This is a genomic window from Streptomyces sp. NBC_00057 (assembly GCF_045041165.1).
In the GTDB taxonomy this organism is placed as follows: domain Bacteria; phylum Actinomycetota; class Actinomycetes; order Streptomycetales; family Streptomycetaceae; genus Streptomyces.
The window spans coordinates 2,812,525-2,927,867 of sequence record NZ_CP108256.1 but is presented as its reverse complement, the minus strand read 5'-3'; the positions used below and the strand labels follow the sequence as shown (position 1 = coordinate 2,927,867).

Below are 115,343 nucleotides of genomic sequence, written 5' to 3'. Positions count from 1 at the left end.
TGGGCATACGTGGGGTGACCCGACAGGGGAGGGCGATGACGTTGCAGCGGTACGCGACGACCGCGGGGGTCGCGCAAGGCGCGATGCCCGCACAGCCAGGGGCTCCGGCCACGGAGACACTCGGCACGCACGCGCCCGTCGTGCGGGATCTGCGGGAGCGGGCCGGGCGCAGCCCGCACAGCCTGCACTTCGCGGCGGGCGACGTGGTGGTGGTCTCCGGGCTGCCCGGCAGCGGCAAATCGACGCTCATCCGGCGGGCGGTCACAACGGTCCGTGCCATCGACTCCCAGGACACCCGGGACCGCTGGGCGGAGCTGATGCCCCGTTTACTCCCGTACGCCCTCTACCGCCCCCTCGTCCGTGTCGCCCACTACTGGGGACTGTGGCGGGCGCTGCGCTCCGGCGAGTCCGTCGTCGTCCACGACTGCGGAACCCAGACGTGGGTACGCGGCTGGCTGGCCCGTGACGCGCGGCGCCGGGGCCGCGTCCTCCACCTCGTCCTGCTCGACGTCACACCGCAGACGGCGAGGGAGGGCCAGCGGGAGCGCGGGCGCGGGGTCTCCGGATATGCGTTCGCCCGGCATCGCAGGGCGGTGGGGAGGCTGCTGCGGAACACCGAGACCGGTCTGCTGCCGCCCGGGTGCGTTTCGGCGGTGCTGCTGGACCGGGAAGCGGCGGGGAAGCTGGGCCGGATCGCGTTCGCGGACGCATAGGGCCTGGGGGGTGAGGGGCCAAAGGGCCTGGCGGCCGGACGTTAATCTTCTGCCGGAAGGCTCGGGCAAGAAGGGGAAGCAGTGGACATTCCGGCACAGGTCCAGTCCCATCCGCAGAGCGGATGGCCGGCCAATGAGCTCGAAGAAGTTCTGATGGCCTCGGTGGGCAGCCCGGAGGCGGGCGGGCGGCTCGTCGAGGTACTCGGGCGCAGCCACGTCTGGGTGCCCCTGCCGGGCGGCGGCGGACCCGACTCCCCCGACCTGGACCTGCCCACGCTGGAGATCGAGGGCGCCGCGTACGTTCCCGTGTTCAGCTCCGAACAGCAGTTCCTCGCCTGCGTCGGCACCGCCATGTCCTTCACCGTCGCGCCCGCCCGCGAGTTCGCCCGTGGCCTGCCCCCGCAGCTCGGCATCGCGGTGAACCCGGGCGGCGCCGTCGGGATGCCGCTGCCGCCGCCCGCCGTGGCCGAGCTCTGCCGTGCCGGACGCACCCCGCTGGACGGGCCGGCCAGCGGAGGCAGGGTCCGGCTGTACGAGCCGGCCTGGCAGGAGGAGCCCGTCGACTTCCTCGCCGCGGCGGCCGGCGAATTCGAGGAGAGCGGTGTCGTGCTCACCGCACGCCGGGCGCTGGCCAGCATCGAGGGCGGCGAGCCCGTCCTCTTCATCGGCGTCGAGTTCTCCACCTGGGAGGGCGCCGGGCGCAATGCCCCGATGGACGCCCTCGGCCGTGCGCTCGGCCGGGTCGAGGTGCCCTGGCCGGTCAATCTGGTCCTGCTCGACGTGGCGCAGGACCCGGTCGGCGACTGGATGCGGGAGAAGGTCCGGCCGTTCTACCGGCGCGCGGGCCAGTAGCGCCCGCGGACGCCTTCGGAGCGGATCACCTCGTCGACCCAAGGCGTCAAGTCGGTGTCAGGACCGGCGCATAAGCTGGTTTGATGGCTGGTGCCTCGGCACCATGCCGCACCCGTGTGCCCCGGGAGCGGCGGGCCGACACAGTGGATCGAAGAGGGGCGGGACCAGGTGAGTGCGTCAGGCACCGCGGCGGCCGGGCAGGTCGAGCACATGCTGCGCCAAGTGACGCCCGGGCGCTACGACGCGTACGAGGCACTGCTGCAGGCCCTCTCGAACGGCCGGATCTGGATGCTCCTCTGGCACGGCCAGGCGGGCTCGCCCGACGCCCAGTACGGAAACATGGAGATCGACGGCCTCGGCTACGCGCCCTGTGTGACGTCCGCCCAGGAGCTCTCGGCCAGCGGCTGGAACCGGGCCCATGAACTGGTCGGCGGCCGCGACATCGCCCGCGCCCTCTTCCCCGACCGCTGGGGCATCTGGCTCAACCCGCACGCCCCGGGTGGCGGCGTAGGCATCCCCTGGCTGGATCTGCGCCGGATCGCCACCGGCCTCGACCGGATGCCCGCGGGCCCGCTCCGGCTCACCGAACCGGCCATCGAGATCCCGCAGTTCTACGCCCTGCTCTCACAGAACGCCCATCACACCCCCGCGATCCGCTCGCTGCGCCGCGCCTGGGTCCAGCCCGCGCTCGGCGTCCCGTATCTCGCCATCGGTCTCGACCTCTACGACACGAGCCAGACCTCGGTCGACGCGGTGCGCGCGATGATGCAGCAGTCGATCGGCGCGGTCCCGGAGGGGCTGCCCGTCTCCACCGTCGCGATGTCCGACGAGTACGACCCGGTCGCGATGTGGCTGCGTGCCAACTCCCGTCCGTTCTACGACCGCGAGGCCCACGCACCGGCGGACCCGGTGGCGGGCTACGGCTATCCGCCGCCGCAGGGCGCGTACTGATCCTGCCGGCAGCGGAGTTGCACCTCCCCGGCAACCGAAATGTCGCTGTACGCACCCGACTTCCGGAATGCGGCCACCCGCTCCCGTCCGCGCCCGGGCGAACCGGCACGTCGCCCAAACCCTCGCTACGGGCCGGAACTTCCCCATGTCCGAGATTTCCGTGCTGGGGGTGTCTGATGGTGAAAGCGACGCGAATCTGCGCGCGTGCCCCCTTCCACCTCAACTGCCCTGTGTTCGAGGGGCGTTCACTTCCGTCCGGATAACGGAACACCCCTGACCGCATCACGGTTAGGCATCCATTCGCCTGACGGTATGGCTACCTCGCGCGACGGCAATGAAGACTCCCGCAGCAAGGGCGTCTTGCCGCCTCTGCGTACGACTGACTGATCGCGCCGCCACAGCGGCCAGTTCGGCCCGGCCACCGCCGGTTGAGAGGGGTCCTTGCCACGATGACGGCACCACTGCACGAGCCGACCAAGGAAGCGGACTCGATCGCGACCGACGGTCCCGCAGCCGACTCCGGCGTGAAGAAGGTCGAGGGACGGTCTCTCAAGCAGATCGCCTGGAGCCGTCTGAAGCAGGACAAGGTCGCGCTGACGGGCGGCATCACCGTGCTCGTCCTGGTCGTGGTGGCGGTCTTCGCGCCGCTCATCGTGAGCCTGTTCGGGCACCCGCCGAACGAATTCCACCAGGACATGCTCGACCCGCTGACCAATCTCCCCAAGGGCGACCTCGGCGGCGTGAGCGGCGACTACCTCTTCGGCGTCGAGCCCAACAAGGGGCGCGACATCTTCAGCCGGATCGTCTACGGCGCCCGGATCTCGCTGCTCGTGGCGTTCCTGGCGGCCCTGGTCGCCGTGGCGCTCGGCACGCTCTTCGGGATCATCGCCGGCTACTTCGGCGGCTGGGTGGACGCGGTGATCAGCCGGGTGATGGACGTGCTGCTGTCCTTCCCGCAGCTCCTCTTCATCATCTCCCTCGTCTCGGTCCTCCCCGACGACCTGCTCGGTCTCACCGGCAGCGGGGTGCGCATCGCCGTACTCATCGCCGTCATCGGCTTCTTCGGATGGCCGTACGTGGGACGCATCGTCCGCGGACAGACGCTTTCGCTGCGTGAACGCGAGTACGTGGAAGCCGCGCGCAGCCTCGGCGGCGGGCGGGCACACATCCTCTTCCGTGAGCTGCTGCCGAACCTGGTGGCGCCGATCACCGTCTACGCGACGCTCATGATCCCCACCAACATCCTCACCGAAGCGGCCCTCAGCTTCCTCGGCGCCGGTGTGCGGCCGCCCACGGCCTCCTGGGGCGGAATGCTGCGGGACGCCCTGGAGACGTACGAGCACGACCCGATGTTCATGGTCTTCCCCGGCGTGACGATCTTCATCACCGTACTGGCCTTCAACCTCTTCGGGGACGGGCTGCGCGACGCCCTGGATCCCAAGGGGACCCGATAGCCCACGACTTGCCCCTGCCGCACTGTCAGGTGGCTCTTCCCATGGTTCTCCGGCAAGCAACGGCCTGGGACCGCGATCTCGGAGGTTACGAGAAAATGTCCACAGTTACCTCGAAACGACGGCTCACCGCTGGTGCGGCCCTCGTGGTCGCGGCGCTGATGACCACCACCGCGTGCGGCGGCGGCGACGACGGCGACAGCGGCGGCGGCAAGGCGAAGGGCGCCGGCTTCAACGCGGCGTTCAACAAGGTCGCCAACGCGTCCACCAAGAAGGGTGGAACGCTGAAGATGGTCGGCAAGCAGGACCTCGACTCCGCCGACCCCCAGCGTGCCTACTACGGCATGGCCTGGGACTTCATGCGCTTCTACACCCGCCAGCTGGTCACGTACGACACCAAGCCGGGTGCCGCCTCCACCAAGCTGGTCGGCGACCTCGCCACCGGCCCCGGTGTGATCTCGGACGGCGGCAAGACGTACACGTACAAGCTGCGTCCCGGTATCACCTGGGAGGACGGCTCCAAGCTGACCTCCAAGGACGTCAAGTACGGCATCGAGCGCATCTGGGCGACGGACACCATCACCGGTGGCCCGCAGTACCTGATGCAGACGCTGGACCCCAAGCACGAGTACAAGGGCCCGTACAAGGACACGTCCGCGGACAAGCTCGGTCTGAAGGCGATCGAGACGCCCGACGACAGCACCATCATCTTCAAGCTGCCCAAGCCCAACGGTGACTTCGAGCAGTTCCTCGCCATGCCGTCCGGCTCGCCCGTGAAGGCGTCCGAGGACACCAAGGCGAAGTACACCCAGCGGCCGTTCTCCTCGGGCCCGTACAAGTTCGAGTCGTACAAGCCGGGCAAGAGCATCGTGCTCGTCCGCAACGACAAGTGGGACAAGTCCTCGGACCCGGTCCGTGCCGCGCTCCCGGACAAGGTCACGGTGACGATCTCCGCCAACCTGGAGGAGAACGACAAGAAGCTGATGGAGGGCGACTACGACGTCGACCTCAACGGCACCGGCATGACTCAGTCCGGCCGTGTGACCGCCGTCCAGGACCACAAGGACAGCGTCGACAACATGCAGACGTCCTTCGTCCGCTACGTCGCGCTCGTCCACACGGCGAAGCCGCTGGACGACGTCCACTGCCGCAAGGCCGTCTTCTACGCCACGGACTTCGCGGCCCTGCAGCAGACCCGCGGTGGCGAGATCGCCGGTGGCGCGATCGCCAACAGCGCCCTGCCGGCCTCCATCAAGGGCCACAGCGACTACGACCCGTACGGTGTCCTCGCCCGCAAGGGCAAGCCGGACGCCGCCAAGGCCAAGGAAGAGCTGAAGGCATGCGGTCAGCCGAACGGCTTCACCACCAAGCTCAGCGCCCGTAACAACAACCCGGGCGAGGTCGACACCGCCGAGGCACTCCAGGAGCAGCTCGGCAAGGTCGGCATCAAGATCGAGGTCGACCCGATCGACGGCGCCGAGGCCTCCAGCATCACCGGTTCGCCGTCCGTCGTGAAGAAGCGCGGCTACGGCATGACGATGAGCGGCTGGGGCCCGGACTTCCCGTCCGGCCAGGGCTTCGGCCAGCCGCTGTGGGACAGCCGGTTCCTCGCGGAGACCGGTAACTACAACGAGTCGCAGCTCAAGGACCCGCAGATCGACAAGCTCTTCGACGACGCGATCGCGGAGACCGACGCGGAGAAGGCCGGCGAGATCTACAAGGCTCTCGACAAGCGGATCCTCGACCAGGCCGACTGGATGCCCTTCATCTACGAGAAGAACATCACCTGGCGCGGTAAGCGACTGACGAACGCCTACATGTCCGACGCCTACAACGGCCGTTACGACTACGTCTCGCTCGGCGTCGTCAAGTAATCGCTGGAGTCAACAGCATGTGCAGTCAACCCGGTTGACTGCTCCACCGCCGCCGAAACCCGCCAGTCCGAAGGGCAGGTGATGGCCCGGGGCGGTGGCCGGGAGCCCCCACAAGGGGTTCCCGGCCACCGGCGGGCCGACACAGTGCTTGCTTATCTCATCCGGCGCCTGTTCGCCGTAGTCATCATGGTGCTCGTCGTACTGCTCGCGACCTTCACCATCTTCTTCATGCTGCCCAAGTGGGCGGGTCAGGACGTCGCAGTCCTCTTCGCCGGCAAGGCTTCCGGTGCCGAGCAGCTCCAGGGCATCCGGATCAAACTGGGTCTCGACGACCCCCTCCTCGTCCAGTTCTGGGACTTCGTCAAGGGCATCCCGATGGGGCGCGACTATGCGAACGGTGACGACGTCACCCACTGCGCCGCACCCTGCTTCGGCTACTCCTTCCGCACCGAAGTGCCGGTCTGGACCACCCTCAAGGACGCCCTGCCCGTCACCGGTGCGCTCGCCGCCGGTGCCTGCGTCCTGTGGCTCCTCGGCGGCGTCGCCACCGGTGTCGTGTCCGCGCTGAAGCGCGGCAGCATCTGGGACCGTGCCGCGATGACCACCGCCCTCGGCGGCGTCTCCCTGCCGATCTTCTTCACCGGCATGGTCGCGATGGGCCTGTTCGTGCACAACCTCGGCTGGGTGCACATCGCCGACAACCTCTCCACGGACGACGGCATCGGCACCTGGTTCCAGACGCTGATCCTGCCGTGGATCGTGCTCGCCTTCCTGAACGCCGCGATGTATGCCCGGCTCACCAGAGCCACCATGCTCGAAGTGCTCGGCGAGGACTACATCCGCACCGCCCGTGCCAAGGGCCTGGGCGAGGGCACCGTCATCACCCGGCACGCCCTGCGTTCCGCGATGACGCCGATCCTCACCGTCTTCGGCCTCGACATCGGCGTGCTCCTCGGTGGCGCCGTCCTCACCGAGTCCACGTTCAACCTGCCGGGGCTCGGGCTCGCGGCGGTCCAGGCCATCAGCAGCAAGGACCTGCCCGTGATCCTCGGCGTCACACTGTTCGCGGCTCTCGCGATCGCCGTCGCCAACCTCGTCGTCGACATTCTGTACGCCGTCATCGACCCGCGAGTGAGGCTGGGATGACCGAACTGCACAAGAGCGGTGCCGCGCTGGGCGAACCTGCCCCGGTCGGCTCGCCCGCTCCCACCGCCTTCCTCGAAGTGCGCGACCTCAAGGTGCACTTCCCGACCGATGACGGTCTGGTCAAGTCCGTCGACGGGCTCAACTTCCAGCTGGAGAAGGGCAAGACCCTCGGCATCGTCGGCGAGTCCGGCTCCGGCAAGTCCGTCACGTCGCTGGGCATCATGGGTCTGCACACCGCGGGCCAGTACGGAAAGCGCAAGGCACAGGTCTCCGGCGAGATCTGGCTGGACGGCAAGGAACTGCTGTCCGCGGACCCGGACGAGGTGCGCAAGCTGCGCGGTCGCGACATGGCCATGATCTTCCAGGACCCGCTGTCCGCGCTGCACCCGTACTACACGATCGGCAAGCAGATCGTGGAGGCGTACCGGGTCCATCACGACGTGGACAAGAAGACCGCCCGCAGGCGCGCGATCGAGATGCTCGACCGGGTCGGCATCCCGCAGCCCGACAAGCGCGTCGACAGCTACCCGCACGAGTTCTCCGGCGGGATGCGCCAGCGCGCGATGATCGCCATGTCGCTGGTCAACAACCCCGAGCTGCTGATCGCCGACGAGCCGACGACCGCGCTGGACGTGACCGTCCAGGCGCAGATCCTGGACCTGATCCGGGACCTGCAGAAGGAGTTCGGCTCCGCGGTCATCATCATCACCCACGACCTGGGCGTCGTGGCCGAGCTCGCCGATGACATCCTGGTGATGTACGGCGGGCGCTGCATCGAGCGCGGACCGGCCGAGAAGGTGTTCTACGAGCCCCGGCACCCCTACACCTGGGGTCTGCTGGGTTCGATGCCGCGCCTCGACCGCGACCAGACCGACCGGCTCATCCCGGTCAAGGGTTCCCCGCCGTCGCTCATCAACATCCCGTCGGGCTGCGCCTTCAACCCGCGCTGCCCGTACGCGGATGTACCCAAGGACGACGTGACCCGCACCGTACGGCCCGAGCTGCAGGAGGTCGGCAGCCGGCACTGGGCGGCCTGCCACATGTCGCAGGAGCAGCGGGAGCGTATCTGGACCGAAGAGATTGCGCCCAAGCTGTGAGCGAGGACAAGGCCGTGACGAGCGAGGACAAGGGCGTGGACGTTCCGGCGCAGAGGTCCGCCGGGAGCGGCGCGGCGGTCAAGGACGCAGCCTCCCGCGAGGTGCTGCTCAAGGTGACCGGGCTGCAGAAGCACTTCCCCCTCAAGAAGGGGCTGCTGCAGCGCAGTGCCGGTGCCGTGAAGGCCGTCGACGGGATCGACTTCGAGGTGCACTCGGGCGAGACCCTGGGCGTCGTCGGGGAGTCCGGCTGCGGAAAGTCGACGATGGGCCGGCTGATCACCCGGCTGCTCGAACCCACCGCGGGGAACATCGAGTTCGAGGGGAGGGACATCACGCACCTCGGCGTCGGCGCCATGCGCCCGATGCGCCGGGACATGCAGATGATCTTCCAGGACCCGTACTCCTCGCTGAACCCCCGGCACACGATCGGCACGATCGTGGGTGCCCCCTTCAAGCTGCAGGGCGTCACGCCCGAGGGCGGCGTCAAGAAGGAGGTGCAGCGGCTGCTGGAGGTCGTGGGCCTCAACCCCGAGCACTACAACCGCTACCCGCACGAGTTCTCCGGCGGTCAGCGCCAGCGCATCGGGATCGCCCGCGCGCTCGCGCTCAACCCCAAGCTGGTCGTGGCGGACGAGCCGGTGTCGGCGCTGGACGTCTCGATCCAGGCGCAGGTCGTGAACCTGCTCGACGACCTCCAGGCCGAGCTCGGCCTGACGTACGTGATCATTGCCCATGACCTCTCGGTCGTACGGCACGTGTCGGACCGGATCGCGGTGATGTACCTCGGCAAGATCGTGGAGCTGGCGGACCGCGAGTCGCTCTACAAGGCGCCGATGCATCCGTACACCAAGGCGCTGCTCTCGGCGGTCCCGATCCCGGACCCGAAGCGCCGCTCGGCCAAGAGCGAGCGCATCCTGCTGAAGGGCGACGTACCGTCGCCGATCTCGCCGCCCAGCGGCTGCCGCTTCCACACCCGGTGCTGGAAGGCGACGGAGATCTGCAAGACGCAGGAACCGCCGCTGGTCGCGCTGAAGACCGGGCACCAGGTGGCCTGCCACCACCCGGAGAACGCGCCGGACCAGGCGCCCGGCGAGACGGTGACGGCGGCGGCGCGCGAAGCGATCGAGATCGTCGACGTGAGCAAGCCGGCGGCGGACGAGCCTGCATCCGTCGAGCCCGAGGTGGCCGCATCCGCCGAGCCCGCGGCGGACGAGGCAGAGGTGGGGGACGGCGACGCCGCCTCGCCCGATACGCCGGAGGACAGCACGAAGGAGTAGTACCGGGGAGCAGTACCGGCACAATTGCCCGGTGCTCAACGAACTGTTCACGCCCTCCGTCCAGCATGCGCTCGACATCGTCGGAATCTTCGTCTTCGCGATCTCCGGCGCTCTGCTCGCCGTCCGCAAGAACTTCGATGTCTTCGGCATCGCGGTACTCGCCGAGGTGACCGCGCTGGGCGGGGGGCTGTTCCGTGACATCGTCATCGGGGCGGTCCCGCCCGCGGCGTTCACGGATCTCGGCTACTTCACCACCCCGCTCCTCGCCGCCGGCCTGGTGTTCTTCCTGCATCCGCACGTCGAACGGATCCAGGTGGGCGTCAATGTCTTCGACGCGGCCGGCCTCGGGCTGTTCTGCGTCACGGGCACGGTCAAGGCGTACGACTACGGCCTCGGCCTCACCGCGTCGGCGGCCCTGGGGCTGGCCACCGCGGTCGGCGGCGGTGTGCTGCGCGACGTACTGGCCAACGAGGTGCCTTCGCTGCTGCGCTGGGACCGGGACCTGTACGCGGTACCCGCGATGGTCGGCGCCACCATGATCGTGCTGTGCATCCGCTTCGACACGCTCAACGCGTTCACCAGCGGCACCGCGGTCATCATGGCCTTCGTACTGCGGCTGCTGGCGATGCGCTACCACTGGCGGGCCCCGCGCGCCTACAACCGGAAGTCCGCGACGGCCGAGGAGAGCTGAGCGACCACCCGGGGCGGCGCTGTGATCCCAGCAAAAAAGCTACCGCTCAGTAATACAATCGGTGTACGGTGCATCGCATGGTACAGGCAGCAGAGCAGTCGGCGGAGCAGTCGGCACAGACCGGACCGGCGACCATCGGGAACAGTGAGTTCGACCGTGACACCGCCGTCACTCTTCGCGAAGAGGGCGTCTACGACGCCGAACTCTCCGCCGGATGGACGATCATCCATGCGGTCAACGGCGGATACCTGCTGGCCATGCTGGGCCGCGCGCTCGGCCAGGCCCTGCCGCACCCGGACCCCTTCTCCGTCTCGGCGCACTACCTCACCGCGTCCGTGCCCGGCCCGGCGGTGATCCGGACCCAGACCGTCCGCACCGGCCGCACCCTCTCCACCGGCCAGGCCTCCCTCTTCCAGTTCGCGGAGGACGGCACCGAGGTCGAGCGCATCCGGGTCATCGCCACCTACGGCGACCTGGACGGCCTGTCCGACGAGGTCCGTACGTCGGCGAAGCCGCCGGCCATCCCGCCGATGGAGCACTGCTTCGGCCCGAGCGACGGCCCGGCCCCGATCCCCGGCAGCTCGGCCATCACCGAGCGGCTCGACATCAAGCTCGACCCGGCGACGGTCGGGTGGGCCATTGGCGCACCCTCCGGCAAGGGCGAGATGCGCGGCTGGTTCGGCCTCGCCGACGGCCGCGACGCCGACCCGCTCTCGCTGCTGCTCGCCGTCGACGCGCTGCCGCCCACCTCGTTCGAACTGGGCCTCAAGGGCTGGACGCCGACCATCGAACTCACCACCCACATCCGCTGCCGCCCCGCCCCCGGCCCGCTGCGCGTCTCCATCACCACCCGCAACCTCGCGGGCGGCTTCCTGGAGGAGGACGCGGACGTCTGGGACAGCGCGGACCGACTGGTGGCCCAGTCCCGGCAACTGGCACGCGCACCGCGCTCCTGACGGCCGGCGGCGGGGAAGGGGCAGTGGCCGGGAGAAGCTGGTGAGGTGAAATCCGATCGGCTGCTCTCGATCCTCCTGCTGCTCCAGACCCGTGGCCTGGTGCCCGCCACCGAGCTCGCCGAGCGCCTCGAAGTCTCCGTACGCACCGTCTACCGGGACATCGAGGCGCTCTCCGCCTCCGGCGTCCCGGTCTACGCCGAACGCGGGCGGCACGGCGGCATCGCGCTGCTGCCCGGGTTCCGTACCGATGTCACCGGGCTCACCGCCGACGAGGCGCGCGCCCTCTTCGTCCTCGCCGCCGAGGGCGCCCATGCCGCGCTCGGCCTCGACTAGGCGCTCGGCTCCGCGCTGCGCAAGGTGATGGCCGCCCTGCCCGCACCGCACCGGCCCGCCGCCGAACTGACCAGCAGGCGGATCCTGGTCGACCCGGTGCGCTGGATGAGCGGCCCGCAGCCGGCCGTCGATGTGGCCGAACTCCACGAGGCCGTCTTCGCCGACCGGCGGCTGCGGCTGGACTACCGCCACAGCGGTACGAGCACCCCGCGCACCTACACCGTCGATCCGTACGGCCTCGTCGTGAAGGCGGGCGTCTGGTACCTGGTGGCGGACCGGGACGGGGTGCCCCGGCTCTTCCGGGCCGACCGGGTGCGGCGGGCCGGCCTCGCGGACGAACCGGTCGTGCGCCGGCCCGGGGCGGAGCTGGCGGACCTGTGGGACGAGCTGCGCAGGCAGGTCGAGGAGCGGCCGGGGCGGGTACGGCTGCGGGTGCGCGTGCACCGCTCCCGGCTCGACCTGTTCGTACGCCTGCACGCCGGGGCGCTGACGGGGGAGCCGTGCCCGGAGGAGAGCGGGCAGTGGCTGCGGGCCGAGCTGGCCGTCGACTCGGTCGAGTGGGCCCGCTCCCTGCTCTCCTTCGGCCCGAACCTGGAAGTGCTCTCGCCGCCCGAGGCGCGGGACGTCCTCGCCCGCCACGCGGCGGCGGTCGTGGCGCTGTACGGGCAGGCGGGCGCGCCCTGATCCGTACGGGAGGCCCTAAGGCGCGTCGGCCCTGCCGGCGTCGTCCAGCCAGTGCAGCCTGCCGAGGGTGACCAGTCTCAGCCGGCGGCGGGCCACTCCGGCGACCTCCCGCTCGCCGTCCGGCCCCGCGTCCAGCAGTGCCGACGCGGTGATCACCATGTGGTCGACATAGAGACCGCCGAGCATCAGCAGGTCCTCCTCGCTCCAGCCCCGGGACTCCGGCTCCTCGGCGAGCGCCGCCGCCACCTCCTCGGCGAACCGCCGAAGTTGGGCCGCTATGGCCTCGCGGACCGGGCCGACGCCGCCGTGCTGTTCACGGGCGATGAAGCGGAAGTGGGCGGGCTGTTCGCCGACATGGCGCATGATCAGCTCGATGCTGCGATCCAGGCGCTCCTCGCTGTCACCGGTTTCGGCGAGCGTCGCCCCGATCATCCCGTGCAGGCTGCCCAGCGCCTCCTCGACGAGCGCCACACCGAGCGCCGCGGTGTCGTCGAAGTGCCGGTAGAAGGCGGTGGGCGTGACGCCCGCGGCCCGGGTCACCTCGCGCAGCCCGAGGCTGCTGAGGCTCTGGTGCTCCAGGAGTCCGAGTGCGGCATCCAGCAGTGCCTGACGGGTTCTCAGCTTCTGGGCCTGGCGGACGCCGACGGTGTGACTCATGCCATTCAGTAAACAACTGTTCTCCGGGGTGGGGAAGTGCCGAGCAGGTCTAGACTGGCAAGTCAGTGAACAGTCGTACTCTCAAATGCTCGTGGAGAGCCTGCGGAAAGGCTGAACATGATCGTCCTCGTCGTCGCCCTGCTTCTGCTCGGGGTCGTGCTCGGAGCGGTGGTCCAGCTGCCGCTGCCTCTGTCCCTCGCGCTGGCCGCCGTGATCGGCTGCTGGCTGCTGATCTTCGCCGTACGGGAACGGGCCGGCGCGCAGCGCCGTTCGCGCTGACCGCCGTCCCGACCACCGACCAGAAGGAGCCCGCAGCATGACACTCACCGCATCGGTCCACCGCCCGGAAACGGATGACGGAACAACGGCCGCCAAGACCGAAACCGGCCCCGAAGCCGGGCTCGCAGTCGGCCCCGATCCTGTGGCCGCCGCCACCGCGCCCCGGCCGGACAGCCGCAGCGCCCGGACCCGGGACGCCGACGGGCTGGCCGTCGCCTCGTTCGTGCTCGGGCTCGTCGGTCTGCTGGTGATGAACATCCTGCTCGGCCCGGCCGCCATCGTGATGGCGGTCCTCGCCCTAGTCCGGTCCACCTCCCGCCGCGGCCGCGCCCTGCTCGGGCTCGCGCTCGGCGTCGCCGACCTCGTGGTCCTTGCCTTCCTCGTCACCGGAAACGGCGTCGTCGCCTGGAACTTCGGCGGCTGAACCGGGCGGAGCGGACCCCGCCGCCGCGGTGCTCGGGTCCCGGGACGCCATGTGCCCGCCGTACGCCCCGCCTCGGGCTCGCGGAAACTGTGGTGCCTTCTGATCGCTCGACAGGACCGCCCGCATCCTGTTCGATCATGGATGGCACAGTGGGCGTCCGTCTGGGGTGGGCTGCGGCGAGGGAGAGGGTGCGTGCTGGAGATAGCGGGGATCGGGGCAGCGGAGGAGCGGGTCTACCGCCACCTGGTGGAGGTACGAGGTGCGGGCGTGGACGAGATCGTCCAACGGCTCCACATCCGGGAACGCGAGGCGGCGTCGCTTCTGTCCTCCCTGCATGACAAAGGCCTGGTCGGGCGGCTGCCAGGCGACGGCGGCATGCGGTACGTACCCGTCCCGCCGGACGTGGCGCTGCAGCCCCTGCTGGCGCGTGGCCAAGAAGCGCTGGAGTGGGCGCGTCGTGGAGTGGAACAGCTGGCCGAGGAGTACCGGGCGGGCGGCCGACGCCATGACGCCGGGCAACTGGTCGAGGTGATCGCCGGGGCCGGCGCCATCCGTCAGCAGCTGCGCCAACTCGCCTACGGGGCCCGCAGCGACCTGCGGTGGTTCTGCAAGGCCGATCCCGTGGCGCTGCGCGCCCAGGACAACGACGAGGAGTTCGAACTGCTCGCCCAGGGCATCCGCTACGAGGCGATCTACGAACGGGCCTGCCTGGAACAGCCCGGCATGGTCGACAACGTCGCCCAGGGCATCCGCGCCGGTGAAACGGCCCGCGCCACCAGCACACTCCCCGTGCGCATGGTCATCGTCGACAGCTCTGTCGCCGTCTGCCCCCTGATGTCGAGCAGCACGACCGGCGCCCGCGGCGAGCCGACCGCCGCGATCATCCGCAGCAGCACTCTCCTGGACGCCCTCGTCGCCCTGTTCGACATCCAGTGGGCTGCGGGGACCCCGCTGCACGTCACGGAGGCGGGCGAGCTGGCCGACTTCGCCGGCGGCATGGGACCTGGCGGCAGTCTCGCCGGCGACGAGCGCTACCTGCTCTCCCTGGTCGTCGCGGGCGTGGCGGACAAGGCGATCGCCACCCAACTGCGTGTCAGCCACCGCACGGTGCAGCGCCGGATCACCGCGCTGATGCAGCGGGCGGGCGCGAAGACGCGCACGCAGCTGGTGTGGCAGGCGGCGCGGCGCGACTGGCTGTCGTAGGACGCACGGAAGCCGCGACCGGGGCCGGTCGCGGCTTCCGGATCCCGCGTACTACCTCAGCGCGTACGCCCGCTCGATCTCCTGCGTCACCTCGTTGCCCGCGTCGTCCCAGGCGCGGACCCGTAGCGTGACGTACCCGCTGGTGCGGGCAGTCGAGGGGTGGGTGACCCGGACACGGTAGGCGCCGTCGCCCCGGGCGGAAGTCGTCGCCGCCCGCCAGTGCCCGCCGTCGTCGTACGAGACGGACACCTCCATGCCCTTCACGGAACGGCCCGTCAGACCGTCCTGGTGGCGGGCGCTCACTCCGAAGGCGAAGGACCCGGAGTCAGGGGCGGAGCCCTGGAGGTCGGTGGCTACGTCGTAGTCGAGCTGGAGGAGGGGAATCAGGGACTCCTTGCCCTCGGCCGGGCGAGGGGCCGTGAACGACCAGCGGGTGCTGGTGGCCCGCGAGAGGGTGCCCTCGGGGCTGGTGCGCTTCACGTCCAGGTCCAACTGGTAACGGCCGTCGTCCCCGCCCGCGGGGAAGACACCCCACGCCCGGGGGCCTTCGGCGAGGATCTCGCCGTCGCGACGCAGTACGGCGCGGGTCTCGTCGGGGTAGGGGGTGCCGGCGTCCTTGCGAGGCAGGGCGTAGCCGTAGTGGCCGGAGGCGGTGTCGGTGAACTCGGGGATTCCTATGGTCAGCTGGTCGCCCTTGCGGTGGGCGAGCCCTTCGACACCTCGGGGGATCGCCGGGCGCACCACGGGGGCGTACCAGCTCTCCGCGGCGTGCTCACCGGGCCGGTAGGTGCGCAGGGGGCCGAACATGCCGGTCCCTACCGCGTGGATCGCCCAGGTGTTGCGGGGGTTGACCCAGTGCAGCCACCGGGTGTCGGCGGGACCGCTCAGGTACTCCGTCCGCGCCTGCCCGGTACGGACGTACCGGGACCGCAGGGAGAGGGCCGCTTCCTCCCACGGACGCCAGGACTCGCGGTTCTCCGTGACGTAGCGTGCCCCGCCCGTGTCCGGGTAGCGCGAGACCACGGTGGCCGTGTTCCCCGGCCCGACCTTGTGGACCACGTGTTCGGGAACGCGCTTTTCGGAGAGCTGTACGACCTCGTAGAGGTAGGGGCTTTCCGGGGTCCCCTTCAACTCCAGCGTGGTGCGCGGCGCGCGCAGCCGCTGCGCGGTGGCGTGGGAGGCGTACAGCCCGATCGCCGGAAGCCGCTCGCTCACCGGCTGCCAGGGCGTGGCCGCGTACCTGTTGCCGCCGGCGGTGGTGACGGCGGCCGCGGCTCCGGCGCGGGCGGCCGAGGTCACCGCCTCGTCGTACTCCACCCCCTCCAGTTCCACGAGCACCGCCGCTCCTCGGACGTCCACGCCCCGTGCGCGCAGCGCCTCGTAGTCCTCGGGGCGTCCGTGACCGGCGTCCACCACCCGCAGGCGTCGCACGCCTTCCACGGCGGGAGAGTTGTGGAGCAGGCGGACGGGGACACCGGTCGCGGCGGCAGCGGAGAGGGCACGTGCACCGAGCATCGGTGCGGCCAGCTGCCAGCGGGAGGAGAACTCGAAGGTTCCCTCGGTGAACTCCTTGGTGGGCGTGACGTAGAGGAGCTGTCCGCCGCTGTGCGCGCTCGTGAAGTAGCTGACGAACTCCCGGTCGCCCTTCGTCCAGCGGGTGGAGAAGACCAGCGGACCCCGCTGCTCGGCCCGCTGGGGGGTCCGGATCTCCACGGGGACCGCCTTGCGTGCGTCGAGCACCAGGTCCGTGGCGCCGCCCACCCGCAGGTGGGGGTCGACCACCAGGCTGTTGGTGACGTTGTCCTCCGAGTGCTGTGTGATGACGCCGTGCAGGTAGTACATGCCCTCGGGCAGGTTCAGTGTCAGGCTCTGCCCCGCCGGTACCTCCTGAATGACGTCGAAGCGGCCTGTGGGACCCAGCATGATCAGCGGGGAGACAGTCGCCGGCTGCCCGGCGCGGTCGATGCCGCGCACGGTGACCTTGTGCGTGACCGGGTCCTTCGTCGCAGAGAGAACGGTGTGTGCGACGGCCTGTCCGTCGGCCGAGGTGGCGGTGAGGCGTCCGCCGAAGACGCCCTCCGGCAGCGCGGGCGTGTCGAGGGTCACGGCCACGTCGGCAGTGCCGTGGGCGGGCACGGTGACCTGCTGGGGGGTGCCTATGGCGTCTGCCGGGGCCGGGGAGCCGTAGAGCTTGTCGAAGGTGGTGTCCAGGGTGAGCGTTACGGGCGCGTCGCCGTCGTTGGTGTAGGTGACGCTCACCTTCTGCGGGCCCGCGTCCGGTCCCAGGATGCCGAAGGTGGTGGTGCCGGTGGCGCGCACCTGCTGGCGCACCGAGCGGGCCACGTCCACCCGGCCGGTGCCCTGCTCGTAGGCCGTCTGGTCGGGGGCGGTACGCGTCGTGCTCATCAACGCGTCCTTGAGCTGCTGGCCGCTCCAGTCGGGGTGGCGCCCGGCCAGGATCGCCGCCGCGCCCGCCACGTGCGGCGTCGCCATGGACGTACCCGAAGCGGCGGTGTAGGCCGCGTCCACCGGGCTGCCCATGGACGTACCGGCGGCGCGGGCGGCGGCGATGCCGACGCCGGGGGCGGTGAGGTCGGGCTTGGCGCCGTTGTCGCCGACGCGCGGGCCTCGGCTGGAGAAGGGGGCCAGCTTGTCGTTGCGGTCGACGGCGCCCACGGTCAGTGCCTTCTCCGCGGCGCCCGGGGAGCCCACCGTGTAGTCGGCGCCCGTGTTGCCCGCCGCGACGACGAAGAGCGTGCCGGTCTCCTCGCTGAGGCCGTTGAGGACCTGGCTGAGTACGTCCGTGCCGTCGGTGGGACTGCCGCCCAGGCTCATGTTGACGATGTCGGCGCCCGAGCGGGCTGCCCAGTCCATGCCGCCGATCATGGCGGAGTACGAGCCGGTGCCCTTGTCGTCGAGCACCTTGCCGATCAGCAGCTTCGCCCCCGGTGCCACGCCCTTGCGCGAGCCGCCCGAGGCGGCGCCGCTGCCGGCGATGGTGGAGGCGACGTGGGTGCCGTGGCCGTGGCCGTCGTTCGCGGTGGGCTCGTCGGTGAAGTTGCGTACTTCGCCGAGTTTCCCGGCCAGGTCGGGGTGGGTGGCGTCGACGCCGGTGTCCAGGACGGCGACGGTCGCGCCCTTGCCGTCGTAGCCGGCCTTCCACGCCTCGGGCGCACCGATCTGCGCGGTGCTGCGATCGAGGGAGGCGTGGACCTTCGCGTCCAGCCACAGCTTCTCGACGCCGCCCTCGAAGGCCGCGTTCTTGAAAGCGGAGTTCTTGGAAGAAGAGTTCTTGGAAGCGTTCTTCGTGCCGCCCTCGGCGCCGCTCCTGGCGAGTGCGTCGTCGTCGATGGCCTTCCAGAAGCGCCCTGCCTGCTTCTTGTCCGCCTTCAGTGCCGCGCCGCGCAGGCTCTTGATGACCAGACCCTTGCGTGAACCGGTGGGCGCTGCCTTGGACTTGGGGTCCGTACCGCCGGTGTAGCGGGCGATCAGCGGGATGGCGGAGGTGTGGGCGTCGTCGTACCCCTGCTTGACCAGCGCGGTGATGTTGAACAGTTGCCGGTCCAGCTTGCCGGAGGAGATGTACGGGAGCGCGGCGCGGGGCAGCACGTACAACTGCTTGTCGATCTCCAGCTGGCTGAAGTCGGCCTGCGAAGCGCCCGGGGCCGGCTCGACGGAGATGGCCTTCCGGCCGCCGGGGAAGGTCTCCAGCCGCACCCGGTCACCGGTCACGAGCGTGACGGAGCTGACCTGGGGGCGGCCGGCGGAGTTCGCGCCGACGGAGGCGGGCGCCGGGGCGGCGCTCGCGCCGGAGGAGGTGGAAGACAGGGTGGCGATGAGGACGCCTGCTGCCAGAACGGCGGCAGAGCGATGCCGTATGTGCATCGGAACCTTTCCAGGAGGCAAGGAAACGGACACGCGGTGCGGCTCAAGACTGGGGCCCCCATTGATCGCCGCACCAGACCTTTCCGGTGCCGTGCTTGCGACATGTCGCCAAAACGACACGGTGCGCTCCACCGCGCGTACCGGCGGAATCACCGGGGCCGAGCGGCCCCTTCTCGTCACGGGCAACGGCCTCGTCGCCCGGAACTTCGCCGGCTGAACCGGGCGCGGAGCCCGACGCCCTCCCCGCCCGGACGGGCCCGGGAACGGGCCGAGGAAGACCGCACCCGGCCGTGCGCGGGTGCCGGGGCACCATGCGCCCGCCGTACGCCCCGCCCCGGGCTCGTAGAATCGAGCCCACCATGGCTTACCTCGACCACGCCGCGACCACGCCGATGCTTCCGGAAGCGATCGAGGCGATGACCGCCCAGCTCGCCGTCACCGGCAACGCGTCCTCACTGCACGCCGCCGGGCGCCGGGCCCGCCGTACCGTCGAGGAGTCGAGAGAGACCCTCGCCGATGCCCTCGGCGCACGCCCCAGCGAGGTGGTCTTCACCTCCGGCGGCACCGAGGCCGACAACCTCGCCGTGAAGGGCCTGTACTGGGCCCGCCGCGACGCCGACCCCCGCCGCACCCGGGTGCTGGCCAGCCCCGTCGAGCACCACGCGGTGCTGGACGCCGTCGACTGGCTCGCCGAACACGAGGGCGCGAACGTCGAATACCTCCCCGTCGACCGGCACGGACGCGTCCACCCGGACGCGCTGCGCGAGGCGATCCTCCGCGATCCCGACGATGTCGCGCTGGTCACCGTGATGTGGGCCAACAATGAGATCGGCACCATCATGCCGGTACGTGAACTGGCCGCCGTGGCCCGTGAGTTCGACGTGCCGATGCACGCGGACGCGGTGCAGGCGTTCGGGCAGCTGGAAGTCGACTTCGCCCGGTCCGGGCTGGCCGCGATGACGGTGAGCGGGCACAAGATCGGCGGCCCGTTCGGCATCGGCGCGCTGCTGCTCGGCCGCGAATACACCCCCGTACCCGTGCTCCACGGCGGCGGCCAGGAGCGGCACGTCCGCTCGGGCACCCTCGATGTGCCGGCCGTCGCCTCCTTCGCCCTCGCGGGGCGGCTGGCCGCCGACGGGCGGGAGGAGTTCGCCCGCGAGATCGGCGGGCTCCGCGACGAACTGGTCGCGGCCGTGCTGGCGGCCGTGCCCGACGCCGTCCTCGGCGGCGACCCGGCCCCGGGCGGCCGGCTCCCCGCCAACGCCCACTTCACCTTCCCCGGCTGCGAGGGCGACTCGCTGCTCCTGCTGCTGGACGCCCAGGGCATCGAATGCTCCACCGGCTCCGCGTGCACCGCGGGGATCGCCCAGCCGAGCCACGTCCTGCTGGCCACCGGCACCGACTCGGACCTGGCCCGCGGCACCCTGCGCTTCTCGCTCGGCCACACGTCCACCAAGCAGGACATCGACGAGGTGTCCCGCGCCATCGGCCCGGCGGTGGAGCGGGCACGGACGGCGGGCCTCAGCTGAAATCGAGCCCGTCCGGCGATCGGGCGGGCCTCGTGGTCACCGCGCGCCCGCCGCCCTGACCAGCTTCAGATACCGGTCCCAGTCCCAGTGCTTCCCCGGATCGGTGTGGTCCGTGCCCGGCACCTCCACATGCCCGATGATGTGCTCGCGGTCCACCGGCATCCCGTACCGCCCGCATATCGCCGCCGTCAGCCGCGCCGACGCCCCGTACATCGCCGCCGTGAAGTCCTGCGGCCGGTCCACGAAGCCCTCGTGCTCTATGCCGACACTGCGCTCGTTGTACGACCTGTTCCCCGCGTGGAACGCCACATCCAGCTCACGGATCATCTGCGTCACATGGCCGTCCTTGCGTACCACGTAGTGCGCCGCCGCCCCGTGTCCCGGGTCCTGGAAGACCTTCACCGCGCTCCGGTAGCTGCCCTGGGTGACATGGATGACGACCCGGTCGATGGGGTAGTCGGCGGGGCGGTCGGCCCGCCGCCAGTTCGCCGGGGACGCCGATATCCACTCGGCCCGCGCGAAATCCACCTCGCCCGGTGTCCGGGGCTTGTCCACGCCGGGCAGTCGCCACCAGGCACGCTCCAGCTCTTCCCATGCCAGCGCGGCCGTGCCTGCGGCTGTGACGGCAGCGCCGATCAGCAGCCCGCGCCGGCTGATGCCGTGCCCGGACTTCGCCCCCGCGGACCCCTTGGCGCCCGCCGTCCTCTTGCTGCCCATGTGATTCACAACGCATATCCGCGAGCGTTCGGTTCCCGGCGCCCCGTACTCTGGTGGAGCTATGACTGAGACTTCCCAGCGCCCCCTCCGTGTGCTCGCCGCCATGTCCGGCGGTGTCGACTCCGCCGTCGCCGCGGCCCGCGCCGCCGAGGCGGGCCACGACGTGACCGGTGTGCACCTCGCCCTCTCCGCGAACCCGCAGTCCTTCCGTACCGGAGCGCGTGGCTGTTGCACGATCGAGGACTCCCGCGACGCGCGCCGCGCCGCCGATGTCATCGGCATCCCGTTCTACGTCTGGGACCTCGCGGAACGCTTCCGCGAGGACGTCGTGGACGACTTCATCGCCGAGTACGAGGCCGGTCGCACCCCCAACCCGTGTCTGCGCTGCAACGAGAAGATCAAGTTCGCCGCGCTGCTCGACAAGGCCCTCGCGCTCGGCTTCGACGCCGTGTGCACCGGCCACTACGCCACCGTCGTACTGAACGAGGACGGCAGCCGCGAGCTGCACCGCGCCTCCGACATGGCCAAGGACCAGTCGTACGTCCTCGGCGTCCTGGACGAGAAGCAGCTCGCCCACGCGATGTTCCCGCTCGGTGACACCTTCACCACCAAGGACGAGATCCGTGCCGAGGCCGAGCGCCGGGGCCTCGCCGTCGCCAAGAAGCCCGACAGCCACGACATCTGCTTCATCGCCGACGGCGATACCCAGGGCTTCCTGGCGAGCCGGCTCGGCACGGCCGAGGGCGACATCGTCGACGAGTCGGGTACGAAGGTCGGCACCCACGAGGGCGCCTTCGGCTTCACCATCGGCCAGCGCAAGGGCCTGCGCATCGGCCACCCCGCCGCCGACGGCAAGCCGCGCTACGTCCTGGACATCTCCCCGGTGAACAACACGGTGACGGTCGGCCCGGTCGAGTCCCTCGACGTCACCGCGCTCACCGCCATCAAGCCCCGCTGGTGCGGCACGGCCCCGGCCGGCCCCGGTGCGTACACCGCCCAGCTCCGCGCCCACGGCGGCGAGACGGAAGTGACGGCCGAACTGGTCGACGGAACGCTGAACGTCACCTTCACCGAGCCGGTACGCGGCGTGGCCCCCGGCCAGGCGGTCGTGCTGTACGACGGCACCCGGGTGGTCGGCTCGGCGACTATCGCGACGACGGTGCGAGGGGAGACCGCGGCGGCATCCGGCTGACCGCCGGGGCCGGTACAGAGCCCATTCCAACCCGACGGAGTGGCCGGGCGGTTGGTGGACGGCTTACGAAGCGAAGCTCCTGGTAGACGGGTTCACGACATCGGCGGTCCACCGGGAGTGCTCTCGAACCTGGGCTCGACGAACAGCGCCAAGTAGTCCCGCCGCGCCCCGGCCACCGATGAACGCGCACACCAGAGGCTCGCCCACACCTCTCTCCGGGGGTGCCGCTCTGGCTCCGATCCGCTTCCGCCTGGCCATCGCCGCCTGAGCCCGTGGGTCACTCACTGGCACTACGCTGTGAGGAGTTGACGCAGCGCCAGTGGAGCGGACGGGGGACCACGTGACGCAGGACGACGCGACGCAGGACGAGGGCCGGATGGACGTGGACTCCATAGTCCGGGCGGCTACGGAGGTTGCGAAGGTCGCTGAGGAACGCGGCACGCCTATTAACCACTACATCGCCGCTGGCAACATGGCCATCAACCTTGGTCGGATTGAGGGTGACCAGCACGCATCCGACCAGGATCTGTCAGGTGTGGCCGAGCCCGCTGCGGCTGCATCCGCACGGCCGGAGTCGTTGGCGGAGCAGCGGCAGAAGTTCCACTTTGAGTTCCTGAACCACTCGCTCAAGCAAGCCGAGTGGACGTTCCGCCTCAGCGTTTGGTTTATGACGGGCGGTGCTCTGGTGATCCTTGCGGGGGCGGTCCTGGCGCTCGTGTATGCCGGGAACCCAGACGTCAGCTTCCTGCCATACGTTACGGCCCTGACGGGTGCGCTGATCACAGTTGGGGGCGGAGCGTTGGCGTTGCATTCGAAGCGCACGATGGCCAACCTCACGAAGCAGGCGGAGCACAACGAAGGTAAGATCGATGTTGATCACAAGCTCGAAATGGCCACGATCTTCATTGACCGTGTGGACGACCCGGAGCGCAAGGACCGGCTCAACTCGGCCGCAGCGATGAAGGCGCTCGACATGCAGTCGAGTCCAGAGGTGATGGTCGACCGCCTCTTGCCTGGGCAGGAGCCCCGGCAGCTCGGTGAGATCGAGCCGGGCGGTTCCACCCGCTGAACAGCACGAGGCCCCCGGAGATACCGCCGGGGGCCTCGTGCGTACTCGCTGGGCCTGGGGAGGCCGGGGCGGGGTCTCGTGCGCTCCGTGGTGCCACCGGAGGCCGGGACGACCTACGCGGAGGGCTGGGACTGCGATCCCTCCGGTTGTTCTTCCTCAGTGCGCTCCTGCTTCAGGTCACGCCAGGCGATCCGAGCACGACGTGCCGAAGCGAAAACGTCGGGCAACTGGTCGAGGAACCCCCGGATGGCGAAGAGCAGGATCGACAGCACACCAAAGAATGCGAGGATGCCGAGCGTCACGGCCGCGTCCAACAGTCTCAGTACCTTTCAGACAGGTGACCGAGCCGGGTCTCTTGCGCAGGGCATTCGTCAGCTCGGCCACGGTGAAGTGGCTCGAACCGAGAAGCCCCACGCTCGACGTAACGCTGGGTGTCTCAGTGGCCGAGGCGGGTGCGCTCGGCAATACAGTGGTTGGTGCGCTAAGTCCGTGGCGAGTCGAATGCTCCTCAAGCGACTTTGCGAGCCGACATCGATTGGATGTGACCGGCAGGTATCCAACCCGCCTGTCTCATCCCGGTCTCGCGCCTCCTGGAACGCCCTGCACCATCTGGATGCAGATCACAAGAAGCGAAGCAAAGGGCTTCGACTGCGTGCGAGAGCTTGCAACCTCCCACACGCAGAACTGATGGTAGGTCAAGCGCACTCGGTCGCGCAGCTCCACCTGGCACAAGTGAGCCCCGTCTCAGTCGGAATTGACTGGACGGGGCTCAGGTGCCGGAGACCGGGGCGACCTACGCGGCGATGGGCGGCTCCTCGTCATCCGCCGGGGGCGGCAGCTCCTCGTCAATCCGGGGCGGAAGCTCGGGCCCCTTGAAGCGCTGCCAGGCGTCGCGGACTCGACTGGCCGAGTCCATCATCTCTGGGATCTGGTCGAGCAGCCCCTTCAGGGTGAAGAGGAGGATCGAGGTCACGCCAGCGGCGGCGAGAATGGTGTTGGTAGCGGTGTCGTCCACCGACCCTTGCCTTCCCTGTCATGGGTCGGATCGGGTGCGCAGGCAGCCTCGATCCGAACCCAACGGTTCGGAACGAGACACCTGCGCCGACGCGGTACGCGGATGTTCTCGGGTGCGGCCCCGGGAGGGCCGCCGTGCAGCAAGATTCAAAAATGCAGAAGTATGTATGTAGGTCGCGCCATCCAAACTGCTTTGCCTACGCGTCTCGGGTGCCTTGCACCCCGGGCTCATCAGGTTCGGACGGTCCTGACCGCCTCGTTTAGGCGATCAAGTGCGCGTTTGATGCAGTACGTGTGTGTATGTATGTGAGTATGCGCAAGTGTGTATGAGTTCAGCAATCTTACCGATGTCAAATGTACCACCGGGTGATGCGCCGTCAAATGTAACGCCACCCCGTCATTTAGCAGTTGATATGACGGAGTGGCGGGCTGGGTGTAACTACTCGATAGCCTCGATCTATCAGGGGCGCCAGGTCGGGCCTGACGCGGTGGCCGTCCGGGTGTCTCTCCCGAAGTTCGGTGTTTCTCGATCAGCTGAGACCGATCCCGTCGGCCTTCACTCCGAGCACCAGCGCACGGAGTGCGGCCCGGTTCGTCGTGACGACGCGTTCCGGGCTCTCGCTCTCGCGGATCGCGATGTCTGTGCCCTCTGCTACGGCAACCTCGACGCAGTTGTTGCCTCCTGCGTCGGAGAACGACGACTTCTGCCAATGCAGGCCGGACACGTGAGGCACCTCTACAACTCTTTGAGGACTGAGCGGATGAAATCCCTGGACTTGACGGGAGTCAACGCCACCTTCTCGACCATGTCCAGCCTGGTACGGAAGTTCGCCAGCTGTGTGGGGGAGTCGATGAAGACGGCTCCGGTGGGCGAGTCCAACTGCACCGTGTCCAGATGCTGGTTGGGGGCCTCTGCATACAGGACGGACGAGTCGCCGAGGAGCGGGAAGCCACCGGCTGCGAACGGGATGACGTGCAGCGTGACATTGGGGCGTTCACTTGCATCCAGCAGGTGCAGAAGCTGAGCGCGTGTGACAGCGAGGCCTCCGATCTGCATCCTGATCGCGGCTTCGTGGATCACGCCGGTGTAGGGGATCGGGTGTTCTCCCATGACCACCGACTGGCGGGCCAAGCGGTGTGCCACGCGTAGTTCGATTTCGAGGCGCGGCATGGCCGGGACGAAGAGTTCGAAAATCGCGCGCGCGTGGTCCTCGGTATGAAACAGGCCAGGAAGGTGCGCGATCTGGACGGTGCGTAGGCGCACGGCGTAGTGCTCAAGGGCCGATACATCCAGAAAGCCCGGCGGGATCTTGCCCCGGTACTCCTCCCACCAGCCTGACTTCCGTCCGCCGGTCAGCCCGGCCAGTGCGTCGACAAGGGGGAAATCGTTGCACTCATAGATGCTGGCGAGTCGACGCAGGCGCTCTTCGCTGACGCCGAAGCGGCCGGCTTCCACATTGGAGATGACCGTACGGTCGGTGCCCAGGAGATCGGCCGCTACAGGGGCGGTCATGCCTGCGCCCTCGCGCAGCCGCCGAAGTTCGATGCCGAATCGACGTTGCAGGATGGTTGGGGTCTGTCGCGGTGCCATGCGCCCTCTCCTTGGTTCGCGCACAGTGTGCCTATTCGGAGCCCAACGTTCTACCGAGTGCGGGAAGTTAACTCTTCGGAGTGACTTGGTAGCACCGTTATGAGTTTCTCTCTTACTCTGTGATGCGTGCCACTCGCGCAGTCGATGACGGAAGCGCACCGATCCACCCCGCCCACCCGGGAACGGCGGGCCCCGGACCGGCATTGCCACCGCCACCCCAGCCGCAACCGCCCGTGGCGCACGTCCACTTGAGACCACTCGACCACTCGCACGCACCTCAGGAGGTGTCCGTGAGGGCTGAACCCACCCCCTACGCCCCGCACATCCACCAGCACCCCGCCCCCATCCCGTTCGCCGAGCCCTGGAGTTACGAGCTCGCCTTCCCCTGCGACCCGCGCAGCCCCCGCATCGCCCGTACGACCCTCCGGGCCATCCTCGGTGCTCATGAACTCGACGAACTCAGTTACCGTGCCGAGCTGTTGACGTCCGAACTCACCACCAACTCCGTGCGGCACACCAAAGGGCCCGCAGCCGTCCGGCTCCAGTGGCGGCACCCCGTACTCCGGGTCAGCGTGTGGGACATGAGCCCTGACCTGCCCAGGCCGTACGCCCCGCCCGCCGACCCCCACGCCGAAGCTGGGCGTGGCATGGCCATCCTCGAACTCGTCGCCGACCGCTGGGGCGGGTGTGCCATAGGCGAGGGGGCGTACGGGCCGGGCGGCAAGACCGTCTGGTTCGAGCTCGGACTCGGAGCCTGAGCTCGGCGAGGCGAGGCCCCGCGCGGCCACGTCCGACCCCTGTACGGGCGTGGCCACGCGGGGCAGATCGAGGAGGGGCCCGAAGGCCCCGGGCTCAGGAAGCCTGGCGCGCGTACATGTCCCTGCCGAAGAACTCCGCCAGCACCGGGCCTGGGGAGCCAGATCGCGCGTCCGGCCTGTCCGGGTGCGGTGGCGGGCGCGCGGGAGTGCGTCCGCGAGGGCGCGGGTCGACAGCCAGGCCCGGGTGGGGCTGAAGCCGCCGCAGACCACCAGCGTCCGTGACGTGACGGACGCGAACCGCTCGGCCGGGATCGGCTGTCCCCGAGCAGCGCGCCGTCGTACGCGAGCATGTGGGCCAACGACACCAAGCCGGGCCACAGCGGTGCACGTCGCATCCGGACGATCATGTCGGCCGGGACGCCCGTCACGGACAGGAACAGCTCCACGGCCCCGCCGCGGTCCCCGGCGGACAGCAGCCGGTGCAGCCGGGCCGTGCAGCAGGCCTTGAACTGCACCCCCGAGGCCCCGGGGGTTGTGAGCTGCTGTCGGTTTGCTGAGCTGAAGTGCGTTGGAGTGAGCAGGAGTGGGTCCTGTCGGCGGCTTCGCGGGGCGGGAACGGTAGTTCTGGGGCCGAATGGGTGACCTTGGCGGCTGGTGCTCGTTGGGCTGGGTAGTGGTTGTCCGGTCTCGTGGGAGGGGGTGTTGTGGTGGGTGGTGTGCGGGAGTTGGCGGCATCCTTCGTGGTGCCCGGGCCTTGTGGGGTGGCGGTCCGGGACCGTCTGAAGCACCTCACGCCCCGGGACGAGAAGGTTCTGCGTGCGGTCGGTGAGTATCAGGGGCGTCTGGCTTCGCGTGATCTCAGGGCCCGTTGTGCGGATGGTCTGGAGCACGGCGCGGACACCTGGGCGTCGCGTAAGCGGGGCCTGACCGCTCAGCCGTCGTCGCGGATTGCCGGTGCGATCACCAAGGCCACCCATGATCAGTGGGCGCTGGCGCGCCGTTGTCAGGCGGCGCACATCCGGAATCTGGAGGCCGGGATCGGGACGCTGCGGCACCGCCTGTCCCTCCCCATCGGCGCGAGGGGAACGAAGCGGGCAGCCGGTGGCTACCGCTCCAAAGGCGAGTGGTTCCACAAGTCCCGCCGCCTCGCTGTACTGGAGGCCCGGCACGATGCCGCGGTCCGTGACCGGCAGGCCGGACGTGTCCGGGTCGTGCGGGGCGGCAGACACCTCCTGAACACCCGCCACCACCTCACCGACGCCCGGCTGACCGAAGAGCAGTGGCGAGAACGCTGGGAAGCGGAACGCTGGTTCATCGCCGCCGACGGCGAGTCCGGGAAACGGTTCGGGAACGAAACGATCCGCGTCACCCCGGACGGCGAGGTCAGCATCAAACTGCCCGCCCCGCTCGCACACCTGGCCAACACCCCTCATGGCCGCTACGCCCTCACCGTCCGTATCGGCTTCGCGCACCGGGGCGTGGAGTGGGCCGACCGCATCACCGCGAACCGGGCCGTCGCCTACCGCATCCACCTCGACACCCAGCGTGGCCGCTGGTACCTCACCGCCTCCTGGCAACGCCCCGCCGTGCAGACCATCCCGCTGGCCACCGCCCGCGCCCGGGGCATGATCGGCGTCGACACCAACGCCGACCACTTCGCCGCCTACCAACTCGACCAGCATGGCAACCCGGTCGGTGACCCGCACCGTTTCCCCTACGACCTGTCCGGTTCGGCCGGTCACCGCGACGCCCAGATCCGCCACGCACTGACCCGGCTGATCCACTGGGCCAAGCAGGCCGGTGTCGCCGCGATCGGCATCGAGGACCTCGACTTCACCACCGAGAAGACCCGCGAGAAGCACGGCCGCCGGAAGCGGTTTAGGCAGCTGATCTCCGGCATTCCGACCGGAAAGCTCAAGGCCCGGCTGGTCTCCATGGCTGCCGAACAGGGCCTGAGCATTGTCGCGGTCGACCCCGACTACACCTCGATGTGGGGTGCCCAGCACTGGCAGAAACCGCTGGCCACCCCCAAGCGAAAGATGTCCCGTCACGATGCCGCCGGCATCGCGATCGGACGACGCGCCCTCGGACACCCGGTCCGGCGTCGGACGGCACCGCCCCCACACGACCGGAGCGATCGTGCGGGGCATCGGACCGCCCAGGCCAGGCCAGGCACCCGAGGACGTGAGGGAACCCGCCCACCCGCAACGGACCACGCCCCCAGAGACGTGCCGCCGAACGGGACGCGAAAGCGGCAACCCAGTGCATCCAACACCGTTCGGGATGCACCCAGTACACATCGGTGGGTCCAGGACCCACTCATGCACACTGGCTAGGAACGGTGTAGGGCGGTTGGTAGACCGCCAGCAGGTCGGCGGGAAGCCCCGCGGCCCGGGCCTCCAGGGCCAGTGCCCCGCCGGCCCCGACGCCGAACACCGAGGCTCGGCCGCCCACCACGGCGACGAGCGCGGCCAGGTCCCCGATCTCGCGTTCCACCGAGTACGGCCCGCTGTCGCCGCTGGAGCCGCGCCCGCGCCTGTCGTACGTGACCACCTCGAAGTGCGGCGCGAGGAGGCGCGCGAGGGGAGCCTCGGTCGCCGCCGTGCTCAGAGCCCCGCCCACCAGGATCACCGGCGGCCCTTCACCCCGGCGCCGATACGCGATCGAAGTGCCGTCGCGGGAGAGAGTCTTGTCCATGTGAAGGTTGACTGCGATGCCGCGAAAAAGTCACCGCTTCGGCCGAGAGTTTTTGAGATTCTTCAATTCCCAAGGTCACAGCGGTGCTTGACGATCAGTCGGAGACCGTCTCGGTGTCGTAGAAGCAGAAGTGGCCCTTGATCGCGGCGACTTCGGGCTTGGGTTCCGGATACGCCCAGACGAGATCGGCCGCGTCCGGCAGCGACCAGTAGGAGGCATCGCCCTTGAACGGGCAGTGGGTGTGTGTGTCCGAAGCGGTCAGGAGTTCCGTACGGACGTCCTCGGGCGGCAGGTAGTAGCGGACCGGACAGCCCGTCTCGCGCAGTACGAGCGGGCGCCGGCTCTCGGCGAGCACCTGCCCGTCACGCACCACACGTACATGCTCGGTGCCGGGTTCGACGGTGATGATGTGTCCTCGTGTGGAAGTCATGTCTGGTTCAGCGGCGTCGCGGGCCGGTTTCTTCCCCGGCGTCGGCCGGATTTCCACTCGCGCGCCCGGGTGTGTCAGTGGTGGCCCTTACGGTGTCTGCATGAACATCTGCGTTTTCCTCTCCGCCGCCGACCTCGACGACCGCTACACCCGGCCCGCCCGCGAATTCGCCGAAAGGCTCGGCCGGGGCGGACACACACTGGTCTGGGGAGGGTCGGAGAGCGGGCTGATGAAGGTCGTCGCCGACGGGGTGCAGGAATCGGGCGGACGGCTGGTCGGGGTATCGGTCGACTTCCTGGCCGCGAAGGCGCGTACCAATGCGGACGAGATGGTGATCGCGCGCGATCTCGCCGAGCGCAAGGCGCTGCTCCTGGAGAAGGCCGACGCGGTCGTGATCATGGTGGGGGGCACCGGGACGCTCGACGAGGCGACCGAGATCCTGGAGCTGAAGAAGCACGGCAAGCACGACAAGCCGGTGGTCCTGCTCAACACGGCGGGCTTCTACGACGGGCTGCGCCAGCAGTTCCAGCGCATGGAGGACGAGGGCTTCCTGCCACTCCCGCTGACCGACCTGGTGTTCTTCGCGAAGGACGGCGTGGGCGCCCTGGCCTACCTGGAGGAGTGGTCCGGCCTGCGGTGACGCGGCGGCGGGGCGCGATCAGTGGAGTGCGATCATGGGGGCATGTCCACTCATGTCATCACCGGCGCAGGCTCCGGCATCGGCGCAGCCGTCACCCGTCGTCTCCTGGAGCGCGGTGACGAGACCGTGCTGCTGGCCCGTGACGCGGGCCGCGCGAAGGAGCTGGCCGCGCTCCACCCCGGCGCCCGTACGCTCGTCGGTGACCTCTCCAACCCGGACCGGCTCTCCTGGGCGTTCGCCCAGCAGGCGATGCCGGAGCGGGTCGACTCGCTGCTGCACATCGCGGGCGTCGTGGAGCTCGGCAAGGTCGGTGACCTCACCCCCAAGGCATGGCACTTCCAGCTCAACGCCAACCTGGTCGCGCCCGCCGAGCTGACCCGGCTCTTCCTGCCGCAACTGCGGGTCGCCCAGGGCCATGTGCTCTTCGTGAACTCGGGCGCCGGTCTCGCGGCGCACGCCGAGTGGAGCGCGTACGCCGCGAGCAAGCACGGCCTGAAGGCGCTCGCCGACTCGCTGCGCCACGAGGAGCACGCGAACGGCGTCCGGGTGACGTCCGTCTACCCGGGGCGCACCGCCAGTCCCATGCAGGCCAAGGTCCACCAGCAGGAAGGCAAGGAGTACGACCCCTCCCGCTGGATCGACCCGGAGTCGGTGGCCACCACGATCCTGATGGCTGTCGACCTGCCGCGCGATGCCGAGGTCAACGACCTCACGGTGCGCCCCGGGCGCTGATCGCCACCACCGACCGGACGGGGCGTGCACGGCCTTAGGCTTCCCGTGTGAGCGAGAAGAGCAAGTTCAGGGGTTGCCCGGCCACCGGAATCGGTTCCATGCCCGGGGGAGACGCACGGGAGGCGGCGAAGACCGTCACCGGGTCCTTCGGGGACGGCGAGGGCCTGCCGTATCTGGCCGAACTGCCGGCCCGCGGGCCCGGTGCGGACATGATCGGGCGCACCATCGGGCTGCTCGTCGACCTGTACGGCCATGTCGAGCCCAGTGGCTGGCGGGTCAGCGACCGGCCCGGACGGGACACCCGCCGGGCCAGGTCCTGGCTCGGCGAGGACCTCGACGCCCTGGAGGAGTTCACCCAGGGATACGAGGGGCCGCTCAAGGTCCAGGCGGTCGGTCCCTGGACGCTGGCCGCGGCACTGGAACGGCGGGGCGGCGAGGCCGCGCTCGGCGACCCGGGGGCCTGCCGCGACCTGGCGGGCTCACTGGCGGAGGGACTGCGCGCCCACCTGGCGGAGGTACGTCGCAGGGTGCCGGGCGCCGAAGTGATCCTCCAGCTCGACGAACCGTCGCTGACCGGCGTACTGCGCGGGCGGATCAGGACGGCGAGCGGCTACCGCACCTACCGGGCCGTCGACCGCCAGATCGTGGAGGGCACCCTTCGCGATGTCCTGGCGGCTGTCGGGGACGGGGCGACGGTCGTTCACACCTGTGCACCCGATGTGCCGTTCGCGCTGCTGCGCCGGGCCGGGGCCGACGGTATCTCGTTCGATTTCTCGCTGCTCACCGAGCGTGAGGAGGATGCGATCGGGGAAGCGGTCGAGGGCGGCACCCAGCTCTTCCTCGGGGTGGTGCCGGGCACCGACCCGGCCTCGGGCGGATTGTCGGACCCGGGCGGTAGCGTCATGGGTGTCAGGACGCTGTGGCGCAGGCTGGGGCTGAATCCGGGGACTCTGACAGAGTCCGTGGTGATCACCCCGTCGTGCGGGCTCGCGGGTGCCTCGCCCGCGTACGCGCGTGCCGCGCTCGCCCACTGCGCCCGGGCCGCGAGATCGCTCGCAGACAACCCTGAGTGACGGGGCAACGGGTAACGGGAGGACGAGACGATGGCCGGCGAACAGCAGATGTCAGTGCCCGCACAGGCTCGGGAGCAGCATGCACTCCTTGCCGAGCAGATCGAGGAGCACCGCTTCCGGTACTACGTGAACGACCAGCCGGTCGTGAGCGATGCCGAGTTCGACCGGCTGATGCGCGCGCTGGAGGCCCTGGAGGAGACGTATCCGCAGCTGCGCACGCCGGATTCGCCGACACAGAAGGTCGCGGGGCCGTACCGGACGGAATTCACCTCCGTCGAGCACCGCGAGCGGATGCTCTCGCTGGACAACGCCTTCGACGACCTGGAGTTGGCGGCCTGGGGCGAGCGGATCGCCAAGGACGTCGGCACCACCGACTACCACTTCCTGTGCGAGCTGAAGGTCGACGGACTCGCGGTCAACCTCACCTATGAGCACGGGCGGCTGACCCGGGCCGCGACCCGCGGCGACGGCCGCACCGGCGAGGACATCACCCCCAACGTCCGTACGATCGCCGAGATCCCGCACCGGCTGAGGGGTGAGCGGATTCCGGCGCTGGTCGAGATCCGCGGCGAGGTCTTCTTCCCGATGGAAGCCTTCGAGGAGCTCAACGCCCGGCTCGTCGAGGCCGACGACAAACCGTTCGCCAACCCGCGCAACGCGGCGGCGGGTTCACTGCGCCAGAAGGACCCGAAGGTCACCGCCACCCGCCCGCTGCACATGGTGGTGCACGGCATCGGCGCCCGTGAGGGCCTCGACATCGACTGCCTCTCGCACACCTATGAGCTGCTGCACGAATGGGGTCTGCCCACCGCCAAGCACAACAAGGTGGTGGATTCCCTCGACGGGGTACGGGAGTTCATCGCGTACTTCGGCGAGAACCGGCACTCCGTGGAGCACGAGATCGACGGCGTCGTCGTCAAGCTCGACGAGATCCCGCTCCAGGGCCGGCTCGGCTCCACCTCGCGCGCCCCGCGCTGGGCGATCGCCTGGAAGTACCCGCCGGAGGAGGTCAACACCAAGCTGGTGAACATCCGGGTCGGCGTCGGACGCACCGGCCGGGTCACCCCGTACGCCCAGGTCGAGCCGGTCGAGGTGGCGGGCTCCGAGGTCGAGTTCGCCACCCTCCACAACCAGAACGTGGTGAAGGCGAAGGGCGTCCTCATCGGGGACACGGTGGTGCTCCGCAAGGCGGGCGATGTGATCCCGGAGATCCTCGGCCCGGTCGTCGATCTGCGTGACGGCACCGAGGAGGCGTTCGTGATGCCGACGCACTGCCCCGAGTGCGGTACGGAGCTGCGGCCCATGAAGGAGGCCGACATCGACGTCCGCTGTCCCAACGCGCGGTCCTGCCCCGCGCAGTTGCGGGAGCGCCTCGCCTATCTCGCGGGCCGTAAGTGCCTCGACATCGACCACTTCGGCTATGTCGCGGCCGCGGCCCTGACCAAGCCGCTGGAGCCCGAGGAGCCGCCGTTGCGCGACGAGGGCGATCTCTTCGGGCTGACCGTCGAGCAGCTCCTGCCGATCCGGGCCTATGTCCTGGACCAGGACAGCGGACTGCCCAAGCGCGATCCGAAGACCGGCGAGGAGAAGACCGCCTGGGTCTTCGCGAACCAGCAGGGCGAGCCGAAGAAGAACGCCCTCGCCATGCTCGACGCCATCGCCGCGGCCAAGAACGCCCCGCTCGCCCGGATTCTCACCGGGCTCTCCATCCGTCATGTGGGCCCGGTCGCGGCCGAGGAACTGGCCCGTCAGTTCCGCTCCATCGACCGGATCGACGAGGCGACCGAACAGGAGCTGGCCGACGCGGACGGGGTCGGTCCCGTCATCGCCGCTTCGGTGAAGCAGTGGTTCGCCGAGGACTGGCACCGGGAGATCCTGCGCAAGTGGCGGGAGGCCGGGGTCCGGATGGAGGACGAGGGAGCGGGGGAGGAGGTCGGGCCGCGCCCGCTCGAAGGACTCACCGTCGTCGTCACCGGCACGCTGGCCGGACACACCAGGGATGGCGCGAAAGAGGCGCTCCAGCGCAGGGGGGCGAAGGTCACGGGTTCCGTCTCGAAGAAGACCTCGTTCGTGGTCGTGGGTGACAACCCCGGTTCGAAGTACGACAAGGCGATGCAGCTGAAGGTGCCCGTGCTGGACGAGGACGGCTTCGCCGTACTGCTCGAACAGGGTCCGGATGCCGCGCGCGAGGCGGCCGTACCCGTCCAGGAACCGGCGGAATAGGACGGATCTCCGTCGCATATCCGGCGCAACGGGGCAGAACTCCGTCGGGCGGCCCCGAAACGGGGTCGATCGGCGGATGAGTGGTGAACGGGTGGGCAGAAAGGGTGTAGACGGACGGACAGGGACAAGGGTTGTCGTCGGGGGGCCGGGTTCACCCGATCGGCGCATAGCAGATGCTGACGGACGGTCGGTTCGCATTCGGGCAAGAGCTGTAGAGCGCTGCCCGTAGAAGCCTTCTGCGGCCTACTGTTGAGATGTGCACCTGCCGTGCCCGGCCACGGAGTGGGAAATCGGGTCGTGGTGGCATGGAGCTGAACCATCGGGCGACATCGGCACCGCCGGCTGTGAGAGGGACGGAATGAAACCGACCGAGAGCGCCGCACCGGTGTCGCGGCTGCAAGGTTTCGTCGGCCTCACGCCCAAAGTGGGTGCCGTCGTCGTGGCGATCGCCGTTGTCCAGCTCGCGACCGGTTTCTACCGGACCGTGAGTGAAGGACACGCACTCTTCCCCGACGGCAGGGCCGGCTGGTCCCTCGCCGTCCTCACCGGAATCATCGTCGGTCATCTGGTCGCGCTCGGACACGACCGCTGGTGGGGCGGCACCGGTTCCGGAGCCGCCCTCACCCTTGCCGTGCTGCTCCTCTACGGCTGGGTGCCCGCCGGTCTGGTCAGCCTGGTCGTCGTCGTCCTCGTCGGCGTGGCCCGCAGACACCGCTGGTGGCAAGGGCTGCTGCACGGCGCGGTGGACATCCTGGGGATAGGTGCGGCAGCCCTGGTGCTCGCCGCGTTCGGTGAGGTGCAGACCGTCGAATCGCCCTGGCAGCCACTCGACTGGGGCATCGCCGCCGTTCCGGAAGTCCTCCTGGCCGCCTCCACCTACCTTCTGGTGACCCGGGTCCTGCTGTGGTATGCGCGGGCACCCCAGGGCGGCGGGCTGCCGACCATCGCCCGCACCGCCCTGCTGCGCCAGGGCCTCGTCGCGGTGGCCCTGCTCGGCATCGCACCGCTGATCTGCGTCGTCTCGATGGCCATGCCCGTACTCCTGCCGCTCTTCGCGGTCCCGCTGATCGCCCTGGACTCCACCCTCTGGATCGCCCGCGCCCGGGCCGAGGAGCAACTGCGCGACCCGCTGACCGGGCTGCCCAACCGGCAGTGGCTGCTGGAACGCACCTGGGCGGCGCTGGAGGATGCCGAGTCCACCGGCGCCAGATCCGCTCTCGTCCTGATCGACCTCGACCGTTTCCGTGCGGTCAACGACACCCTCGGTCATCTGGCGGGGGACCGGCTGCTGCTGCAGATAGCGGAACGTCTCAGACTGGCGCTCCCGCGAGGAGCGGAGGCCGCGCGGCTGGGCGGTGACGAATTCGCCGTGCTCCTGCCGACCGCGGACTCCACCACCAGCGCCCAGCGGGTCGCCCGCCATCTGGTCGCCGATCTGTCCTCCCCACTGGACCTGGACGGTCTGACCCTGGTGCTGGAGGCGAGTGCCGGAGTCGCCGTCTATCCGGACCACGCGCTGGACGCCGAAGGGCTGCTCAGGCGTGCGGACGTGGCGATGTACCAGGCCAAGCGCGACCGTACGGGCGTCGAGGTGTACGAATCGAAGCGGGACAGCAACACCCCGGACCGGCTCGGGCTCCTCGGCGATCTCCGGCGTGCGCTGGACGCCGGAGAGGTGGAGCTCCACTACCAGCCGAAGGTCCGCTTCGACGGCCAGGTGGCCGGCCTCGAAGCTCTGGTGCGCTGGGTGCATCCGGAGCGCGGCCGGGTCCCTCCGGACGAGTTCATCGCCATCGCCGAGTCGTCCGGCCTGATGCCGCACCTCACGGAGTACGTCCTGGAGACGGCGCTGGCCCAGGTCGCCCGGTGGCGGGCGCAGGGGCTCTTCGTCCCGGTCGCGGTCAACGTCTCCCCGCGCGACGTCCACACCCCCGGATTCGCGGGCGGCGTCGCGGCACGGCTCGCCCGGCACGGCGTTCCGGCCGGGGCGCTGCAGCTTGAAATAACGGAACACGTGCTGCTGGAGGACCCGCAGCGCGCCGCCGACACCCTCGCCGGACTCACCGGGCACGGCGTGAAGATGTCCCTCGACGACTTCGGTACGGGGTACTCCTCGCTGGTCCATCTGCGCCGACTGCCGGTCAGCGAGCTGAAGATCGACCGGTCGTTCGTGGCCCGTCTGGCCGTCGACAACGAGGACGCGGAGATCGTCCGCTGCACCATCGACCTGGCCCACTCGCTCGGTCTGCTGGTGGTCGCCGAAGGGGTCGAGGACGACGAAACCTGGGAGCGGCTGCGGGATCTGCGCTGCGATGCGGTGCAGGGGTGGCTGGTCGCCGCTGCGATGCCGCCGCAGGAGACGACGGCCTGGCTGCGGGCGCGGGGTGAGCACGGGTGGCGGCGGCCGGCGGAGCTGGCGGCTGCGGCGGCGGCCGCGGCCGCCGCCGCCGGTGCGACGCCCGAGCTGGAGCAGCGGCCGCCCGGGCGGGCGGTCGAGTCGAGGCCCGCGACGACATGAGCGCGGGGGGTGCGGTGTGCGGGCGCCGGCGGAGTCCGGTGGCCGCTCTGCCCCCCTTGCCGGACGGGCTCGAACCGGGCTCGCCGGACGGACTTGAATCTGTCGCCTGACCAGGGTGTTCGCCCGGGTGGCGGGAGTGGCTGCGGGCGACACCATAGGATTGGGCCAAAACCACACACCAACCCCTGAGGATCGCTGCATGCCTGGCATCACGCGCGAGGAGGTCGCCCACCTCGCCCGGCTGGCGCGTCTGGAGCTGAAGGGCGAAGAGCTCGATCACTTCGCCGGTCAGCTCGACGACATCATCGGCGCGGTCGCCCGCGTCTCCGAGGTCGCCGACCAAGACGTACCGCCGACCTCCCACCCGCTGCCGCTGACCAACGTCATGCGCGCGGACGAGGTCCGTCCGTCGCTCACCCCCGAGCAGGCGCTCTCCGGCGCCCCGGCCCAGGAGCAGCAGCGTTTCAAGGTGCCGCAGATCCTGGGGGAGGACTAAAAGCCATGACGGACAACAGCACCATCATCAAGCTCACCGCCGCCGAGATCGCCGCGAAGATCGCGTCCGGCGAGCTCACGGCCGTCGAGGTCACCGAGGCCCACCTGGCCCGGATCGACGCGGTCGACGAGAAGGTCCACGCCTTCCTGCACATCGACCGCGAGGGCGCGCTCGCGCAGGCCCGTGCCGTCGACGCGAAGAAGGCGGCCGGTGAGAAGCTCGGCCCGCTGGCCGGTGTTCCGCTCGCGCTGAAGGACATCTTCACCACCGAGGGCATGCCGACCACTGTCGGCTCCAAGATCCTCGAAGGCTGGATCCCGCCGTACGACGCGACCCTCACCAAGAAGCTGAAGGCCGCCGACGTCGTCATCCTCGGCAAGACCAACATGGACGAGTTCGCCATGGGGTCCTCCACCGAGAACAGCGCCTACGGCCCGACCGGCAACCCGTGGGACCTCACCCGTATCCCGGGCGGCTCCGGCGGTGGCTCCTCGGCCGCGCTCGCGTCGTACGAGGCCCCGCTCGCCATCGGCACGGACACCGGCGGATCCATCCGCCAGCCCGCAGCCGTCACCGGCACCGTCGGTGTCAAGCCCACCTACGGCGGCGTCTCCCGCTACGGCATGGTGGCGTTCTCCAGCTCCCTGGACCAGGGCGGGCCCTGTGCCCGGACCGTCCTGGACGCGGCCCTGCTGCACGAGGTGATCGCCGGGCACGACCCGCTCGACTCGACGTCCATCGACGCCCCGGTCCCGCCGGTCGTCGAGGCTGCGCGCAACGGCAGCGTCGACGGCATGCGCGTCGGTGTCGTCAAGCAGTTCGCCGGTGAGGGCTACCAGGCCGGTGTCGTCCAGCGCTTCAACGAGTCGGTCGAGCTGCTGAAGTCGCTCGGTGCCACGATCGTCGAGCTGGACTGCCCGTCGTTCGACCTGGCGCTGTCGGCGTACTACCTGATCGCGCCGTCCGAGTGCTCCTCCAACCTGGCCCGCTTCGACGCCATGCGTTACGGCCTGCGGGTCGGCGACGACGGCTCGAGGTCCGCCGAGGACGTCACCGCGCTCACCCGTGAGGCCGGCTTCGGCGACGAGGTCAAGCGCCGCGTCATCCTCGGTACGTACGCCCTCAGCTCCGGCTACTACGACGCGTACTACGGCTCGGCACAGAAGGTCCGCACCCTCATCACCCAGGACTTCGAGAAGGCCTTCGAGCAGGTCGACGTGATCGTTTCCCCGACGACGCCCACCACCGCCTTCTCGATCGGCGAGCGCGCCGACGACCCGATGGCGATGTATCTCGCGGACCTGTGCACCATTCCGACCAACCTCGCCGGCAACTCCGCCATGTCGCTGCCCTGCGGCCTGGCTCCGGAGGACGGCCTGCCGGTCGGACTGCAGATCATCGCCCCCGCCATGAAGGACGACCGGCTGTACAAGGTCGGAGCCGCCGTCGAGGCCGCCTTCGTGGAAAAGTGGGGCCACCCGCTGCTGGAGGAGGCTCCGTCGCTGTGAGCGCACTGACCAAGGCCAAGGGCTTCAAGAAGTCCAAGACCGGTACGTACCTGTCCATCGGCACCACCGCTTTCGGGGCGCTCGGCGTCATCAAGCAGGCCAAGAAGGCCCGCTTCGAACACGACACGCTCCGACTGATCGACGCCGTTGTCTCCGCCGCCGCCATCGCCACTGGTGTCGCCCTGCTGCTGCGCGAACTCAAGCGCATCGGCGATGACGACGTACTGCTGGGCTGAGAGGGAAGTTTCACCGTGACTGTCACTGACCTGGTGTCGTACGAGGACGCGCTCGCGTCCTACGACCCCGTCATGGGCCTGGAGGTCCATGTCGAGCTCGGCACCAAGACCAAGATGTTCTGCGGCTGCTCGACCGAGCTCAAGCAGGACGCCAACTCCCAGACCTGCCCGGTCTGTCTCGGCCTGCCCGGCGCACTGCCGGTCGTCAACGAGATCGGCGTCGAGTCCGCCATCAAGATCGGCCTCGCGCTGAACTGCGAGATCGCCGAGTGGTGCCGCTTCGCCCGGAAGAACTACTTCTATCCGGACATGCCGAAGAACTTCCAGACCTCCCAGTACGACGAGCCGATCGCCTACAACGGCTATCTGGACGTCCAACTGGAGGACGGGGAGATCTTCCGGGTGCAGATCGAGCGTGCCCACATGGAGGAGGACACCGGCAAGTCGACCCACGTCGGCGGTGCCACCGGCCGTATCCAGGGCGCGTCCCACTCCCTGCTCGACTACAACCGTGCGGGCATCCCGCTCATCGAGATCGTCACCAAGCCGATCGAGGGCGCGGGCGCACGCGCCCCCGAGGTCGCCAAGGCGTACGTCGCCGAGCTCCGCGAGCTCATCAAGGCGCTCGGTGTCTCGGAGGCCCGGATGGAGATGGGCCAGATGCGCTGCGACGTCAACCTGTCGCTGCGCCCCAACGGCACCGAGACGTTCGGTACACGCTCCGAGACGAAGAACGTGAACTCGCTGCGTTCCGTCGAGCGCGCCGCCCGCTTCGAGATCCAGCGCCACGCCGCGGTGCTGAGCTCGGGCGGCACGATCGTGCAGGAGACCCGGCACTTCCACGAGGAGGACGGCTCGACCACGGCCGGCCGCATCAAGGACAACGCCGAGGACTACCGCTACTTCCCCGAGCCCGACCTGGTGCCGGTCGCCCCGGCCCGCGAGTGGGTCGAGGAGCTCCGGGGCGGCCTCCCCGAGCTGCCGCGGCTGCGCCGCAAGCGGCTGAAGGAGGAGTGGGGTGTCTCCGAGCACGACATGCAGTCCATCCTCAACGCCGGTGCGGTCGACCTGATCGTCGCCACGACCGACGCGGGCGCACCCTCGGACCAGGCCCGCAAGTGGTGGATGGGCGAGCTGGCCCGTAACGCCAACGAGACCGGCCGCGGCCTCGACGAGCTGCCGATCACCCCGGTGCAGGTCGCCAGGGTGGCCGAGCTCGTCACCTCGGGCGACCTCAACGACAAGCTGGCCCGCCAGGTCATCGAGGGCGTCCTCGCGGGCGAGGGCGACCCGGACACCGTCGTCGAGAAGCGCGGCCTGAAGGTCGTCTCCGACGAGGGCGCGCTGGGCACGGCCGTGGACGAGGCGATCGCCGCCAACGCGGCCATCGCGGACAAGATCCGCGGCGGCAAGGTCGCGGCGGCGGGCGCGCTCGTCGGCGCGGTCATGAAGGCCACCCGCGGCCAGGCGGACGCGGCCCGCGTGCGCGAGCTGATCCTGGAGAAGCTCGGCGTCGAGGGCTGATCCGTCCCCTGCGTGGGCGGTCCGTACGTCCCTGAAGGGGCGGTGCACCCGTGAGCCGGGTGCGCCGCCCCTTCATCGGCGACGCCGGCCGTGTCGACGGTCGCGCTGTGGGGTGCGCTGCAGCTGATCGGGGGTGTGACCAGGTGCGGGGCGCGGTTGGACTTTCCCGGCCGACCTGTTGGACGTTCACCACCGAGCCGTACGAAATCCTTCCTGGCGCCACCTGGCTTGATTAGTTTCCCGGCTGTACCACAGGACTCGGGAGGCTCACTTGACCACGGACATTTCACGGCGACGGCTCTTCGCGCTCGGCGGCGGTGCACTCGGCGTCGCAGCTGCGGGGTCGCTGCTTCCGCCGTCGCTGCAGGCCGCGATCGCCGCGCAGCCGGCACATTCGGCGGGGTCCGGTGGCGGTGACGGGCTCGGAGCCATCAAGCATGTGGTGATCCTGATGCAGGAGAACCGTTCCTTCGACCACTACTTCGGGATGCTCCGGGGAGTGCGCGGCTTCGGCGACCGCAACGCCGTCGAACTGCCCTCCGGCAAGCCGGTCTTCGAGCAGCCCGCTCCGCTGGGCACCTCCGTGCTGCCGTTCCCGGTCAGGGACGCCGCCGAGACGCAGAGGAAGGACCTCCAGTACATCGGCGCGCTCGACCACTCCTGGAGCGGTGGCGGGAAGGCGTGGGCCGGGGGCTGGATGAACGGCTGGGTGACCGCGAAGACGGCCGCCACCATGGCGTACTACGACCGTCGCGACATCCCGCTGCACTACGAACTGGCCGACACCTTCACGGTCTGCGACGCCTACCACTCCTCCATCCACACCTCGACCAGCCCCAACCGCAACCATCTGTGGAGCGGGAAGACGGGCAACGAGGCGAACGGCAAGCGGGCCGTCGGGAACGACGCGTACAACGAGGGCACGCACCCCGGGTACGACTGGGGCACGTACGCGGAGCGGCTGGAGAAGGCCGGGCGCAGCTGGCGTACGTACACCGAGTGGGAGAACTTCACCGACAACCAGATCGAGTTCTTCGCCACCTTCAAGGCGATCGCCCGCAAGGCGTTGGCCAAGACCGGCGGCCATACGTACATGGAGTCGTTCTACTCGGCGGTACGGGATGCGGACGCCACGGAGCGGGAGCGGCTGTTCGGTCTGCTCGAAGAGGGTGTCGCCACCCTGGACAAGACCGAACGCAGCCTCTTCGAGCGTGCGTTGCGCCGGGTGGAGACCGGAACGCTGGCCGATGAGTTCGCCAAGGACGTGGCGGCGGGCACGCTGCCCGAGGTCTCCTATCTGGTGCCGTCGGCCGTCGACTCAGAGCACCCGAGCGTCTCCTCGCCGATCCACAGCGCGACGATCGTCTACAAGGTCCTGGACGCGCTGGGCAAGCACCCCGATGTGTGGCGGCACACCGCCGTCCTCATCAACTACGACGAGAACGACGGCTTCTTCGACCACGTGCCGCCGCCGGTCGCGCCGCCCGAGGTGACCGAGGAGCAGTGGGAGGGCAAGCCCACCGGTCTCGGGATTCGGGTGCCGCTGCTCGTCGTGTCGCCGTGGACCGTGGGCGGCTACGTCTGCTCCGAGGTCTTCGACCACACCTCCGTGATCCGCTTCCTGGAGCGCTGGACCGGCGTGAAGGAACCGAATATCAGCGACTGGCGGCGCACCGTCACCGGCGATCTGACCTCGGCGTTCGACTTCAAGCACGCGCGGCGCAGGCCCGAGGTGGAGCAGCCCGGCGCCATCCCGCCGTTCAGCGGACGCTGGGCGCCGAAGCCGCCGCTCGTGCAGCACATGCCCGTACCGGAGCCCGGGGCCCGCCCGGCCCGCGCGCTGCCGTACCAGCCGGACGCCCAGGCGAAGCTGGTGGACGGGGCGGTGCAGGTGGCCCTCAGCAACACGGGGCGCTCGTCCGTGCACTTCGCGCTGTATCCGTACGCGGGGGAGTTCCCCGTACCGCAGCACCGGGATGTAAGGGGCACGGCGCAATGGACGGTGCCCCTTACCGGTGCGGCGTACCGGTTCACGGTGACGGGGCCGAACGGCTTCCGGCGCGAGTTCGCCGGGCCCGCGAAGGACGGCGTCTCGGCCGGGGCCGAGGTCGCCTCGCGGGTCGACGCGCATGAGCGGGATCTGCATCTCACGCTGCGCAACACGGGGCGGACGACGCTCACCTTCACCGTACGGCCGCTGGGGTACGTCGACGAGGCGGACCTGCGGGACTGGACCAGGACCGTCAAGGTCAAGCCGGGACGCAGCCGTACGGTCGTGCACTCGGCGGCCGACGCACACGGCTGGTACGACCTGGCCGTCACCGTCGACGGGGACGATGCCTTCCGGCGTCGGCTGATGGGGCACATCGAGAACGGCCGGGCGAGCGTCTCCGGCTGACGGGCCGCCTGGCAGACCCGTTATTGCGTACGGGAGTTCGGCGCCCACCGGAACCGCCGCGCCGCGGCCGGCGTTTCCTTGATCATGACTGAGCTGATCGAGAAATGGGCCGGAGTCATGGCGGGCGCCGCCCCCGAGGAGGCGGACCCCGCCGTCCTGGAATGCGCCCGCCTGCTCGCCGCCGAACCGGGCGGCGAGCAGACGGTCCTGCTGACCTTCGGTCTGGTGCATCGAACCGCTGAGCCGGCGGCATGTCCCGTTCAAGGACGAGACAGCCTCCGAGGAGGCGGCGCTCTGGGCCGGCCCGGCGGTACGAGCAGCTCGGCCCCGGCGGACCCGCGCTCGACCGGACCGTTCTGCTGCTCCTGATGGGCACGGCGGCCGATTCCCTGGAGCTGTCGTACGGAATCGCCCGCGAGATCCTCGGTATCCTCCGTACCGCTGCCGCCACCCTGCCCGGTGGCGCATGCGCCCACGCGAACGGCCATGCACCCGGCCATGAGCGCACCTCCGACCGCATGGCCCGCATCGCGCACCTCTACGTTCCGGACGCATGCCCCGCCCCAGGCCCGGACTCCGGCCAGGGCTTCGGGAGCGAGGTGCTGACCTGCCCCGTCCATCTGGCGGACATCGTGGCGAAGGGCATCGCGGAGATCGAGGAGCAGTTCGAGGAGAACTGGAGGCGGAGGAGCGACTGGCCGGGTGAGGTGGCCGGAAGTCGTTGTGGCTCCGGAGCCGCGGTAATTCCCGCGGTCATTGTGAGTAAGGCCACGAAAGGGACAAAGGATCACCATCGGCTGCAAGAGTGGCGGTTCTCAGGTCATGTGTTCTTTGCGGGTAATTCATGTTTTGTCCCGGTAAAGATCCACGAACCCTCAGGGAGCATGTCCGTTGGCCGCCATTGCCCGCTGGTGCATCAGGCACCGCCTCATCGCCGTTCTCATCTGGCTCTTCGCCCTCGGCGGCGCAGCCACCGCGGCGGGCTTCGCGGGTTCTGCCTACTCCAACGACTACGAGGCGCCCGGTACGGAGTCCGGCCGGGCCGCCGAGCTCCTCAAGAGCGGCTTCACGGACCTCGGCGGTGACACGGACACCATCGTCTGGCACACCACCGACTCCACCGTGCGAGCCGCAGATGTCCGGCAGACGATGACCCGGACCCTGCACGCGGTCGAGGAACTGCCCGGTGTCGGCGCCGTCACCGGGCCGTACGGGGCGTCCGGCGCCGGGCAGATCAGCGAGGACGGACGCACCGCCTACGCCACGATCACCTTCGACCGGCAGTCCGACGACATTCCGGTGCAGCAGGCCCAGGCGGTCGTCGACACAGCGAAGGCTGCCGCCGGCGACCACCTCCAGGTGGAACTGGGCGGCTCGGCCGTCGCCCTCACCGAAGCGCCGTCCGTCCACTTCAGCGAGGCCATCGGGGTCGTCGTCGCAGCGGTGGTCCTGTTCCTCGCCTTCGGCTCGCTCGCCGCCAGCATGCTGCCCATCGCCACCGCTCTCGTCTCCGTCGGCACGGCGTACGCGGGCATCGTGCTGCTGGGCCATGTGATGACCGTTGCCGACTTCGCCCCCATGCTGGGCATGCTGATAGGGCTCGGCGTCGGCATCGACTACGCGCTGTTCATCGTCACCCGGCATCGCGGAGGACTGCGCAGAGGCATGACCGTCGCCGAGGCGGCGCAGAACGCCGTCGCGACGACCGGGCGGGCCGTCGTCTTCGCCGGAGCCACCGTCTGTACAGCGCTGCTCGGCATGCTGATCCTGCGACTCGGGTTCCTCAACGGTGTGGCGATCGCCGCCTCGCTCACCGTCGTCCTGACCGTGGCCGCCTCCGTGACCCTGCTGCCCGCCCTGCTGTCCTTCATCGGCATGCGGGCGCTGAGCCGGCGAGAGCGCAGAAGGCTCGCCGAGCGCGGGCCGCAGCCCGAACTGCCCACCGGCTTCGCCGCCCGCTGGTCCGCGTTCGTCGAACGCCACCCCAAGCCGCTCGCGGCGTTCGCCACCGTGGTGATGCTGGTCCTCGCGCTGCCCACGTTCTCCCTGCATCTGGGCACCTCCGACCAGGGCAACAACGCCTCCTCGTCGACCACCCGGCAGGCGTACGACCTGCTGGCCGACGGATTCGGGCCCGGCGTCAACGGCCCGCTGACGATCGCCGCACAGCTCGACGGCGCGGACGACCGGCTGGCGATGGATGGCCTGCCGGCCGCTCTGCGGGCCACCGACGGCGTGGCCTCGGTCGGCCCGGTCACGTACAACAACAGCGGCAGTGCGGCCTTCGTCACCGTCGTACCGAAGTCGTCACCGCAGTCGCAGGAGACCAGCGCACTCGTCGACCGGCTGCGTACGGACGTCCTCCCGCGGGCCGAGGCGAACACCTCGCTCCGGGCCTATGTGGGCGGGGTCACGGCCAGCTACGACGACTTCGCCCGGATCATCATCGGCAAGCTCCCGCTCTTCATCGGCGTCGTCATAGGGCTCGGCTGTCTGCTCCTGCTGCTGGCCTTCCGGTCGATCGCCATTCCGCTGAAGGCCGCCGCGATGAATGTGGCCGCCGTCGCCTCCTCGGTCGGAGTCGTAGTCGCGATCTTCCAGTGGGGGTGGGGGAGCGAGCTGCTGGGGCTGGGCAGCTCGGGGCCCATCGAACCGTTCCTGCCGGTCATCATGGTGTCCGTGCTCTTCGGGCTCTCCATGGACTACCAGGTGTTTCTGGTCGGGCGGATGTACGAGGAGTGGCTGGAGACCGGTGACAACCGGCGGGCGGTGCGGGTCGGCCTCGCCGAGACCGGCCGCGTGATCAACTCCGCGGCCGTGATCATGATTTCGGTCTTCCTCGCCTTCGTCCTCAGCGGGGACCGGGTCATCGCCATGTTCGGAATCGCGCTCGCCGCGGCGGTCGCCCTCGATGCCTTCGTTCTCCGTACGCTGCTGGTCCCCGCCCTGATGCATCTGCTGGGCGGAGCGAACTGGTGGCTGCCGCGCCGGCTGGACCGGCGGCTGCCGCGGATCAGCATCGAGCCTCCCGAGTGCCGCGCGCCGCATGGGAAAATCCCACAGGCAGCGCAACCGGTGGAACCGGTGGAAGCTGCGCATTCAGTACAAGCGGTGGAAGCGGTTCGAGAAGGAGCATGATGTTCGCGATATCCCTGGGCGACGACGGAGCGGAACTGCGTCCGCTGGAGATCTGGCAGGCGGCGGAGTTCCTCGCCCATATGGACCGGGCCCGCGAGACCGTCGACCCCTGGATCCCCTTCGCCTCGTTCGCCACCGACCTGGACTCGGCGCGCGCCCTGCTCCGGCGGTACGCGGAGAAGCAGGCGGCCGACACGGGGCGGCTCTACGGCATCTGGCTGGACGGCACGCTCGTCGGCGGTGTCCTGTTCCGGATCTTCGACACGGAATCCGGGAACTGCGAGGTCGGCTGCTGGCTGGAGCGAGCGGGGGAGGGGCATGGCCTGGTCACCCGGGCGGCACGGAAGCTGATCGACTGGGCGGTGTACGAGCGCGGCATGCACCGTGTGGAGTGGGACGCGTCTGCCGCGAACACCCGAAGCATCGCCGTTGCCAAGCGGCTCGGTATGACACGCGACGGGGTGCTGCGCGAGAACTACCTGTACCGCGGCGAGCGGCACGACTCGGAGATCTGGTCCGTACTGGCCCGGGAGTGGCGGGCGCAGAAGGCCTGAGGCCACGGGCAGGGGGGGACCGGCCGACGACGGGCGTTAAGAGGGTTCTCATCTGTCCCGCCTAGCGTGCGGGACATGAATCCCGGAACTCCCAAGAACCCCACCACCCCCACGGGCCCCGCCGCTCCCGCTGTTCTCGACGCCGAGGAGACCGCGGCCGAGGAGAACACTGCCAAGGACGCGGCGTACAGCCTCGACAAGGGGGCGGCCGAAGCCGAGGGAGAGCTCGCGGTGGCCGACGACGCCGGGGCGGGCTCCGCCCCGGACCCCGATCAGGACCTCGATTCGGATGCCGGCCTCAAGGACTCCGATTCCGAGGACTCCGACTTCACGGACCCCGACTCCGACGACTCCGGCAAGGAGTCGTCCGGCCTCGGATCGGCCGCCGCGGCCGTGGCCGCCGCCGGTCTCGGTGTCGTCGCGCTGAGCGGGTCCTGGACCGGCAGGATCGCCGCCGAGCGCGAGACCCTGATCGGGCAGATCAAGACCTCGAGCGGTGGCACCGCGGCCCAGCAGATCTCGGAGATCTACGGCGACGCCTGGCACTCCACCGCGCTGGTCAATGGCCTCTTCGCACTGCTCGCCCTGCTGGTCGGCATCTTCGCCCTGGTCCGCCCGGCCTTCGGCGCACCCTCCCCGCACCCGCAGCCCGGCTGGGTGCGTGCCGTCGCGACCGCCGGCATCGCGCTCGGTGCCCTCGGCTTGGTGATCTCCATCGGCATGTACTTCGACCTCTTCGTCACTCTGCCGACCGTGGGCATCACCGGGTGAGTACGTACCGCCCTACGGCCGTCTAAGGCATCCGCCCGGGCGGCCCCGGCCCGTGTGCGGCAGTGTCCGCACCCGGCTAAGGCCCCCCGCCCCGCGAAGATGCGGAACTCGCCCGATGCGGCGACACCTCCTGGGAGACGACAGTGGGGGCACGGCAGAAGCACTGCCGCCCCCCGGCCCCAACGGGCCGTCGTCCTCCGGGAGAAGCACATGTACACGCTCGAACTCCACAAGCTGCACGAGAACGAACTGCGGCGCCGTGCCGAGCAGGAGCGGCTCGTCGGGGAGGCCCGTCGGGCCCGCCGGGCCTCCCGCAGGGCCGGCCGTGATTCCGTACGCAAGGAGGCCGAGGGGCCGGTGAGTACGGACCGGAACCGGTTCGTTCACGCCGCGTAGTAGTCGTGTGACGGCTGCGCGATGCCGGACGACCCGATTCCGGGGCCCGCGCCGTCGGACCCATGTGCGATGCTCGGCGACGTGGAGACCAGGTCCGTCAGTCCCGTGTTCGTCGGCCGCGCAGGTGAATTCGCCTCGCTCGTCGATGCGCTCACCCGCGCCACCGCAGGGGACACCGGCCGGGCCGACCGCCCCGGCGGCGAGCCGCAGGCGCTGCTCATCGGCGGCGAGGCGGGCGTCGGCAAGACCCGGCTGGTCGAGGAGTTCCTCGCGGCGGCCGTGCGCCGCGAGGCCGTCGTCGCCGTCGGCGGCTGCGTCGAGGTCGGTGCCGACGGCCTGCCCTACGCCCCGTTCTCCACCGCCCTGCGTGTCCTGCGCCGCACCCTGCCCGACGAGATGGCTGCCGCCTGCGCCGGGCAGGAGGGTGAACTGGCCCGGCTGCTCCCCGAACTCGGCGAGGCCGACCGGGACGCGACCGACGAGCACAGCACCGCCCGCCTCTTCGAGCTCACCGCCAGACTCCTGGAGCGCATCTCGGCGCAGCGCGCGGTCGTCCTCGTCCTGGAGGACCTGCACTGGGCCGACGCCTCCACCCGGCATCTCCTCGCCTATCTCTTCCGCACCGTGCGCAGCGGCCGCCTCGTCGTGATCGGCACCTACCGCTCCGACGACATCCACCGCCGCCACCCCCTGCGCCCCCTCCTCGCCGAACTGGACCGGCTCCGTACCGTCCTCCGGATCGAACTCGCCCGCTTCAACCGCGCCGAGGTGCGCCGCCAGCTCACCGGCATCCTCGCCGCCACCCCCGAGGCAGCCCTGGTGGACGAGATCTTCGAACGCTCCGACGGCAACGCCTTCTTCGTCGAGGAACTCGCCTGCAGCCTGGAGAGCGGTGACCACTCCCGACTCTCCGACTCGCTGCGCGACCTCCTGCTCGTCCGCGTCGAAGCGCTCCCCGACGACGCTCAGAAGATCGCCCGGATCGTCGCCGAGGGCGGCTCCACCGTCGAGTACGAACTGCTCGCCGCGGTGGCCCGGCTCACCGAGGACGAACTCATCGAGGCGCTGCGGGCGGCCGTCGGAGCCAACCTGCTGCTCACCACCCCGGAGGGCAACGGCTACCGCTTCCGGCACGCCCTGGTCCGCGAGGCCGTCAGCGACGACCTGCTGCCCGGCGAGCGCTCCCGACTCAACCGGCGCTATGCGGAAGCCCTGGAGATCGATCCCACCCTCGTCCGCGCCGGTGAACGGGCCACCCGGCTCGCCAGCTACTGGTACAGCGCACACAATGCCGCCAAGGCCCTGCCCGCCGTACTGAAGGCCTCGGTCGAGGCCCGCCGCCGCTACGCGTTCTCCGAGCAACTCCGTCTGCTGGAGCGGGCGATGGAGCTGTGGGACGACGCCCCCGATGACGTGCGCCGCACCCTGCGCCCCATCGACTACGCAGAGAGCTACCCGGCTTGCGGCTGCGACCCCGACACCACCCCGCTGCGCTATCTCGACCTGATGGCCGAGGCCACCGTCGCCGCCCGGTTCGGCGGCGAACGCGAACGGGCCCTGGCCATCGCCAAGAAGGCCATGCGCATCCTGGACGGCGAGGACGACCCGCTGCGCGCCGCCTGGTTCTGGGTCCAGCGCTCCCGGCTGATGCAGGACCTCACCCGTGGCGACGGATGGCAGGAACTGGCCACCGCCCAGGAGCTCGTACGCGGCCTGCCCCCGTCCGTCGTGCATGCCGATGTCCTGATGAGCGTGGCGGGATGGGGCGCCCTGCACCGCCCGGGCGCCGAGACGCTGCAAGCCGTCGACCGGGCCGTGGAGTACGCCCGGCTCGTCGGTGACGAGTACATCGAACTGCACGCCAGGCTCACCCGTGGCTGGCTCACCGCCGACGCGGGCAGTGTCGACGAGGGCATCGCCGAGATGTACGCAGTCCGCGACCGCGCCGATGAACTGCACCTGGTCGGCATCATGAGCCGGGCCGGTATCAACCTCCCCTCCACCCTCGAATCCATGGGCCGCTCCCTGGAGGCCGTGGCCGCCGCGGACCACGGCATCGACATCAGCCGCAGCCACGGCATCGCCGACATGGAGGCATGGGTCCGCTGCAACCAGGCGACCTCGCTCTTCTCCCTCGGCCACTGGGACGAGAGCCGTGCGACCACCGACGCGGCGGCCCGCGCCGCCCAGTCCAGCAAGGCGCAAGGGCTCGTCGCCTCACGCCGTACCGAACTGGCCCTCGCCCAGGGCGACCTGGCCGAGGCCGAGATTCAACTCGCCCTGACCCGACGCTGCTTCGGCTCCCGCGACCCGCAGCCCCAGCACCTCATCACCCGCGTACGCCACGCCATGACCCTCGCCGTGCAGCAGGGGCGGCTCCCCGAGGCGCGGGCCGCGTTCGAGGCGCTGGCGGAGCAGGGCTTCCCGCCCGGCACCCAGCGGTATGCCCTGCCGCTGCTCCATGTCGCCGCCGCTGCCGAGGCCGACGCCCGCGGTCTGCCCGCCGCCGACCCCGGCCGGCCGGCGATCCTCGCCGGCATCCGGACCCGCCTGAAGCGGCTGCCGATGCTCATTCCCATCTGGGCCGCCTACGGTCTTCTGGTCGAGGGCGAGCTGGCCCGGGCGGAGGGTCATGACACCCCCGGCCATTGGTCCCGCGCCGCCACCGCATTCGCCCCCCTGCACCGCCCGTACGAGCTGGCACAGATCCGCCACCGCTGGGCCGAGGCCCTTCTCATCGCCGCCGGCGACCGGTCCGCGGCCACCACCCTGCTGCGCGAGGCCCACGGTACCGCCGGGCGGCTCGGCGCGCGCCCGTTGACCGAGACCATCGAACTGCTGGCCGGACGCGCCCGCATCACCCTCACCACCTCCGACCGGTCCCCGGCCCACGGCACCGCCCAAGAGATACCGGTCGCCGTCACCGTCCCCGCCCAGGACGGCACCACCGACGAGGCGGCGGACCGGGAGCAGACCGAGGACCACCTGCGCGAGGCGGCAGCGGCGGCGGTGGAGTCCTTCGGGCTGACGCGACGCGAACAGGACGTGCACCGTCTCGTCGCGGCCGGTCACACCAACCGCAGGATCGCCGAGGAGCTCTACATCTCACCCAAGACCGCGAGCGTGCACGTCTCCAACATTCTCGCCAAGCTCGGCGTCTCCAGCCGCGGCGAGGCGGCCGCCCTGGCCCACCGGCTCCGCCTGTACCCGGCCCGGAACGCCTCCTGATACCCGAGGCGTCCGACCCGCCTACGGCCGTGCGTCCGACCCGCCTACGGCCGCGCGTCCGGACCGGCCTCCGGAGCGTCCGGGGCATCCGGCCCGGACGCCTCATCGGGGTCGTCCGCTGCCTGGTCCGGGTCCGGCATCGCGTCTGTCGCGCCACGGTCCGCCCCGGGACCGCCGTCGGTACCGGACGCCCTGACGATCACCTTTCCGGAGGCCAGGTCTATCGGCCCGCGCCCCGGGTCGCCGACACCGAGATCCACCCGGGTCAGCTCCAGACGCTTCTGCTCCTCTGCGGCATGCTTACGGCCCGGCGCGAAGAGTTCCTCGAAGAAGTTGAACACCGGTCGCACGCCCTTTCACCTGCTGTAGCCGCTACCGCACCTTCAGCACCAGGATCCTGTCGTCTCCCGGCTTCGGGGTGCCACGGGTGTCCGTATTGCTCGTGACCAGCCAGAGCTTGTTGCCGCCCGCGGCCAGGACCGTGCGCAGACGCCCGTACTTCCCCTTCAGGAACGATTGCGGGGCCGCCAGAGATTCCTTGCCGGACAGCGGAATCCTCCAGAGCCGCTCACCGCCCAGGCCCGCCATCCAGATCGAACCCTTGGCGAAGGCGATCCCGCTCGGGGAAGCCTCGGACGTCTTCCACTGCGCCACGGGATCGATGAACCCCGGCTTCCCCGCCTTGCCCTCGACCTCCGGCCAGCCATAATTCCCACCCGGCTCGATCCGGTTCAGCTCGTCCCAGGTGTCCTGCCCGAATTCGGACGCCCACAGCTGCTTCTGCCCGTCCCAGGCCAGCCCCTGCACATTGCGGTGCCCGTACGAATACACCACGGAGTCGGCCTCCGGATTGCCGTGCAGCGGCTGGCCGTCCGGGGTCATCCGCAGGATCTTGCCGGCCAGCGACTTCTTGTCCTGCGCGAGCCCGGTGTCCCCCGTCTCCCCGGTGCCCGCGTACAGCATGTGATCCGGGCCGAAGGCGATCCGCCCGCCGTTGTGGATCGAGCCCTTCGGGATGCCCCGCAGAATCGTGTCCGGTGCACCCAGCAGCCGGCCGGGCGTCGTGCCGTTCTCGTCGTACTGCATGCGCGCGATGCGGTTGTCGGACTCGGTCGTGAAGTACGCGTACACCAGATGGTCCGAACCGTACGTGGGGGAGACCGCGATCCCCAGCAGCCCTCCCTCCCCGCCGGGCGACACCCCGGGCACGGCGCCCAGCAGGGTCTTCTTGCCGCTCTTCCCGTCGATCCGGGTGATCGTGCCCTTGTCACGCGAGGAGACCAGCAGATCGCCTCCGGGCAGCTCCGCCAGCCCCCACGGCGAGTCGAGTCCCTCGGTGAGCGTGGAGACCACCTCCACCGAGCCCTTCGCCGGTGGCAGGGCCACCGACGCGGACGGCGAGGCCGACGGGCCCGAGGCGGCAGGGGAGGGGCGGGACAGCGATGGCATGTGCCCGACGCCCGCCGCACTGCCGGAACCGTCCCCCGAGGAACACCCCGCGGTCAGCAGCAGCGTGCCCGCGGCCAGCACGGCCACCGTGCCGTGACGCACGCCTCGACGCCGCCCCGGACGACCCGCAGGGCCTTGTACAGATCCGAACAGAACACCGCGCACAGCACCGATCCCTTCGACGGCCACCCGACTACTGTTCTTACACCGCAGCCCCGCCCCGGGTTCCCCATGCCCGCCAGTTTTCCCGATCGTTGATCACGACTGCGAGGCCGGCGGTCAGTCCCACGACCCCCGCGCCGGGGGCAGCCGGGCGATCTCCACCAGATCCCGCGCGGTCAGCGTCAGACCGGCCGCCCCCGCGTTCTCCACCGCCCACCGCTCCCGCTTGGTCCCCGGCACCGGCACCACATGCGGCCCCTGCCGCAGCACCCAGGCCAACGCCACCTGCGCCGCAGTCGCCCCGTGCCGCTCCGCGATCCGCCGCAGCCCGACCACCACCGGCTGGTTCGCCGCCATCATCTCGGCCGTGAACCGCGGATGCCTGGCCCGCAGATCGTCGGGCTCGAAGCCCTGTCCCGGGGTCAGCGTGCCCGTCAGATAGCCGTTCCCCAGGGGCATCGCCGCAAGCAGCCCCACACCCCGCGCCGAGCACCACGGAAGCAATGACTCCAGCGCCTCCGGCGACCAGACCGACAACTCCGCCTGCACCGCGCTCACCGGGAAGACCTGCTGCACCCGCTCCAGCTGACGGATCGTTTCGTCATACATTCGGGCACCCGGCCGGCGTGAAGCCCGCGCCCCGACCGCACAGAGTCCGAGCGCCCGCACCTTCCCGGCGGTCACCAGCTCCGCCATCGCGCCCCAGGTCTCCTCGACCGGCACCTCGGGATCGGCCCGGTGCAGCTGGTACAGATCGATCACATCGGTTTGCAGCCGCCGCAGCGAGGCGTCACAGGCCCGCCGCACATAGCCGGGGCGGCCATTGGCGACGATGTGCTGATCGCCCACCAGCAGCCCGCACTTGGTGGAGACGAAGGCATCGGACCTGCGGCCCTTCAGCGCCCGGCCCACCAGCAGCTCATTGGTGAAGGGGCCGTACATGTCGGCCGTGTCGAGCAGTTGGACGCCCGCGTCGAGCGCGGCGTGCACGGCACGCAACGCACGGTCACCGCGCTGCTGCGACGCGCTGTACGCCCAGCTCATCGGCATACAGCCAAGACCGACCGCACCCACGGCGAGCGCCGCCGCACCGAGACTCCTGCGCTCCAACTCCCCGAACCCTCCCTAAGGTCCCGTGACGACAGGACCTCGGCCCCGCCGTCACGGGACCACACCGCACCCCAAAGTAACCTCTGCCGGCCGCCGCCCCTCGCGCAGCCTCCCGGGGATTAGCCTCCCGACCATGACTTCGACGAAGACTCCCGACGTATGGATGCCTTTTCCCGCCGACGAGATCGAAGGACTCCCCGAGGGTCTCAACTACCACTTCTGGGACGGCGCGCAGGACTACCCGGCCGACCCGGCCCACTGCGCCTTCTACGTCGTGCCGTACATGAAGGGTTCACAGATCGCGGTCCGCCCGCTCGCCGGCATGGCACGGGTCCAGATCGTGCAGACGCTCACCGCGGGCATCGACCATGTCGAGCCGGGGCTCGGTCTGCTGCCGGCCGGGGTACGGCTGTGCAATGCCAAGGGGGTCCACGAGGCGTCGACCGCGGAGCTCGCCCTCGCGCTGATCCTCGCCTCCCTGCGCGGCTTCCCCGGGTTCGTCCACGGTCAGGACAAGGAGGAGTGGCGGGCCGGCCTCTACCCCGCGCTCGCCGACAAGTCCGTGCTGATCGTGGGGTACGGATCGATCGGGGCCGCCATCGAGGACCGGCTCGTGCCCTTCGAGTGCGCGCGGGTGGCGCGCGTCGCGCGCTCTGCACGGACAACAGCACGCGGCCCCGTACACACACTCGACGACCTGCCCGCACTGCTGCCCGAAGCCGACGTCGTCGTGCTGTCCACTCCGCTGAACCCGTCCACACAAGGGCTGGTGGGCGCGGAGTTCCTCGCCGCGATGCCGGACGGAGCGTTGCTCGTGAACGTCGCACGGGGCGGCGTCGTCGACACCAAGTCGCTGCTGCTCGAACTCGAGTCCGGCCGACTGCGCGCCGCCCTCGATGTCACCGACCCGGAGCCGCTGCCCGCCGGCCATCCTCTCTGGCATGCTCCGAACGTCCTGATCACTCCTCATGTGGGCGGCAGCACCTCGGCGTTCCTGCCGCGCGCCGAGCGTCTGGTGGCCGGACAGCTGAGCCGTTTCGCCGCAGGGGAGCCGGTGCAGAACGTCGTACGCATCACCGGTTGACCACACTGCGGGTCCGTGCGACCGCGGACCGTTCCGACAAGTCCCCTGATCGTCACGGAGAGTAGATAAGCTATGTCCCTGAGTGACTGGTCTGGTGTATCGTCCCGAAAAGGGGCGCTGAGCCGAGGAAGGGACTGCGCCGGGGAGGGACGCAACACGCGAGGGGGCGACGGGCGATGTACGGCCGATGGGCGAACGATCCGGCACCGCAGGGCAGTCGACGGCGACTGGGGCCTGTTCCGGGTTTCCCGTTGTCCGCCCTCAGGGCGGGCGACGCGGTGTCCGGTGCGTGCGATCGCCGGGCGGAGGGTCGTCCTCGTACTGGAAGCACTTGGACGAGCCGGACAACGCGGCAAGGGAGTCCCTCCTGCTCGAGCGAAGCCGAGAGCTCGGGGGAGTGCGTGCCAGGCGTCGCGGCGCGGACGGGAAACCCGGAACAGGCCCCAGCCGGGCGCCGGGTGCGTGCGCACCCGGGGGCGTCGGGTGCGCCCCGGTGAGCGCGCCGGCCGGCGCCCTCGGGGCGTTCCTCTCCCGGCGGTCCACCGTCGGCGGCGCATCCGCGCTGGTCCTGCGGGTCCTGGTCGGCCTCGTCTGCGGTGGTTACGCGGTGGGGGCGGCCCTCGGCTGGGGTTCTTCGGAACTGGCGCTCATCATGGGGGATTTCGGCCTCGGCGCCGCCGCGCTGGTCGCGGCCGTCTCCTGCTTCCTCTACGCGCGGACCGGTGGCGACCGGTTCCGGCCCGCCTGGCTGCTGTTCGCGCTCTCCTCGCTCATGGCCGCCGGGGGCAATGCGGTCTGGGGCTGGTACGAGGTCGTGCTCGGGCGCTCGGTGCCCAGCCCCTCCCTCGCCGATGTCTTCTACCTCTGCTTCGCACCACCCGCCATCGTCGGGCTGCTCGTCCTCGCCAAACGGCCCGTCACCCGGGCCGGATGGTTCTGTCTCGCGCTGGACTCCTGGCTGATCGGCGGATCGCTCCTCACGCTCTCCTGGAGCCTCGCCCTCGCCCATACTGCGCATCTCGTGGATGCCGAGGGCGCGAGCGTGGCCCGCGCGGCGCTCGCGCTGGCCTATCCGCTGCTCGACATCGTGCTTGTCTCCATGGTGCTGGCCCTGCACTTCCGGCGGTCCAACGTCAACCGCTCCGCGGTGAACACCGCCGTTGCCGCACTCGCCCTGACGGTTCTGTCCGACGCCCTGTTCACCTCTCCGCTGCTGCGCCAGGCCTACCACTCCGGCCAGTTGCTGGACGCGGGCTGGTTCGCCGGTTCCCTGCTCCTCGCGTACGCGCCCTGGGGTGCGACAAGCGCAACGGACAACGCCTTCCCGCCGCGGGGTGCGCCGCGCTCCACCAGCCGGCCCATCGCGGGATCGCTGGCCGCACTGACGCCGTATCTCGCCGCCGCCGTCTGCACTCTCGGCATTCTCTACACCGTCACCGAGGGCCGCCGGGTGGACCGCGTCGTGGTCTTCACCGGCTGCACGGTGGTGCTCGCCCTGGTCGTCCGGCAGGGCATCATGCTCGTCGACAACATCGCCCTCACCCAGGAGCTGGCACAGAAGGAGAACCACTTCCGCTCCCTGGTGCAGGGTTCCAGCGATGTCATCATGATCGCCGCCCCCACCGGCGTCCTGCGCTACGTCAGCCCCGCCGCCGCGGGGGTGTACGGGCGTGATGCCGACGACCTGGTCGGTGCCGAGCTGGCCTCGATCATCCACCCCGAGGACCTGGGGCGGGTGGTTCACGAGGTGCGCCGGTTCCTCGCCGCTTCTCCGCGGGAAGAGCCCACCACCCGGATCGAGTGCCGTTTCAGATCCGGTACGGGCGACTGGCTCAATGTCGAATCCACGGTCAACCGCCATCAGGGCGGGCTGATCCTCAACAGCCGTGATGTGACCGAACGGGTGCGGCTGCAGGCCCAGTTGCAGCACAACGCCGAGCACGACCCGCTCACCGACCTGCCCAACCGCGCCCTGTTCACCGAGCGGGTGCGCCAGGCCCTCGGCGGCCGCCGCTCCGGCGACCCCGGCACCGCCGTGCTCTTCATCGACCTCGACGGCTTCAAAGCGGTCAATGACCGCCTCGGCCACCAGGCGGGCGACGAGCTCCTCATCCAGGCCGCCCACCGCCTCCATGAATCCGTACGGGCCGGCGACACCGCGGCCCGCCTCGGCGGTGACGAATTCGCGGCCATCATCCTCGGCGACGGCATCCGCGACCAGTCCGCCCGGGAATGCCAGGTCCACGAGATCGCCGACCGGCTGCGCCTCACCCTCTCCCAGCCGTACCGCATCGGCACCGGCGAGGTCCGGGTCGCAGCGTCCATCGGGGTCGCCTTCGCCGAGCCCGGCATCTCTCCGAGCGACCTCATGCGCAACGCCGACCTCGCCATGTACCGCGCCAAGGCGGGCGGCAAGAACCGCGTCGAGCTGTACGCCCCGCAGATGCAGGCCGAAGTCGTACGCCGCTCCGAGCTGGCTGCCCGGCTGCGCACCGCTCTGCGCGATGGTGAGTTCGCCCTGCTCCACCAGCCCGTGGTGCATCTCGCCAGCGGCACCGTCGCCGCCGTCGCCGCCCAGGCCCGCTGGCGCTCCGCCCAGGGCATCCTGTTCACCCCGGCCGAATTCCTCCGCGTCGCCGAGGACAGCGACCGCACTGCCGAACTCGGTCGCTGGCTCCTCGAAGAGGCCGTCGAGCAGGCCGCCGACCGGGCCAGGGCCGGCCATCCGGTCTCCGTCGCAGTACGGCTCTCCGCCCGCAGGCTCCTCGACAAGGGGATGCCGTTCGGCTCCGTCGAGGCGCTGCTCACCCGGCACAGCCTGCCCTCCGGCGCCCTGATGATCGAGGTCGCCGACAGCGACCCCCGGATCTCCTTCGACGAACTCGAACAGCGTCTCGTCGCGCTGCGCCGGCTCGGCGTCCGCATCGCGCTCGACGGCTTCGGCAGTGGATACGCCGCGATCAACGCCCTGCGCCGGCTCCCCATCGACGTACTGAAACTGGACCGCGGTCTCGTCGAGGGTGTCGTGGAATCCGCCCGGCTGCACAAGATCACCAGCGGCCTCCTGCGCATCGCCTGCGACCTCGGCATGCAGTCCGTGGCCGATGGTGTCGACGTACCGGAGCAGGTCCTCGCGCTGCGCGCCATGGGCTGTACGCACGGCCAGGGAATGGCCTTCTCCGGGCCGCTCGACGAGTACCGACTGCGCCGCGCCCTGGCCCGCGGCGAGTTCCCGGTGCCCGGCAGTGCCACCGCCCAGCCGGTCATGGCCGGCGGCTCGACCCCACTCCTCAGTGGCTCACATGTTGAGACGCCCGTCCCACCCACTTGACACGTTGCATGCGTCGGAGAGAGGGTCAATGCCATGCGCACCCGAATTCTCGTACTTGGAAAGCGCGTCGGCTGAAGCAGAGTCCCTCACTGACACTCTGCAGACCACACCGACGCGCTCCCCTCGCTTGCCTCACGGCACGAGGGGTTTTTTGTTGCACTGACACCAGGCAAATCCTCGTAAAACACCCGCAAAAACCCTCAGCTTCGAGAAGAGAATGCCGATGACCGAGCAGGCCACCGGGGCCCACCATCCCCAGCCGCGGGCCCGTAACGGCGGATCGTCCGCCGCCACCGTTGAGCACGTCACGGGCGCGCAGTCCCTCATCCGGTCTCTTGAGGAGGTGGGGGCCGACACGGTATTCGGCATTCCCGGCGGCGCCATCCTTCCGGCGTACGACCCGATGATGGACTCCACCCGGGTCCGTCATGTGCTGGTCCGTCACGAGCAGGGCGCCGGACACGCCGCCACCGGCTACGCCCAGGCCACCGGCAAGGTCGGCGTCTGCATGGCCACCTCCGGCCCCGGCGCCACCAACCTGGTCACGCCGATCGCCGACGCCCACATGGACTCCGTCCCGCTGGTCGCGATCACCGGCCAGGTCGCCTCCAAGGCCATCGGCACGGACGCCTTCCAGGAAGCCGACATCTGCGGCATTACGATGCCGGTCACCAAGCACAACTTCCTGGTCACCAAGGCCGAGGACATCCCGCACACCATCGCCGAGGCCTTCCACATCGCCTCCACCGGCCGTCCGGGCCCCGTCCTCGTCGACATCGCCAAGGACGCCCTGCAGGCGCAGACCACGTTCAGCTGGCCGCCCACCCAGGACCTGCCCGGCTACCGTCCGGTCACCAAGCCGCACGCCAAGCAGATCCGCGAAGCCGCCAAGCTGATCACTCAGGCCAAGCGCCCGGTGCTGTATGTCGGCGGCGGTGTCATCAAGGCGGGGGCCACCGCCGAACTGAAGGTCCTTGCAGAGCTCACCGGAGCGCCCGTCACCACCACACTGATGGCGCTCGGCGCATTCCCCGACAGCCACCCGCTGCACGTCGGAATGCCGGGCATGCACGGTGCGGTCACCGCCGTCACCGCGCTGCAGAAGGCCGACCTGATCGTCGCCCTCGGAGCCCGATTCGACGATCGTGTCACCGGCAAGCTGGACAGCTTCGCCCCGTACGCCAAGATCGTCCACGCCGACATCGACCCGGCCGAGATCGGCAAGAACCGCGCCGCGGACGTCCCGATCGTGGGCGATGCCCGCGAGGTCCTGGCCGACCTGGTCCAGGCCGTCCAGGCCGAGCACACCGAAGGTCACGTCGGTGAGGCCGCCCGGACGGGATATTCAGCCTGGTGGAAGGACCTCAACCGCTGGCGCGACACCTACCCGCTCGGCTACGACCTGCCCGAGGACGGCAGCCTCTCGCCGCAGCAGGTCATCCAGCGCATCGGTCAGCTCGCCCCCGAGGGCACGATCTTCGCGGCGGGCGTCGGCCAGCACCAGATGTGGGCCTCGCACTTCATCCAGTACGAGCAGCCCGCCACCTGGCTGAACTCCGGCGGCGCCGGAACGATGGGGTATGCGGTCCCGGCCGCGATGGGTGCCAAGGCCGGCATGCCGGACCGTACGGTCTGGGCGATCGACGGCGACGGCTGCTTCCAGATGACCAACCAGGAACTCACCACCTGCGCGCTCAACAACATCCCGATCAAGGTCGCCATCATCAACAACGGGGCGCTCGGGATGGTCCGCCAGTGGCAGACCCTGTTCTACAACCAGCGGTACTCCAACACCGTGCTGCACTCCGGCGCCGACACCGAGGGCGTCCCGGCGAAGGGCACCCGCGTCCCGGACTTCGTCAAGCTGTCCGAGGCCATGGGCTGCCACGCGATCCGCTGCGAGGACCCGGCCGACCTGGACAAGGTCATCGAAGAGGCCAATTCCATCAACGACCGCCCCGTCGTGATCGACTTCATCGTCCACGAGGACGCCATGGTGTGGCCGATGGTCGCCGCCGGCACCTCCAACGACGAGGTCATGGCCGCCCGCGGGGTTCGCCCCGACTTCGGCGACAACGAAGACGACTGAGAGACAGAGAGAGACCGACTCCATGTCCACCAAGCACACGCTCTCCGTCCTGGTCGAGAACAAGCCCGGTGTCCTCGCCCGGATCACCGCCCTGTTCTCCCGCCGCGGCTTCAACATCGACTCGCTCGCGGTCGGTACCACCGAACACCCCGACATCTCGCGCATCACCATCGTCGTCGGTGTCGAGGACCTGCCTCTTGAGCAGGTGACCAAACAGCTCAACAAGCTGGTGAACGTCCTGAAGATCGTCGAACTCGAGCCGTCCGCTGCGATCCAGCGTGAGCTCGTCCTGGTGAAGGTCCGCGCCGACAACGAGACCCGCTCCCAGATCGTCGAGATCGTCCAGCTGTTCCGCGCCAAGACCGTGGACGTCTCCCCGGAGGCCGTCACGATCGAGGCGACCGGCGGCGCCGACAAGCTGGAGGCCATGCTCAAGATGCTGGAGCAGTACGGCATCAAGGAGCTGGTCCAGTCCGGCACCATCGCCATAGGGCGCGGCGCGCGCTCGATCACCGACCGTTCGCTGCGCGCCCTCGACCGTTCGGCCTAGGCACCGCCACTTCGCCGCTCGTATGGCGAGATCCGAAAACGTATCTGACGCACCCCGCCGTACGGTGGGACGCAACACCTGCACACCAAGGAGAGACCCAGTGGCCGAGCTGTTCTACGACGACGATGCCGACCTGTCCATCATCCAGGGCCGCAAGGTCGCGGTCATCGGCTACGGAAGCCAGGGCCACGCCCACGCGCTGTCGCTGCGCGACTCGGGTGTCGACGTCCGTGTCGGTCTGCACGAGGGCTCCAAGTCCAAGGCCAAGGCCGAGGAGCAGGGCCTGCGCGTGGTGACCCCGTCCGAGGCCGCCGCCGAGGCCGACGTCATCATGATCCTCGTCCCGGACCCGATCCAGGCCCAGGTCTACGAGGAGTCCATCAAGGACAACCTCAAGGACGGCGACGCGCTGTTCTTCGGCCACGGCCTGAACATCCGCTTCGACTTCATCAAGCCGCCGGCCAATGTCGACGTCTGCATGGTCGCCCCGAAGGGCCCGGGCCACCTGGTCCGCCGTCAGTACGAGGAGGGCCGCGGCGTTCCGTGCATCGTGGCCGTCGAGCAGGACGCCTCGGGCAACGGCCTGGCGCTCGCCCTGTCGTACGCGAAGGGCATCGGCGGCACCCGCGCCGGCGTCATCAAGACGACCTTCACCGAGGAGACCGAGACCGACCTGTTCGGTGAGCAGGCCGTCCTCTGCGGTGGCACCGCCGCCCTGGTCAAGGCCGGTTTCGAGACCCTGACCGAGGCCGGTTACCAGCCGGAGATCGCGTACTTCGAGTGCCTGCACGAGCTGAAGCTCATCGTGGACCTCATGTACGAGGGCGGCCTGGAGAAGATGCGCTGGTCCATCTCGGAGACCGCCGAGTGGGGCGACTACGTCACCGGCCCGCGGATCATCACGGACGCCACCAAGGCCGAGATGAAGAAGGTCCTCGCGGAGATCCAGGACGGCACCTTCGCCAAGAACTGGATGGCCGAGTACCACAACGGTCTGCCCAAGTACAACGAGTACAAGAAGGCGGACAGCGACCACCTCCTGGAGACCACCGGCCGTGAGCTGCGCAAGCTCATGAGCTGGGTCAACGACGAGGACGCGTAACCCGTTCACCCCGGGCGCGGGTCTCCTGACCCGCGCCCGGGGTGTTCCCCCCTGCTTCACCGCTGGAAGAGGCGGCGTCGTACGTGTGTACAAGTCGTCCACCCCCGTGTGGGTGATCCTTCCATCGGGGCGCAGTATGCGTCCTGGCGCATGACTACACTTCTCCACACATACACGCGTCAGGCCCACAGTGTCGTGCGTCTTCCACGCGGCAAGCCCCTCCACCGCCTGCGGCCGTCGGGACGGCCGTCCGCACTGGACTTGTGAGGACTCACGTGAGCTCGAAACCTGTCGTACTCATCGCTGAAGAGCTGTCGCCTGCCACGGTTGACGCCCTGGGTCCGGATTTCGAAATCCGGCACTGCAACGGCGCGGACCGCGCCGAGCTCCTCCCCGCGATCGCCGATGTCGACGCCATCCTGGTGCGCTCCGCCACCAAGGTCGACGCCGAGGCCATCGCCGCCGCGAAGAAGCTGAAGGTCGTCGCCCGCGCGGGCGTCGGTCTGGACAACGTCGACGTCTCCGCCGCCACCAAGGCCGGCGTGATGGTCGTCAACGCACCGACCTCCAACATCGTGACCGCCGCCGAGCTGGCCTGCGGTCTGCTGGTCGCCACCGCGCGCAACATCCCGCAGGCCAACACCGCCCTCAAGAACGGTGAGTGGAAGCGCTCCAAGTACACCGGCGTCGAGCTGAGCGAGAAGATCCTCGGCGTCGTCGGCCTCGGCCGCATCGGTGTCCTGGTCGCTCAGCGCATGTCGGCCTTCGGTATGAAGATCGTCGCGTACGACCCCTATGTGCAGCCCGCGCGTGCCGCCCAGATGGGCGTCAAGCTCCTTACGCTGGACGAGCTGCTCGGGGTCGCCGACTTCATCACCGTGCACCTGCCCAAGACCCCCGAGACGCTGGGCCTGATCGGCGACGAGGCGCTGCACAAGGTGAAGCCCTCGGTGCGCATCGTCAACGCCGCGCGCGGTGGCATCGTCGACGAGGAGGCGCTCGCCTCCGCCCTCAAGGAGGGCCGGGTCGCCGGCGCCGGTCTCGACGTGTACACGAAGGAGCCCTGCACGGACTCCCCGCTGTTCGAGTTCGACCAGGTCGTCTGCACCCCGCACCTCGGCGCCTCCACCGACGAGGCCCAGGAGAAGGCGGGCATCGCGGTCGCCAAGTCCGTGCGCCTCGCCCTCGCCGGTGAGCTCGTGCCGGACGCGGTCAACGTCCAGGGCGGTGTGATCGCGGAGGACGTACGCCCGGGCCTGCCGCTCGCCGAGAAGCTCGGCCGGATCTTCACAGCGCTCGCGGGCGAGGTCGCGGTCCGCCTCGACGTCGAGGTGTACGGCGAGATCACCCAGCACGACGTCAAGGTGCTCGAACTCTCCGCGCTCAAGGGCGTCTTCGAGGACGTGGTCGATGAGACCGTGTCGTATGTGAATGCCCCGCTCTTCGCGCAGGAGCGCGGTGTCGAGGTCCGCCTCACCACCAGCTCCGAGTCGCCGGACCATCGCAACGTGGTCACCGTCCGCGGCACGCTCTCGGGCGGCGAGGAGGTCGCGGTCTCCGGCACGCTGGCCGGCCCCAAGCACCTTCAGAAGATCGTAGCCGTCGGCGAGTACGACGTGGACCTGGCGCTGGCCGACCACATGGTGGTGCTGCGTTACGAGGACCGTCCCGGTGTCGTCGGCACGGTCGGCCGGATCCTCGGTGAGGCCGGTCTGAACATCGCGGGCATGCAGGTCTCGCGGACGGACGCGGGCGGCGAGGCGCTGGTCGTGCTCACCGTCGACGACGACGTCCCGGCGTCGGTGCTCACCGACATCTCCACGGAGATCGGTGCCGCATCGGCCCGTACGGTGAACCTGACCGACTGACGGTCTCAGGGCCCCGCGTACCCGGCATATAGACGTGCGTCTTACACGAACGTCTGCATGCCGGGTACGCTGCTTTCATGGGACACCGTGAGGATCTGCTCGAAGGCGCCAAGCGCTGCCTGCTGGAGAAGGGATACGCCCGGACGACGGCGCGCGACATCGTGGCCGCCTCCGGTACGAACCTCGCCTCCATCGGCTACCACTACGGCTCCAAGGAGGCCCTGCTCAACCTCGCCTTCCTCAAGGTGACGGAGGAGTGGGGCGATGCGCTCACCGAGCGGCCGGACGTGGACGCGGACGGCGGCGACGGGTCCCGGTCGCCGCTCGACCAGTTCCGCGACGCCTGGGAGCGGGTGATCGACAGCTATGGGAAGACCCGGTCCGTCTGGCAGCTCCAGATGGAGGTCGTCTCCCGGATCGACCAGGACCCGGAGCTGCAGAAGGCCCTGGCGGGCCCGCAGCGCGAGGGGCGTGACGGGCTCGCCGAGAACATGCTCGGCATCGACCCGGAGACGGACCCGGAGAAAGCGCGGGTGGCCGGGCTGTTCTGCCAGGCGCTGCTCGCGGGTGTGATGGTGCAGTGGCTGATGGACAGTGAATCGGCGCCGTCCGCGCAGGATCTGACGGACGGTCTGAAGGCGGTGCTCGAAGGGCGGGTGCGGTAGGAAGGGCCTGGAGTCGGAGTCCAAGTCGGGGCGAGCGCCCGGGGCCGGGGCGACGGCTCCGTCCTCGAACGCCGGGCGGCCTGATGGGGGCTCTCGGATGCGTCCAGCTCGGTGGCGGCGTGCGGGATCAGAGTCGCGCGCCCTTGAGTGCCATATGCAGCAACAGTCGGTCCTCGCCGTCGTTGAGATCGAGGCCGGTGAGCCGCTGGACCCGGGAGAGCCGGTAGTAGAGCGTCTGGCGGTGGATGCCGAGTGCGGTGGCCGTACGGGACGCCTGGCCCGCGCAGTCGAGGAACACCTCGGCGGTGCGGGCCAGATCCTTGTGCGGCGGGGTGAGCAGGGCGCGGACCGCGGGATCCGCGGCTGCTTCTGCGGGGAGCGCGGTCAGCAGCCGGTACGGGCCGATCGCCGACCACTCGGCGACCGGGCCGAAGCGGGACTCGGCCGCCGCCGCGCGGGCCGCGGCCGACGCCTCGTGCCAGGCCTCGGCCAGGTCCGCCAGGCCCCGGCGGGGCACCGCGACCCCGGCGGTGCCGTACCCGCCCGCGGAGGAACGCAGCCGGTCCGCGGCGGTGAGCGCCGGGTCGAGGACATCGCTGGAGCGCAGCCGGATCAGCGCGGCCAGCGAGGGGCCCCCGACGGCCCCGGGGGCCGGGACCGAGGTCAGTGCCGATGCCGAGGACACCGTACGGACCGATGGTGGATCGTCGGTCCACGGGGTCACGCACACCACCGTGTGCAGGCCCTTCGCGTCCCGGCCCAGTGCCTCGTCCAGCGCGGCCACCGCCATGTCGCGCTGCCAGCCCCGCCCGGCTGTGAGGACCGCACCGAACTCCCGGGACAGATCCGTGCCCGCCCGCGCCTCGTCGGAGAGCAGCCCCCCGATCCGGGCCGCCACCTCCATCGCCGCCCTCAGCTGCTCGTCGGTCGGCCCGGGGTCCGCGTCGAGCAGCCATACGTAACCGAGCACGACACCCCGATGGCGTACCGGCAGACAGATGCGGCCCCGGAACACCCCGGCCTCCGGGGCGGCCGGAATGCGGACCGGGCCGGTGGCGCGGGCGATGCCGAAGCCCTCGAACCAGGAGCGGACCGCGGGCGTGGAGCGCCTGGTCAGGATCGAGCGGGTGCGGACCGGGTCCATCGCCGTGTCGTCGTCGCTGTCGTGGGCGCCGAAGGCGACCAGGCCGAAGTCCCGGTTCTCCAGCGTCGCGGGGGCGCCGAGCAGCCCGGAGATCTCGTCGACCAGCTCCTGGTAATCGCCCTTCACCCGGCCATTCTCGCACCCCTTCAGACATATGTCTGAGATCCCGGGAATGGATGCGTGACAGCTGTCGATGGCACACCATCGGAGGGATCCTTAGATTTCACGGTGGTTCTCCGTGCTGTACCGCTCTGTCCTTATCTGCCGGTACGGCCTTCGTTCGTACTTTCCGTGGAGGTGCCCCGTGCTGGGTCCCGTGATTCTCGCCGCGTCCCGCAGCGACAAGATGCGCCGTTTCATCTCGGCCGCACCTGGCACCAAGCAGGTCGTCGACCGGTTCATCGCCGGTGAGACCGTCGACCAGGTCGTCCCGATCATCGAGGACGCCGCCGGCAAGGGCCTCGAAGTCACCCTCGACGTGGTCGGCGAGGACATCACCACCCCCGAGCAGGCCGCCGCCGCCCGCGATGCCTACCTCGAACTGATCGAGCGCCTCAAGGACCTGGGCCTGGGCACCAAGGCCGAGATGTCCGTCAAGCTCTCCATGTTCGGCCAAGCGCTGGACGGCGGCCACGAGCTGGCGCTCGCCAACGTCCGCCCGGTCGTCGAGGCCGCCGCCGCGATCGGCACCACGGTCACGCTGGACGCCGAGGACCACACCACCCTCGATTCGATGTTCGCCATCCACGAGGAGCTGCGGAAGGACTTCCCGCAGACCGGCTGTGTGATCCAGGCGTATCTGTTCCGCACCGAGGAGGACGCCCGCCGCCTGGCCGCCGTCGGCAGCCGCGTCCGCATCGTGAAGGGCGCCTACAAGGAGCCCGCCTCCGTCGCGTACCAGGACAAGGCCGAGATCGACAAGGCGTACGTCCGCATCCTGAAGACCCTGATGGAGGGCGAGGGCTACCCGATGATCGGGTCGCACGACCCGCGTCTGATCGCCATCGCCCAGGAGCTGGCCCGGAAGGCCGGGCGCAAGCTGGACGAGTACGAGTTCCAGATGCTGTACGGCATCCGCAGCGACGAGCACATCCGGCTCGCGGCCGAGGGCCACCGGATGCGCGTGTACACCGCGTACGGCACCGACTGGTACGGCTACTTCATGCGCCGCCTCGCGGAGAAGCCGGCGAACCTGCTGTTCTTCGGCCGCTCCATCCTCACCAAGGGCTGACCTGCCCGGCTGACCCCCACCCCCTGACACAAGGAGACAAGGCACTCATGGACGCTGTTACTCAGGTCCCCGCGCCGGTCAACGAGCCGGTCCACTCCTACGCCCCGGGTTCCCCGGAGCGTGCCCGCCTGGAGGCGAAGCTCAAGGAGCTCAGCCAGAACCCGATCGACCTTCCGATGACCATCGGTGGCGAGAAGCGGATGGGCGGCGGCGAGCGCTTCGACGTCGTACAGCCGCACAACCACAAGGCCGTCATCGGTACGTTCGCCGGCGCCACGCAGCAGGACGCCCAGGACGCGATCGACGCCGCGCTGGCCGCCGCCCCGGCCTGGCGCGCAATGTCCTTCGACGACCGCGCCGCGATCATCCTGCGCGCCGCCGAGCTGCTGTCCGGCCCCTGGCGCGAGACGCTGGCCGCATCCACGATGCTCGGCCAGTCGAAGACCGCACAGCAGGCCGAGATCGACACTCCCTGTGAGCTCGTCGACTTCTGGCGCTTCAACGTGCACTACGCGCGCCAGATTCTGGCCGAGCAGCCCCCGGCCAACTCGCCGGGCGTGTGGAACCGCATGGACCACCGCCCGCTGGAGGGCTTCGTCTACGCGATCACGCCGTTCAACTTCACGGCCATCGCGGGCAACCTGCCCACCGCCCCCGCCCTCATGGGCAACGTCGTGGTGTGGAAGCCGTCCCCGACGCAGACCCACGCCGCCGTGCTGCTGATGCAGCTCCTGGAAGAGGCGGGTCTGCCCAAGGGCGTCATCAACCTGGTGACCGGTGACGGCATCGCCGTCTCCGAGGTGGCCCTGAACCACCGCGACCTGGCCGGTATCCACTTCACCGGTTCGACCCCCACCTTCCAGCACCTGTGGAAGACGGTCGGCAACAACATCGCCAACTACCGCACCTACCCGCGGCTCGTCGGCGAGACCGGTGGCAAGGACTTCGTCGTCGCCCACCCGTCGGCCGACCACGCCGTGCTGAAGACCGCGCTCACCCGTGGCTCCTTCGAGTTCCAGGGCCAGAAGTGCTCGGCTTCCTCCCGTGCGTACGTCCCGGCCTCCATCTGGAACTCCGGTTTCAAGGAGAAGTTCGCGGCAGAGGTCGACTCCATCACCATGGGTGACGTCACCGACCTGTCGAACTTCATCGGTGCCGTCATCGACGAGCGCTCGTTCGCCAAGAACAAGGCCGCGATCGACCGGGCCAAGTCCGACCCGTCCTGCACGATCATCGCGGGCGGCACGTACGACGACTCGGTGGGCTACTTCGTCCGCCCGACCGTCATCGAGTGCAGCGACCCTTCGAGCGAGGTCTTCACGACCGAGTACTTCGGCCCGATCCTCGCCGTGCACGTCTACGAGGACGGCAAGTACGACGAGATGCTGGAGCAGATGGAGTCGGTCTCCGACTACGCGCTGACCGGTTCCGTCATCGCGGGCGACCGCGCCGCGGCCGCGCACACGATGGAGAAGCTGCGGTACGCCGCGGGCAACTTCTACATCAACGACAAGTCGACCGGTGCCGTCGTCGGCCAGCAGCCCTTCGGTGGCGGCCGTGCCTCGGGTACGAACGACAAGGCGGGCGCCCCGCAGAACCTGCAGCGGTGGACCCTGACCCGGGCCATCAAGGAGACGCTGGTTCCGCCGACCGACTACACCTACCCCCACCAGGGCTGACGCCCCCCGGGGCGCCGCACCCCCGGCGCCCCGCCACGATTTCCGCCTCCCGCCCGGTTCCCCTGCCGGCCGGGAGGCGGTTTCCATTCCGGGGCCGTCCCTCAGTAAAGGAACCGCTTCACTACCGCGTCGCCCGCCTCCGCGGCCCGCCCGTAGAAGTCCAGCACCTGCCGGTAGTGGTGGGCGAAGACATCGCGGACCTCGGGCTCCGGCCAGCCCCAGTGCGCGCCGACGCCCCCGGCGGCCGCGCGCCACAGCTTGTCGAACGGATGGCGGCGGAGGAACTCCGCCGCCTCCCGCACCCCCGCGGCCTCCAGAGTCACCGATGGCGCCTCGATTCCGGCCGGGTCCTCGTGGACGGTCCCGCCGAAGACCGGGAGCTCGCAACTGCTGCGGCCGGGCGGTGCGGTGAGGCACAACTTGTGCACCTCGGAGAAATCCTTGGAGATGTGCAGATCCGTCTCCAGGAGGTCGAGCTCGTCGTCCGTGTCACCGAAGACCGCCGTCACCCCGGCGAAGTCCTGCGGCAGCCCGGCTGCTGGAACGGCCCGTGCCTGCATGCTGAAGCTCATGGTCGTCCCCTCCCGCCGGGCCGTTGTCCGCAGGCCCCCCCGCTCATGAACAGTAGGGGCACCCACTGACAACGGCCCGGGCCGACAGGTGAGCCGGTGGGCCAGAGGCTGCGGTCCGCTACCGGTTCAGCCGTCGCACGAGGTGCGGCCCGGGGCCCAGCGGCAGGCCACCGCGGCGAAGCCGCCGTCGGCAACCCCATCCATCGCCGTACAGGGAAGGCGCGGGGTGGAGCGGCTACCGGGCGAGGAGGGCAGCACGTATGTCCGCGGTGCGGCCGGCCGCGTGCTGCCGCCCGCGTCCGGGACGCTGATCTTCGACTGGCGGGACGGGGACGTGCTGTGATCGCGCGGTGGCCCCCCGGAGGACCGCCGCCGGGGATGTCCGGCGCCCCGGGGACGGGTTCCCCCGCACCGAAGGAGCTGGCGCACCGAAGGAGCTGGTCGGGGGAGTGCTGATGGAGGAGGAGTGCGCGCTGGTGTGCCCCGCCGGCCATCCGGCGCCGCGGACGCTCCCGCTGGTGGACCGGGCGGAGAGCTGCTCCTCGTACACCCGCGACTGGTGGGCCGCACAGGAGTGGATCCCGCGTGCGACGGTCGAGGCCGAGGACGACGGAGCGGTGCTCTCGATGGTGTCCCGTGGACTCGGCATGGCGATCAAGCCGGAGCTGTCACTCGAAGGAGCACCGGACACGGTCGAGATCACGGCTCTCGGGTCGGAGCGGCCGACGCGTTCGGTCGGCTGCGTCACCACCCCTGAGCAGGCGCAATCGCTCGCTGTCCGGGCCCTGATCCGGGGACTGAGGGCGGGCGGCCGTAAACCTCCGTCTCAGATAGTAGGAAGTCCGAGTAATTGTGCAGACAGACCGGCCGAGCTGTCCTAGCTTTGTAGAAGCCGAACGTCTCGCTAGATCCAGCGACTGGCGGTCGTGAGTGTGCGCCCCTGTGCAGGCAACCCCTGCGGCGCCCGCTCCCCGCCCCTTCCGGCGCCTCGATATCCCGATCTCGAAATCACGTTCACGATTTTTCGATCTCGAAATCCTCGCGATCTCAAGGAGTCGATCCACCATGGCCGAGACGACTGTCCGCCGAGTCCGCCACACCCACCGTCCGACCGAGTCGGAGCGCCAGAATGCCGCCGCCGCCCTGCAGCGGGCCCTGGACCGCAGGGACAACGGCGGCTCCACGGGCCACTGAGAACGGTCGGCCGCGGCTGATCTCGAAGTGGTCGATGCGCTCGCCCGACTCGGCGAGTGCGGTGACCTTCATCCGGGCGTGCCGGATCCAGCCAGCGCGTCTGCCTGCCGTCGCCGATCCCGAAGTTGGCCGGGATCTCGGGGTTCTGGCCCAGGATCAACTGGTCGTTGCCCAGCGCGTGGTAGCTGACGCACTGGTCTCCGAAGGCGGTGAGGGTGAAGGTCTCGGCGTGCGAGGGCGCGGTGGTGAAGGTGCCGAGCGTGCCCAGGTTGCGGGTGTCGGCGGGGTCGAAGCCGTCGTGGCCGACGCCGTAGTAGTACGTCGTGCCGGGCTGTAGTCGCTCCAGGCTCGCGTGTACGTAGAACTGTTCGGCCGCCGCGATCTTGCCCCCGTTCAGCTCGGGGGTGGTGAGGAGGCGCACCTCGGCGTCGATCCTGCGGCTCAACGCCCACGGTTTGTGGCCGATCCGGATGTACGGCCGCTTCACGGCGAACGAAACCTGCCAGGAGACCGCCATCTGCGTCCTCGGGTCGGCGCCGTACGCCAGGTGCCGGCCGAACGGCGCAACCAGCGAACCATCCAGCTGGGTGGACGTGTGGCGCGAGTCGCAGCTCCTCGTGTGTCCGTATCGTGGACGCAACGTGTCATGGTGTGGGACGCGCAGTAAGGTGCGGACATGTCTCGCAGCATCAATCTCGCAGTGATCCCTGGTGACGGTATCGGCCAGGAGGTAGTGGCTCAGGGCCTCAAGGTCCTCAATGCTGTTCTCCCGCAGGATGTGAAGCTGGAGACCAAGGAGTTCGACTTCGGCGCCAAGCGCTACCACGCGACCGGTGAGACCCTCACCGACGCGGATGTCCAGGCGCTCAAGCAGCACGACGCAATCCTGCTCGGCGCGATCGGTGACCCCTCGGTTCCGTCCGGCGTCCTGGAGCGCGGCTTCCTGCTGAAGCTCCGTTTCCTCTTCGACCACCATGTGAACCTGCGGCCGTCGAAGCTCCTCCCGGGTGTCGCGACCCCGCTCAAGGGTCAGCCGGAGATCGACTTCGTCGTGGTCCGCGAGGGCACCGAGGGCCCGTACACCGGTAATGGCGGTTCGATCCGCACCGGCACCCCGCATGAGGTCGCCACCGAGGTCTCGGTCAACACCGCCTTCGGCGTCGAGCGTGTGGTCCGTGACGCCTTCGCCCGCGCCCAGGCGCGCCCGCGCAAGAAGCTGACGCTGGTCCACAAGAACAACGTGCTGACCTACGCCGGGCACCTGTGGACCAACATCTTCGACAAGGTCGCGGCCGAGTTCCCGGACGTCACCACCGACTACCTGCACGTGGACGCGGCGACGATCTTCCTCGTCACGCAGCCCGAGCGCTTCGACGTGATCGTCACCGACAACCTCTTCGGCGACATCATCACCGACCTCGCGGCGGCCGTCTCCGGCGGCATCGGCGTCGCGGCCTCGGGCAACATCAACCCGAGCGGCGAGTTCCCCTCGATGTTCGAGCCGGTCCACGGCTCCGCCCCGGACATCGCGGGCCAGGGCAAGGCCGATCCCACGGCCGCGATCCTCTCCGTCGCCCTTCTGCTGCGCCACCTCGGCTACGAGGCCGAGGCCGTGCGCATCGAGGACGCCGTCTCCGCCGACCTCGCGGAGCGAGGGGGGCACCTCCCAGGCCCTTCAGGCTCTGGGGGAGGCACGACGACTCGTACCACCGACCAGATCGGCGACGCGCTCGCGGTACGCGTAGCGAGCTGACCCGACGACTCCATTTTCGAAGCCGCCGGGTCGCAACCGCACCCGGCGGCTTCTCCTATGCGGTCCCGGGTGCCACCATCGACCACTGGACCGCATTCACGTCATTTCGTGCACGGCCACCCGGGAGCGATAATCGAACGGGGCCGTGGCTCGCGGTGAAGCTCGGACGTCCTAGCACCTGTCTGACAGGAGCGGCGTGAGCGCGGTCCAACACACACAAACGGTGAAGGACACGCACACATGACGACGCCCACGATCGAGCTCAAGCCCTCCTCGAACCCGCTGTCCGACGCGGAGCGCGAGGCGATCCTGGTCAAGCCCGGATTCGGCCGCTACTTCACCGATCACATGGTGACGATCCGGTGGACCGAGGGCCGCGGCTGGCACGACGGCCAGCTCGTCCCCTACGGCCCGCTCTCCCTCGACCCCGCGACCACGGTCCTGCACTACGCGCAGGAGATCTTCGAGGGCCTCAAGGCCTACCGCCGGCCCGACGGCTCCGTCGCCACGTTCCGCCCCGAGGCGAACGCCAAGCGTTTCCAGGCATCGGCGCACCGGCTGGCCATGCCGGAACTGCCCGTCGAGACGTTCATCGAGGCGTGCGACGTGCTGGTCCAGCAGGACAAGGCATGGGTTCCGGCGCACGGCGGCGAGGAGTCGCTCTACCTGCGCCCGTTCATGATCGCGACCGAGGTCGGCCTCGGTGTGAAGCCCGCCAACGAGTACCTCTTCGTCGTCATCGCCTCGCCCGCCGGTGCCTACTTCCCCGGTGGCGTCAAGCCGGTCTCCATCTGGCTCTCCGAGGACCGCGTCCGCGCCGTCCCCGGCGGCATGGGCGACGCCAAGACCGGCGGCAACTACGCGGCGTCCCTCCTCGCCCAGGCAGAGGCCGCGGCGAAGGGCTGCGACCAGGTTGCCTACCTCGACGCGGTCGAGCACAAGTGGGTCGAGGAACTCGGCGGCATGAACCTGTACTTCGTGTACGGGAACAAGATCATCACCCCGGCCCTGACCGGCTCCCTGCTCGCCGGCGTCACCCGTGACTCGCTGCTCAAGGTCGCCCGCGACCTCGGCTACGAGTCCGAGGAGGGCCGCGTCTCCATCGACCAGTGGCGCGACGACACCGCGAACGGCACCCTCACCGAGGTCTTCGCCTGTGGCACGGCCGCCGTCATCACCCCCGTCGGCACCGTCAAGTCCGCGGGCGGCGAGTGGACCCAGAGCGAGGGTGCGCCCGGCGAGGTCACGCTGAAGCTGCGCGAGCGCCTGCTGGACATCCAGCGCGGCGTTGCCGAGGACACCCACGGCTGGATGCACCCGCTCGGCTAGGACCTGGTCCGTTCCTGTCGTATGCGCGAAGGCCGCGCCCGGTTTCTGCCGGGCGCGGCCTTCGTCGTGTCCCGAACCGTCGGCACGGTTGGAGCATCGCTCAAAAGTGACGAGGTCGAGCTTTAGGTTTCCGCCGATCCACGGTTAGAGTGCTGCTCTAAACAGGAGGTGTGCGGGCGTGCGACTGACCCCGACGGAACGTGACCGGCTGCTGCTCTTCGGCGCCGCCGAACTGGCCCGGGCCCGCCGCGCCCGAGGGCTGAAGCTCAATGTCCCCGAGGCGACCGCTCTGATCGCGGACACGGTCTGTGAGGCCGCCCGCGACGGGCGCAGGCTCGCCGAGGCCATCGAGGCCGCACGGTCCGTGCTCGGTCCCGACGATGTCCTTCCGGGGGTCGCCGATGTGGTCACCGAAGTCCATGTGGAGGCCGTCTTCGACGACGGTTCGCGACTCGCCGTGGTCTCCCGGCCGCTGGGCGGCGGGCTCGGCGACGACGCTCCCGGGGCCGTCGTCCCCGGTCCCGCCACGCCCGAGCCGGAACCGGCGGCGCGCCTGGCGGTCCGCAACACCGCGACCGTGCCGGTCTCCGTGACGTCGCACTTCCACTTCTTCGAGGCCAACCCGCGGCTCGACTTCGACCGGGCGGCGGCATACGGGATGCGGCTCTGCGTTCCCGCCGGGTCCTCCGTCCGCTTCGGGCCGGGTGAGTCGGTCGAGGTGGGGCTGGTGCCCATCGGCGGAGACCGGATCGCCATCGGGTTCGCCGGACTGGTCGACGGACCGCTCGACGCGCCCGGCGCACGCGAAGAGGCCCTGCGGCGCGCGGTGGCATGCGGATACCTGGGAGCAGAGCGATGAGCATCGATCGTCACGAGTACGCCTCCGTGCACGGCCCGCGTGCCGGGGACCGGGTCAGGCTCGGTGACTCCGGGCTGACCGTCCGCGTCGAGTCGGACGCACAGCAGTACGGCGAGGAGTTCCTCGCCGGATTCGGCAAGACCGCCCGCGACGGGTTGCATCTCAAGGCCGCCGCCGTCCGGGACACCTGCGATGTCGTCATCAGCAATGTGCTGGTCATCGACGCCGTGCAGGGCATCCGCAAGGTGTCGATCGGTATCCGTGAGGGCCGGATCTCGGCGATCGGGCGGGCCGGCAACCCGGACACCCTCGACGGCGTCGACGTCGTCGTCGGCACGGGGACGTCGATCGTTTCCGGCGAGGGGATGATCGCGACGGCGGGCGCTGTCGACACCCATGTCCATCTGCTCTCGCCGCGGATCATGGAGGCATCGCTCGCCTCCGGTGTCACCACGATCATCGGCCAGGAGTTCGGCCCGGTCTGGGGCGTCGGCGTCAACTCGCCCTGGGCCCTGCGCCATGCCTTCAACGCGTTCGACGCCTGGCCGGTCAACATCGGCTTCCTGGGACGCGGTTCGTCCTCCCACGAGGCGCCGCTGGTCGAGGCGCTCGCGGAGGGCGGGGCCTGCGGCTTCAAGGTCCACGAGGACATGGGCGCCCACACCCGCGCCCTGGACACCGCACTGCGGGTCGCCGAGGAACACGACGTCCAGGTCGCCCTGCACAGCGACGGGCTGAACGAGTGCCTGTCGGTCGAGGACACCCTGCGTGTCCTCGAAGGCCGCACGATCCACGCCTTCCACATCGAGGGCTGCGGCGGCGGACACGTCCCCAACGTCCTCAAGATGGCGGGCGTCGAGAACGTCATCGGTTCGTCCACCAATCCGACGCTGCCCTTCGGCAGGGACGCCGTCGCCGAGCACTACGGGATGATCGTCTCCGTACACGACCTCAAGACGGACCTGCCGGGCGACGCCGCCATGGCCCGCGACCGCATCCGCGCCGGAACGATGGGCGCCGAGGACGTCCTGCACGACCTGGGCGCCATCGGCATCACGTCCTCCGACGCACAGGGCATGGGACGGGCCGGTGAGACGGTACGCCGCACCTTCGCGATGGCCGGGAAGATGAAGGCCGAGCTCGGCCCGATGGACGGCGACGGCCCCGCGGACGACAACGCCCGGGTGCTGCGCTACATCGCCAAGCTCACCATCAACCCCGCCATCGCCCACGGCCTCGCGCACGAGGTCGGCTCCATCGAGACCGGGAAGCTCGCCGACATCGTGCTGTGGCGGCCCGAGTTCTTCGGTGCGAAGCCGCAGCTCGTGCTGAAGTCCGGCTTTCCGGCGTACGGGGTCACGGGCGACCCGAACGCCGCCACCGACACCTGCGAACCCCTGGTCCTCGGACCGCAGTTCGGGGCGTACGGAGCCACTGCGGCCGATCTCTCCGTGGCCTTCGTCTCGCAGGCCGCGACCCACCTCGGTGCTGACCTGATGCCCACGCGCCGGCGCCGTGTCGCAGTGCGCGGCACCCGCGGCATCGGCCCCGGCGACCTCGTCCACAACTCCCGTACCGGAGAAGTCGCGGTGGACGCCCACAGCGGTCTGGTCACCCTGGACGGCGACCCGCTGCGCTCCGAGCCCGCCGACTCCGTCTCCCTCAACCGCCTCTACTTCCTCTGACACCTTTCAAGGACGCTTCATGACCTTTCGTATGCCGCCCGAGTGGGCCCCGCACGAACGCACCTGGATGGCCTGGCCGGGCCCCAACCCCACCTTCGACACCGACGCCGAACTGGACGAGGCCCGCAGTGCCTGGGCCACCGTCGCCCGCGCCGTCCGCCGCTTCGAACCCGTCACGATGGTCGTCGGCCCGGGCCAGGAGGACAGCGCCCGCGCCCTTCTCGGCCCGGACATCGAGCTGGCCGTCCGCCCGCTCGACGACGCCTGGATGCGCGACATCGGTCCCACCTTCGTCAGTGACGGGCGTCAACTAGCCGCCGTCGACTGGACGTTCAACGGTTGGGGCGCCCAGGGGTGGGCCCGCTGGGAGCACGACCAGCACATCGCCCGCTCCGTCGCCGAGCTCGCGGCCCTCCCCGTACACAGCTCCACGCTCGTCAACGAGGGCGGCGCCATCCATGTCGACGGCGAGGGCACCGTCCTGCTCACCGAGACCGTCCAGCTCGGCAAGGAACGCAACCCCGACTGGACCCGCGAGCAGGTCGAGACCGAGATCCACGCCAGGCTCGGCACCGAGAAGGCCATCTGGCTGCCTCGCGGACTGGCCGGTGACTACGGCACGTACGGCACCCTCGGTCATGTCGACATCGTCGCCGCCTTCGCCCGCCCCGGCACCGTCGTCGCCCATGTCCAGCCGGACCCGGCCCACCCCGACCACGAGATCACCCGTGAGACCGTCCGCATCCTGCGCGCCGCCACCGACGCCAGGGGCCGCTCCCTGAACGTGGTGGAGGTCCCCGCGCCCACCGTGCTGAAGGCCGACGGGGAGTGGGTCGACTACTCCTACATCAACCATTACCTCTGCAACGACGGCGTGGTTCTCTGCGCCTTCGACGACCCGCGCGACAAGAAGGCGGCGGCGATCTTCGGTGAGCTGTTCCCCGACCGTACGGTGACACTCGTCGACGCCCGTACGATCTTTGCCGGCGGTGGAGGCATCCACTGCATCACGCAGCAGCAGCCGAAGGTCTGAACCGTGCCCCCCGCTCCACGCCGTCGCAACACCGCCCCGCCCCGCGAGGAACTGCTGGCCGCCGCCATGGCCACCATCGCCGAACGGGGCCTCGACGGCCTCACCATGGCTGGGCTCGGCCATGAGGTCTCCATGAGCAGCGGACACCTCCTCTACTACTTCCGCACCAAGGACGAGCTGCTGCTCCAGACCCTGGAGTGGAGCGAGGGCCGGCTCGGCGCGCAGCGGCGCACCCTGCTGTCCGGTCGGGCGACGGTCCGCGAACGGCTCGACGCGTACATCGATCTGTACCTCCCCGACGGCCACCGCGATCCGCACTGGACGCTCTGGCTGGAGGTCTGGAACCGCTCGCAGAACGCCGACGACGACGCACGCGCCCGGCAGGCCGCGATCGAGGGCGCCTGGCACCGCGACCTGGTGGCGCTGCTGGCGGAGGGCGCCTCGCGCGGGGAGTTCCGTACCGTCGACGCCGAACGGTTCGCGACCCGGCTGCGCGCCCTGCTCGACGGGTTCAGCGTCCATGTCGCGGTCGGCATCCCCGGCACCAGCCGCTCCCAAGTCCTCGACCAGGTAAGAGAGTTCATCGACGACTCGCTCACCGCCCCGGAGCGGCCCGCTCTGCCGTGAACCAAACGCACTCACGTACGCGTGATCGTTGCCCGTTGCGGCCTTGTCACGTTCCCGGCTGTTCGGGCACGGTGGCGGACCATGGGACGAGAGCAGTGGAAGAAAATCTGGGTCGGCTCCGCCGGCAACATGGTCGAGTGGTTCGACTGGTTCGTGTACGCGACCTTCGCCGTCTACTTCGCGGATTCGTTCTTCCCCGAAGGCAACGAGACCGCCAACCTCATGAACACCATGGGCATCTTCGCCGTCGGCTTCTTCATGAGGCCGGTCGGTGGCTGGATGCTCGGCCGGATCGGTGACCGCAGAGGACGCAAGGCCGCGCTCACCCTCACCGTCACCCTCATGTCGGCCTCCGCGGTCCTCATCGCCATCGCGCCGACGTACGACGTCGCGGGATACGGCGGTGTCGCCGTCCTGCTGGTGGCCCGGCTGCTGCAGGGCCTCAGCGTCGGGGGCGAGTACGCCGCCAGCGCCACCTACCTGACCGAGGCGTCCGCGCCCCACCGGCGCGGCTTCGCCTCCAGCTTCCAGTACGTGTCCATGACCGCGGGACAGCTCATCGGCCTCGGCCTCCAGATCATCCTGCAGCGCAACATGTCCGACGCGGCCCTGCACAGCTGGGGCTGGCGCATCCCGTTCATCGTCGGTGCGCTCGGTGCCGCGATCGTCTTCTATCTGCGCCGCTCGATGCTGGAGACCGAGGTGTACGCGGAGTCCGGCGCCGCCGAGCAGGAGGACCGCGGCACGCTGAAGGCGCTGTGGCAGCACAAGCGCGAGGCGTTCCTGGTGATGGCGCTGACCATGGGCGGGACCGTCGCGTACTACACGTACACGACCTATCTCACCAAGTTCCTCTCCAGGAGCGCCGGCATGGAGAAGTCCACCGCCTCGCTCGTCAGCTTCTGCGCCCTGTTCGTCTTCATGTGCATCCAGCCGCCGGCCGGACTGCTCTCCGACCGGATCGGCCGCCGCCCGCTGCTGATCACCTTCGCCGTCGGCTCGACCTTCCTGACCGTGCCGATCATGACGATGCTCAAGCACGCGGGCACCTTCTGGCCCGCGTTCGGCCTGGCGCTCCTCGCCCTGGTCGTCGTCACCGGGTACACCTCGATCAACGCCTGTGTGAAGGCCGAGCTCTTCCCGACCGGCATCCGCGCTCTGGGCGTCGCCCTTCCGTACGCCATCGCCAACGCGCTCTTCGGCGGTACCGCCGAGTACGTGGCGCTCTGGTTCAAGAAGTCGGGCGTCGAGTCCGGCTTCTACTGGTACGTGGCGGGTTGCGCCGCGGTCTCCCTGGTCGTCTACCTGACCATGCGCGAGACCCGCGACATCGACCTCGGCCGGGTCGGTGCCGACCGGAAGCCAGGGCAGGCGGCCCCGGCGGAGTCGTCCGGAGCGACGAGCGTGACGCCCGCATCCTGAGACGGGCCACGGCACGGAGGCAACCCTGTGCAAGACTGCCTCCGTGCCCTCGTTCGTCATGATTATTGGCAACAGGCGCGCCGGTCCGCAGTGACCGTCCCGTATCACCATGTGCGGCACGGCCACCGTGCCCCAGACCAGCGCGCAGACCTCTCGCACCCGCGAGGGGTTTTTTCGTTTTCCGGCCCTCACCTCGGCCGGGGCGAGGCGCGCGGGATGATGGGGGCAAGTGGAGCCAGATCGTCCGGATCCGCTCATCCGACAGGAGTCCTACCAGCATGACCACCAAGGCCAAGGCCACCGACGACAGTTTCCATGTCTTCGACACCACACTGCGCGACGGGGCCCAGCGTGAAGGCATCAACCTGACGGTCGCGGACAAGCTGACCATTGCGCGGCACCTGGACAACTTCGGCGTGGGCTTCATCGAGGGCGGCTGGCCCGGCGCCAACCCCCGGGACACCGAGTTCTTCGCCCGCGCCCAGCAGGAGATCGAGTTCAAGAACGCCGAGCTGGTCGCCTTCGGCGCGACCCGCAGGGCCGGTGGCAAGGCCGCCGAGGACCACCAGGTCAAGGCGCTGCTGGATTCCGGTGCCCCCGTGATCACGCTGGTCGCCAAGTCCCACGACCGCCATGTGGAACTCGCCCTGCGCACCACCCTCGAAGAGAACCTGGAGATGGTCCGCGACACCGTCTCCTTCCTCCGTGAGCAGGGCCGCCGGGTCTTCGTCGACTGCGAGCACTTCTTCGACGGCTACCGCGCCAACCCCGAGTACGCCAAGGCCGTTGTCCGCGCCGCCTCCGAGGCCGGCGCCGATGTGGTCATCCTCTGCGACACCAACGGCGGGATGCTCCCGGCCCAGGTCCAGGCCGTCGTCTCCACCGTTCTCGCCGACACCGGCGCCCGGCTCGGCATCCACGCCCAGGACGACACCGGCTGCGCGGTCGCCAACACCCTGGCTGCCGTCGACGCGGGCGCCACCCACGTCCAGTGCACGGCCAACGGCTACGGCGAGCGGGTCGGCAACGCCAACCTCTTCCCCGTCGTCGCCGCCCTGGAACTCAAGTACGGCAAGACCGTCCTGCCCGAGGGCGCACTCGCCGACATGACCCGCGTGTCGCACGCGATCGCCGAGGTCGTCAACCTGACGCCCTCCACCCACCAGCCCTATGTGGGTGTTTCCGCCTTCGCCCACAAGGCCGGACTGCACGCCTCCGCGATCAAGGTCGACCCCGATCTGTACCAGCACATCGACCCCGCGCTGGTCGGCAACACCATGCGGATGCTCGTCTCCGACATGGCGGGCCGCGCCTCCATCGAGCTCAAGGGCAAGGAGCTCGGCATCGACCTCGGCGGCGACCGCGAACTCGTCGGCCGGGTCGTCGAGCGCGTCAAGGAGCGCGAGCTCAAGGGCTACACGTACGAGGCCGCCGACGCCTCCTTCGAACTGCTGCTGCGCGCCGAGGCCGAGGGCCGGGCACGCCGCTACTTCCGCACCGAGTCCTGGCGCGCCATCGTCGAGGACCGCCCCGACGGCACGCACGCCAACGAGGCGACCGTGAAGCTCTGGGCCAAGGGCGAGCGCATCGTCGCCACCGCAGAGGGCAACGGACCGGTCAACGCACTCGACCGGGCGCTGCGTGTCGCGCTGGAGCGGATCTACCCGCAGCTCGCCAAGCTGGAACTGGTCGACTACAAGGTCCGCATCCTCGAAGGCCGCACCGGCACCGAGTCCACCACCCGAGTCCTCATCACCACGGGCGACGGCGACGGCGACTGGGCGACGGTCGGCGTCGCGGAGAACGTCATCGCGGCGTCCTGGCAGGCGCTGGAGGACGCCTACACGTACGGGTTGCTACGGGCCGGGATCGAGCCGACGGAGTAATGCGGTTGGTCCTCGATCGCCGGACGGGCCGGAAGGCGAGCCCGTCCGGCGATCCAGGCGGGCGGCGTAATCGGCGGCCCGGTTGCAGGCGCGCAGAGTCGCCCCCAGCGCCGCCGCCTGCTCGGGCGACGGAGTCACGCCTCGCTGAGAGCGCTCTGGCTCGCCACCGCCGTGGTAGCGCCGGCCGCCGGTTGCTCGTCCGCCAACTCGGTTGCCGACAAAGGGGGCGGCGCCTCCGGCGTGCTGACCCTGGGCAAGCCGGACGGACCGCAGACCAACAGAAGACCGGCGGGAAGCTGACCGCCGCGGTGTCCAAGCCGTTCGCCGACGCGGACCATCTGCTGCTCACCGGCGACCTCACCGGTGCGGTGGCGAAGCTGCAGGAGGCGTACCGGGCCGCGCAGTCCCGTGAAGAGGAGGCCCAGGTGGGTGGTGGCGCACGCGCCGCCCACCTGGGTTAGCTTCGATATATGCGGAACAGGCTGTTCCCGACCTTGTTGGCCGGCCTGCTGCTGATTCTCTCGGTGGCCGTGCTCGCCATGGCACCCGTTGCGCCCACAGCGGTCGGTGCATCCACCATCAATGATGTCGCGCAGGCGCTGCGCAGGAGCCCGGTGTACGTCGATCCGGCCGCCGCCGACCAGCTCTCCCCGGGCCAGGCGGCCGCCCTGTCGAGGAAGATCAAGGACGCCGACAAGCCTGTGTTCGTGGCGGTGCTGCCGCGGACCTCGGCATTCCCCGAGCAGAACCTGCTCACCACCCTGCGCACCGACACCGGCATCACCGGCGTCTACGCGGTCCGCCTCGGCAACGGGTTCAACGCGGGCGCCGACCCCCGGGTGATGTCCACCCGAGCGGTCCAGAACCTCACCGCCGCCGTGAAGACACCCGGCACGGACACCGACGCCGCGACCCAGCTGAACGCCTTTGTCGACCGGGCCGTCGAGCAGGCCCGGGGCAGCGCCCCCGCCTCCTGGGGCGGCTCCTTTGCCGGCGACGGATCATCGTCCACCGTCGGACTGATCACGGTCGGCGCGATCCTGGTGCTGGGCGGCGGCACGGCCTACACGATCTTCCGGCGCAACCGGAAGCGCAAGGAGGCCGAGGAGCGGGCCGCACTCGACAAGCTCCGGGTCGTCGTGGACGAGGACATCACCGCGTACGGCGAAACCCTGGACCGGCTCGACTTCCACCCCGCCGAGCGGGGCGCCGACGACAGCATGCGCGCCGACTACGAGCGGGCACTCGACTCCTACGAGAGCGCCAAAACCCGCATGTCAAAGGCCCAGCACCCGTCCGACGTGCGCGGGGTCACCCAGGCCCTGGAGGACGGCCGCTTCTCCCTCGCCGTCCTGGAGGCCCGCCGCAAAGGCGCTGAACCGCCCGCCCGCCGCCCGCCGTGCTTCTTCGACCCGCGCCACGGCCCCTCGGTCGCCGACGTCCGGTGGTCCCCGTCCGGCGGAACGGCCCGTGAGGTCCCGGTCTGCGCGGGGGACGAGATCCGGTTGCGCGAGGGCGAGGAGCCGCTCGGCCGCACCGTCGACACGGGCGACGGCCGCCACCGCCCGTACTGGGAGGCGGGCCCGGCGTACGGCCCCTGGGCGGGCGGCTACTTCGGCGGCGGTCTGCTCCCCGGCCTGCTGGTCGGCACACTGCTCGGCTCGGCGCTGTCGAGCCCGGCGTACGCGGCGGAGTACGGCGGCGGTGACTTCGGCTCCGGCGGCGACTGGAACGGCGGGGACTTCTCCGGCTCCGACTTCGACTCTTCGGGCTTCGACGGCGGAGGTTTCGGCGGCGGCGATCTCGGAGGCGGCGGCGGATTCGACGGAGGCGGGTTCTGAGCCGCTGACCGGCTATCCCTCGGGCAGGTGCGATTCATGCTAGACCTGAAGTTATGTCTGGTATCGGCCGATTCCGGGCGAGGTTGCGACGCTCCGTCCGGCGATCACATCGGCACGATGGGGGGCGCTCGGGCCAAGCCACCCTCGCGCCGCCCGGCCGGGACATGACCCACCGTTCCCCGGGCCGCGAACTGCTGTCCCTGTTCAGCCTGCGTACCGTGGCCGGCCAGGTCTTCTGCTTCGTGCTCGGGCTCGTACTCCTGCTCATCGCCGGCGGCGCGATCGCGCTGGTGCTGCAGGGTCGCAGCGACAGCCTGCAAGAGGCCCGGCTGCGCACACAGAGCGTGGCCGAGACATTCGCCCACTCGCCGGGGATCCTGCCGGCGCTGGACAGCAAGAATCCCACCGCCATCCTGCAGCCACGCGCGGAGCAGGTCCGTCGACAGACACATGTCGATTACGTCGTCGTGGCCAGCCCCCAGGGCATCCGCTACACCCACCCCAACCCCGCGCTGATCGGCAAGCACCTCATCGGCCCGTACGAAGAGGCACTGGCCGGCCATGGCTTCACCAAGAGCTTCTCCGGCAGCCAAGGGCCCTCGATCAACTCGGTGGTGCCCGTCAAGCGGCTCGACGGTTCGGTCGCCGGCGTGGTGTCCGTCGGGCTCACCGACAAGTCGGTGAACACCGTGGCCGGCCGGTCCATCCCGTTCAGCATCGCTGTCGCGGTCGCCGCCTTCGCGGTCACCGTGGGCGGCGCGGTGCTCTTGAGCAGACGGCTGCGCCGTCAGACACACGGGCTCGGACCGGCAGAGATGACCCGGATGTACGAGCACCACGACGCGGTGCTGCACGCGGTCCGCGAGGCCGTCCTCATCGTCGGGGCCGACCACCGGCTGACGCTGGTCAACGACGAGGCCCGCAGACTGCTCGCCCTTCCCCCGGATGCCGAGGGCCGCGCGATGACGGACCTCGGACTGGACCCGGAGACCGCGGAACTGCTCGCCTCCGGCCGGACGGTCACGGACGAGGTGCTGCGCGTCGGCAACCGGCTGCTGGCCGTCAACCTCCGGCCGGCGGGCGCGGACGGCGGGCCGCCCAGCACCGTGGCGACCCTGCGGGACACCACCGAGCTGCGCAAGGTCACGGGCAGGGCCGAACTCGTCCATGAACGCCTACTGCTCCTCTACGAGGCCGGTGCCCGGATCGGCACCACCCTCGACGTCAGCCGGACGGCCCAGGAGCTGGCGGATGTGGCGACTCCCGGTTTCGCCGACCTCACGAGCGTCGACCTCGCCGATCTCGCGCTCCCCGGGGATGAACCGACCACGCCGGACAGTGCCCCGCTGGACATGCGCCGTACCGCCATCGCCGCCACGGACCCGGACCAGCCCCTGTACTCGATCGGCCGACTGGTCGGATTCGTTCCCTCCAGGACCCGGGCCATGCGCGTGAACATCGACGAGGTCGGGCTGGGGTCCGAGGTGATCACGCAGCTGGGATGGCGGCACTGGGACCCCGAGCGGGCCACGAAGATCCTGGACTACGGATTCCACTCGGTGCTCTCCGTACCGCTGCACGCACGGGGCGTCATCCTGGGTCTGGTCAACTTCTGGCGCGCGGGCAATCCCGACCCGTTCGACGAAGACGACCAGTCCTTCGCCGAGGAACTGGTGGCCCGGGCGGCCGTCAGCGTGGACAATGCCCGCAGGTACACACACGAGCACGAAATGGCCGTGACGCTGCAACGCAGCCTGCTGCCCCGCGACCTGCCCGAGCAGAACGCCCTCGACGTGGCCCACCGCTACCTGCCGGCGCGGGCCGAGGTGGGCGGCGACTGGTTCGACGTGATCCCGCTGTCCGGCGCCCGGTTCGCACTGGTTGTCGGTGATGTGGTCGGACACGGGCTGCACGCCGCCGCCACCATGGGGCGGCTGCGCACCAGCATCCACAACTTCTCCGCGCTGGACTTCGCGCCCGACGAACTTCTCGGACATCTCGACGAACTGGTCAGCCGGATCGACCAGGACGAGGCGGCGGGCGGCGACGCCGAGATCGCCGGAGCCGGCTGCCTGTACGCGATCTACGACGCGGTCTCCGGAAACTGCTCGGTGGCCCGGGCAGGCCACCCCGGGCCCGTGCTGGTCCTCCCGGACGGCAGCGTCGAAGTTCCCGAGGTTCCGGTCGGTCTGCCCCTCGGTATCGGTGGCATGCCCTTCGAGGCGGCCGAGTTCCACGTACCCGAAGGGAGCCGTCTGGTCCTCTACACGGACGGTCTCGTCGACAGCCGCGACCGGGACATCGACGCCGGCCTGGAGCTGCTGCGCGCCACTCTCGCCGGTCGCGACCGGACACCGGAGGAGACCTGCGACGACGTGCTCGACGCGATGCTGTCCGGGCCGCCGACCGACGACGTCGCCCTTCTCGTGGCCCGCACCCGCACGCTCGATCCGAACCAGGTCGCGCAATGGGACGTGGCCACCGATCCGGCGGCCGTCGCCGGGGTCCGCAAGAACGTCGCCCAGTGGCTCACCGAGCGTGGCCTGGACGAGGAGGCGTTCACCACCGAGCTGATCCTGAGCGAACTGGTCACCAACGCGGTGCGCTACGGCACAGGACCGATCGAGGTCCGCCTGCTGTACGACCGCAACCTGATCTGCGAGGTGTCCGACACCAGCAACACCTCACCGCATCTGCGCTACGCGGCGACGACGGACGAGGGCGGCCGGGGACTGTTCCTCGTCGCCCAGTTCGCCGAACGCTGGGGCACCCGCTACACCGAGACGGGCAAGGTGATCTGGTCGGAGCAGACGGTCGGCGAATCGGGGGGAGAGGAGGAGGGATACGACTAGACCGATACCCGGTCCAGGCCCTCACGCCGTGACAAGGTCAAGAATTTGCCGCTTCGGCAAGGATATTTGCCGAAGCTGTGCTCCATCGCGGACGCTCTCCGGTGAACGGAGGTGCTTCTCATGAGCGGCATGAGCGACACGAACGACATGAACGACGTGGATCAGCGGTACGACGTGGTGGTGATCGGCGGTGGAGCCGCCGGGCTGAGCGGAGCCGTATCGCTGGCCAGGGCGCGTCGATCGGTGCTGGTGATCGACGCGGGCCGGCCGCGCAACGCCCCCGCGTCGCACGTGCACAGCTACCTGGGACGCGAGGGCGGTGCGCCCTCGGAGCTGCTGGCCGCCGGCCGTGACGAGGTGACCGGTTACGGGGGTGAGATCGTCGAGGGCACGGTGGTGGCCGCCGAGCGGCTGCCCGGTGACGAGGGGTTCCGTGTCGTACGGGAGGACGGGGCTGCTGTCGTGGCGCGCCGGCTCCTGGTGACCACCGGCCTCGTCGACGAACTGCCCCCGGTGCCGGGCGTGGCCGAGCGGTGGGGGCGCGAGGTCCTGCACTGCCCGTACTGCCATGGCTGGGAGGTGGCAACCCGCCCGATCGGCATCCTCGCCACCAGCCCCCTGGCCGTCCACCAGGCACTGCTGTGGCGCCAGTGGAGCGCGGACATCACCTTCTTCGTCCACACCGGGCCCGAGCCGACCGAGGAGGAATACGAGCAACTGGCCGCGCGTGGCATAGCCGTGGTCGACGGAGAAGCGGCCGGCCTTGAGGTGACGGACGACCGGCTCACCGGCGTGCGGCTGGCGGGCGGCCGGGTGATCCCGCGCGAGGCCGTCGTGGTCCAGCCCCGCTTCACCGCCCGCGCGGGCGTCCTCACGACCCTGGGCCTGGCGGCGGCCGAGCAGGAGATGGGCGGTCAGGTGATCGGCACATACATCGCCGCCGATCCGACCGGAGCGACGGAAGCCCCCGGCGTCTGGGTGGCCGGCAATGTCGCGGACCCCAAGGAGCAGGTCATCGGCGCCGCCAACGCCGGGATGCGGGCTGCCGCGGCGATCAATGCGGACCTGATCGCCGAAGAGACCGGCCGGGCGGTCGCAGCCCGTCGCCGTACGGCCTTCTCGGCGGCGGCGGAGCGCGAAGTCTGCGCGCGGGTGCTCGGGGAGCGACGACACGGGTTGTGACCGGCCGGTCCGCAGGGGCCGCACGAAGGGAATGGTCCGGTCGGACCACGGCAGTGCGCGGTCCCGGCCGACGACGAGCGCCCGCCTTCCGACCCCGGGCGGGGGAGGAGGAAGGCGGGCGCGCTCGGGTTCAGGCGTGCAACGGGAGGCGTCAGGCCTGCGGTGCTGCGGCCTTGATCGCGGAGATGTCGAAGTTGAGCTTGACCTTGTCGCTGACCATCACGCCGCCGGTCTCCAGCGCCGCGTTCCAGGTCAGGCCCCAGTCGGAGCGCAGGATGTCCGCGCTGCCCTCGAAGCCGACGCGCTCGTTGCCGTAGACGTCGGTGGCGGAGCCGTTGAACTCCAGGTCGATGGCGAGGGGACGCGTGACGTCCTTGATGGTGAGGTCGCCGGTGATGCGGTACTTGTCGCCGCCGAGCTGCTCGGCACTTGTGGAGCGGAAGGTCATGAGGGGGAACTTCTCGGCGTCGAAGAAGTCGCCGCTGACCAGGTGGCCGTCGCGGTCGGCGATGCCGGTGTCGACGCTGGCGATCTTTACGTCGATCGAGGCGGCGGAGTTCGAGGGGTTGTGACCGTCGAGCTTCAGGCTGCCCTCGTGCTCACCGAAGGAGCCGCGCACATTGGTGACCATGGCGTGACGCACGGTGAATCCGATGCTGGAGTGCGCCGGGTCGATCGTGTAGTCGCCGGTGAGGGCGGCCAGGGCCGGGTCCACGGCGGGGGCGGTGGCGACGGCGGTGGCGGACGGGGCGTTGTTGTTCTTGCGGTTGAACAGAGCCATGGCTCCTCCTCGGGGGACGTGATCGAGTGGCGGTCGAAGTTGTTGTTTAACCTTCAACGAGATTGACTTTAGCGCCATCTAGTTCAAAGTTCAACATCAGGGCTGCAGATTGTTGCGAGGGGCGGCTCGCCTGCCGTCATCCGCTCCCTTTGTCCTCTGGCGGACGCGCGTAGAACTCGGGCACTATCTCCCTGCCCCTTATTTGTCATGAGCAGGAGGAGTCCCTCATGGTGTCCCGTATGACACTGCGCCCCGTCCTGACCGCCCTCGCCCTCGTCCTCGGCGTCCTCTTCGCCCCCGGCGTCGGCGTTCTCGGCAGCGGTGCCACCCAGGCCCACGCCGTCACGAAGCTCACGCACGCACAGGCCACCGCCCGCTTCAGCTCATCCGGAATCACCTGGTCGTCCTCCGGTGGCTGCTCCAACCGCAACGTCGCCACCTGTACCTCGTTCGACCAGCTCAACCTGGCCACCGCCCAGGGCGCCCAGACCCTCAAGAGCGCCACGGGCTGCGCGCTGAACATCACCGGCGGTACCGAGACCGGGCACGCCAGTGGCACGTACTCGCACTGGAACGGCTACAAACTCGACTTCGCCAAGTCGACCTGCCTCACCAACTACGTCCACAACGTCTTCACCTACATAGGCGTGCGCGGTGACGGCGCCCCCCAGTACCAGTCGGGTTCCGGCAACGTCTACGCGGACGAGGGCAACCACTGGGACGTGACGTACTACAACTGCGGCGGCTGCTGACTTCCGCACGCATCGACCCGCACGGGGTGTCCCTGTCCGCCGGACAGGGGTACCCCGTGCCGCTGTCTCACACCACGCCGGCCGCGCCGGGCCTCGACGCGGTGCACCACCTCGTCGATCCGAATGTGTGACCGGCAAGCACGCCCAAGCCCCGGCAGAACCAGGAAAGGTGAGGTGCCGGTGAAGCACTCCGCAGGCCCGCCGCCTGGTCGCCGCCGTCCGAACTTGTGGCACTGGCTGCGCCCCCGGAGTTCACGGGCGTTCGTCCTCGGCATCTGCATGGCCGTCGGCGGGCTCGCCGGCGGGTGCGCTCCGCGGTGGACGGAAAGGGGATCTGGACGGCCTTCGGCATCTTCGGCGTGGGGGTTCTCGGAGTTGTTCTCACCACTGCGTGGATCGTGACGTACGCGCGGGAGCGCTGAGGAGAGGGCTCGGGCACAGCAGCCGGGGCGCGGGCGCCGTCCGGATGTAGAAATGGGCCGGCCTGCCAAGCAGTTCGAGCGAGGCGGCCGGTCGCGATCCTGCCGACGTCCACATCACGCGACAGCTACACGCGGACGGTCATGGTCACGGTCACCTCGTCACCTGCCGAGAGTCCCTGCGGCTTGCGGACCGCGTTCTTGAGCGGCAGCAGGTAGCTGCCGTCCTTGGGGAAGAGCGACGTGGTGAAAGCGGTCTCGCCGATGCGAGCGTCCACGGGGACCGCGCCCCAGCCGTACGTGGCCAGCGCAGCCACCTCGCGGATGTCAGCGGCCTGTTCGTCGGGCACGGCGGCGAAGTAGAACGGTGAAGGACCCCGCCACTCGATGACGCGGCCGGTGAATACAACGTGCACGAGGTCGATCCGTTCATCGAGGGAGCCGAATGCCGGGCAGCGTACATGCGGGCTCACTCGGCACAAGAGGTGGCGGTCGCCCACCTGCGGGAGGCGACCGCCACCCGCAGGATCAGGCCCCACACCTACCGTGAAGCACCGCGGGTTGCCGTCGTTCGCGGCGCCCGGTCGACCGAGGCGCGCTGTCTCCTGCGGAACGCCGGTACAACTCGTATGCCGCGCCGTGTCCCTGACGAAGCATCACGAATGCCAAGTCTGAGGGAACCTGGGCACCGGAGACCTAGCTGAGCTCTGTCCGTGCAGCCACAGCTGCGAATTCCCTGTCTGTTGCACAGAGTTGCGTGGTATCCCCCGTCTCAGCGGGGCAGCGCCCACCAGCCACTTGCTCCTGTCCCGGTGGTTGTCGCTCCAGGCGGAGCCCGCGCGCACCTCCAGGCGAATCTCGACGTGGGGTGAGCGATGTTCGCATTGTGGAACATGGTGTGGCGTGGAGCGAAGGCCCTGTCGGCGGTGTGCGGGCGTGTTGGGGGAGTAAATCAGCCTGCTGGAGCCAGAGTTCCCATGACTTTGTGGACCTTGTGGTCTGTTTTCACATGCCCTTGGTGATCGGGTTTCTGTTGGCGGACTCGGCACCTTCACTGCCGCAATCTGCCCAGATGGTGACCCAGGTCACTCTTGACCAATCCCGATCTTGACCAGATATTTGGCTGACTTTTGTGAAGGCTATGTAGGTAATGGGGCGGGGCATGTGAATGGCGGGGTGTGGCGTCGAGTGCGTCACGGTGTGTGCGCGCTGGCTGTTGCGGCCACAGTGGCGGGTTCGATTCCTGCTCTGACCTGGCAGGCCGTGGCTTTACCCGCATCCTCTGGTGAAGCTGTGGGGGAGTCAGCATCGCCGGAGTCGAGAGCTTCGGCTGCTGCGGCAGCGTCGGGTGAACGTGTAGAGGTTGTGGAGGAGCGCACCGAGCGGGAGACGGTGTTCGCGAATCCTGACGGGGCGACGTTCACGCTGGAGAAGTCGATCGCGCCGGTGCGGGTCGTCGCCGCCCAGGGCGGTGGCTGGGTGGATCCCGATGCGACGTTGGTGGAAAAATCCGACGGTTCGGTCGGTCCGAAGGCCGCGGCCGTGGATCTGGCGTTCTCGCCGGGCGGTGCCGGGGCGAAGCTGGTCACGATCGCTGAGGGCACGCAGTCGGTGTCGCTGGGGTGGCCTGGTACCTTGCCCGCTCCACGGCTTGATGGCGCACGTGCCGTTTACGAGAACGTGCTGCCCGATGTGGACCTGGTCCTCACCGCGACGGTCGAGGGCTTCCGCCAGGTCCTGGAGGTGAAGACCCCCGAGGCTGCGGCGAATCCGGCGCTGGACCGCATCGAATACCAGCTCGGCGCAGAGAATTTGACGGTCCAGGCCGGCGCCGGAGGCGGAGTGGACGCCCTGGACGGCAACGGCCGTCCGGTGTTCCGGTCGCCTGCGGCACGGATGTGGAACTCGGCGGGCGACGACACCCTCCCCGCGGTTGCGCAGCGCTCGCTGTACCTTGCCGGACCCGCTCAGGCTGATACGGGCGAGGTTGTGCCTGCGGGCCCTGCGGAGGAGGGTGACCCGCTGGCCGGACCGGGCGCGGGTGACGCGTCCTCGGTCCTCGGCCTGGCGGTCACCGACAGATCCGTGACGGTCGAGCCGGACCCTGAGCTTCTGGCAGCCACCGACGAGGCGGACTTCCCGCTGTACATCGACCCGTCGATCGAGCTCAACGAGTCGGAGCGCACCGTGCTGTCGTCGGACGGCGATGTGTTCTGGAACTTCTCCGGCGGCGACAACGGTATGAGCGTCGGCAAGTGCGGATCCGCGGTGATCGGCGGCATCTCCTACTACTGCGGCAACGGCTATGTGAACCGGATGTACTTCGAGTTCGACCCGGGCAAGCTGAAGGGGAAGCACATTCTGGACGCCACGTTCCGTGTCACGGAGACGTGGTCGTTCTCCTGTGACGCGCGGTGGGTCGATCTGGAGCGCACGAACAACATCTCGCCGTCATCGAAGTGGCCCGGCCCGACAAAGCTGGACCAGATGGGCGACCGCAACGTGTCCGCGGGCCGCGGCAGTAACTGCGATCCTTCCCAGCCGCGCGCAACGATCAAGTTCCACGACAACGCGGCAGAACCGGACGAGAACCTGGCGCCGACCGTCCGGAGCTTCGCCGACGGGAAGATCTCGCGCCTGACGCTGATGCTGATGGCGAAGGACGAGTCGGACACCGTTTCCTGGAAGCGGTTCGACGACGACGCGGTCCTGAGCGTCGATTACGTCGGCAAGCCTGCGAAGCCGAGCGCCATCGGCCTGGTCACGGGATCCAGCCAGACGTGCACGACCACAGAGTCTGCCCCGGCGATCGCCACCGACCCCACTCCCGCACTGACCGCCACGGCCCAGACGGAATCAGGCGGGGAGTCAGGGGCCAGCCTGCGGATCGTCATGGCTCTGGACAAGAAGACCGGCACGACCTGGACGAAGGCGGTGGGAGACATGCTGGTGCCGTCCAGTCCGGTCGGTGACAACGTCAAGGTCACCGCGTCGCCGTCCACCGCGTTGGAAGAGAACACGGTGTACCGCTACCGGGCCTGGACCCGGTCGTACTACGGTTCCGAATGGCTGTCCGGCCCGTCGAACGCTTCCACAACCGGCTGGTGCTACTTCAAGGTCGACAGCAAGGCACCCAAGCCCCCGACCATCGCGTTCAACAAGACTGCCCCGTACACCCCGTGCACGGCGAACGACTGTGTCCCGGGCGGCAAGCCCGGCCAGGCGGGGTCCTTCACCCTTGGCCCGGCAGCGGGGGACGTCAATACCGCTTACCGGTACAAGCTGTCCACCGACACCGCGTGGTCGTCCTACATGCCCGGAGCGACCGTGACGATCGCACCGGTGCCTCCTACCTCGGGCACCATGACCCTGCAGGTGGAAGCGAAGGACACCTACGGTCCAGGAGCCGCCAACTCCGTTGAATTCGTTGTCAAGGAGGGCGACGGCCCGGTCGGACGATGGAACTTCCACGACACGGGCGCGGAGGCGGTCGATTCCTCCACCACCGACCCCAAACTCCAGGACAACGCCACCCTGACCGGCGGCGCCGCCCGAACCGGCCAAGGGCGCCGCGGCGAAATCACGATCACCCCGGCCACGGAAACCACACCGGCGGTCAAGGCCACGGACAGCGGCCTCAGCCTCAACGGCACCACCGGCTACGCCTCAACCGCCGGCCCCGTCATCGACACCCGCGCCTCGTACACGGTGGCCGCGTGGGTCCGCCTGAACACAGACACACACAACGCCACCGTCATGGGGCAGGACGGCGTGAACCGCAGCCCGTTCCTGCTGGGCTACGAGCAGAGCACCAAGAAGTGGTCCTTCCGCGAGGCCGACACCGACGCACCCGCCGACGGAACATCGTCCTACCAGCGGGTCACCTCCAAGACTGAGGCCGTTCCCAAGGCATGGACCCACCTGGCCGGTGTCTTCAACGCCACGGACAACACGATCACTCTCTACGTCAACGGTGAGCCGCAGGGCACCACGCAGTTCACGACGCCATGGGCGTCGACCGGACGTCTGCAGATCGGCCGCGTTCAATGGTCGGGCACATACACGGACTACTTCCCAGGCGTGATCGATGAAGTAGCGGCGTGGCAGGAGGCACTGACCGAGCTACAGGTGAAGCAGGAGAGCACGCTGCTCGATGCGTACGGAAAGCCTTCCGCGGAACTCGTCGCCTCATGGAACCCCGCTCAAGCCACTGGCACGTCGCTGGCCAACAGTGCACCGGGTTACGACGGCACCCTGTCTCTCTCCTCGGGCGCCTCGCTGGTCGACGACGAACTGGTACTGGACGGCACCTCGGGTGCCGGAACCACGCCGGGCCCGGTGGTTGACGACTTGGGGTCATTCACGGTGACGACACAGGCAGTCGTCGACGCCGCCGAGATCGTGACGAAGCCGGACAAATACAAGGCCCAGATCCTCGGTCAGCGTACGGCCACCGGATCTTCTTGGAGCCTGTGGTTCGAAAAGACCGACACACGGCAGGAACCCGAGCTCGACGAGAACGGCGAACCAGTCCTCGACGAGAACGGCAATCCCGTGACGAAGACGGTTCCGGTCGGCCGGTGGAACTTCGGCCGTCTGACCGCCGACGGCACAGGAGCATCGGTCGTCAGTAAGGAAGAAGCCGTCCTGGACTCCGAGGTCCGCCTCACGGGTGTCTACAACGCCCAGGACAGGACTATCCAGCTCTATCTCACCTCGGATTCTCAGGGAGACGACGCCATGGCCTACACCGCACAGGTCGGCAGCGGTGAACTCTCCGCCGGTAAGGGATACCTCGGAGCTTGGGGTAACTACCTGCCCGGACGGATCGGAGACATCCGCCTCTGGGCGGGAGCAATGAGCGACGGCACACAGGTCTACGACGTCGTCGGAACCTGACACCGCCCCGCTGCTCTGTCAGCTCGCCACGGGGCCGGCCATCACGGCCGGCCCCCGCGGTCCCACCATCCCACTCCGCCCCAGCGCCGCCTTTCGCCTACCGGTGACCGGCCTCTTTCCCGGAGAGAAGACGTGTTCGTTTCCAGACCCTTCCCCACGTTCCTGAAGCGCGGCGCAAGACGCCAGCCCGGCACCGGGACCAGGAAGACCCGCATCCCCTTGGTCGGAGCGCTGGTTCTCGCACTGTCCATTCCAGCAAGTCTCACCCCCCTCGCCGTCGCGGCGGATCCGCTGGGACGTCCGGACGTTCCAGCGCCCAGGGTGAGCAAGGTCAAGACGATCTCCGCGCTCGGGGCAAAAGAGGCCCGAGAGCGGGTGGCAAAGAACAGGGCAACCAACAGCAAGCAGGCCGCCCGGGCACGCAGTGAGCGGGCCGCCCACTGGCCGAAGGCTTCACACAACACCCAGAAGATATCCGGCAAGCCCGCGACGGCCACCGTCTCCGTCACCACACCTCGTCCCAAGAAGGTCTCAGCACGCAACGGGAAACCGGCCGCTGCTGCCGCAGGCACCGCCACGGTGAACGTGCTCGACCAGAAGACGGCCCGCAGTGCGGGTATCACCGGCGTCGTGTTCACCGCCGCAGCTGAATCCCCTGGTACTGCCAGTATCACCGTCGACTACTCCACCTTTGCCGATGCGATCGGCGGCCACTGGGGTTCCCGCCTCGGCCTCGTATCCCTGCCCGCCTGCGCGCTCACCAGCCCGCAGAAGGCCAAGTGCCGTACGCAGACGCCCGTCCAGTCCCGAAACGACGCCACGAAGCAGACCGTCTCCGCACAGGTCGCAGTGCCGCAGGCGACCGCGGCCAAGGGCGGACCGTCAGCAGCGGGTGTCTTCGCCGTGACGGCGGTTGCCGCTGCTCCGGCATCCGGGTCCGGTGACTACAAGGCGACCCCGCTGACCGCCTCCTCCAGCTGGGAAGCAGGCGGTTCGTCCGGGGCGTTCACCTGGTCCTACCCGATCAGCGTGCCGCCCGCAGCAGCGGGCCCCGCCCCCTCGCTCTCGCTGTCCTACGACTCCGGCAGCACCGACGGGCGGACCGCGAACACCAACAACCAGGGCTCCATGCTCGGTGAAGGGTTCGATCTCACCTCCTCCTACATCGAGCGCAAGTACGGCTCGTGCGAGGACGACGGCCAGGACGACAAGTCCGACCAGTGCTGGAAGTACGAGAACGCCTCCCTCGTCCTCAACGGCAAGGCCACCGAACTCGTCAAGGACGACGCCAAAGGCATCTGGCACCTGAAGAACGACGACGCCTCCCAGGTCACCCACGAGACCGGCGCCGACAACGGCGACGACGGCGACAACATCGTCGACGGCAAGGGTGACGGCAAGGGCGAGTACTGGAAGGTCGTCACCGGTGACGGCACCACCTACACCTTCGGCCTGAACAAACTTGACGGCGCCGGCACCGAGCGCACCAACTCGGTCTGGACCGCACCCGTCTTCGGCGACGACGCCGGAGAACCCGGATACTCCTCCGACACCAACTTCTCCGGCCGCGCCAAGACACAGGCATGGCGCTGGAACCTCGACCTCGTCACCGACATCCACGGCAACGCCTCCACCTACTGGTACAAGGCGGATACGAACCACTACGCCAAGAACGGCGACAAGACCAAGCTCGCCGCCTACACCCGCGGCGGCTACCTCGAAGAGATCAAGTACGGACAGCGCTCCAACACACTGTTCACCGGCAAGCCCTCCGGCACCGTGGAATTCACCTACAAGGAACGCTGCACCGCCACGGACTGCTCCTCCCTGACCGAGGACACCGCAAAGAACTGGCCCGATGTCCCCTTCGACGCCATCTGCACAGCCGACGAGACCGACTGCCTGCCCACCGGGCCCGCGTTCTTCACCCGCAAAATGCTCACCGGCATCGACACGAGCGTCTGGTCCACGGCCGCCGAGCCCGACGCGTACAAGCCGGTCGACAGCTACAGCCTGACCTACCAGTTCCTGGACGGCGCGGACATCGGCAACCCGTCCGACAAAACGCTGACTCTCAAGACGCTCCAGCGCACCGGGAAGAACGGCGGCACCATCACCGTGCCGCCGGTGGAGTTCGACTACCACATGCGGCCAAACCGCGTGGAATCCGACGCCGACAAAATCGTTCCGCTGACCCGCCCCCGCATCAACACCATCACCACCGAGACCGGCGCCATCACCACGGTCACCCTCTCCGGCCCGGAGTGCGTCCGTGGCAGCAAGATGCCCAAGGCCGAGGACGACAACAGCCTGTCCTGCTACCCCGTGTACTGGCCCGCCAACGGCGGCGACCCGCAACTGGACTGGTTCCACAAGTACAACGTCATCTCCGTTTCCACCTCGGATCCAGCCGGCCAGAACGAGGCCGTGGAGAATTCCTATACCTACGAGAACCCCGGCTGGCACTACAACGACGACCCCTTCACGCCCGAGGACGAGCGCACCTGGTCCAGCTGGCGCGGCTACCGCAAGGTCACGACCTACACCGGTGACACCAGGCACCCGCAGTCCAAGACGGTCCGTCAGTACATGCAGGGCATGCACGGCGACAAACGCCTGGACAGCACAACCCGCACCGCCACCGTCCCCGGCATCGACGTGGCAGGCCTGGACGTATCGGACGCCACCGACTACGACCAGTACGCAGGGTTCCTGCGCCAGGAGCTCACCTACAACGGCACCGAGCCCGTCTCTGTGACGGTCAACAACATCTGGGGCAAGGAAACCGCCAGCCAGCAACGGTCCTACGCCCACACCAAGGCCTACTTCATCCGCACCGGCCGCACCTACACCTACACCTACCTGCCCATCAGCAGCACCTGGCGGCGCAGCTACTCCTCCCACACCTACGACAACACCTATGGCATGGTCACCCAGACCGAAGCCATCGGCGACCAGGCCAAGACTGGAGACGAAACCTGCACTCGAGTCTGGTATGCGCGCAACCCTGACAAGGGCCTCACGAGTCTTGTTTCCCGGACGCGTGTCGTCGGGTCTGCCTGTCTGGACTCCGCCGGGGCTGTCATCACCGACGACAAACTGAACCTTCCGGCGAACTCCAAGACGCGCGGAGACGTGCTCTCCGACGCCGCCGTCGTCTACGACGATGCTGCCGCCACTGGCTGGTCCGCCTCGCAGACACCGACCCGCGGCATCGCCACCTGGACCGGCAGAGTCAAGGCATACCCGGCCGCGATCGGTACGAATGACCGCACCCCGGCCCTCAACGGCGGCTGGCAGACGGTCACCAAGACCACGTACGACACCCTCGGACGCCCGCTCAGCGTCACGGACGCCAAGGGCAACGCCACCACCACGACGTACTACCCCGCAGCGGCCGGCCCGCTCACCTCCACCGTTGTCGCTGCGCCCAAGCTCGCCTCCAACGGCCAGTCCCACAAGACGTACACCTACGTCGACCCGGCACGCGGTTCGGTCACCAGCACTCTCGACGCCAACGTCAAGAAGACCGAGAACAGCTACGACGCACTCGGCCGCATCACCGACACCTGGGCCCCCAACCGCAGCAAGGGCACCGACACCCCGACGGTGAAGTACGACTACAACTTCGCCCGCGGCAGCCAGCCCTGGACCTCGGTCGCCACCCTCAAGGCCGACGGCAAGAGCTACCAGACCACCTACGCCATCACCGACGCACTCCTGCGCCCCCTGCAGACCCAGACCGCATCGCCCCTCGGCGGCCGCATCCTAACCGACACCCGCTACGACTCACGCGGCCTCGCCTACGAGACCTACGCCGACATCTACGACAACCTCAACGCCCCGGACGGCAAGTACGCCCGTGCCTCCTACGCCCACACCCCGGCCCTGACCCGGACCACGTACGACGAGGCAGCACGCCCCGCAACCAGCACGTTCACGGTGTTCGGTGACGACCGGTGGTCGACCACCACCAGCTACACCGGTGACTCGACCGCCACCACGGCGGTCAAGGGCGGCAATGCCACCCGCACCATCACCGACGCCCTGGGCCGCACCGCCGAGACCCGCACCTACGCGGGCACCGAGCCGAACGACACCGCGTACGGCGCCACCGTCGGCACCGCCTACACCCGGGTGAAGTACGACTACACCCGCGACGGCAAGCAGTCACAGATCACCGGCATCGACGAAGCCAAGTGGACCTACACCTACGACCTGTTCGGCCGCCAGACCAGCGCCACCGACCCGGACAAGGGCGCCTCCAGCACCGAGTACACCGATCTCGACCAGATCGACTTCACCACCGACTCACGGAACGCGATACTGCTGTACGGGTACGACGAGATCGGCCGCAAGACCGATCTGTGGCAGACCTCGAAGGCGGACGCCAACAAACTCGCCCACTGGAGCTACGACACTCTCCTCAAGGGCATGCCCGACGCTTCCACCCGCTACGTCGGCGGCACCACCGGCAAGGCGTACACCAAACAGATCACGGCCTACGACACCCTCGGCCGGGCCACGAGCACCGACGTTCTGTTGCCGGCCGACGACTCGCTGGTCATCTCCGGCGCCGTAAAGGACAAGATCACCTTCGGTACTGACTACCGACTCGACGGCGCCGTCAACAACACCAAAGAACCCGGCATCGCCGGACTCCCCACGGAGATCGTCGAGCCGAAATACAACTCCGTCGGCCTGACCACCGAACTCTCCGGAACCAACACCTACCTCCTCGGCGTCACCTACTCCGCCCTCGGCCAGGCCGAACAGCTCACCCTCGGTGCGGGTGCCAAGAACACCTACATCAACAACACGTACGAGGCAGGCACCGGCCGACTCACCCGCAGCAACGTCACGGACCAGACCCACCCGTACATGCTGCAGGACCTCAACTTCACCCAGGACGAAGCAGGCAACGTCCAGTCCATCTTCGATCCCACCACCCTCGGCGGCACCACCAAAGCCGACAACCAGTGCTTCGCCTACGACGCCAACCGGCGCCTGACCGAAGCCTGGACCCCCAAGTCCGCCGACTGCGCAACCGGTGGCCGCACCACCGCCAACCTCGACGGCGCCGCCCCGTACTGGACCAGCTATACCTACAACAACGCCGGCCAGCGCGACACCGAGACAACCCACGCGGCCACGGGTGACGCCACCACCACGTACGGATACAAGACGCCGACCGGCCAGCCCCACCCGCTCGTCAAGACCACGGGCGCCAAGGCCGCCACGTACGCGTACGACAAGGCGGGCAACACCACCAACCGCCCCGGAACCCAAGCCACCCAGACCCTGGACTGGAACACCGAAGGCGAACTGGCCTCCACCACCGAACCAGCAGCCGGCACCAAGCCCGCCCTGGGCACCACCTACCTCTACGACGCCGACGGCGAACTCCTCATCCGCCGCGCCACCGGAGACGGCGACACCGTCCTCTACCTCGGCGCCACCGAAGTACGCCTCACCACCAAGGGTGCGACCAAGACGGTCTCCGGCACCCGCTACTACAGCGCCGCGGGCCAGACCATCGCGGTCCGCACTGCAACAGCCGGTGTTGCAGGCAGCAAGCTCAGCTTCCTCGCCGCCGACCACCACGGCACCAGCAGCATCGCCGTGGACGCCACCACCCAGGACGTCACCAAGCGCTACACCACCCCCTTCGGCGCCTCCCGCGGAACGAAGTCCACGACCTGGCCCGACGACAAGGCATTCCTGGGCAAGCCCGCCGACACCACCACCGGGCTCACCCACATCGGCGCTCGCGAATACGACCCTAGCGTTGGGCAATTCATCAGCGTCGACCCTGTGCTTGCCGCTGACCAGCATCAGTCGCTCAATGGCTACAGCTACGCCAACAACACCCCGGTAACTTCGGCCGACCCCACCGGGCTGTGGATCGACGACGGCACAGGCCACAGCGAGCCCAGGCGTGACGGGGGCGCTGCCACGGCACCTAGTCCCACGCCCGGCAAGACCAGCGGTACATCCACGAGCGGAACCGCTCCCTCTGGTGGTCGTGAATCATATGAGGTAGAGAAGTCTCAGTACGGGAATCAAGATTTGTCCGACCGATTTCAGCAAGATCGGATGGCGCAGATTCTGGGTGGAGGGTTCGGACTGCGCGACGAGATCGATGATGGCGGGGACCAAGTATTCAATGCTTGCATGGGAAGGGGAGGGGACAAGCGCGTATGCAACGGGGTAGAAGAAGTTTTCGAGCTGACTAAGTGGAATGATGTGCGCAAAGCGGTGGGGCGCATCGACGAATCCTGGGCCAGCCCGGAAATGCACAAGAAGAACAATGGGAGAGGGTTCGACGACAAGGAATATTCGCTTGCCCTCTATCTGGCCTTGAAGGGTAAAAAGGTCATGTCGCGCAACGATTCCGATGGGGCGGGAGATGCTTGGGTGGACAGGATCCGGTCGGAATTCAAGGCGCCCACGTCCCGGAACGCAGTTCAGACGCGCCTCAAAAAGGCAAGCCGGCAAAATGTGGATCACGTATACCTGGATGTGCGAGGTACCGGACTTTACCAAGAAGACGTGGAGAGGGCTGTGAACGGGCAGGTAAACTCCTCCAGGGGAGGAGCTACATTTAGTGAGGTATGGGCGGTCGGAGGCGAGGCGTACGCATACCTCAATGGCGGGGTCTACGGCGCCTGGGACCTACGAGTTTACGGCGACTGAGCAGTTTGCCGAATTCACAGCTTGAGCGTGACGGCGGCCGAGGTTGCCGTCACGCTCATCGTCTGATTTTTCGTTGGGTAAGGTAGATTAATGGCAACCGGTGATTTCGATATCTTCATTAACTTTAAAACCGGGATGCACGTTGACGGAGGTCTTGACGTGGAGGCATCCCTTGATGTCGCAAGAGTAATTGACGGAGAATGTCGAGAGTCTTGGAGCGAGGCGGGTGCTAGATCATTTTCGATCCAAGGTGAGGCGGCGACTGCTTGGGTTGCTGAATTGACGGAAAGCGGCGAGTTCGTGCTCCCCGTCTTCCTTGAACATCCCTGTGATGTCGAACTGCGCTATCGCGCCGATTGTCCGAATTGGGGTGACGCCTTGGAGCTCGCGCGATTCGTTTTCCGCTCACTGGATTCACTTGAGAAGTACGACATGTTCATGATCCATGATGATGAACAGTTGGTTCAAATGAATTTCCCTCACCCCGATTTTCAAAGCCTGGAGGAGTTTGTCTATTGGTAGGTTGAAGAGTGAGGAATTTTTGTGGTTGAAGTGGCTGCCTTCTTTGGGGAGGGCCCGCACCGGCGCGTCTCGGTGATACAGGCTGCTGCCGGCCGGGATGGCCAGGATGGGCGCATTCAGGCGGGCGGGCATGCGGAGCGCGCGGATGCGGTGCTGGACGCGGTGATCGGTGCGGTCGTACCGGAGATCAGCGGGCTCGCGATGACACGACAACCGGAAGCTGCGACTCGTCGAAGGTCGCCGAGCCGGCGATCAGGCCCAACGGTCCGGCGCACGTGGGGCCGAAATCCCGGTGGTGTCGACCCTCAGGCTGTGAAGCCGAGGCCGAGGAGGGCGGCCCAGGCGGCGGGGGGAACGGTGAGGACGGGGCCGTCGGTGACTTTGGAGTCGCGGATGTGGACGGCGGCGGGGTGCGCGGCTACCTCGACGCAGGCGCCGCCCTGGTCGCTGCTGTAGCTGGACTTGCGCCAGTCGTAGGCTACTTCGACGCAGTCGCCGCCCTGGCTGCCGCTGTAGCTGGACTTGAACCAGGCGAGAGTGGTCGAGCTGGGGGCCGGGTGTGCTGCGCGGGTCATGACTCTCCAAGCAGTTCGTCCAGTAGGCGCGCGCTCTTCTCGACGGAAAGCGCCTGCGAACGCAGCATCCCATATTTCTGCTGGAGCACGCTGACGTCATCTGGATCTTCGTGAAGGTAGCTGGTCAGCTGCCCCTCCACGTAGGCGAGGTGGTCGTGGTCGGGGGTTTCCAGCAGCACCATCGGGCCATCGAGCGCGGCGTGCTTCGGCAGTTTCATCGGCATGATCTGAAGTCCCAGGAAGGGGAGTTCCATGCTTCGGCGCAGATGCCGGATCTGCTCACGCAGCATGGTGGGGTCCCCGATCTCGCTGCGCAGAATGCTCTCCTCCAGCAGGAAGTGGAGCATGGGGCGGGGCCTGCGTTCGAGGAGCCTCTGCCGGTCCAGTCGGGCGGCCACCCATTCCTCCTGCTCGTCCTCTTCGAGAGGCGGATAGAGACAGGAGAAGAGGAACCGGGCGTACTCCTCGGTCTGGAGCAGCCCCGGTACGACCTGGTTCTGGTACGAGAGCAGCGTCACCGCCTCCTGCTCGTAGTCCACGAAGTCCTGCACGAACGCCGGGAACCGCTCCTTCTGTGGCACCTTCGACACCGCGACCTGCAAAACCCCTTTCGTGCCCAGCAGGTCGTCGAGCTGCGCTGCGAAATCGGCCTGCAGCGGCCTGCGCCCCTGCTCGATCGATGCGATCGTGTCCTCGCCCACGCAGCACTGATCGGCCAGTGCCGCCTGCGTCATCCGGGCCGCCTTGCGGAACGTCGCCAACTGGGCGCCGATCAGGTGCCAGGACGTGATCCGCTTGTTCTTCTTCGCCGAGTGCATGAAGTGCCTCTCCCCGTCGCGAAACCCGGATGACCCGTCAGGAGCCGTACAACTGCGCTGTACGAGCCGACGCGCTGATCAACGGTAGTGACGTTGTGTGACCTTGGCGGTGTGAACGAACCAACTCAACTCCCCCACTTCCGCGAGGCGTTCTACCGCCGGGAACGCCGTTCCGTGCCGCTCGTACGACAGTTCGTGCGCCAGGCCCTTGTCGACTGGGCGTACGATGCCCGTGCCGGCGACGTGTTGCTCTGCGTGAGCGAACTCGCCACCAACGCCCTGCGGCACGGCGTCCCGCCCGGTCGCGGTTTCCGCATCCACCTCTACCTGGACCCGACCGACGGTCTCCTGCGTGTCGAGGTCCACGACAGCGGCGAGGGGGAGGTGCGCCTCGGCGATGAGGGCGCGGCGCCCGACGCGGAGGGCGGGCGGGGGCTGCTGCTGGTGGCGGCGCTCGCCGACAAGTGGGGGGTGGGGGAGCGGAACCCCGGCAAGGTGGTGTGGTGCGAGTTCGAGGTGCGTGGCCGGACCCCGCGCCCGGCGTCGGGCGTGCCGCCCTGTTTCGCGAGAGGGGCCCGGGACCCGAAGCACTAGGTCGGCGGGGCCTACCGGTTCCGGTCGCGCGTGCGCTATCCCTGGAACGGCGGCCCTCGACGGGGCCGTTTCCCGTGGAAGTCGAAGGAGCCCTGCCGTGGACGACTGGTACGTGGACGACCGCTGCACCAACTGCGACGTCGCCCGACAATTCGCGCCCGAGCTGATCGGCGAGGAAGGAGGGAAGTCGCGGATCCTGCGGCAGCCGAGCGACGAGGCGGAGACGCGGCGCTTACACGCCGCCGTCTTCGCCTGCCACACCCGCTCGATCCGCCCCGCGTCGGGGCAGCCGGACCCGGCGCTCGACCCGTTTCCGATGGCGCTGGACGACGGCGTACTGGTCTGCGGGCACAACTCCCAGCACACCGCCGGCGCCAACTCCTACCTGCTCCGGCGCCCGTCCGGCACGGTCATGATGATCGACACCCCGCGCTGGAGCCCCGGTCTCGCCGAGCGGTACGTGGCCGCGACGGGACCCGTCACCGATGTGCTGCTCACCCACCGCGATCACGTCGCGCACGGGCGCCGCTACGCCGACCACTTCGGCGCCCGGCTGTGGATCCACGAGGGCGACCTCGACGCGGCACCGGACGCGGACCAGGTGATCCGGGGGCTCGACCCCGTGGAGATCGGCGAGGGCGTCACCGCCCATCCGCTGCCCGGCCACACCCGGGGCAGCGTGCTCTACCTCGCGGACGACCGGTACTGCTTCAGCGGCGACAGCTTCTACTGGTCGCGTACGACCGACGATCTGGAAGTCGCGGAGAGCGTGACCTGGTACTCCATCGAGGAGTTGGCCGCCTCGCTGGCGCGGACGGCGGGGCAGCTGCGGTTCGAGTGGGTGCTGCCCGGCCACGGCGACCGGCAGCGCCGGGACGCCGACGAGATGTCCCGGCGGCTGCACGCGCTGGCGGAACGCACCGGGCTGCTGCGGCCCCGGCCGATCGACTTCACCGCCCTCCGCTGGTGACGTTCCACGTCCGCTGGTGACGCCTGCCGGACCGGCTCCACGCCGTCCGGCAGGCGCTCGGTCGGTGAGGCGAAACCGTGGTCAGTTCATCGCCATGACGGTCGGCTTCTCCGCGGCCATCAGCATGTACGGGGCCTGCGGATCGGCGTTCATCGCTCCGACCCACCGGTTGTAGAACGCGGTACCGGAATTCGCGGTCGAGCTCGAGTTGACCTCGAACAAGGCGAATGCCCAGACGTTCGAGCAGATCAGGACGAACTCCTGCGCAGTGACACCACGAAGGGTGGCAGTGGCCGCTTTGGACCAGCGTCGATCGTTCTCAGCGAGGTTCTCGCCGATGAAGGCCCGGAGATCATCGCGTGACGTCTGGTTGCGCTTGAAGACTTGTCGGTTGAACTGCCCTTTGGCGTACTGCGAGTTGAAGGGGTAAGGGACCCACATCCAGCTCCACCCCGGCCCGGTCCCGTTCCACTCGGCTTCCGCATCGGGATAATCGTGGTTGGAGATCACGGATTGGAAAGACTTACCCGGAGCGTCCAGCTTGAGCATGCTGCCCCTGAGGTCATCCGTCGGTGAGCCGCGGCAGCGGAGGCGCACTGCCCCCACGCGTGCTCGTCATTCGGCAGCAGGCTACGTGGAGGGCTTCGGGGTGAGGGCCGGCTTCGGGGAACTTTTCCACTGTTCCTGCACATACCCGTGGTCCAAGGGGCGATTCCAGCCCGTTCAGCGCTCGTTCACTGCTGCCCGCCCTGATGCCGTCCGTCCTGATGCCGTCCGTCCTGCTGCGGGCCGCCACCCGGCGCGGCCGCCCACCGCCGTACCTGACGATCGGTCACTGCCCCTGTCCCGCGCTCTGCTTGGACTTAAGCAACGCGGTTGTTGGACTGGTGCGTTCCGAGCCGTCGCAGGTCGTTGACGCTGTCCAGTCACGGGGACTACTCAGAGCACATGTCGCGAAGATTCACTTCGGCGGGCGCTGTCGCCGCCGCCTCAGCCGCCGTCCTGGCGCTGGTGGGGACCGCGCTCCCCGCCACAGCCGCCGCCCCCTCACCCGCCGCAGTCGAGTCGGCCGTACCCGCGGACGCCACCGTCATCCAGTCCGCGCAACTCGCGGTCGCCGTCGCCGACGACTTCCCGCGCGTCCTGGCGTACACCGACAAGGCGAGCGGCGATCAGCTGCTCGGCAGTACCCAGCCGGTCACCGCCGTCACTCTCAACGGCACCGCGCACCCCGTGAAGCTCAAGGGGGCGCCCGAGGTCACCGCCTCGACCGCCCGCTACACGCTGACCTTCACCGATCTGCCCGGCATCGAGATCGACGCCTCGCTCTCCGTCTCCGGCCGCGCCACCACCTTCAAGGTGACGGCCGTCCGTGACACCGAGGCGTTCCGCGTCGGCACCATCGACATTCCCGGCCACGACCTGGTCTCCGTCGGCTCCACGGACACCGGCGCCGCCACCGCCTTCACGCGGCTGGACAACGACTCGACGAAGACCGCCGACGTCTTCGCCCAGGTCACCCCGGACACCGCCGCCGACTCGGCGCCGGTCGGTGCCTCGTACGCCATCGTGAACACCGGCTCGCTCGCCGCGGCTGTCGAGTCCAACTCCTCGTACGACAAGCCCTCCGGCGCCACCGGCGGCGACGACGCGCGGTTCTGGCACCAGGCCCGCAAGGCCGACGACGGCAGCGTCCGGGTCGGTGTCTGGTCCGGCCAGTGGACCTACCGCGGCGACGGGGCGCCGAAGCCGGAGAGCGGGGACAACCTCCCCTGGGCGAAGGTCGTCGTCACCCCCGACGCCAACGGTGACAAGAAGGTCGACTGGCAGGACGGAGCCGTCGCGTTCCGCTCGATCGGCATCACGGCGCCCGGCAGCAAGGACACCCCGGACCGGGTCATCAGCCACATCCCGTTCAACTTCGCCAGCCAGGCCACCCACCCCTTCCTGCGCACTCTGGACGACGTCAAGCGGATCTCGCTCGCCACCGACGGCCTCGGGCAGATGGCGCTCCTCAAGGGATACGCCTCCGAGGGCCACGACTCCGCCCACCCCGACTACGGCGGCAACTACAACAAGCGCGCCGGCGGGCTGAAGGATCTCAACGCGCTCCTCAAGGACGGCAAGAAGTGGGGCGCCACCTTCGGCGTCCACGTCAACGCCACCGAGGCGTACCCGGATGCCAAGGCCTTCGACGAGAAGCTCGTCGACAAGACCAAGCCCGGCTGGAACTGGCTCGGCCAGAGCTACTACATCGACCAGCGCCGCGACATCAACAGCGGTGACCTGGCCAAGCGCTTCCAGCAGTTGCGCGACGAGACGGACCCCAACCTCAGCCTGCTCTACATCGACGTCTACTACACGCACGGCTGGATCGCGGACAAGACCCTCCAGTCCGTGCAGAAGCAGGGCTGGAACGTCGCCACCGAATGGGCCGACAAATTCGAGCGCGGCTCGCTCTGGTCGCACTGGGCCAATGACCTCGACTACGGCGGCGCCACCAACAAGGGTCTCAACTCGAAGATCATCCGGTTCATCCGTAACGACGAGAAGGACGTCTGGAACAACGATCCGGTCCTCGGCCAGACCGCCATCGAGGAGTTCGAGGGCTGGACCAACGAGACCGACTGGAACGCCTTCTACGACAACATCTGGCAGCGCGACCTGCCCGCCAAGTACCTCCAGCAGCAGAAGATCACCCGCTGGGACGGCAACGACATCACGTTCACCGGCGATGTCCGGGGCACGGTCGAGGACAGCAAGCGGACCTTCTACGACCACGGCCGCAAGGTTCTGAGCGGCACCGACTACCTGCTGCCGTGGGACGGCGGCAAGAAGCTGTACCACTACAGCAAGTCCGGCGGTACGAGCAGCTGGGCGGTGCCGTCCAACGGCGCGTACACCGTCTACAAGCTCACCGATAATGGCCGGGTCAAGGTCGGCACGGTCAAGCCCGTCGACGGGAGGATCACGCTGACGGCCGAGGCCGGTCAGCCGTACGTCCTCTACCCGGACCAGGCGCCGAAGGCCGCCGACGCCAAATGGGGCGAGGGCACCCCGGTGGACGACCCGGGCTTCAACGACAGCGGCCTCGACGCCTGGTCGAAGACCGGAACCGTCGCCCGCGACACCGACGACCAGGGCCGCAACAGCGCCGAGCTCTCCGGCACCGGCACGGCGGCACTCTCGCAGAGCATCTCCGGCCTCACGCCCGGCAAGCGCTACACCGCGTCCGCGCTCATCGAGGTCCAGCCCGGAAAGACCCGGCACACGACACTCTCGATCGGCGGGAAGTCCGTCGCCGTGGACCGCTCCACCGCTGAGGACTACGTCGCCGCGTCCGACTGGCACGGCACGTACTTCCAGCGCGCCAAGGTGAACTTCACCGCCCCCGCCAACGGCCGCGCCACCCTCCGTATCGAGGCCGCCAAGGGCAGCTCGGCGAGCGTACGGGCCGATGACGTACGGATCGTCGCCAACGCCCCGGCCACCGCTGAGAACACCGTCGTGTACGAGGACTTCGAGGACGTCGACCAGGGCTGGGGCCCCTTCCTCAAGGGCGACGCGGGCGGCTCCACCGACCCCCGGACCGTCATCTCCCAGCTGCACACCCCGTACACCCAGGCCGGCTGGAACGGGAAGCTCGTCGACGACGTCATCGGCGGCAAGGAGTCCCTCAAGGCCCACGAGGAGAACACCGGACTCGTCTACCGCACCGCCCCCTGGACCGTGCCGATGGCCGACGGCCACCGCTACAAGGTCGAGTACGACTACCAGTCCAGCCACGCCGGCGCCTACGAGTGGGTCGACGGCTACGACCGGATCACCGCAGAAGGAAACCCCGACTCGGTCGAGACCCGGACCACCCCCATCGGACAGCAGCGCACCACCGGCCACTTCAGCGAGACCGTCACCGCGGGCTGCGGCGACACCTGGACCGGACTACGCAAGCGCGGCGACGCACCCGACGGCGCCGACTTCGTCCTCGACGCGTTCACCGTGACCGACCTCGGTCCGGCCCCCGCCTCCGAGCAGGCAGCCTGCGGCACGCTCACCGTCGACCCGGCCGCCGAGACCCTGGAGCCGGGCACGGCCAACACCGTCGAGGCGAGCTTCACCAACTACGAGGCCACCGCGGCGACCGGTGTCGCGCTGAGCCTGACCGTCCCCGAGGGCTGGAAGGCGGAGCCCGCGGGCGCCGTCACCTTCGACTCGGTCGCGGCAGGCGCCAAGGTCACCGGCAGCTGGCAGGTCACCCCGCCGGTGGACGCCAAGTACCGGACGTACAGCCTGAGTTCCGGGGCGACGTACACGGTCGGCGGCGCACGGCGCACGCTCGACGCACAGACCTCCGTGCGGACCCTGCCGCCGCCGCCCACCACCGACAGTTGGGCCAGCGACCTCGACTGGACGGCCTCCCAGAACGGCTGGGGGCCCATCGAGCGGGACCTCTCCAACGGAGAGCAGGGCAGTGGTGACGGCACCCCGCTGAAGATCGGAGGCACCGCCTACACCAAGGGCCTCGGCAGCCACGCCCCGGCGAAGATCCGCTACTACCTGGGCGGCCGGTGCACCTCCTTCACCGCCCAGGTCGGCGTGGACGACGTACAGACCTCGCGAGGCAGCGTGCAGTTCAGCGTCACGGCCGACGGCACCGAGAAGGTGAAGTCCCCGGTCCTGAAGGCCGCCGACAACGCCTGGTCGCTCACGGCGGACACCACCGGCGCCAAGTACGTCGAACTGGTCGTCGGCGACGGCGGCGACGGCAACGGCAACGACCACGCGGACTGGGGTGACGCACGCTTCCATTGCGGTAGTTGAGAGCGCAGGATGCGGGACGGGTGCCCATGGTGGGCACCCGTCCCGCACCCGCATGCGATGGCCTTCCTCCTCCGACGAACCGGAGCCGTACATGCCGAACCCGCCCGTATGGTCACGCCGTACCCTGCTCGCCCTCTCGACCGCCACCGTCCTGGCGATCTCCCTCCCCGGTCCCGCGACGGCCGCGGTGGCCGCCGAGGCAGACGAGTTCGACACCCTCCGCCTGCGCTGGACCGGGATCGCGCTCGGCACCGGCTTCGACGCGGCCGCCGAACCCTACGCCTCCCGCCTCGCCGAAACCGGCACGCTCGCCCGCAAGTTCAGGGCCACGATGAGCCCGGCGGCCGACTCGCTGTGGCCCGGCATCACGTACAACCCGCCGTCCGGCATCACCCAGGGATACAGCCGCCTGTGGACGATGACCCAGGCGTACGCCCAGCCCGGCACCGGATCGACCGGCGACGCCGCCCTGCTCGCCGACATCGTCCGCGGCTACGACCACCTCGCCCGGACGGCCTACCACTCCGCAGTCACCCCGTACGGCAACTGGTGGGAGTGGCAGATCGGCAGCCCGCGCATCCTCATGGACATCACGTCCGTGCTGTACGAACAGTTGGGCGCGGCCCGCGTCGAGGCCGCCTGCGCCGCCGTCGACCACTTCATCCCCGACGCGGTGCTCCGCGACTACAGCGGCACCTCCACCGGCGCCAACCGCGTCGACCTGTGCCGCTCCGTCGCCCTGCGCGGCGTCCTCGGCCGGGCGCCCGCGAAGGTCGCACTGGCCAGGGACGCACTGTCACCCGTCTTCCCGTACGTCACCGAGGGAGACGGCCTGTACGCGGACGGGTCGTTCATCCAGCACACCACCGTCGCCTACTCCGGCACCTACGGCCAGGTCATGCTCGACGGCCTCGGCCGCCTCTTCGCCCTGCTCGCCGGATCGACCTGGGCCGTCACCGACCCGAACCGGCAGATCATCCTGGACAGCGTCGAGCGCGCCTACGCGCCGCTGATCTACAACGGCCTGGTCATGGACAGCGTCAACGGCCGTGCCATCAGCCGCGGTTACCTGAAGAACGACGAGCTTCAGGTGATGCGCGGCGACCACTTCCACGGGCAGGGCATCATCGCCGGGATCGCCCTGCTCGCCGCGGGCGCCTCGGCGGCCGAGCGCGACCGGTGGCACGGCATGATCAAGGGTTGGATCGCCCGCGACCGGACCAGCCCGATCCTCACCGCCCGCCAGTTCGGCATCGCGGACCTGGCCCGGCTGCACGCGGTCCAGGCCACCGCCGTGCCGGCCGAGCCCGAGCGGGTGGGCCACCACCTCTTCGCCGACATGGCCCGCGCCGTGCACCGCCGTCCGGGCTGGGCCGCGGGCATCTCCATGGCCTCGGAGCGGATCTCGCACTACGAGTGCGGCAACGGCGAGAATCCGCGCGGCTGGCACACCGGCGCCGGGATGCTCTGCTGGTGGCCGGGCGAGAAGGAGAACGACCAGTACACCGACTGGTTCTGGCCGACCGTCGACTTCTACCGACTGCCCGGAACGACCGTGTCCACCAAACGGCTCGCCGACAAGGCCGGTGGCGAGTGGGGTGCCCCGAAGCCCGCGGTGAAGTGGGTCGGCGGCGCCACGGACGGCGTATTCGGTGCGGTGGGCCAGCACCTCAAGGGCCTCGGCTCGACCCTGGAGGCCCGCAAGTCGTGGTTCTGCGTCGCCGACGCGGTCATCTGCCTCGGCGCCGGCATCACCAGCACCGACCAGGTCCCCGTCGAGACGATCGTCGACAACCGCATGCTCGGTGAGAACGGCACGGTCCCTCTCACGGTCGACGACCGCACCGGCCCCCGCTGGGCCCACCTCGCGGGTCACGGCGGCTGGGTCTTCCCCGGCGGCGCCGGCCTGCGCACCCTGCGCGAGGACCGTACCGGCGCCTGGTCCGACATCAACACCACCAGCTCCACCGAGCGCCGGACCCGCCGCTACCAGACCCTCTGGCTCGACCACGGCGCCGACCCGGTCGACGCCGAGTACGTCTACCTGCTGATGCCCGGCGCCTCCCGCAGAACCGTCGCCGCCCGCGCGGCCGACCGGCACTGGCTGACCGTGCACGCCAACACCGCCGCCGCACAGGCGGTCGCCGTCCGCTCGCTGGGGGTGACCGCCGCCAATTTCTGGCAGCCGGGTGCGGCCGGTCCGCTCTCCGTCACGGCCGCGGCGAGCGTGCTCGTACGGGAGGGGCGGCGTTCCACGACAGTGTGCGTCAGCGGGCCCGACCGGACCGGTGCGCCGGTGGACGTGGTCTGGGAGCGGCCGGTACGGGAGGTCGTCTCGGCGGACCCGGGGATCGAGGTACGTGCCACCGGCCGACGGCTGGTGCTGAGGGTCGAGCCGGGAACAGAGGGAGGCACCCTGCGGTGCGAGGTCCGGTAGACGCCGGGGCTCAGGAGGAGTGAGGAGTGGGGACGCAGGGCCGGGGTATTCTCGCGGAACTCCGTCGTGCGTCCCGCCCCGGTGACCGGCGCGGGAGCGGTGCGGGACCGGCCGGATGCCGTCCGCAAGGGCCCGGACCCCCCGACCGGACCACACTCCGAGGCTGACATGAGTGTGCAGCAGACCACAGTGACCCTTTGTCGGACCCACACAAAGACGGACCCATAAGGGCTGGTACTTCGCCTGCATGTCCCCAACCTTCTGTCAGGCTTCTCCAGGAAACAGGTCAGGAGACTGTACGGAGTCGACGGCAGGATTTACTTGCCCGGCTTCGTAGGGTCGGTACATGACCGTTGTGGACGAAACCCCGGGCGAGCCGAGTGACACCCGTGGCCGTGTGGCCGAACTGCTGGCGCTGCGCGAGCAGGCCCGGCGCGGACCGAGTGACCGGGCGACCGAGGCGCAGCACGCCAAGGGCAAGCTGACGGCGCTCGAGCGCATCGAGCTGCTGGTCGACCCGGGTTCGTTCAAGGAGGTCGAGCAGCTTCGCCGGCACCGTGCGACAGGCTTCGGCCTGGAGCAGAAGAAGCCGTACACCGACGGTGTCATCACCGGCTGGGGCACGGTCGACGGCCGCACGGTCTTCGTCTACGCCCACGACTTCCGGATCTTCGGCGGTGCGCTGGGCGAGGCCCACGCCACCAAGATCCACAAGATCATGGACATGGCCATCTCGGCCGGTGCCCCGCTGGTCTCGCTGAACGACGGCGCGGGCGCCCGTATCCAGGAGGGCGTCAGCGCGCTCGCCGGATACGGCGGGATCTTCCAGCGCAACACCCGGGCCTCCGGTGTCATCCCGCAGATCAGCGTGATGCTCGGCCCGTGCGCGGGCGGTGCGGCCTACTCCCCGGCGCTCACCGACTTCGTGTTCATGGTCCGCGAGACCTCCCAGATGTTCATCACCGGGCCGGACGTCGTGAAGGCGGTCACCGGTGAGGAGATCAGCCAGAACGGCCTCGGCGGTGCCGATGTGCACGCCGAGACCTCGGGCGTCGCGCACTTCGCGTACGACGACGAGGAGACCTGCATCGCCGAGGTCCGCTACCTGATCGGGATGCTGCCGTCCAACAACCGGGAGAACCCGCCCACCGTGGCGAGCGACGACCCGGCCGACCGGCGCGGCGACGTCCTGCTCGACCTGGTGCCGGCCGACGGCAACCGCCCGTACGACATGCACAAGGTCATCGAGGAGCTCGTCGACGACGGCGACTACCTGGAGATTCACGAGCGCTGGGCCCGCAACATCATCTGCGCGCTGGCCCGTCTGGACGGCCAGGTCGTCGGCATCGTCGCCAACCAGCCGCAGTCCCTCGCCGGTGTCCTGGACATCGAGGCGTCGGAGAAGGCGGCCCGGTTCGTCCAGATGTGTGATGCATTCAACATTCCCATCATCACTCTTTTGGACGTACCCGGCTTTCTGCCCGGGGTGGATCAGGAGCACGGTGGAATCATTCGGCACGGTGCGAAGCTGCTCTACGCGTACTGCAACGCCACTGTGCCGAGGATCTCGCTGATCCTGCGCAAGGCCTATGGCGGTGCCTACATCGTGATGGACAGCCAGTCCATCGGTGCGGATCTGACCTACGCCTGGCCGACCAACGAGATCGCGGTGATGGGCGCCGAAGGTGCCGCCAACGTCATCTTCCGTCGGCAGATCGCCGACGCCGAGGACCCGGAGGCCATGCGGACCCGCATGGTCAAGGAGTACAAGGCCGAACTGATGCACCCGTACTACGCGGCCGAGCGCGGCCTGGTCGACGACGTCATCGACCCTGCCGAGACCCGCGAGGTGCTGATCGCCTCGCTCGCCATGCTCCGCTCCAAGCACGCCGACCTGCCGTCCCGCAAGCACGGCAACCCCCCGCAGTAGTCCGCAGCCTCGCAGCAACCCTGCCGAGCCCGCGAAGACCTGCCGAGAAGACGGAGAAACCACCCATGAGCACTGCCGCCGAGTCCGTGCTGCGTGTCGAGAAGGGTCTTGCCGACCCCGAGGAGCTGGCCGCCATAACCGCGGTCCTGCTCGCCCGCGCCGCCGCCCAGCCCGCAGCGACCCCCGCCCACCGTGGCCGCAGCACCGCCGGATGGCGCCGTCTGGAACGCACCCCGGGCTTCCGCGCCCCTCACTCCTGGCAGGGCTGAGCTTTTCTGTCCTCAGGCGCCGGACGGGCTCGACCGAGCCCGTCCGGCGCCTGAGGACAACGCTTGAGGACGCAGCGCAACCGTAAGGCCCCGCACTCCCGAAGGAGTGCGGGGCCTTACGCATGTCTGCCGGGGCGGCGAGCCCTACCGCAACCGAGCCATCAGCGCATGCTCCACCAGCGTGATCAGCGCACTTTTCGCATCCGCACGGTGTCGCGCGTCCGTCGTGAGAATCGGCGTGTCCGGCCCGATCTGGAGCGCTTCGCGGACCTCGTCGGGGGTGTAGGGCTGGTGTCCGTCGAAGCCGTTGAGGGCGATGACGAAGGGGAGTCCGCTGTTCTCGAAGTAGTCGACGGCGGGGAAGCAGTCGGCGAGGCGGCGGGTGTCGACGAGGACGACGGCGCCGATGGCGCCGCGGACCAGGTCGTCCCACATGAACCAGAAGCGGTCCTGTCCGGGCGTACCGAAGAGGTACAGGATCAGGTCCTGGTCCAACGTGATGCGGCCGAAGTCCATCGCCACCGTCGTGGTGGTCTTGTCCCCGGTGTGCGTCAGATCGTCGATGCCCGCGGACGCGGACGTCATCACGGCTTCGGTGCGCAGCGGATTGATCTCCGAAACGGCACCGACGAACGTGGTCTTACCCACGCCGAAGCCCCCTGCCACCACGATCTTCGCGGAGGTAGTGGAGCGGGCTGCTCCGCCGCTAGAGCTTGCGAAGTCCACTGAGCACCCTTTCGAGCAGTGTCACATCTGGCTGGCCGCCGGCGGACTCGTCGCCGCCGGGCTGATGGATAGCGACGAGTCCGGCCTCTGCCAGGTCGGCTACGAGGATTCGGGCAACGCCGAGCGGGATCGAGAGCATTGCCGAAATCTCGGCGACCGACTTGATCTCGATGCACAGCCGGCAGATCCGCTGGTGCTCGGGCAACTGCCCTTGCAGCCGGGACGGATCGGCCGTGGTACTGACCAACGCCTCAATGGCGAGTTGGTAGCGCGGTCGGGTCCGGCCGCCGGTCATGGCGTACGGACGGACCAGCGGATTGTGCGCGGCCGCTGCGGCAGGCTCGGGGGCCTGCCGCAGCTGAACGGGCTGAATGCGGGGCGACTGGGGCGAGTCGTAGCGCTGCGGCCGCTGCGGAGGCCACCCGGGACCCGGCTGGGCGCCCTGCGGCGGCTGCGAAAAGGGCTGATACGGCTGCTGTGTGCCCTGTCCGCTGGGTGTGGAGGGGAAGTTGAAACGATTGTCCCCGTGCTCACCCGGCACGTTCTGGCCACCGTCGTACCGGTGTCCGCCTGGGGGTGTTGCCACGATTCCTCCTCCGCCTGCCGGTCCCGATCCCAGTGGGTCCGCGCCACCGCACTTTATGGCTCAGTGGCGCGAAACGCACTGTCTGTCTACTAGTTAAGAAGACTTCCCTGAAGTTCGGCGCGGAGGTCCGGGGTGAGGACGGTGCCCGCACGGTCGACCAGGAGGGCCATTTCATACCCGACCAGACCGATGTCGGCATCCGGGTGGGCGAGCACGGCCAGCGAAGATCCGTCGGAGATGGACATGATGAAGAGGAATCCGTGTTCCATCTCCACAACTGTCTGATTCACGGCGCCGCCTTCGAAGATCCGCGAGGCTCCCGCGGTCAGCGAGGTCAGACCGGAGGCGACAGCCGCCAGCTGGTCCGCGCGGTCGCGCGGGAAACCTTCGGACATGGCCAGTAGGAGTCCGTCGGCGGAGACCACCACCGTGTGCGACACCCCGGGGGTGTTGTCCACGAAGTTGGTGATCAACCAGTTCAGATTCTGCGCCGCCTGGCTCATCGGGCTCACACTAACGCTCCTGGTTGTAGGTATTACTTGTGTCCGAACCCGCGTTACGTCCCCGCAGCACGCCCCGCCGCAGGTTGCTCAACCTGCCGCGGACGTCCTCGGGGGCGCGGGAGACCTGAGGGCCGTCCTGCCGGGTCTGCTCTGCCGTGCCCTCGACCAGATTGGCCTTGGGCACCCGCCGGGGAAGTCCGGACGGGGTGACCCCGCCGGCCTTCGGCTCCCGGAGCTTCTCGGCCCGCTCCCAGCGCTCGTCGTTCGCCGAGCGCCAGTCGTCGGAGCCGTTCCCGTCCTGCTGCGCAGGCGACTGCCGCTGCGGCAGTTCCTGCTGCGGCTGTTGCTGCTCGGCGACGGGCCGGTTGTTCCCGCGGCCGGTGGGCTGCCAGTGCTGTTGACCGCCCCGGCGCGGCAGACCGGCTTCGGTCAGCTCGTGGC

88 protein-coding genes and 5 pseudogenes (1 of these 93 running past the window's edge) are annotated in these 115,343 nt (G+C 69.3%); 68 read left to right on the top strand and 25 right to left on the bottom strand.

Going from position 1 to position 115,343, the window contains the following annotated elements; translation table 11 throughout:
• Nucleotides 1-35 precede the first annotated feature (35 nt).
• From OG953_RS13500 to OG953_RS13450, 11 genes and pseudogenes are all read left to right on the top strand, one after another.
• The gene (locus OG953_RS13500) at nt 36-713 is read left to right on the top strand and encodes an AAA family ATPase (protein ID WP_405684395.1); all 678 of its coding nucleotides are present in this window, start codon (nt 36-38) and stop codon (nt 711-713) included.
• 81 nt (nt 714-794) lie between these two features.
• Complete coding sequence (locus tag OG953_RS13495; RefSeq protein ID WP_405684393.1) at nt 795-1,565, top strand: enhanced serine sensitivity protein SseB; 771 nt, start codon at nt 795-797, stop codon at nt 1,563-1,565.
• 168 nt (nt 1,566-1,733) lie between these two features.
• Nucleotides 1,734-2,516 (top strand): enhanced serine sensitivity protein SseB C-terminal domain-containing protein, encoded by a 783-nt coding sequence (locus tag OG953_RS13490; protein ID WP_405684391.1) that lies wholly within the window; start codon nt 1,734-1,736, stop codon nt 2,514-2,516.
• Between the two features lie 449 nt (nt 2,517-2,965).
• The gene (locus OG953_RS13485; RefSeq protein WP_405684390.1) at nt 2,966-3,970 is read left to right on the top strand and encodes an ABC transporter permease; all 1,005 of its coding nucleotides are present in this window, start codon (nt 2,966-2,968) and stop codon (nt 3,968-3,970) included.
• A gap of 95 nt (nt 3,971-4,065) precedes the next feature.
• Nucleotides 4,066-5,841 (top strand): ABC transporter substrate-binding protein, encoded by a 1,776-nt coding sequence (locus OG953_RS13480; RefSeq protein WP_405684389.1) that lies wholly within the window; start codon nt 4,066-4,068, stop codon nt 5,839-5,841.
• A gap of 144 nt (nt 5,842-5,985) precedes the next feature.
• The gene (locus OG953_RS13475) at nt 5,986-6,987 is read left to right on the top strand and encodes an ABC transporter permease (RefSeq protein ID WP_405691805.1); all 1,002 of its coding nucleotides are present in this window, start codon (nt 5,986-5,988) and stop codon (nt 6,985-6,987) included.
• Nucleotides 6,984-8,084, top strand: coding sequence for an ABC transporter ATP-binding protein (locus OG953_RS13470; protein WP_405684387.1), 1,101 nt, complete (start codon nt 6,984-6,986; stop codon nt 8,082-8,084). The genes OG953_RS13475 and OG953_RS13470 overlap by 4 nt, the downstream gene beginning before the upstream one ends.
• A complete protein-coding gene (locus OG953_RS13465; protein ID WP_405684382.1) occupies nt 8,081-9,361 on the top strand; it encodes an ABC transporter ATP-binding protein in 1,281 nt (426 codons plus the stop codon). Before OG953_RS13470 ends, OG953_RS13465 begins: the two co-directional genes overlap by 4 nt.
• 31 nt (nt 9,362-9,392) lie before the next feature.
• Entirely contained in the window at nt 9,393-10,052 is a 660-nt protein-coding gene (locus OG953_RS13460) for a trimeric intracellular cation channel family protein (protein WP_405684380.1), read from the top strand.
• 77 nt (nt 10,053-10,129) lie between these two features.
• The gene (locus tag OG953_RS13455; RefSeq protein ID WP_405684378.1) at nt 10,130-11,008 is read left to right on the top strand and encodes a thioesterase family protein; all 879 of its coding nucleotides are present in this window, start codon (nt 10,130-10,132) and stop codon (nt 11,006-11,008) included.
• 45 nt (nt 11,009-11,053) lie between these two features.
• Nucleotides 11,054-12,025 (top strand): annotated as a pseudogene (locus OG953_RS13450) (helix-turn-helix transcriptional regulator).
• 15 nt (nt 12,026-12,040) lie between these two features.
• Here the strand turns inward: OG953_RS13450 and OG953_RS13445 are convergent.
• A complete protein-coding gene (locus tag OG953_RS13445; RefSeq protein WP_405684376.1) occupies nt 12,041-12,682 on the bottom strand; it encodes a TetR family transcriptional regulator in 642 nt (213 codons plus the stop codon).
• Nucleotides 12,683-12,799: 117 nt separating this feature from the next.
• On the opposite strand from OG953_RS13445, the gene OG953_RS13440 reads away from it, so the two are divergent.
• The 3 genes from OG953_RS13440 (at nt 12,800) to OG953_RS13430 (ending at nt 14,588) form a co-directional block, all read left to right on the top strand.
• Nucleotides 12,800-12,961 (top strand): hypothetical protein, encoded by a 162-nt coding sequence (locus OG953_RS13440; protein ID WP_384447100.1) that lies wholly within the window; start codon nt 12,800-12,802, stop codon nt 12,959-12,961.
• 37 nt (nt 12,962-12,998) lie between these two features.
• Nucleotides 12,999-13,385 (top strand): DUF4190 domain-containing protein, encoded by a 387-nt coding sequence (locus OG953_RS13435; protein WP_405684374.1) that lies wholly within the window; start codon nt 12,999-13,001, stop codon nt 13,383-13,385.
• Nucleotides 13,386-13,577: 192 nt separating this feature from the next.
• Nucleotides 13,578-14,588, top strand: coding sequence for a helix-turn-helix domain-containing protein (locus OG953_RS13430; RefSeq protein ID WP_405684373.1), 1,011 nt, complete (start codon nt 13,578-13,580; stop codon nt 14,586-14,588).
• Between the two features lie 51 nt (nt 14,589-14,639).
• Here OG953_RS13430 and OG953_RS13425 read toward each other — a convergent pair whose 3' ends face one another.
• Nucleotides 14,640-18,473 (bottom strand): S8 family serine peptidase, encoded by a 3,834-nt coding sequence (locus tag OG953_RS13425; protein ID WP_405684372.1) that lies wholly within the window; start codon nt 18,471-18,473, stop codon nt 14,640-14,642.
• A gap of 359 nt (nt 18,474-18,832) precedes the next feature.
• Between OG953_RS13425 and OG953_RS13420 the strand changes: the two genes are divergently transcribed.
• Nucleotides 18,833-20,002 (top strand): cysteine desulfurase family protein, encoded by a 1,170-nt coding sequence (locus OG953_RS13420; RefSeq protein WP_405684371.1) that lies wholly within the window; start codon nt 18,833-18,835, stop codon nt 20,000-20,002.
• Between the two features lie 36 nt (nt 20,003-20,038).
• Here OG953_RS13420 and OG953_RS13415 read toward each other — a convergent pair whose 3' ends face one another.
• A complete protein-coding gene (locus tag OG953_RS13415; protein WP_405684369.1) occupies nt 20,039-20,719 on the bottom strand; it encodes an N-acetylmuramoyl-L-alanine amidase in 681 nt (226 codons plus the stop codon).
• A gap of 61 nt (nt 20,720-20,780) precedes the next feature.
• On the opposite strand from OG953_RS13415, the gene mnmA reads away from it, so the two are divergent.
• Nucleotides 20,781-21,911 carry a tRNA 2-thiouridine(34) synthase MnmA gene (mnmA, locus tag OG953_RS13410; RefSeq protein WP_405684368.1) on the top strand — a complete coding sequence of 377 codons (1,131 nt, stop codon included), beginning with the start codon at nt 20,781-20,783 and terminating at the stop codon, nt 21,909-21,911.
• Between the two features lie 340 nt (nt 21,912-22,251).
• On the top strand, nt 22,252-22,980 hold the full coding sequence (locus OG953_RS13405; protein ID WP_405684367.1) for a hypothetical protein: 729 nt from the start codon (nt 22,252-22,254) through the stop codon (nt 22,978-22,980).
• Between the two features lie 113 nt (nt 22,981-23,093).
• Here OG953_RS13405 and OG953_RS13400 read toward each other — a convergent pair whose 3' ends face one another.
• The 4 genes from OG953_RS13400 to OG953_RS13385 form a co-directional block, all read right to left on the bottom strand.
• Complete coding sequence (locus OG953_RS13400; protein WP_329835399.1) at nt 23,094-23,294, bottom strand: hypothetical protein; 201 nt, start codon at nt 23,292-23,294, stop codon at nt 23,094-23,096.
• A gap of 479 nt (nt 23,295-23,773) precedes the next feature.
• Complete coding sequence (locus OG953_RS13395) at nt 23,774-23,995, bottom strand: hypothetical protein (RefSeq protein ID WP_405684365.1); 222 nt, start codon at nt 23,993-23,995, stop codon at nt 23,774-23,776.
• Nucleotides 23,996-24,524: 529 nt separating this feature from the next.
• Nucleotides 24,525-24,719, bottom strand: a complete 195-nt coding sequence (locus OG953_RS13390; protein ID WP_405684363.1) for a DUF397 domain-containing protein — start codon at nt 24,717-24,719, stop codon at nt 24,525-24,527.
• Nucleotides 24,720-24,730: 11 nt separating this feature from the next.
• The gene (locus OG953_RS13385) at nt 24,731-25,585 is read right to left on the bottom strand and encodes a helix-turn-helix domain-containing protein (RefSeq protein ID WP_405684362.1); all 855 of its coding nucleotides are present in this window, start codon (nt 25,583-25,585) and stop codon (nt 24,731-24,733) included.
• Between the two features lie 290 nt (nt 25,586-25,875).
• Here OG953_RS13385 and OG953_RS13380 point away from each other — a divergent pair, with 290 nt between their 5' ends.
• Nucleotides 25,876-26,343, top strand: a complete 468-nt coding sequence (locus tag OG953_RS13380; RefSeq protein WP_405684360.1) for an ATP-binding protein — start codon at nt 25,876-25,878, stop codon at nt 26,341-26,343.
• A gap of 94 nt (nt 26,344-26,437) precedes the next feature.
• On the opposite strand, the pseudogene OG953_RS13375 reads toward OG953_RS13380, so the two are convergent.
• A pseudogene (locus tag OG953_RS13375) lies at nt 26,438-26,876 on the bottom strand (alpha/beta hydrolase); the annotation flags it as partial.
• Between the two features lie 174 nt (nt 26,877-27,050).
• Between OG953_RS13375 and OG953_RS13370 the strand changes: the two are divergent.
• Entirely contained in the window at nt 27,051-28,679 is a 1,629-nt protein-coding gene (locus OG953_RS13370; RefSeq protein WP_405684358.1) for an IS200/IS605 family accessory protein TnpB-related protein, read from the top strand.
• A 4-nt stretch (nt 28,680-28,683) separates the two neighbouring features.
• Here the strand turns inward: OG953_RS13370 and OG953_RS13365 are convergent.
• Nucleotides 28,684-29,040: pseudogene (locus tag OG953_RS13365) on the bottom strand (alpha/beta fold hydrolase); the annotation flags it as partial.
• Between the two features lie 94 nt (nt 29,041-29,134).
• Nucleotides 29,135-29,470, bottom strand: coding sequence for a DUF427 domain-containing protein (locus tag OG953_RS13360; RefSeq protein ID WP_405684357.1), 336 nt, complete (start codon nt 29,468-29,470; stop codon nt 29,135-29,137).
• A 100-nt stretch (nt 29,471-29,570) separates the two neighbouring features.
• Between OG953_RS13360 and OG953_RS13355 the strand changes: the two genes are divergently transcribed.
• The 16 genes from OG953_RS13355 to OG953_RS13280 all read left to right on the top strand — a co-directional run bounded on the left by OG953_RS13355 (nt 29,571) and on the right by OG953_RS13280 (nt 50,905).
• Complete coding sequence (locus OG953_RS13355) at nt 29,571-30,110, top strand: TIGR00730 family Rossman fold protein (RefSeq protein ID WP_114246802.1); 540 nt, start codon at nt 29,571-29,573, stop codon at nt 30,108-30,110.
• A 42-nt stretch (nt 30,111-30,152) separates the two neighbouring features.
• Nucleotides 30,153-30,842, top strand: a complete 690-nt coding sequence (locus OG953_RS13350) for an SDR family oxidoreductase (RefSeq protein WP_401990222.1) — start codon at nt 30,153-30,155, stop codon at nt 30,840-30,842.
• A 47-nt stretch (nt 30,843-30,889) separates the two neighbouring features.
• Nucleotides 30,890-31,915 (top strand): methionine synthase, encoded by a 1,026-nt coding sequence (locus OG953_RS13345; protein WP_405684356.1) that lies wholly within the window; start codon nt 30,890-30,892, stop codon nt 31,913-31,915.
• A gap of 30 nt (nt 31,916-31,945) precedes the next feature.
• On the top strand, nt 31,946-34,138 hold the full coding sequence (gene ligA / locus OG953_RS13340) for an NAD-dependent DNA ligase LigA (protein ID WP_405684355.1): 2,193 nt from the start codon (nt 31,946-31,948) through the stop codon (nt 34,136-34,138).
• Between the two features lie 358 nt (nt 34,139-34,496).
• Nucleotides 34,497-36,656 (top strand): putative bifunctional diguanylate cyclase/phosphodiesterase, encoded by a 2,160-nt coding sequence (locus OG953_RS13335; RefSeq protein WP_405684354.1) that lies wholly within the window; start codon nt 34,497-34,499, stop codon nt 36,654-36,656.
• A 199-nt stretch (nt 36,657-36,855) separates the two neighbouring features.
• Nucleotides 36,856-37,152, top strand: a complete 297-nt coding sequence (gatC, locus tag OG953_RS13330; RefSeq protein WP_015036350.1) for an Asp-tRNA(Asn)/Glu-tRNA(Gln) amidotransferase subunit GatC — start codon at nt 36,856-36,858, stop codon at nt 37,150-37,152.
• A gap of 5 nt (nt 37,153-37,157) precedes the next feature.
• Nucleotides 37,158-38,660, top strand: coding sequence for an Asp-tRNA(Asn)/Glu-tRNA(Gln) amidotransferase subunit GatA (gene gatA, locus OG953_RS13325; protein ID WP_405684353.1), 1,503 nt, complete (start codon nt 37,158-37,160; stop codon nt 38,658-38,660).
• Nucleotides 38,657-38,896 carry a hypothetical protein gene (locus OG953_RS13320; protein WP_266357685.1) on the top strand — a complete coding sequence of 80 codons (240 nt, stop codon included), beginning with the start codon at nt 38,657-38,659 and terminating at the stop codon, nt 38,894-38,896. The genes gatA and OG953_RS13320 overlap by 4 nt, the downstream gene beginning before the upstream one ends.
• A gap of 15 nt (nt 38,897-38,911) precedes the next feature.
• Nucleotides 38,912-40,420, top strand: coding sequence for an Asp-tRNA(Asn)/Glu-tRNA(Gln) amidotransferase subunit GatB (gene gatB / locus OG953_RS13315; RefSeq protein WP_383070920.1), 1,509 nt, complete (start codon nt 38,912-38,914; stop codon nt 40,418-40,420).
• 271 nt (nt 40,421-40,691) lie between these two features.
• Nucleotides 40,692-42,818, top strand: coding sequence for a phosphocholine-specific phospholipase C (locus OG953_RS13310; RefSeq protein WP_405684352.1), 2,127 nt, complete (start codon nt 40,692-40,694; stop codon nt 42,816-42,818).
• Nucleotides 42,819-42,902: 84 nt separating this feature from the next.
• Entirely contained in the window at nt 42,903-43,187 is a 285-nt protein-coding gene (locus tag OG953_RS13305; RefSeq protein WP_405684350.1) for a hypothetical protein, read from the top strand.
• A 522-nt stretch (nt 43,188-43,709) separates the two neighbouring features.
• Nucleotides 43,710-45,956: an MMPL family transporter gene (locus OG953_RS13300; RefSeq protein WP_405684348.1), complete on the top strand. Its 2,247-nt coding sequence runs from the start codon at nt 43,710-43,712 to the stop codon at nt 45,954-45,956.
• Entirely contained in the window at nt 45,956-46,510 is a 555-nt protein-coding gene (locus OG953_RS13295) for a GNAT family N-acetyltransferase (RefSeq protein WP_405691803.1), read from the top strand. The genes OG953_RS13300 and OG953_RS13295 overlap by 1 nt, the downstream gene beginning before the upstream one ends.
• Nucleotides 46,511-46,585: 75 nt before the next feature.
• The gene (locus OG953_RS13290; RefSeq protein ID WP_405684346.1) at nt 46,586-47,281 is read left to right on the top strand and encodes a hypothetical protein; all 696 of its coding nucleotides are present in this window, start codon (nt 46,586-46,588) and stop codon (nt 47,279-47,281) included.
• A gap of 210 nt (nt 47,282-47,491) precedes the next feature.
• Nucleotides 47,492-47,677 (top strand): hypothetical protein, encoded by a 186-nt coding sequence (locus OG953_RS13285; protein ID WP_405684345.1) that lies wholly within the window; start codon nt 47,492-47,494, stop codon nt 47,675-47,677.
• A gap of 69 nt (nt 47,678-47,746) precedes the next feature.
• Nucleotides 47,747-50,905: an AAA family ATPase gene (locus tag OG953_RS13280; RefSeq protein WP_405684344.1), complete on the top strand. Its 3,159-nt coding sequence runs from the start codon at nt 47,747-47,749 to the stop codon at nt 50,903-50,905.
• A gap of 44 nt (nt 50,906-50,949) precedes the next feature.
• Here OG953_RS13280 and OG953_RS13275 read toward each other — a convergent pair whose 3' ends face one another.
• From OG953_RS13275 to OG953_RS13265, 3 genes are all read right to left on the bottom strand, one after another.
• Nucleotides 50,950-51,255 carry a DUF6191 domain-containing protein gene (locus OG953_RS13275; protein WP_405684343.1) on the bottom strand — a complete coding sequence of 102 codons (306 nt, stop codon included), beginning with the start codon at nt 51,253-51,255 and terminating at the stop codon, nt 50,950-50,952.
• A 22-nt stretch (nt 51,256-51,277) separates the two neighbouring features.
• Nucleotides 51,278-52,441 carry a PQQ-dependent sugar dehydrogenase gene (locus tag OG953_RS13270; protein WP_405691801.1) on the bottom strand — a complete coding sequence of 388 codons (1,164 nt, stop codon included), beginning with the start codon at nt 52,439-52,441 and terminating at the stop codon, nt 51,278-51,280.
• Between the two features lie 192 nt (nt 52,442-52,633).
• Nucleotides 52,634-53,626 (bottom strand): aldo/keto reductase, encoded by a 993-nt coding sequence (locus OG953_RS13265; protein WP_405684342.1) that lies wholly within the window; start codon nt 53,624-53,626, stop codon nt 52,634-52,636.
• A 133-nt stretch (nt 53,627-53,759) separates the two neighbouring features.
• Here OG953_RS13265 and OG953_RS13260 point away from each other — a divergent pair, with 133 nt between their 5' ends.
• The 7 genes from OG953_RS13260 (at nt 53,760) to OG953_RS13230 (ending at nt 64,315) form a co-directional block, all read left to right on the top strand.
• The gene (locus OG953_RS13260; RefSeq protein WP_405684341.1) at nt 53,760-54,710 is read left to right on the top strand and encodes a 2-hydroxyacid dehydrogenase; all 951 of its coding nucleotides are present in this window, start codon (nt 53,760-53,762) and stop codon (nt 54,708-54,710) included.
• 493 nt (nt 54,711-55,203) lie between these two features.
• Nucleotides 55,204-58,041 carry a putative bifunctional diguanylate cyclase/phosphodiesterase gene (locus OG953_RS13255; protein ID WP_405684340.1) on the top strand — a complete coding sequence of 946 codons (2,838 nt, stop codon included), beginning with the start codon at nt 55,204-55,206 and terminating at the stop codon, nt 58,039-58,041.
• Between the two features lie 217 nt (nt 58,042-58,258).
• Nucleotides 58,259-60,130 carry an acetolactate synthase large subunit gene (locus OG953_RS13250; protein WP_405684339.1) on the top strand — a complete coding sequence of 624 codons (1,872 nt, stop codon included), beginning with the start codon at nt 58,259-58,261 and terminating at the stop codon, nt 60,128-60,130.
• A gap of 22 nt (nt 60,131-60,152) precedes the next feature.
• Nucleotides 60,153-60,680: an acetolactate synthase small subunit gene (gene ilvN, locus OG953_RS13245; protein ID WP_405684338.1), complete on the top strand. Its 528-nt coding sequence runs from the start codon at nt 60,153-60,155 to the stop codon at nt 60,678-60,680.
• Between the two features lie 100 nt (nt 60,681-60,780).
• Nucleotides 60,781-61,782: a ketol-acid reductoisomerase gene (ilvC, locus tag OG953_RS13240; RefSeq protein WP_037690024.1), complete on the top strand. Its 1,002-nt coding sequence runs from the start codon at nt 60,781-60,783 to the stop codon at nt 61,780-61,782.
• A 275-nt stretch (nt 61,783-62,057) separates the two neighbouring features.
• On the top strand, nt 62,058-63,650 hold the full coding sequence (serA, locus tag OG953_RS13235) for a phosphoglycerate dehydrogenase (RefSeq protein WP_405684336.1): 1,593 nt from the start codon (nt 62,058-62,060) through the stop codon (nt 63,648-63,650).
• A 77-nt stretch (nt 63,651-63,727) separates the two neighbouring features.
• Entirely contained in the window at nt 63,728-64,315 is a 588-nt protein-coding gene (locus OG953_RS13230; RefSeq protein ID WP_405684335.1) for a TetR/AcrR family transcriptional regulator, read from the top strand.
• Between the two features lie 127 nt (nt 64,316-64,442).
• On the opposite strand, the gene OG953_RS13225 is transcribed toward OG953_RS13230, so the two are convergent.
• A complete protein-coding gene (locus OG953_RS13225; RefSeq protein WP_405684333.1) occupies nt 64,443-65,585 on the bottom strand; it encodes a PucR family transcriptional regulator in 1,143 nt (380 codons plus the stop codon).
• 178 nt (nt 65,586-65,763) lie between these two features.
• Here OG953_RS13225 and OG953_RS13220 point away from each other — a divergent pair, with 178 nt between their 5' ends.
• Together OG953_RS13220 and pruA are read left to right on the top strand one after the other, a co-directional pair.
• On the top strand, nt 65,764-66,690 hold the full coding sequence (locus OG953_RS13220; RefSeq protein WP_405684332.1) for a proline dehydrogenase family protein: 927 nt from the start codon (nt 65,764-65,766) through the stop codon (nt 66,688-66,690).
• A 47-nt stretch (nt 66,691-66,737) separates the two neighbouring features.
• Nucleotides 66,738-68,369, top strand: coding sequence for an L-glutamate gamma-semialdehyde dehydrogenase (gene pruA / locus OG953_RS13215; RefSeq protein WP_405684331.1), 1,632 nt, complete (start codon nt 66,738-66,740; stop codon nt 68,367-68,369).
• Between the two features lie 101 nt (nt 68,370-68,470).
• Here the strand turns inward: pruA and OG953_RS13210 are convergent, their stop codons facing one another.
• Entirely contained in the window at nt 68,471-68,941 is a 471-nt protein-coding gene (locus OG953_RS13210) for a DUF1877 family protein (protein WP_405684329.1), read from the bottom strand.
• A 428-nt stretch (nt 68,942-69,369) separates the two neighbouring features.
• On the opposite strand from OG953_RS13210, the pseudogene OG953_RS13205 reads away from it, so the two are divergent.
• Both OG953_RS13205 and OG953_RS13200 read left to right on the top strand, forming a co-directional pair.
• A pseudogene (locus tag OG953_RS13205) lies at nt 69,370-69,822 on the top strand (LysR family transcriptional regulator substrate-binding protein); the annotation flags it as partial.
• 184 nt (nt 69,823-70,006) lie between these two features.
• Nucleotides 70,007-70,135 (top strand): hypothetical protein, encoded by a 129-nt coding sequence (locus OG953_RS13200; RefSeq protein ID WP_093772350.1) that lies wholly within the window; start codon nt 70,007-70,009, stop codon nt 70,133-70,135.
• A 118-nt stretch (nt 70,136-70,253) separates the two neighbouring features.
• Here OG953_RS13200 and OG953_RS13195 read toward each other — a convergent pair.
• Nucleotides 70,254-70,727: pseudogene (locus tag OG953_RS13195) on the bottom strand (fibronectin type III domain-containing protein); the annotation flags it as partial.
• Nucleotides 70,728-70,811: 84 nt separating this feature from the next.
• Here OG953_RS13195 and OG953_RS13190 point away from each other — a divergent pair.
• From OG953_RS13190 to OG953_RS13135, 12 genes are all read left to right on the top strand, one after another.
• A complete protein-coding gene (locus OG953_RS13190) occupies nt 70,812-71,888 on the top strand; it encodes a 3-isopropylmalate dehydrogenase (RefSeq protein WP_405684327.1) in 1,077 nt (358 codons plus the stop codon).
• Nucleotides 71,889-72,128: 240 nt separating this feature from the next.
• Complete coding sequence (locus OG953_RS13185) at nt 72,129-73,217, top strand: branched-chain amino acid aminotransferase (protein ID WP_405684325.1); 1,089 nt, start codon at nt 72,129-72,131, stop codon at nt 73,215-73,217.
• Nucleotides 73,218-73,395: 178 nt separating this feature from the next.
• Nucleotides 73,396-74,076, top strand: a complete 681-nt coding sequence (gene ureA / locus OG953_RS13180; RefSeq protein WP_266357642.1) for an urease subunit gamma — start codon at nt 73,396-73,398, stop codon at nt 74,074-74,076.
• Nucleotides 74,073-75,761, top strand: coding sequence for an urease subunit alpha (locus tag OG953_RS13175; RefSeq protein ID WP_405684323.1), 1,689 nt, complete (start codon nt 74,073-74,075; stop codon nt 75,759-75,761). Before ureA ends, OG953_RS13175 begins: the two co-directional genes overlap by 4 nt.
• A 19-nt stretch (nt 75,762-75,780) precedes the next feature.
• Complete coding sequence (locus tag OG953_RS13170) at nt 75,781-76,794, top strand: agmatine/peptidylarginine deiminase (RefSeq protein ID WP_405684321.1); 1,014 nt, start codon at nt 75,781-75,783, stop codon at nt 76,792-76,794.
• Nucleotides 76,795-76,797: 3 nt separating this feature from the next.
• Complete coding sequence (locus tag OG953_RS13165; protein WP_405684319.1) at nt 76,798-77,421, top strand: TetR/AcrR family transcriptional regulator; 624 nt, start codon at nt 76,798-76,800, stop codon at nt 77,419-77,421.
• Nucleotides 77,422-77,502: 81 nt separating this feature from the next.
• Nucleotides 77,503-78,843 (top strand): MFS transporter, encoded by a 1,341-nt coding sequence (locus tag OG953_RS13160; protein WP_405684318.1) that lies wholly within the window; start codon nt 77,503-77,505, stop codon nt 78,841-78,843.
• Nucleotides 78,844-79,121: 278 nt separating this feature from the next.
• Nucleotides 79,122-80,729: a citramalate synthase gene (gene cimA, locus OG953_RS13155; RefSeq protein ID WP_405684317.1), complete on the top strand. Its 1,608-nt coding sequence runs from the start codon at nt 79,122-79,124 to the stop codon at nt 80,727-80,729.
• 308 nt (nt 80,730-81,037) lie between these two features.
• Entirely contained in the window at nt 81,038-81,190 is a 153-nt protein-coding gene (locus tag OG953_RS13150; protein WP_405692456.1) for a hypothetical protein, read from the top strand.
• A 9-nt stretch (nt 81,191-81,199) separates the two neighbouring features.
• Entirely contained in the window at nt 81,200-82,570 is a 1,371-nt protein-coding gene (locus tag OG953_RS13145; RefSeq protein WP_405684315.1) for a hypothetical protein, read from the top strand.
• A gap of 164 nt (nt 82,571-82,734) precedes the next feature.
• A complete protein-coding gene (locus OG953_RS13140) occupies nt 82,735-85,422 on the top strand; it encodes a SpoIIE family protein phosphatase (protein ID WP_405684313.1) in 2,688 nt (895 codons plus the stop codon).
• 147 nt (nt 85,423-85,569) lie between these two features.
• A complete protein-coding gene (locus OG953_RS13135; protein WP_405691799.1) occupies nt 85,570-86,604 on the top strand; it encodes an NAD(P)/FAD-dependent oxidoreductase in 1,035 nt (344 codons plus the stop codon).
• Nucleotides 86,605-86,755: 151 nt separating this feature from the next.
• Here the strand turns inward: OG953_RS13135 and OG953_RS13130 are convergent, their stop codons facing one another.
• The gene (locus tag OG953_RS13130; RefSeq protein ID WP_405684312.1) at nt 86,756-87,385 is read right to left on the bottom strand and encodes a YceI family protein; all 630 of its coding nucleotides are present in this window, start codon (nt 87,383-87,385) and stop codon (nt 86,756-86,758) included.
• A 227-nt stretch (nt 87,386-87,612) separates the two neighbouring features.
• Between OG953_RS13130 and OG953_RS13125 the strand changes: the two genes are divergently transcribed.
• A complete protein-coding gene (locus OG953_RS13125) occupies nt 87,613-88,137 on the top strand; it encodes a hypothetical protein (RefSeq protein WP_405684310.1) in 525 nt (174 codons plus the stop codon).
• Between the two features lie 547 nt (nt 88,138-88,684).
• Here OG953_RS13125 and OG953_RS13120 read toward each other — a convergent pair.
• A complete protein-coding gene (locus OG953_RS13120) occupies nt 88,685-88,972 on the bottom strand; it encodes a DUF1905 domain-containing protein (RefSeq protein ID WP_405684308.1) in 288 nt (95 codons plus the stop codon).
• A 949-nt stretch (nt 88,973-89,921) separates the two neighbouring features.
• Here OG953_RS13120 and OG953_RS13115 point away from each other — a divergent pair.
• From OG953_RS13115 to OG953_RS13105, 3 genes are all read left to right on the top strand, one after another.
• The gene (locus tag OG953_RS13115; RefSeq protein ID WP_405684307.1) at nt 89,922-93,455 is read left to right on the top strand and encodes a LamG domain-containing protein; all 3,534 of its coding nucleotides are present in this window, start codon (nt 89,922-89,924) and stop codon (nt 93,453-93,455) included.
• 321 nt (nt 93,456-93,776) lie between these two features.
• Entirely contained in the window at nt 93,777-100,151 is a 6,375-nt protein-coding gene (locus tag OG953_RS13110; RefSeq protein WP_405684306.1) for an RHS repeat-associated core domain-containing protein, read from the top strand.
• A 90-nt stretch (nt 100,152-100,241) separates the two neighbouring features.
• The gene (locus OG953_RS13105; protein WP_405684305.1) at nt 100,242-100,673 is read left to right on the top strand and encodes a hypothetical protein; all 432 of its coding nucleotides are present in this window, start codon (nt 100,242-100,244) and stop codon (nt 100,671-100,673) included.
• Between the two features lie 305 nt (nt 100,674-100,978).
• Here OG953_RS13105 and OG953_RS13100 read toward each other — a convergent pair whose 3' ends face one another.
• Nucleotides 100,979-101,248, bottom strand: a complete 270-nt coding sequence (locus OG953_RS13100; protein ID WP_405684304.1) for a DUF397 domain-containing protein — start codon at nt 101,246-101,248, stop codon at nt 100,979-100,981.
• Nucleotides 101,245-102,066 (bottom strand): helix-turn-helix domain-containing protein, encoded by an 822-nt coding sequence (locus OG953_RS13095; protein ID WP_405684303.1) that lies wholly within the window; start codon nt 102,064-102,066, stop codon nt 101,245-101,247. Before OG953_RS13095 ends, OG953_RS13100 begins: the two co-directional genes overlap by 4 nt.
• 111 nt (nt 102,067-102,177) lie before the next feature.
• On the opposite strand from OG953_RS13095, the gene OG953_RS13090 reads away from it, so the two are divergent.
• Together OG953_RS13090 and OG953_RS13085 are read left to right on the top strand one after the other, a co-directional pair.
• Nucleotides 102,178-102,660 (top strand): ATP-binding protein, encoded by a 483-nt coding sequence (locus tag OG953_RS13090; protein WP_405684302.1) that lies wholly within the window; start codon nt 102,178-102,180, stop codon nt 102,658-102,660.
• A 97-nt stretch (nt 102,661-102,757) separates the two neighbouring features.
• Nucleotides 102,758-103,630: an MBL fold metallo-hydrolase gene (locus OG953_RS13085; protein ID WP_405684301.1), complete on the top strand. Its 873-nt coding sequence runs from the start codon at nt 102,758-102,760 to the stop codon at nt 103,628-103,630.
• Nucleotides 103,631-103,711: 81 nt separating this feature from the next.
• Here the strand turns inward: OG953_RS13085 and OG953_RS13080 are convergent, their stop codons facing one another.
• Nucleotides 103,712-104,179: a hypothetical protein gene (locus OG953_RS13080; protein ID WP_405684299.1), complete on the bottom strand. Its 468-nt coding sequence runs from the start codon at nt 104,177-104,179 to the stop codon at nt 103,712-103,714.
• A 399-nt stretch (nt 104,180-104,578) separates the two neighbouring features.
• On the opposite strand from OG953_RS13080, the gene OG953_RS13075 reads away from it, so the two are divergent.
• The 4 genes from OG953_RS13075 (at nt 104,579) to OG953_RS13060 (ending at nt 113,087) form a co-directional block, all read left to right on the top strand.
• The gene (locus OG953_RS13075; protein WP_405684297.1) at nt 104,579-108,451 is read left to right on the top strand and encodes an endo-alpha-N-acetylgalactosaminidase family protein; all 3,873 of its coding nucleotides are present in this window, start codon (nt 104,579-104,581) and stop codon (nt 108,449-108,451) included.
• A gap of 91 nt (nt 108,452-108,542) precedes the next feature.
• The gene (locus OG953_RS13070) at nt 108,543-110,888 is read left to right on the top strand and encodes a polysaccharide lyase 8 family protein (RefSeq protein WP_405684296.1); all 2,346 of its coding nucleotides are present in this window, start codon (nt 108,543-108,545) and stop codon (nt 110,886-110,888) included.
• Nucleotides 110,889-111,234: 346 nt separating this feature from the next.
• On the top strand, nt 111,235-112,818 hold the full coding sequence (locus OG953_RS13065; protein WP_405684295.1) for an acyl-CoA carboxylase subunit beta: 1,584 nt from the start codon (nt 111,235-111,237) through the stop codon (nt 112,816-112,818).
• A gap of 65 nt (nt 112,819-112,883) precedes the next feature.
• Nucleotides 112,884-113,087, top strand: a complete 204-nt coding sequence (locus OG953_RS13060) for an acyl-CoA carboxylase subunit epsilon (protein ID WP_093897832.1) — start codon at nt 112,884-112,886, stop codon at nt 113,085-113,087.
• 144 nt (nt 113,088-113,231) lie between these two features.
• Here the strand turns inward: OG953_RS13060 and OG953_RS13055 are convergent, their stop codons facing one another.
• The 4 genes from OG953_RS13055 to OG953_RS13040 form a co-directional block, all read right to left on the bottom strand.
• Nucleotides 113,232-113,813 carry an ATP/GTP-binding protein gene (locus OG953_RS13055; RefSeq protein WP_014048542.1) on the bottom strand — a complete coding sequence of 194 codons (582 nt, stop codon included), beginning with the start codon at nt 113,811-113,813 and terminating at the stop codon, nt 113,232-113,234.
• Nucleotides 113,794-114,399: a DUF742 domain-containing protein gene (locus tag OG953_RS13050; protein WP_405684293.1), complete on the bottom strand. Its 606-nt coding sequence runs from the start codon at nt 114,397-114,399 to the stop codon at nt 113,794-113,796. Before OG953_RS13050 ends, OG953_RS13055 begins: the two co-directional genes overlap by 20 nt.
• Before the next feature lie 89 nt (nt 114,400-114,488).
• A complete protein-coding gene (locus OG953_RS13045; RefSeq protein ID WP_351796714.1) occupies nt 114,489-114,902 on the bottom strand; it encodes a roadblock/LC7 domain-containing protein in 414 nt (137 codons plus the stop codon).
• A 10-nt stretch (nt 114,903-114,912) separates the two neighbouring features.
• Nucleotides 114,913-115,343: the 3' end of a nitrate- and nitrite sensing domain-containing protein gene (locus tag OG953_RS13040; protein WP_405684292.1), read on the bottom strand. The gene runs 2,743 nt beyond the window's last position; 431 of the gene's 3,174 nt are visible here — the last part of the coding sequence; its start codon lies beyond the right edge, outside the window; its stop codon occupies nt 114,913-114,915.

Excerpts from the sequence above, each read along its gene's own strand:
- OG953_RS13500 (WP_405684395.1), top strand. The coding sequence starts at position 36 with ATGACGTTGCAGCGGTACGCGACGACCGCGGGGGTCGCGCAAGGCGCG.
- OG953_RS13485 (WP_405684390.1), top strand. The coding sequence starts at position 2,966 with ATGACGGCACCACTGCACGAGCCGACCAAGGAAGCGGACTCGATCGCG.
- OG953_RS13480 (WP_405684389.1), top strand. The coding sequence starts at position 4,066 with ATGTCCACAGTTACCTCGAAACGACGGCTCACCGCTGGTGCGGCCCTC.
- OG953_RS13470 (WP_405684387.1), top strand. The coding sequence starts at position 6,984 with ATGACCGAACTGCACAAGAGCGGTGCCGCGCTGGGCGAACCTGCCCCG.
- OG953_RS13455 (WP_405684378.1), top strand. The coding sequence starts at position 10,130 with ATGGTACAGGCAGCAGAGCAGTCGGCGGAGCAGTCGGCACAGACCGGA.
- OG953_RS13445 (WP_405684376.1), bottom strand. The coding sequence starts at position 12,682 with ATGAGTCACACCGTCGGCGTCCGCCAGGCCCAGAAGCTGAGAACCCGT.
- OG953_RS13440 (WP_384447100.1), top strand. The coding sequence starts at position 12,800 with ATGATCGTCCTCGTCGTCGCCCTGCTTCTGCTCGGGGTCGTGCTCGGA.
- OG953_RS13435 (WP_405684374.1), top strand. The coding sequence starts at position 12,999 with ATGACACTCACCGCATCGGTCCACCGCCCGGAAACGGATGACGGAACA.
- OG953_RS13425 (WP_405684372.1), bottom strand. The coding sequence starts at position 18,473 with ATGCACATACGGCATCGCTCTGCCGCCGTTCTGGCAGCAGGCGTCCTC.
- OG953_RS13420 (WP_405684371.1), top strand. The coding sequence starts at position 18,833 with ATGGCTTACCTCGACCACGCCGCGACCACGCCGATGCTTCCGGAAGCG.
- OG953_RS13415 (WP_405684369.1), bottom strand. The coding sequence starts at position 20,719 with ATGGGCAGCAAGAGGACGGCGGGCGCCAAGGGGTCCGCGGGGGCGAAG.
- mnmA (WP_405684368.1), top strand. The coding sequence starts at position 20,781 with ATGACTGAGACTTCCCAGCGCCCCCTCCGTGTGCTCGCCGCCATGTCC.
- OG953_RS13385 (WP_405684362.1), bottom strand. The coding sequence starts at position 25,585 with ATGGCACCGCGACAGACCCCAACCATCCTGCAACGTCGATTCGGCATC.
- OG953_RS13360 (WP_405684357.1), bottom strand. The coding sequence starts at position 29,470 with ATGACTTCCACACGAGGACACATCATCACCGTCGAACCCGGCACCGAG.
- OG953_RS13355 (WP_114246802.1), top strand. The coding sequence starts at position 29,571 with ATGAACATCTGCGTTTTCCTCTCCGCCGCCGACCTCGACGACCGCTAC.
- OG953_RS13350 (WP_401990222.1), top strand. The coding sequence starts at position 30,153 with ATGTCCACTCATGTCATCACCGGCGCAGGCTCCGGCATCGGCGCAGCC.
- ligA (WP_405684355.1), top strand. The coding sequence starts at position 31,946 with ATGGCCGGCGAACAGCAGATGTCAGTGCCCGCACAGGCTCGGGAGCAG.
- OG953_RS13335 (WP_405684354.1), top strand. The coding sequence starts at position 34,497 with ATGAAACCGACCGAGAGCGCCGCACCGGTGTCGCGGCTGCAAGGTTTC.
- gatC (WP_015036350.1), top strand. The coding sequence starts at position 36,856 with ATGCCTGGCATCACGCGCGAGGAGGTCGCCCACCTCGCCCGGCTGGCG.
- gatA (WP_405684353.1), top strand. The coding sequence starts at position 37,158 with ATGACGGACAACAGCACCATCATCAAGCTCACCGCCGCCGAGATCGCC.
- OG953_RS13305 (WP_405684350.1), top strand. The coding sequence starts at position 42,903 with ATGACTGAGCTGATCGAGAAATGGGCCGGAGTCATGGCGGGCGCCGCC.
- OG953_RS13295 (WP_405691803.1), top strand. The coding sequence starts at position 45,956 with ATGTTCGCGATATCCCTGGGCGACGACGGAGCGGAACTGCGTCCGCTG.
- OG953_RS13290 (WP_405684346.1), top strand. The coding sequence starts at position 46,586 with ATGAATCCCGGAACTCCCAAGAACCCCACCACCCCCACGGGCCCCGCC.
- OG953_RS13285 (WP_405684345.1), top strand. The coding sequence starts at position 47,492 with ATGTACACGCTCGAACTCCACAAGCTGCACGAGAACGAACTGCGGCGC.
- OG953_RS13280 (WP_405684344.1), top strand. The coding sequence starts at position 47,747 with ATGCTCGGCGACGTGGAGACCAGGTCCGTCAGTCCCGTGTTCGTCGGC.
- OG953_RS13260 (WP_405684341.1), top strand. The coding sequence starts at position 53,760 with ATGACTTCGACGAAGACTCCCGACGTATGGATGCCTTTTCCCGCCGAC.
- OG953_RS13250 (WP_405684339.1), top strand. The coding sequence starts at position 58,259 with ATGCCGATGACCGAGCAGGCCACCGGGGCCCACCATCCCCAGCCGCGG.
- ilvN (WP_405684338.1), top strand. The coding sequence starts at position 60,153 with ATGTCCACCAAGCACACGCTCTCCGTCCTGGTCGAGAACAAGCCCGGT.
- OG953_RS13230 (WP_405684335.1), top strand. The coding sequence starts at position 63,728 with ATGGGACACCGTGAGGATCTGCTCGAAGGCGCCAAGCGCTGCCTGCTG.
- pruA (WP_405684331.1), top strand. The coding sequence starts at position 66,738 with ATGGACGCTGTTACTCAGGTCCCCGCGCCGGTCAACGAGCCGGTCCAC.
- OG953_RS13210 (WP_405684329.1), bottom strand. The coding sequence starts at position 68,941 with ATGAGCTTCAGCATGCAGGCACGGGCCGTTCCAGCAGCCGGGCTGCCG.
- OG953_RS13200 (WP_093772350.1), top strand. The coding sequence starts at position 70,007 with ATGGCCGAGACGACTGTCCGCCGAGTCCGCCACACCCACCGTCCGACC.
- OG953_RS13190 (WP_405684327.1), top strand. The coding sequence starts at position 70,812 with ATGTCTCGCAGCATCAATCTCGCAGTGATCCCTGGTGACGGTATCGGC.
- OG953_RS13185 (WP_405684325.1), top strand. The coding sequence starts at position 72,129 with ATGACGACGCCCACGATCGAGCTCAAGCCCTCCTCGAACCCGCTGTCC.
- OG953_RS13175 (WP_405684323.1), top strand. The coding sequence starts at position 74,073 with ATGAGCATCGATCGTCACGAGTACGCCTCCGTGCACGGCCCGCGTGCC.
- OG953_RS13170 (WP_405684321.1), top strand. The coding sequence starts at position 75,781 with ATGACCTTTCGTATGCCGCCCGAGTGGGCCCCGCACGAACGCACCTGG.
- OG953_RS13160 (WP_405684318.1), top strand. The coding sequence starts at position 77,503 with ATGGGACGAGAGCAGTGGAAGAAAATCTGGGTCGGCTCCGCCGGCAAC.
- cimA (WP_405684317.1), top strand. The coding sequence starts at position 79,122 with ATGACCACCAAGGCCAAGGCCACCGACGACAGTTTCCATGTCTTCGAC.
- OG953_RS13145 (WP_405684315.1), top strand. The coding sequence starts at position 81,200 with ATGCGGAACAGGCTGTTCCCGACCTTGTTGGCCGGCCTGCTGCTGATT.
- OG953_RS13140 (WP_405684313.1), top strand. The coding sequence starts at position 82,735 with ATGACCCACCGTTCCCCGGGCCGCGAACTGCTGTCCCTGTTCAGCCTG.
- OG953_RS13135 (WP_405691799.1), top strand. The coding sequence starts at position 85,570 with ATGAACGACGTGGATCAGCGGTACGACGTGGTGGTGATCGGCGGTGGA.
- OG953_RS13130 (WP_405684312.1), bottom strand. The coding sequence starts at position 87,385 with ATGGCTCTGTTCAACCGCAAGAACAACAACGCCCCGTCCGCCACCGCC.
- OG953_RS13125 (WP_405684310.1), top strand. The coding sequence starts at position 87,613 with ATGGTGTCCCGTATGACACTGCGCCCCGTCCTGACCGCCCTCGCCCTC.
- OG953_RS13105 (WP_405684305.1), top strand. The coding sequence starts at position 100,242 with ATGGCAACCGGTGATTTCGATATCTTCATTAACTTTAAAACCGGGATG.
- OG953_RS13100 (WP_405684304.1), bottom strand. The coding sequence starts at position 101,248 with ATGACCCGCGCAGCACACCCGGCCCCCAGCTCGACCACTCTCGCCTGG.
- OG953_RS13095 (WP_405684303.1), bottom strand. The coding sequence starts at position 102,066 with ATGCACTCGGCGAAGAAGAACAAGCGGATCACGTCCTGGCACCTGATC.
- OG953_RS13080 (WP_405684299.1), bottom strand. The coding sequence starts at position 104,179 with ATGCTCAAGCTGGACGCTCCGGGTAAGTCTTTCCAATCCGTGATCTCC.
- OG953_RS13075 (WP_405684297.1), top strand. The coding sequence starts at position 104,579 with ATGTCGCGAAGATTCACTTCGGCGGGCGCTGTCGCCGCCGCCTCAGCC.
- OG953_RS13070 (WP_405684296.1), top strand. The coding sequence starts at position 108,543 with ATGCCGAACCCGCCCGTATGGTCACGCCGTACCCTGCTCGCCCTCTCG.
- OG953_RS13065 (WP_405684295.1), top strand. The coding sequence starts at position 111,235 with ATGACCGTTGTGGACGAAACCCCGGGCGAGCCGAGTGACACCCGTGGC.
- OG953_RS13060 (WP_093897832.1), top strand. The coding sequence starts at position 112,884 with ATGAGCACTGCCGCCGAGTCCGTGCTGCGTGTCGAGAAGGGTCTTGCC.
- OG953_RS13045 (WP_351796714.1), bottom strand. The coding sequence starts at position 114,902 with ATGAGCCAGGCGGCGCAGAATCTGAACTGGTTGATCACCAACTTCGTG.